Source organism: Qipengyuania huizhouensis, from assembly GCF_019711635.1.
Taxonomy (GTDB): domain Bacteria; phylum Pseudomonadota; class Alphaproteobacteria; order Sphingomonadales; family Sphingomonadaceae; genus Qipengyuania; species Qipengyuania huizhouensis.
Genome location: NZ_JAIGNT010000001.1, coordinates 339,194 through 453,174, shown reverse-complemented (window position 1 = coordinate 453,174; position 113,981 = coordinate 339,194). Strand labels below are relative to the sequence as shown.

The window sequence follows — 113,981 nt, the reverse complement described above, 5'->3', positions numbered from 1 at the left end:
AGTCAAGTCACAGATTTATATAGGTAATTTTCTATTAATATGGCGCGATCAACGTAATCGACACTGTTCTGATGCCGCCCTGATCTGAACCCGCATACCATTTCATGCCGGTCTTATTGAACGGGCTATGCCGAGATATATGCTGTCAGGGTCTCGGAAAGCCGACATGGCAGATCTATCGTCAGTCTCGGTGAGCGAGAGCAGCTGCAACATCTACAGTCTTGGAGTTACCGATCTTCGGTTCCGCAGGAGCTGCTTGGGAATGTCCTGCGATTTCGATTTTCACCGGTTCGGCCAAGGCCATAGGAGCTTCTGCGCGGGTGATGCGTTGCCTGGCCGGTGGTCCGGTCTCTTCAATCGAGCTGTCCAGCCTCTCCGCGCGGCCTCCAGTGTAGGCGAGCAAAGCCCCTTCGCGCGCGATCCTTTCGGGGCTCGCTGTCTTGTAAAAATCATAGCCTGCGCTCAGTTTCGCGGACTCGTTGCTTCGGTCTTCCCGCCATATGGATCCACCGCGATCGTGGAGACGGCCGTGCAGGGCGAGTTCCGCGACCTCGATCGTGCCTTCTGGAGTCTTGAGCGGGTAATGGTCGGGCAGGCTCGCCATGTTGCGCAAGCCATCGTTGGATGCGCCGATGATCGGGGTTTCGGGCAGGGTGTCGCTATATCCTTCCTTGAGAACCGTGCTATCCCCGATCATGGCGCCGCTCACGGCTCCCGCGATTGCCACGATTACCACCGCACCCAGGATTTGGGGAGCGAACTTCATCATCTGTCTCCGCAAGTAGCGTTTTGAAAAGTAACGCATGCCTCGGTTGCCGAGTTCCCTCCCGGGCCTGCCGCGGTAACGCCTGCATGTTGTCGGCGATCCCATCGGTAAGGTTGGCCTGACGGAACAGTTAATGGGATGGTGAGGAATGTAAGCCATAATCCCCCGTCAGACCGGGACTAACGGACCAAGGGCAAGATGCACGAATTACAAAGCCAGTTCGCCACTCAGGAAGGCGAGGCAGCGTGGACTGCCGTGATGCATGAACACTTTCACGCCGGGCAACTGGATGATGCGCAAGAATATCTGGCGGCGCAGCTCGCCGAGCTCGATACGGAACTGGCAACGCGATGCCTGATCGACGAGCCCGACCGCGTGAAAATCACCGGTTGGGACGAATTGTGCGAAGCGATCGAACTGCATGAAGGAGAGCAGATCACCGGGGTAACGCTGGCCATCGCGAATGAAACCGACCGCGCCTTCGAGAAGGGCCAAGTGCATCACCCCTATATGATGCTGGGTCTGTATACGGACGAGCCATTCGTCTTCAGCCGTGCCGACAGGGCGGCGCTGGTGGAACAGACCGCCGCAGAGGAAGGACCGGCTTGGGCAGGCTATGACGAGGATATCGAGGTATTCCTCGAGTGCGAGGGACTCGATGCGATCAACACCGCGCTTGTCCATCACAAGGAACGCCACTTTTTCAGGGACGATACGCCCGATCACGCGCCTCGGCGCTATGTGGAATATGTGTTGGCATGCTGGTGGCGCGCTCTCCTGTTCCATCGCGCAGTGGAACGGATCTGCAAGGACAAACCCTTGCCGCATGACGTGCCGGTGTTAGCCGGCATGGTCGACATGAGGCCCGACGTTGTGGCCGTGCACGGATTGATCGAGGGTGATCGGCCGGCAACACCGAAACAGGTCGAGAGCGGCCCCCAAATGGCCGAAATGCTTCCCGAGAGCATGATTACCCGCCGCGAAGTCGAGGAAATCAAGGAACCTCCATCCGGCACCGATCTTCGCCGCCGGATTTCGGGAACGGTACAGGAAGAAGAGCCGGAGAAGAAAGGGCTCCTGGCTCGAATTTTCGGGCGCGGTTGACCACCGGGCGATTATTGCTGCTGTGCTTTTGGAGCGTCAGGTCATCTTTGCAGAAAGGCTGGGAGATTGCCGCCGACCGCATCGGCTCGGCAATGGACAGGCAATAGGAGACGGAACGATTTATCCTTTCCGCGATATACTATTATGCGCGGCAGGGGAGAACCTTCTCTCCAGCTCGTGACGCTGGGAAGTACCCGGAAGTAATTGTCTTTTTGCCGCTATCACCTGGGAAGCAATCCATGAACCGCCCCATAATCTTTCTGGCACCGCTGTTGCTACTCGGCGCTTGCCAGCCGGGCGGAGATACCGCCACCGGTGCCCCCGCGCAGGCGTTCGACGGAATTTCGGAAGAGGAGACCATCTACCTGACCGGAACGGAACCGTTCTGGGGCGGCGAGATCAAAGGCTCGAAAGCGCAGTACTCGACGCCGGAAAATCAGGATGGGACGACGTTCGCGGTAGAACGTTTCGCCGGAAACAACGGGTTGGCTTTTACCGGGAAGATCGATGGCGGGAATTTCGACCTTACGGTTACGCCGGGGGAATGTTCGGACGGAATGAGCGACCGAAGTTATCCCTTCGCGGCGACGCTCAAGGTCGGCGAAGAACAACGTAGCGGTTGTGCATGGACCGATCGCCAGCCCTTCACGGGACCGGAAAACCCGTGATTACGGGTACACCTGATGCGGTCGCAATCTTCGGCACCATACTTCCATGCGATCCATTTCCCGGTCTCCCTTACGGGCTGAACTGATGACTGGTGCGCGTTATGCGTGACATTCCTCGCTGGCCCCGTTTGCTGGGACTTGCAGGCTTATTGCCGCAGTTCGCATGCCTGGCCGCGGCTCTGTTCGGGCCGGACGAGTGGAAGAACACAGCAGCAGGCATTGCCGCCATCTATGCAGGGCTGGTCTTCACTTTCCTGGGCGGAGCCTGGTGGGGGATTGCCGCAGGCGCACCCGCAGCCGAAAGGCGCAGCGGCCTGGCGTGGCTCTGGATCGCCGCAGTGCTTCCAAGCCTGATCGCGTTTGGCTGTCTAGGTGCATGGGCTGGCGGGATGCTTCCACTTGAACCCGTCCTCATCATGCTCGGAGCGGGGTTCTGGATCGCGCTCGGCGTCGATTCCCGGATCGGGGCGCTCGGACCGCGCTGGTGGATGAGGTTGCGCGCGCCTCTATCGATAGCGCTCGGTGGAGCGACGATGCTTATTGCGATGGTTTAGACGTCAACACCGGCCTTGGTCAGTTCGGGCTTCAGCCGCCCGGTCAGCCAGAGCCACCACATCTTGAAATCCGCTCCGAGGCTCCACAGCGGGTAGGTGAAGGTCGCAGGACGGTTCTTCTCGACTTTGAAATGAGCAATCCAGGCAAAGAAATATCCTGCCACCGGCAGGATGGCCAGGAGCCAATAGGTACCGCTCACCAGTGCCCCCAACGCCAGCAGAACTACCAGGGTGGTCCCGAAATAGTGGAGTGCCCGCGTGCGCGGTTTCGAGTGTTCGCGCAGGTAGAAGGGCCAAAACTCGGCAAACGTCGTATAGGTCTTTGCCATTATGCCAGTGTGATGGCTCACCGGTCTGGCGGTCAAGAGTTTTTGCGAGCGGCGCCGATTTGGGGCGGCGGGATCACCTCCATCTATTCGAACGCATTGCAGCTCAATACAGGCCAGGGTTCTCACGCTGAGCAGCATTCGGTGCGGCGGGCTGCAGAAATTGTCGCGGCGCATCTTCCGCCTTCAGGATTTCGTTTTTGGCAGCCACTCCAATCGGGGTGCAGGTTCGTCCGGCGATGAAATCCAGCGCAACCGACACCGAGGCTTCCTGTGGATCGCCCAATTGGTTGAATATCCCGTCATTAGCACGGCAGGTATTAGGCATAACGCTTGCAAGGCCATTGAAGTACTCGCCCTGCCCGTCGGCGTTCACGGTCTTGAAGGTGACGGCGCGCAGGCGATCGTCGCACGCCGAGCGGTCGAAGGCGAACTGGCCCACCGGTTTGCCGAACGTATCGGTGCCCACCAATGCAATGTTGTCGCCAAGATAGGGTATCATTGAATTGGTTACCAGTTCGCTTGCGGAAGCCGTGCCTCCGCGCGCGATTACGGCCAGCTTCATTGCGCGGATCTGTTCAGGCTGGTCCTGGAACAAGGCGGTACTTTCCTCTGCGGACTTGGAAGAACGCAGTTTGGTCTGCGAAAATACCTGGCCTTCCAATCCATCGGCCATAAGGTCGCCGAGGAGTTCGGCGACCGAGACCAGTCCCCCGCCATTGTAGCGCAAATCGAGTATAACGTTGGTAATGCCCTGGTCTCTGAAGCGATCGAATGCCTCGCGAAGTTGAGGGCCTGCGTCCTGTATGATGAAGGTGCGCAGGTTCACGTAGCCGACTCTGCCGCCTGCCCCGTCATCGAGAATCTTGACGCCGTAGCGGTCGGAAACCGGATCGAGCGAGAACTCCGTCTTGGTGACACTGACCGACTTTTCGACACCGGAAACATCCCGGATCACAAAACTGCGGGTGACCCCGGGATCGCTGGGGCCGAGGGCGTCACTCACTGCCTGAGGGCCACCCATAGACATGAGCGTGGATACCGACTGGCCGTCGATTTGCAGAATTTCGGTGCCGCGATCGAAGCCTTGCGGGAACGCAGGCGCATTTTCGAACGCTTCCGCCACGAATACGCGATTGTTGTCTATGTCGTAAATCAGGCGAATGCCGAAGCCGGCGTTCGACCCGCTGTTGATCAGATCGTTCTCTTCCTGGATCGATGTGATGTAAGTGAAGCCGCGATCCTTGCCTTCCGCCCGGGCGTTGGCGACCAGTGCATCGATATAACTTTGCAGGTTGTTGTAGTTTGCCTTGGTCACCGAGGCGTCGAGCAAGTCCGGGAACAGGTACCATTCCTGGAGTACGGAAAGTGCCCAATCCTGCCTAGCTGAAAGTGAGCAAGTTTCCGTGCTGCCCCCGCCACCAGATCCTCCGCCGATATTCCCCGAGGTCCCTCCCGACCCTCCTCCGCCACAGGCTGCGAGCGAGAATGCGAGTGTTGCGGATAAAGCGGTGCGACCCAATTTCACGGCAGTTCCTCCCCAGGATGGACGCAGGTTCCCCTGCATCATGCGTTCAAGCTAGGAATGACCAATTACCCGGCGATGGGCAAGGGGCTTCTCGTTTCGAGGTGTGCCTTACGTCTGCCGTAGCGAAATATGGTGGAAAACCACGATGAATCGGGCGAAAAACGGTGCAAATTCACCGGTGAGGCATGGTCTTTGCGGGATGGCTATGCCTAGGCTGCGACCTGAATATGCGTAAATCGCAAATATGCGTAAATCGCAAAAGTAACGGATGGAGCAGCTTAATTGAGTACCGGAATGCCAGAGTGGGTTCAGCAAGCAGTCGGCGGCGGAGTGAAGGGCTCTCTCACCATCGGCGCAGTTGCAGAGGAGAAGCTGCTTGGCAAATCGGGCTTTGCGCTTTCCAGTCCCGCTTTCCGCGACGGTGGTGAACTCGATCCAAGCTTCACTGCCATCGAAGACGATGCGGTCGCGCCGCCGCTGGAGTGGACTGCTCCTCCTCCCGGCACACAGGAACTCGTCCTGGTGGTCGAGGATGCCGAAGACGGCAAGGTCCACTGGCTCGTCTGGGGCCTGAAGCCTCAGAAGGGCGCTTTGTTCGAGGGGGAAACACCTCCTCGGACAGGGAAAAACGCCGTCGGGAATTCGGAATGGATGCTGCCCGACCCGCCGCTTGGCGTGCAGCATCGTTATGTCTTTCAGCTCTTCGCTCTCGACCTGCCGCTCACCCTGATGCCGGGCGCGGGTTACGAGGAGCTGTTCAAGCAGATCAAGGGACACGTCACAGCTATCGCGATCCTCACCGCCCGTTTCGAAGGGCATGAGATCGAGGAACTGGGCGCGGAAGACTTCGACATCGAAGACTGATCAATAAGCGTAGCCAACTGAAAGGATACTGAAATGGCTGGCAAGAACAACGCACTGCAGAAGCCGGTGAATCTTTCGCCGGAACTGGAAAACGTAGTCGGCAAGGGCCCAATGACCCGTGCACAGGTCACCTCGAAGGTCTGGGACCACATCAAGGCGAACAACCTTCAGGATTCGAAGGACCGGCGCATGATCAATCCCGACGACAAGCTGGGCGCGGTGATCGGCAAGGAGCAGATCTCCATGTTCAAGATGACCGGTGCCGTTTCGAAGCACATGTCGTAATCTTCAGGAGCGGCGGCGCCACGGCCAGTCTGTGACGCCGCCGCCCCATAGCGCCAGCCAGACAAGTACCGGTTGCGCGGCCATTCGCGGCAGATGGTAGGCCAGCCCTAGACCTCCATCGTTGCGCGCCATATCGATTGCGAAATGATTGAGGTTGGCGGGGAACACGCAGCCCGCATAAAGCGCCAGGCCGATCGCGCCGGCTTTTCTCAAATTGACAGACCATGGCTGGAGCAGCGCTGCGGCGCCCAACAGTTCGGCAACACCCGTCCAGAAAATTACACCCTCGGGCTCAGGCACCCACCCCGGCATGATGTCTATAAAGGGGCGGGGCGAGACGAGATGGAGATATCCGGCGCCAGCGTAGAATATCGCGAGCAGCCACCGGAAGATGGCGCGGGTCACTCCTCGGAAACCTCGACGCCGTTCCAGAAGGCGATATGATCCTTGATCTGTGCGGCGTCCGGCTTGGGATCCGGATAATACCAGGCTGCATCTGCGTTGATGGCGCCGCCCGCATTGACCGAATGATACTGCGCCGTGCCCTTCCACGGGCAGATGCTGGTCCTCTCGCTAGGAACGAGGGCACTCCGTGCGACGTCCGAAGGCGGGAAATAATGATTTCCCTCGACCACGACCGTATCGTCGCTCCGGGCGATCTCTTCTCCATTCCAGCGCGCCACAACGGTCATGTGCAGTCCCTTTCTTTCGATGGATCATTCGCTAGAACAGCCAACGAAGACTGTTCCAGTTCCAGCGAGGAGAAATTCGTGCCTGCCATTCGTCCTTACATCGGTGTTGCCGCCCTGGCCCTGCTTTCTTCCGCAGCGATTGCGCAGCAATCGCCCGAAGCGACAGCAGAAGCTGCGCTGGAGGCTGCCCCGGTATGGGACGGGCACAACGATGTTCCGATCCAGCTGCGTGCACGTTTCGGCAATGTCATCAATGACTTCGATTTCGCCGATACGCTCGACACCGCAGAGGGCGAGCGCAACGCCATGCATAGCGATCTCGCCCGTCTCGACCGAGGCCAGGTCGGAGCTCAGTTCTGGTCGGTCTATGTCAGTCCCGCCGGGGAAGAACCGCTCGCGGTGCAACAGACCATCGAACAAATCGATGTGACCAAGCGCCTGATTGCGCGCTATCCCTCCGACCTGCAGCTGGCTCTGACGGCGGACGACGTCGAGGAGGCCATCGCAGCTGGCCGGATCGCCTCGCTACTGGGAATGGAGGGCGGTCATTCGATCGGCAACAGCCTCGCCGTGCTGCGACAGATGTACGATCTGGGCGCACGCTACATGACCCTGACCCATGGCCGCACGCTGGATTGGGCCGACAGCGCGACCGATGCGCCCAAGCATGGTGGGCTCAATGCCTTCGGCATGGACGTGGTTCGCGAAATGAACCGTATCGGCATGTTGGTCGATCTCAGCCATGTGAGCGAGGCGGCGATGCACGATGCGCTGGACGCTGCCCGCGCGCCCGTGATCTTCAGCCACTCCGGAGCCCGTGGAGTTACAGGCCACCTCCGTAACGTACCCGACGGCGTACTCGAGCGCCTGCCAGAGAATGGCGGGGTGGTGATGGTTGTCGCGCTTCCGTGGTTCATCAATGAGGATCTGCGAAACCATTCGGCCAATCGCGCGGCGGAGCGTGCACGATTAGAAGCGCTCTACCCGGGGCTTCCCGATGAAGTCGAGGCGCAACTGGCGAAATGGGACGCGGAAAATCGCGAGCCGGTCTCGACCATCTCGGACATGGCCGATCATATCGATCACATCCGAAAAGTGGCGGGCATCGATCATATCGGTATTGGCGGCGACTATGACGGAATGCCGCACGGACCTTCCGGAATGGAGGATGTCAGCGGTTATCCGGCATTGTTCACAGAACTTGCGCGGCGCGGCTATTCACAGGAAGATCTCGAGAAGATCTCAATGCGGAACGTGTTGCGGGCGATGCGCGAGGCGGAGGCTTATGCGCAAAGCCAGCGTGGCGCGATGCCGATCGAATATCCGGCGGGCGAGCCGCGCCACGAAGAAGGCTAGTCAGTCCCGGCGTTTTCGCCTTGCAGCCTGTTGGTCACATTCGCTCCTGCGTCAAAGGACAGCGTTCTCCTTCGTAAAAGGCCTCCAGCGCATCGGCGAAAACCTCGGCATCCTCATCGTCGCAGGCGCGCTCGAACAGCGTCATCGAACTGCGGAATTTCATCGCGTCGACTTCACCCAGGATATCCTCGGCGCTCATTGTGCCGGCCCATTCCAGCATCGCCTCCGTTGCCTCGAACAGACGCGGTCCGAGTTCCTCGTGCTGACAATAGGCGCGGGCCTCGTCGAGGTCCGCAAGAGCGTATTTCTTCGCCTTGGCGCTGGTCCCCAGACCTTCGATTTGCGGGAAAATGAACCACATCCAATGGCTCTTCTTTTCACCCTCGGCGATCTCCTCGAGTGCTTGCTCGTAGATTCCGCCATCCTGCGCCTTGACGAAGTGGCCGAAGGGATCGTCGGTAGGCATCAGTCGAGGAGCGCGCGCCCCCGGCTCACGAGACCGCATTTCCCGTAGCGGTCACGGCCCGGACCTGGTTCCACAGCATCGAAGCACTCTATGGGCACACCGTGCTGCATGTTCACGCAGCCGTAAAATTCAAAACACATATCGGCCCGCAAGTCTCGATCCATCAATCGTCATCCTCAACATGATCGGGCAGATCGTCGCGATTGGTGGAGGCGAAATCTTCCAACTCGTCTTCCGACATGCTGTCGTACATCTGCTTGGATGCGCCTTGCAATTCCGACACCTTCGTGTCGCCGCGCTTGGCGGAGAGGGCCGCTCCGGCGGCCTTTTGTTGCGCTTTCGATTTTGCTGGCATCAGCCTTGCTCCTTCAATTTGCTGCTGCGCCTGAGCACCTCGTTACCGATCAGTTCTCGATGACTTCGAGCCCGTCTTCGGTAGTGGTCTGGTCCTGCGGTGTTGCAACGGTGTCGTCGCCCAGATCCGTTTCGTCCGGTACGCCGACAATGCTGTCGGTGTTATCGCCACCTTCTTCCATGGACCGGATTTCGCCACTAACAGTGGCCTCTTCCTCCACATCGCCCTGCGTCATCGCCGGGATAATCCAGACGATCGAAAGGAGGATAACTGCCAGCACCAGGCCACCGAGCAGCACCCAGCGGACGACGCCTTCCTTGGAGCCGCCGCTTGCCTCTTGTTCGTCCAAGTGGACGTGGCCATCTTCAGTATGCATCACAAAACCTCCCTGCGAAAAATCCAGTTCGCAGGGTTTACGCGCGTTTGTGTGGAATGTTCCTACGCCTCAGTCGCGCAGTAGATCGTTGATACCGGTTTTTTCGCGAGTTTGCGCGTCGACAGTCTTTACAATGACAGCACAGGCGAGACCTGGGCCGCCGTCCTTTCCCGGCATCGAACCAGGCACTACCACCGAATAGGGCGGGATATGGCCGTGGATGACTTTGCCTGTGTCGCGATATACGATCTTGGTCGACTGCGTGATGAAGACGCCCATGGCGACTACGCTGCCTTCGCCCACGATCACGCCCTCGACGATCTCGCTGCGGGCACCGATAAAGCAATTGTCGCCGATGATGGTGGGGTTGGCCTGCATCGGTTCGAGCACGCCGCCAATCCCGGCTCCGGCCGAGATATGGCAGTTTTCGCCGATCTGCGCGCAGCTTCCGATGCTGGCCCAGGTGTCGACCATAGTGCCCTTGCCGACATAGGCGCCGATGTTGACGAAACTGGGCATCAGCACGCAGCCAGGAGCGATATATGCGCCTTCGCGAGCCACGGCGCCGGGAACGACGCGGAATCCTGCTTCGCGGAAACGCGCATCGTCCCAGCCGGCGAACTTGCTCGGTACCTTGTCGTAGGCGGGATGGCCCGCGCTGCCGCCCTCCATCACGCGGTTATCGTTGAGGCGGAAAGAGAGCAGCACCGCTTTCTTGAGCCACTGATTGACCGTCCAGCCGCCCTTTCCATCGGGCTCTGCCACGCGGCCTTCGCCGCTGTCGAGCAGCTTGAGCGCTGTCTCTACCGCTTCGCGCACGTCCGCGCTTTGCGGCGTGACATTGGCGCGGTCTTCCCACGCGGCTTCGATACGGTTTTCGAGGTCGGCGCTCATGTTTGTCTCCGTCGGAATTTCGGAGAGGTCGTTAGCAGCGTGGGCGCGCTAGTCCATCCCCGCAGCCACGGCAAATTCATGGGCCCGGTCGACCAATGGTCCAACACGCTCGCTCATGGCCTTGGCATGGGCCGAAGAAGCCGTCCCGTCGATCACCCGCTTCTTGATGCCCTGCATGATGCCTGCGAGCCGGAACAGGTTATAGGCGAAATACCAGTCCATTGGCGGAACCGGATAGCCGGTTCGTGCGACATAGCGGTCGACCGCTTCCTGCTGTGACGGGATACCCAGTTCCTCGAGATCGAGGCCGAGCAGTCCGGCCCTGCCATCGTGCGGATTATGCCAGTTGAGCATGAGATAGCTGAAATCGGCAACCGGATCGCCCAGCGTCGACAATTCCCAGTCGAGCACGGCGAGGACCTTATTATCCTCCTTCTCGAAAATGAGGTTGTCGAGCCGGTAGTCACCATGGACCACGCTGCTCTCGTGCTGCGGCGGGATGGTCTGGGGCAGCCAATCTATCAACTGCTCCATCTTCTCCATGTGCTCGGTTTCGGAGAGCTTGTACTGCTTGCTCCACCGGGCGATCTGGCGCGCACAATAGTCGGTAGGCTTGCCGTAGTCGCCGAGTCCGATTTCATCGGGTTTGCGCAGGTGAAGATCCGCCATGGTGTCGATCATGGCATTGTAGATTTCCCGGCGGTCTTCCTTGTCGATACCCGGAAGCGCCCCGTTCCAGAGAGATCGTCCATCGGCGAGGCCCATGACGAAGAACTTCGATCCGATGACTTCGGGGTCCTCGCACAGGCCATAGGTCCTGGGTACGGGGAAGCCGGTCGGCCCGAGCGCATGCATTGCAGTGTATTCCCGGTCCACCGCATGCGCGCTGGGCAGCAGTTTGCCGAAAGGCTGACGGCGAAGGACGTAGGAGCGGTTCGGGGTGTCGATCCTGTAGGTCGGGTTCGACTGACCACCCTTGAACTTCGTGTAGGAAATTGGTCCCTCAAAGTCTTCGACATTGGCCGTGAACCAAGCCGTGAGCGCTTCGAGGTTCAGGCGATCCTTATCCGGCACTTCGACAGTGCCGACCATTTCCTTGTCGTAATCGATATCCGGGCCTGTCGTCATCAGTCGAACACCACAACGCTGCGGGCCGAGGTGCCCTGTTTCATCTTCTCGAAGCCTTCGTTGATCTTCTCGAGCGGGATACGCTCGGCGATGATCGTGTCGAGATCGAGCAAACCGCGCATGTAGAAATCGACGAGGCGCGGCAGATCGACCGGGAAGTGGTTCATGCCCATGATCGCGCCTTGCAGTTTCTTGCCAGAGAGCAGGTCCATCGCGCCGAGGCCGACCTTGCAGTCGAGCGGCATCATGCCGAGGATAGTCGCCGTACCGCCGCGGCGCAGGATCTTCACCGCGAGGTCCGCGCTGGCCTGCCGGCCCACCGCTTCGATGGCGTGATGCACGCCGCCGCCAGAAATTTTCATTACCTGCTCGACCGCATCGTCCGCCATGGCATCGACCGTGTGCGTGGCCCCCAGTGTCTCGGCCAGTGCGCGTTTTTCCGGAATCGGATCGATGGCTATAACCTTGCCCGCGCCGGTGATCTTCGCAGCATTGATTGCGGCAAGGCCGACGCCGCCGCAGCCGATCACGGCCACCGCTTCGCCCGGAACGACCGAGCAGGCATTGAAAATCGCGCCTGCACCAGTCGTCACGGCGCAGCCGATGATCGCCGCGCGGTCGAGCGGCATGCCCTTGTCGATGGCGACGCAGGCATGTTCATGGATCAGCATCTGCTCGCAGAAGGCCGAAAGATTGAGCATCTGTCCGACCGGCGACTTGTCAATCAAGCGCTTGATCCGGGGTGTTTCGGTTGCGGAACGCCTGGTATCGGCCCCCATGCACAGCGCCATCCTGCCGGTGACGCAAAATTCGCAGTGGCCGCAGAAGGCGGAGAGGCAGGAGACCACGTGATCGCCCGGCTTCACCGTCTTCACTTCGCTGCCGACCGCACGGACCACGCCTGCCGCCTCATGACCCGGGATCGCGGGCAGAGGATGCGGGTAGGCGCCTTCGATAAAGTGCAGGTCCGAATGGCACAGCCCGCAGGCCTTGGTGTCGATCAGGACTTCGTGCGGGCCGGGATCGGCCAGTTCGACTTCACCTATGGTCAGGCTGCCGACCTGTTCGAGTATAGCCGCCTTAGCCATCAGCGCGTTGCCCCGATGTCGCCCGAGCTTTGCCGGTCATCGCCGCCGACCGGCCCCTTGCCGTCGCGCAGGGCGTTGGCGGAGGGTCCGGGCTTGGGCATGTGCTTGGCGAATTCCATCCGCGCGATTGAGCGGGCGTGGACTTCGTCCGGCCCGTCGGCGAGGCGCAGCGTGCGCTGGTGGGCATAGGCATTGGCGAGCCCATAATCGTCGGACACGCCGCCGCCGCCATGCGCCTGGATCGCATCGTCGATGATCCGCAGCGCCATATTGGGGGCCTGCACCTTGATCATGGCGATTTCCTGCTTGGCGCTCTTGTTGCCGACCTTGTCCATCATGTCGGCGGCCTTGAGGCAGAGCAGGCGGGTCATGTCGATGTCGATCCGGGCGCGTGCGACGCGCTCTTCCCATACTGAGTGCTTGTAGATCGGCTTGCCGAAAGCCTCGCGCTCCTGCAGACGCTGGCACATCTTGTGGAGCGCTTCCTCGGCCACGCCGATGGTGCGCATGCAGTGATGGATGCGGCCCGGCCCGAGGCGGCCCTGCGCGATCTCGAATCCACGTCCTTCACCCAGCAGCATGTTGGTGACCGGGACGCGCACGTCCTTGAGTTCGACTTCCATATGGCCGTGGGGCGCATCGTCATATCCGAACACGGGCAGGTGGCGCAGCACCGTCACGCCCGGTGCATCCATCGGCATCAGGATCATCGATTGCGCGGCATGGCGGCCCGCCGAAAAATCGGTCTTGCCCATGACGATGGCGACCTTGCAGCGCGGATCGCCAACGCCCGAAGACCACCACTTGCGCCCGTTGATGACATATTCGTCGCCGTCACGCTCGATACGGGTTTCGATATTGGTGGCGTCGGAGGAAGCGGTGAAAGGCTCCGTCATGAGGAAGGCGGAACGGATTTCACCATTCATCAGCGGGGTCAGCCAGCGGTCCTTCTGTTCGCGCGTACCGTAGCGATGGAACACTTCCATATTGCCGGTATCGGGCGCGGAGCAATTGAAGACTTCGGAGGCGAAGCCGATGCGGCCCATTTCCTCGGCACAAAGCGCGTATTCGAGGTTGGTGAGGCCGGGACCTTCGAAATCATAGGTCTCGTCGACATGGTGATGCCCGTCGTTGCGCGGGGGCATGAACAGGTTCCAGATGCCTTCGGCCTTGGCCTTGGCCTTGAGGTCCTCCACCACCTGGATGACCTTCCAGCGCTCTCCCTCGGCATCCTGCGCCTTGTAGGTCGGCACAGCCGGGCGAACGTGATCCTCGATGAAGTTCTTCACCCGGTCGCGCCAGTAAACTTGCCTCTCTGTGGGTTCGAAATCCATCGCTTAATTCCTCTCTTCAAAATCGGTTTCTTCCGGAAACTGGCAGATCATTCGGGCCTCGCCAAGTCCCGTAAAGCAGGGTTCACGGTGTAATCGTGTGGGCATCCGGATCTGCCCTTACGGCATCGCCGATCGGATCGTCTTCCTTTCCTGTTTCGCGCAATCTGCGCGCGGCGACACGTGCTTCATGCTGTTCGCGCGTGATCGGGAAGCGGCTCAGCCAGTATGCTGCAACAAGCATCAGCAAGGTCGAGGTGATCATATACAACCAGACCAGTTGACGCACGGTCCCCTGCGCAACATCGGCCTGGGCCGTGCCGGGAGCAAGATCGATGGACTGGACGATCAGGCTGGTCAGCAGGATACCGCCGCCGGTCGCGCATTTCTGCACCAGCCAGTTTCCGGAATAGAATGTCCCTTCCGCCCGCTTGCCGGTGCGTTCTTCGAAGGCTTCGACAATTTCCGCCACCATCGATGTGGCGGAGATGATCGAGATCACGCTCGCCGTATTGGCGAAGATCAGGAAGACGAAGAGTATGGCTGTCGAGGTCGTCGTCCCCGTTTCCGGCCACAAACCCGCCAGCAGCAGGGCATGGGGGGTGAAATAGAGAGCGAGGCCGGCCAGTGCGCCGACGGCGGCGGATTTCGGCTTACCCCACATACGGTGGAGCGGCCCGACCACGAGGAACATGAGCACCACCGAGAGGAACAGCACCGCCGGGTAGAACATGAAGGCGGTTTCGGAGAACTGCCAGACGTAGAGATTGACATATTGCGTGATCGAAAAGGTCATGCCCTGCGCTACATAGATGGCGAGACCGCCTACTGCGAAAATCAGGAAGGCCTTTTCCCGAAAAGCATCGAAAATCTCGGCGAAGGCGCCCCTCAGCGAGAAGGGCGGCGGTTTCAGCGGGGGCAGGTGGGCTACGGTGCTGTGCTGGCCCGCCGCCGATCCGATTACCGCCAGTGCCATCAGGGCCGCTCCGAAAATCCCGTATTCGGCATAGCCTTCCGGTCGCAGCTGGGCTTCGGGCGTGGGCAGGAATACGCTGAAGGCCATGACCATCATCAGCAGGCCGCCGAGCCACCCGGACAGGAAGCGATAGCGGAACAGGGTGGTGCGGTCGTCGTAATCGTCCGTAATCTCGGGGACGAGGCTGACCGATGGAACTTCGCAGGCCGAGAGCAGGAGGCGAACCCCCACGGCCAATGCGAGAATATCCCAATATCCCGGCGTCCCGGTGAAGGGCGGGGACCACAGCAGCGTCCACAAGAGAGCGAGCGGGATCGGGGCAAGATAGAGCCAGGGCAGGCGGCGCCCCCAGCGCGTATAGGTCCGGTCGGAAAGATGGCCGATCAGCGGATCGACCATCGCATCGACGATCAGCGCCGTCGCCAGCGCCGCGCCCACCGTGCCTGCATCGACACCCAGTACAAGGTTGTAGAACGGCAGCAGGAAGAAGCTGAAACCGGAATCCTTGATCCCGAATGCAACTGCCCCCGATCCGTGAACCAGTTTCAGCCGCTGGGGCAGGGGGCCGGCAATGAATGCCATCAGGCCTTGCTCTGTGCCTGTTTCTGCATGGCATCGAGCGTATCGAACAGACCCGGTACTTCCGGATCCCAGCTGTGCCGCGGGCCGATCGTCAGCCCGCCGTCGACAAGCATGGAGGTGCCGGTCATGAAGCTGGCCGCATCGCTGGCCAGAAAGGCGACCGCTTCGGCGATGTCGCGCGGTTGGCCTCCGCGGGCCACCGGCTGGGCATTGGACGACATCTGCGCAATTGCCGCCTTGGCCGTACGGGCCATCTCTTCGGGAATGTCGAGCGAGGCGGTGAAGATGTTGGTGTTGATGAAGCCGGGCTGCACGGCGTTCACCCGGATGCCGTGCCTCGCAAGATCGGTCGCGGCGCATTTGGTGAGGTGCAGGACACCTGCCTTGGCCACGGCATAGGCGGTAGGAGAATAGCCGGGTCCGACCGCCGCCACGCTCGACACGTTGATGATACTTGCGCCCTTGTGGTGCTTCATGTGCGGAACGGCATAACGGATGCCCATCGCGACGGAGCGTAGCAGCAGGTCCATCGTGCGATCCCACTCGTCGGGTTCGATCTCGTCGATCCCGGGGCGTGCGCCGCCAGCACCCGCATTGTTGAAGACCACGTCGATGCCGCCGGTTTCTTCGGCGGCCCCGTCCATCAGCTTGCGGATATCCTCGATCGAACTGACGTCGCAGTGGCGATAGCGGATGTCGCCATCGGTTTCCTGTTCGAGCGCCTTTCCGCCCGCATCGTCTATATCGGAGGCAAATACGGTCGCGCCCTCGCCGGCGAACAGGCGCGCGGTCTCGGCTCCGATACCGGATGCCGCACCGGTTATCACCACGGTCTTGCCCGTGAATCGCATCGTCTTTCTCCCAGAAATCCTTGGTCTCAAGCTTAGGCGAGCCGCACCTTACGTCAACGCAAACCGCCTGACGCTACGGCATTGCGCTTCCTCATCATCGCCCTTGCGGGAAGGCTGCGAATCACCCTAACGTAAACGTCAACCGAAGAGATCTGAGAGAGGAGTCGGTCATGTCCGATCTGGAAAGCTTCCGCGCCGAAACGCGCGAATGGCTCGAAGCCAATTGTCCCCCCGAAATGCGCGAGGCCGTTCGTGACGAGGGCGACGTCTATTGGGGCGGCCGCAATGCCAAGTTCAAGAACGATGCCCAGAAGGCATGGTTCGAAGCCTGCCGGGACAAGGGCTATACCGTTCCCGAATGGCCCAAGGAATATGGCGGTGCCGGATTGAACCCCGCAGAGGGCAAGATTCTGCGCCAGGAAATGGCCCGCATCGGTGCGCGCCCGCCCCTGTCCAGCTTTGGTATCTGGATGCTCGGCCCGGCGCTGCTCCACTTCGGCACGGAAGGCCAGAAGCAGAGATTCCTCAACGAGATCGCCAATGGCGAAATCCGCTGGTGCCAGGGCTATTCCGAACCGGGCAGCGGTTCAGACCTCGTCTCGATGCAGACTTTCGGCGAGGACAAGGGCGATCACTGGATCGTCAACGGCCAGAAGATCTGGACCTCCTATGCCGACGAGGCCGACTGGATTTTCTGCCTCGTGCGCACCGACAAGCAGAACAAGTACCAGGGCATCACCTTCATGCTGTTCGACATGGCGGGCGAGGGCGTCAGCACCAAGCCGATCAAGCTGATCAGCGGCAACAGCCCGTTTTGCGAGACCTTCTTCGACGATGTGAAGGTGCCCAAGAGCTATGGCGAGGACATTCCCGCTTATGTCGGCGAGATCAATCGCGGCTGGGACGTTGCGAAATACCTGCTGGGCCACGAACGCGAGATGATCTCGGGCGCGGGCGGCGGTGACCGCACCGCAGCCATTGGCGCGGCGATGAAGCGCAATGCTGGCGAACTCGATCCGGTGCTGCGCGCAGAGCTGGCGCAGTTCGATGTCGATGCGCTTTCCTATGCCGCGATGGGCGAGAAGTTCCTCGACGAACTCAAGGTCGGCAAGGCGCATCCCGCGCAGCCGAACATGATGAAATATGTCGGGACCGAGCTGAACAAGCGACGGCACGAACTGATGATGGCAGCGGGCGGCAGCCGCGCTCTCGAATGGGAGAGCGAGGAAACATCCGGCGGCAAGCCGTCGCGCAACTGGCTGCGCACCAAGGCCAATTCGATCGAGGGCGGCACGAGCGAAGTCATGCTCAACGTCATCTCGAAACGTATCCTCGACCTACCGGGAGCCTGATCGATGCCCCTTTATTACGACGAAGACCAGGCGATGCTCGCCGAAAGTGCACAGCAGTTCATGGCCGAAGAAGGCGCGATTGCGAAGCAGCTGCGCCACTGGCGCGACCGCGATTGCAAGGACGGCTTCGGCCACGGATTGTGGAAGCAGTTCGCCGAAATGGGTTTCACCGGAATGCTGGTGGACGAAGACGACGGCGGGCTCGGCATGGGCCATGTTGAGGCGGGGATCGTGCTCGAACAGATCGGGCGCAACCTTACGCCCTCGCCGTTCCTGTCCTCCTCCGTGCTGGCGGCTACCGCGCTCAAGCACGGCAGCGACGATGTCCGGGGGCGCTGGCTACCCGGCCTGATCGAAGGCGAGAAGGTCTATTCGGTCGCTATCGACGAAGGCGCGAAGCATCGCCCCGAAACCATCGCCTGCAAGGCGGAGAAATCGGGCAACGGCTTCCGCCTGTCGGGCAAGAAGGATTTCGTGGTCTATGGCGCCAGCAGCGAGATGATCGTGGTTGCCGCGCGCACTTCGGGCAGCGACAGCGATGCGGACGGCATCACGCTGTTCGCCGTGCCGCAGGATGCCAGCGGCATGAGCCATGACAGCGTCCGGCTGGTCGACAGCTCGATGGCCAGCCATGTCACCTTCGACGGTGTCGAACTCGATGGCGATGCCGTGATCGGCGAAGTCGACGGCGGGCGTGAAGTGCTCAATGCCATGCTCATGGCGGGCCGCGTGGGTGCGGCAGCCGAAGGCGTGGGTGTGGCGCAGGGCGCGATGGACATGACCGTCGACTACCTCAAGCAGCGCAAGCAGTTCGGCAAGCTGATCGGTGAATTCCAGGCGCTGCAGCACCGCGCCGCGCATCTCTATTCCGAAGTCGAGATCGCCCGCGCTGTCACCATCAAGGCGGCCCAGCTGCTCGATGGCGGCAGCGAAAAGGCGGACCTCATGGCAAGCGTGGCCAAGGCCAAGGTCGCCAAGGCGGCCGGCCTTGCGGTCAAGGAAGGCGTGCAGATGCACGGCGGCATCGGCATGACCGACGAATACGACATCGGCCTCTACATGAAACGCGACCGGGCGCTGCAGGAATTCCTCGGCGACCAATATTACCACGCGGGCCGTGTCGCCGAAATGAGCGGCTACTGAGCGGGAGAGACGATATGAACCTCGAAGACATGTTCAGCCTCAAGGGGCGCATTGCCCTCGTTACCGGCGGCAGCCGCGGCATCGGCCGCATGATCGTGGAGGGCTTTCTCGCCGCGGGCGCAGAGCGGGTCTATATCACCGCGCGCAAGGGCGGCGAACTGCACGAAACTGCCGAAGAACTGGGCGACAAGGTCGTTCCGATCCAGGGCGATATCTCGACGCTGGAAGGCATCGATGAACTGGTGGCCGAGATTTCCGCGAAGGAATCCCACCTCGACATCCTCGTCAACAATGCCGGCGCGGCCTGGGGTGCGGATTATCTCGACTTCCCGGAAGAGGGCTGGGACAAGGTCATGGACCTCAACGTCAAGACGCCCTTCTTCCTGACGCAGAAACTGCACAAGCTCCTCACCGCCAATGCCAGCCAGGACAAGCCCGGCAAGGTGATCAACATTGCCAGCATCGACGGCCTGCGTATCAACCCTTGGGAGACCTATTCCTACCAGGCCAGCAAGGCGGCGCTGATCCACCTTACGCGCCGCATGGCCGCGCGGCTGGTGCAGGACCACGTCTATGTCACCGGCATCGCTCCGGGCGCATTCCCGAGCAATATGAACAAGGTCGCGCGCGACCATGCCGAGGCCAGCGCTCAGGGCATCCCGAACAAGCGCGTGGGCGACAAGTTCGATATGGGCGGCAGCTGCGTCTATCTCGCCAGCCGTGCGGGCGACTATACCGTAGGCGAAACGATCGCGGTCGACGGCGGTATCGTCAACGCTCACCTGCCCACGCATTTCGCTGATCCGGCGGGCGGAAGGTAGCTCCGCGCTGCATTCCTGTCTGTTGAGAGGCGGTGTCTCGCTGACTCGAGTTTTCTGGCCGCAGAGCGCATTAGGGGTGATTGTGCCGCGGGATGTGGCTGGTGGCAGAGAGTTCGTAACCAGTTAGCGATCAGGTAGGTTGCGTCCAACCTTGCGCAGTTTTTGTGAGGCGATGTCGAGCACTTGTAGCTTGTCGAGATAGCTTGCAAGGATCACCGGGTCTTCGCTCATCCGGTCCGCCAGCGCATCGAGCATATCGGCGATGCCTTCCAGTTCGTCTCGCGTGGCTGGGCTGGACGGCAAGGCTATTGCCTCTGCGCGCGCATTCGCCGCAGCGTTGGCGGTGGGAGGGCCGCCCTCGAAACGGGGTTTGATCGTTTCGAAAGCGATGTCGACCATCAATTGCGAGTGTGCCTTGTTCGGCAACCAGTCGATCGCGTTCACGAGGCGCTCGAAACGGATCCCTGCTTGCTTGCCTTCGCGGCGGATTATGGTGCCGGTTGCACTTAGCTCGCCTTTGCGCAGCTTCACGCGTTCGCCCACCGGCGGCAAGGTGTCGGCTTCAATCAGAGCTCCGGAATCCGAAATGTTGCGCACACGCACATTGCCGGTCATCCCAGACGAAGACAGGTTCGCAGTAACGAACATCGCCTTGCGCTGATGCGAGCGCTCGTAGTCTTGCGACATATCCCGAGGGGCGAGTGAGTTTTCCATGGCGGCGATCCTTAACTTATCCCAGACTATGGTGAATGGTCCGGGAAAGGCCGGCTAAGAGAAAACGCGTAGTGCTGGCGGGAAGTCGGCATCCCGAGGTCCGATGTCGGGGCCTTTGAGGGCAAGAAGCTTCCGCTTACGGTGCCTCGGCAGGGCAGGGCATTCGAAAAGGGTAGTTAGCTACCCGACTCGCCTTCACACCAAACCGCTTACCCCATCAGTTCTCGCACGAACGGGATCAGGCCTGTCTGGCGCTGGCGCCTCATGCGTTCGGCGTCGAGGATTTCGCGCACCTTGGCGAAGCAATCGTTCACATCCTCGTTGATTACCACATAGTCATAGGCGTCCCAGTGGCTGATCTCGGCGCGGGCGCGTTCCATGCGGGCCTGCACCACTTCTTCGCTGTCCGTCGCCCGGCTACGCAGACGGCGTTCGAGTTCGGCGATGCTGGGCGGCAGGATGAACACGCGTACCACGTCCTGCTGGTCCTTCTGGTAGAGCTGCTGCGTACCCTGCCAGTCGATGTCGAAAAGGAAGTCCTGCCCTTCCTTCAACGCATTGCGGATATGGCCCTTGGGTGTGCCATAGCGGTGGCCGAAGACATGCGCCCATTCGTAGAAATCGTCTTCCTCCACCATACGGTCGAAGGCGGCATCGTCGAGGAAGAAGTAATGCACACCGTCGATTTCGCCCGGGCGCGGCGGGCGGGTGGTTACGCTGACGGATAGTTTGATCGACGGATCGGCAGCCAGCAGCATGCGGCTGATCGTGGTCTTCCCGGCCCCGCTGGGCGAGGAGAGGATGAACATCAATCCGCGCCGGGCGAGTGCGTTGTCGTGACTGTCTGAGGAATCGGCCATGCGCGCCTTTGGGCCAAGCGGCGCGTTCAAATCAAGCCTACTCGTCCGAATGGGCCTGTTCGATCAGGGCACGATCGCCTTTGCGGCGCGATTTTCTTCGCTTCTGGCTGCGGTCGAAGATCGTCTTGGCGAGCGCACCGCCGCCCACCAGCAATGCGCCGGGCAGACTGCGTGTCGCCACCTTGGCGAGTGCGAAGCTGATCGCCTGCTGGCCGAGCGACTTGTTCTTGATCATCTCTCGCGCCGTTTCGCGTCCGTAGCGCCCGCGAAGCATTCCGCGCTCGATTGCATCGCGCATAACGTATGACCCCGCGCGGATCATCAGATCCGCCAGCAGGATGTTGGTCATGGGATTGGTCGACGGGCCGGGTACATTTTCCTCGCGACCACCTGTCGCCTCGCGCGTATTCTCCACGAGATCTGCACCCATTTCCTTGACGTGTCTAACCATTCCCTGTGCACCTTCCGGCGCAGATCAGCCCCCGCGCCTCTACTTCTTCCGGCCGAAATCGACCGAGACGACATTCGAGCCGTCTTCCACACCTGCAACGGGTGCCTGGCGACCCTGTTCCTCGTCATTCCCGGCCTCTTCGGTCGCGGCGGGAGCCATGTCGGCGACGGTCGCCTGGAACTGCAGGCCGAAATCCACCGCCGGATCGACGAATTGCGTGATTGCGGAATAGGGAATGTCGAGTTGCGATGGGATCTGGTTGAAGGACAGGCCGACCGAGAAGCCGTCTTCGCGCACGTTCAAATCCCAGAACTTGTTCTGCAGCACTATGGTCATTTCGTCGGGAAACCGCTCGCGTAGGCTGGCGGGGATCGAAACCCCCGGCGCGTGTGTCTTGAAGGTGATGTAGAAATGGTGCGCACCGGGCAGTTCGCTGCCACTTTGCTCGATTTCGCCCAGTACCCGGCCAACCACTGCGCGCAGGGCCTCCTGCACGATGGTGTCATAGGGAATAAGGCTGTCTGGCGTGTCTTCGCTCATGCTTTCCTAGGTGGAACCGCACGATGCCGTGGTCAAGCGGTTTAAGCCTGTCTTTACCCTGCGAATAGCGGCTATTTCTTGCGCCGCCCACACTGGCGCCTATAGGCAGGCGCTATGCGAACAGGCCGTATCGAAAGAAACACCGCGGAAACGCACATCCTGGTCGAAGTCGACCTTGACGGGACGGGTGCCTATGACATTTCCACCGGGATCGGTTTCCTCGATCACATGGTCGAGCAGTTTTCCAGGCATTCGCTGATCGACGTAACGATGAAGGTCGATGGTGATCTCCATGTCGACCAGCATCACACGACCGAGGACAGCGCGCTGGCCCTGGGACAGGCGCTGGCGCAGGCGCTGGGCGACAAGGGCGGGATTGCGCGTTACGGCAGTGCCTATTCGCCGATGGACGAAACGCTGGCGCGTGTGGCGCTCGATATTTCCGGGCGGCCCTATCTCGTCTGGCGGGCGGGCTTCAGCCAGGAAAAGCTGGGCGAATGGGATACCGAGCTGATCGAGCACTGGTTCCATTCCATCGCGCAGACCTGCGGGCTGACGCTGCATGTCGAATTGCTCTACGGCGCCAATAACCACCATATCTGCGAGAGCATTTACAAGGGCTTCGCCCGCGCCATGCGCGCCGCAGTGGAAATCGATCCGCGCAAGGGCGGGGCGATCCCCAGCACCAAGGGACAGCTCGGTGGGTGAAGTGATCGCGCTGGTCGATTACGGCGCGGGCAATCTGCACTCGGTCGAGAACGCGCTGCGCAAGGTAGGGGCGCAGGTGAAGGTTACGGCCGATCCCGACGTGTTGCGCGCCGCCGACCGGATCGTGCTGCCCGGAGTCGGCAGTTTCGGGGCCTGCGCGGCAGGGCTACGCGCGGAGAAGGGTGCGATCGAAGCAATGCGCGAGCGGGTATTTGTGGGTGGCGCGCCGTTCCTCGGCATTTGCGTGGGCATGCAATTGCTCGCCACGCGCGGGCTGGAATATGGCGAAACGGCGGGGCTCGACTGGATCGAAGGCGAAGTCCGGCTGATCGAGCCGACCGATACCAGCGTGAAAGTGCCGCACATGGGTTGGAACGACGTCGCGCCCACACTGCATGCGAAGAACCATGAGGTGATCGAGCTGGGCGAGGCCTATTTCCTCCATTCCTACCATTTCCATGCCGACAGCGGCCGCGACGTGCTGGCGATGACCGACCATGGCGGCGGGCTGGTTGCCGCAGTCGGGCGCGACAATATCCTCGGGGTGCAGTTCCATCCCGAAAAAAGCCAGAGCTACGGGCTCGGCATCCTGCAACGCTTCCTGGAGTGGAAACCGTGATCGTCTTTCCCGCCATCGACCTGAAGGGAGGCCAGGTCGTGCGCCTTGCGGAGGGCGATATGGACCGCGCGACCGTCTATGGCGACAATCCCGCCGCGCAAGCGGCGCTGTTCGCCGAGGCGGGTGCACAGTACCTGCACGTGGTCGATCTCGACGGCTCCTTCGCCGGCTCGGCGCAGAACCGCGAGGCGGTGGAGAGCATCGTCGAGGCATTTCCCGGTCATGTCCAGCTTGGCGGCGGCATCCGCAAGCGCGAGGATGTGGAAGGATGGTTCGGTGCGGGCGTGTCGCGCATAGTGATGGGTTCTGCGGCCCTCAAGGACCCCGAGTTCGTCAAGGACATGGCGCGCGAGTTCGAAGGCGGCATAGTCGTCGCGGTGGATGCGAAGGACGGCATGGTCGCGACCGAGGGCTGGGCCGAGGTGTCCGACGTGCCCGTGGTCGATCTTGCCCGCCGGTTCGAGGATGCCGGAGTTGCAGCGCTATTGTTCACCGATATCGGGCGCGACGGGCTGCTCAAGGGCGTGAATATCGACGCGACCGTGGAACTGGCGCGGCAGGTAGATATTCCCGTGATCGCAAGCGGCGGGGTGAAGGGTCTGGACGATATCCATGTGCTCTCGCTCTATGCCAAGGAAGGTATCGAGGGCGTGATTACCGGGCGTGCGCTCTATGACGGGCGGTTAGATCTGGCGGCGGCTCTGGCGATGGCGGGGCGGGCGTAGTGCTTTTTGTCGCGATTTTCTTTTTCACCGTTCTGGGACTGGTCACTGCCGGGATCAGCTTTTCCGACCCGCGTTCCATAAAGGTTTGGCCGTGGGGAGAGATAACAGAGGCAGCAAAGCCCCGCTTGTTCTGGATTCTCTCGTTGACGCTTTGCGCGCTGGATCTCGCCCTCTTGTGGTTCATTATTCTGAGCTTTCTCAACAAATGACTGTCCGTATCCGCGTCATTCCCTGTCTCGACGTCGCCGACGGGCGCGTGGTGAAGGGGGTCAATTTCGTCGACCTCAAGGACGCGGGCGATCCGGTGGAGCAGGCGCAGGCCTATGACCGCGCCGGAGCAGACGAACTTTGCTTCCTCGACATTTCCGCCAGCCACGAGGGGCGCGGGACGCTGCTCGACATGGTGCGGCGTACCGCGGCAGTGTGCTTCATGCCGCTGACCGTTGGCGGCGGGGTTCGCAGCGTCGAGGATGCGCGGGCGCTACTACTGGCTGGGGCGGACAAGGTGGCGGTGAATTCCGCAGCCGTCACAAGGCCCGAACTCGTGCGCGAGATTGCGGAGAAATTCGGCAGCCAGTGTATCGTGGCCAGCGTCGATGCGCGCGCCAATACGCAGGGCGAGGGCTTTCGCGGCTGGGAAATCTACACCCACGGCGGGCGAGAGGCCGCCGGCATCGACGCGGTCGAGCATGCGCAAAGGCTGGCCGAACTGGGTGCGGGCGAACTGCTCGTCACCTCGATGGACGGTGACGGGACGAAGCAGGGATACGACCTCGAACTGACCCGCGCGATTGCAGACAGTGTTTCCGTACCCGTCATCGCCAGCGGCGGTGTGGGCACGCTCGACCATCTCGTCGAAGGGGTGACGCAGGGCCATGCCAGCGCCGTGCTCGCCGCCTCGATCTTCCATTTCGGCCAGCATTCGATCGGCGAGGCGCACCGCGCCCTGCGCGCGGCGGGCTTGCCTGCGCGCGGCTGATACCGCACACGGGCCCCATGGACACGCTTACCCGCCTCGAGGCGACCATTGCCGAACGCCGCAAGGCCGATCCCGATACCAGCTATGTCGCGCAGCTGACCCATCGCGGCCTGGCGGTCATGGTACGCAAGCTGGGCGAGGAAGCCGTCGAAACCTGCGTCGCAGCGCTTGCGGGTAGCCGCGAGGAACTGGTCGGCGAAGCAGCCGATGTGCTGTTCCATTTAATGGTACTGCTCGCCGAAAAGAATGTGCCCTTGGCCGACGTCATGGCCGAACTGGACCGGCGCGAGGGCGTGTCCGGTATCGATGAGAAAAACTCGAGGAGCGAATAATGCCGATCGACCCGACCCAACCATATGACGATGACAATATCTTCGCGAAAATCCTGCGCGGCGAGATCCCTTCGTCCAAGGTTTACGAAGACGAATGGGCCTTTGCTTTCGAGGACATCAATCCGCAGGCCGAAGTGCATACGCTGGTGGTCCCCAAAGGGCGCTATGTCAGCTGGGACGATTTCAGTGCGAAAGCCAGTGCGGAGGAAATCGCCGGTTTCGTGCGCGCGGTCGGCAAGATCGCGCGCGACAAGGGATTGGTGGAGCCCGGTTACCGAATGATGGCCAATGTCGGCGCGCATGGCGGGCAGGAAGTGCCGCATCTGCATGTCCATATCTTCGGCGGGCAGCCGCTCGGCCCGATGATCGCCAGATAGTTTCGCCGCGCGAGAATCTCGTTTCACCGCCGTTCATGTTTTCGGAGTGAAAGGCGGCTTTGCAGCGACTCTCCGCTGCGCTAGAGCGCCTTTCGCATGTCCTTGCCCAATCCCCCCGACGGAGTACTCGATGGCGACCGGCATCTCTATGCCGTGCGCGCCTATTACGAAGACACCGATCTTTCGGGCATCGTCTACCATGCCAATTACCTTCGCTGGTTCGAACGCGCGCGCTCCGACCTGCTGCGCCGCCTCGACATCGATCAGCGCGCCGCAATCGAAGCGGGCCTCGGCGCTTATGCACTGTCCGAGGTCAGCCTCAGATATTTGCGGCCAGCCAAGCTCGATGACGATATTGTCATCGAAACCCGCTGTACCGAACTTAAGGCCGCGTCCTGCCGGATGCACCAGAAGGCGTTCCGCGGAGAAGAATTGCTGGCCGAGGCACATTTGCGCGTCGGCTTCGTTTCACCCGGCGGACGGCCTATTCGCCAGCCAGAAGAATGGCGCGCGGCTTTCGCGCGCTTCGTCCATTCGACAGAGGATTGATGACCACACTTTCCCTTCTTGCCATCAGTGCGCCTACCCGGCTCGATCCGGTGCAATTGTTCCTCGATGCCGATATCGTCGTCCAGGCGGTCATGGCCGGCCTGATCCTTGCCAGCATCTGGGTCTGGGCGATCATCGTTTCGTTCAGCCTGCGTATGGGCAAGCTGAAGCGCGCGCAGCTGACCTATGAAAGCGAGTTCTGGCAGGCGGATCATTTCGATCGCTTCATGTCCGAGCGCGGCAAGAGCGATATCCCTTCCGCCCGCGTGGCGCAGGCGGCGGTCAGCGAATGGCGGCGTTCGACCAAGAACGAGGTGCGCGACCGCGAGGCGCTGCGGGGCCGGATCGCCGCGGCGATGGACAGCCAGATCGCGCAGGAGGGCGACGATATCGCCGAGCGGCTGAACTTCCTTGCCACGGTGGGCGCGGTCGCTCCCTTTGTGGGCCTGTTCGGCACGGTCTGGGGCATCATGAACAGCTTCTTCCAGATCGGCGCGCAGGAAAGTTCGTCGCTCGCAGTGGTCGCGCCGGGTATTTCCGAGGCGCTGTTCGCCACCGCCATCGGCCTGTTCGCCGCGATTCCCGCGGTGATCGCCTATAACCGGTTCAGCCATGCCGTGGAGCGGTTCGAGACGCGGCTCCACCGCTTCGCCGACAAGCTGCACGCCAGCTTCAGCCGCCAGCTGGAGCAGCGCTGACATGGCGATGACTCTCGCTTCCGGGAAAGGAACAAGGCGGCGTCGCGGACGCGGCGGGCGGCGGCCCATGGCCGAAATCAACGTCACGCCCTTCGTCGATGTGATGCTGGTGCTGCTGATCATCTTCATGGTTACCGCGCCGCTGCTGACTGCGGGCGTGCCGATCCAGCTCCCCGACAGCCGCGCCAACGCGCTGCCGCAGGAACAACAGCAGGTATCGATCAGCATCGACACCGAAGGCTATGTCTATATCGATGACAACCAGGTTCCGGTGGGCGAATTGCCGCAGGCGCTTGAGGTCATCCCGCGCACGGGCGAAGGGCCGGATATCACACTGCGCGCCGACCGCGCGCTCGATTACGGGCGCGTGATGGCGGTCATGGGAGAACTCAACCGCGCCGGACTCAACCGGATTTCACTGGTGACGAATGGCGGACAATCGGCTCCGCCGGTCAACCGCGGTTCAGAGTCCGGGGAATAGCCACGGTCCCATGTATAGCGCAGGCATCAGGAGCGAAGAACGCACAGGTCTGATCGTCGCCGTGGCGCTGCACCTTGCGCTGCTCGCCGCCATGGTAATCCAGGCTCTGATGCCCGCGCCCGAAATCGAGCGTACCGAAAGGATGACAGTCAACCTCGCCGAAGATGTCGGTATGGAGGCGACCGCACCCGATCCTGTGCCGGAAAGCCGGGCGGCCATCGCGCCGACTTTGTCCGACACTCCCTCGCCTTCACCGGAAATGCTCGACGCGCCGAGCGACCCGGTGGTCGAACGACCCACGCAGCGCGTACAGTCGCCCGTGCCCGTTCCTGCCCGTGAGGCCCGCCCGCAGCCTCGCCGCGAACAGCCGCGCGAGCGCAGCCAGCCCAGACCGTCCGAACGCAGCGGCGGTTCGCGCATCGGTAGCGACTTTCTGGCAGGCGCCGGTGGCAGCACGACCACTGACGAAACCCGCACCCCCGCCTCGCAGATTGGTGCAAGCGCGAAGGCCTCTCTGGTTCAGGCCATCGCCCGCAAGATCAAGCCGAGATGGCAACCGCCAAGCGGACCCGATGTTGATGCAATCACCACCTTCCTCCGTTTCCGTCTCAACCCCGACGGTAGCTTGGCGGGTCGACCGCAAGTAGTCCGGCAGACCGGCATCAACGACACCAATCGCGCGCAAGCGAGCCGCCATGCCGAACAGGCCATCCGGGCCGTACAACTTGCCGCCCCCTTTGATGATCTGCCACCCGAGTATTACGAGGCGTGGAAGAACATCACTTCGTTCAGCTTTGACTGGAAGCTTGCCCAATGAAAAAACTGATCTTCGCAACTCTCGCATTCGTCGCCAGCCCACTGGCGGCGCAGAACCAGGATCTCGGCGAACCTGTTCCGGAAGGGCAGGAGGTCGAGACGATCGAGCAGGAGGAGGGTCTGTCGGGCTCGGTCAGTTTCGAGGGCAATCTCGACGATCTTGGCATCGCCATTCCCGCCTTTGCGACCGATCGCAACGCCGCCACGCCTGCCAATGCCAGCGGCACCGAGGCGCTGGGCGTTGAACTTGCCCGGGTGATAACCGCGGACCTGCGGAATAACGGCCTGTTCAAACCGACGGGGCCGGATTCGCTGCCCAAGCCGAGCTTCGAAAACATCACCTCCCCCGTGTGGTCGACCTGGGGCGTGCGGGGCGCGGAAATGCTGGTGCACGGCTATGTCCGCGCGCGCAGCGACAACCGGCTGACCGTGGGCTGCTATCTCTACGACATGGCGCTGCAGCAGCGCCTCGTAGCCGAAGGTTGGGTCGTAGCGCCCGCCGACTGGCGCCGTGCTGCACACAAATGCGCCGATCTCGTCTATTCGCGCCTGACCGGCGAAAGCCCGTTCTTCGACAGCCGCATCGCCTACATCGCGGAAACCGGCCCGAAGGATAACCGGACCAAGCGGCTCGCCATCATGGACAGCGACGGGGCGAACCACCGCTTCATCACCACCGGACGCTCGACTGCGCTAACCCCGCGCTATTCGCCCGATTACAGCAAGCTGGTCTATCTCAGCTACGTCGACGGCAATCCGCGCATCTACATCTACGATATTGGGAGCGGCCGCCAGCAACTGGTGACACAGAGCGACAATCCGACCTTCGCCCCGCGCTTCAGCCCTGACGGGCGCTGGATCCTCTATTCCATGGCGGTGAGCGGCAATACCGACATCTATCGCGTTTCCACCAGCGGCGGACAGCCGCAGCGCCTGACCGATGGCGCCAGCGTGGACGTTGGCGGGTCCTATTCGCCGGATGGCAGCCAGATCGTGTTCGAAAGCGACCGTTCGGGTGCGCAGCAGTGCTACATCATGAATGCCGACGGTTCGAACCAGCGCCGCATCAGTTTTGGCGGTGGCCGTTGTGCGACGCCGGAGTGGAGCCCGCGCGGCGACCAGATCGCTTTCACGCGGATCGCGGGCGATTTCAACATTGCCGTCATGTCGCCGTCAGGCGGCAATGTCCGCACGCTCACGCGTGGCTGGCAGGACGAAGCGCCGACCTGGGCGCCCAATGGCCGGATCATCCAGTTCTTCCGGACGCAGCGTAATACCGGCGATACTTCGCTCTGGCAGGTGGACCTCACCGGTGAGAACGAGCGCCGCCTGCCGACGCCGGTGGATGCCTCGGACCCTGCTTGGGGACCGATCCTGCCGTAAGAACATTGTTCTATCCGTGGGGACGGATGAAACGGGGGCCAAAGACAAGTTCAACCGCTGTTTATAAGGGGACAGCCTGATGAATACCCGTATTGCTACTACAGTGATGCTCACTTCCGCGCTTGCGCTGGCAGCATGCCAGAAGAAGGCCCCGGAAGAGATTCCGCCGCCGCCGGCCGAAACCACGACGCCTACGCCTACGCCCAGCTCCAGTGGCCCCGCCGTTGGCAGTATGGAGCATTTCATGCAGGCAGTCGGCCAGGCGAACACCACCGTCTATTTCGATACTGATCGTTACAACATCGATGCGGAAGACAGCGCCAAGCTGCAGACCCAGGCACAGTACTTCAACCAGTATCCCGATGTCCGCTTTACCATCGAAGGCCATGCCGACGAACGCGGAACACGCGAATACAACCTCGCGCTGGGCGAGCGTCGTGCCAATGCCGCGAAGAACTACCTGGTCTCGCTGGGTATTCCGGCCAGCCGGATCCGCACGGTCAGCTACGGCAAGGAACGTCCGGTGGCATTGGGGTCGAACGAAGCCGCTTGGGCCCAGAACCGCCGCGCCGCCACCGTCACGATCGACTGATCGCCAATAGGAAAAAGCCCCGGTTTCGGCCGGGGCTTTTTGTCAACTTGCAGCGCTCGTCAGCGCGAAGCGTCGAAGCCGATCGGTGGCGCCCCCGCGACCTGATGGGTATCGTTCGCGGCCCCGAAATTCCCAAGGCCCGAAACGAGCGCGAAAGCAGCCATGCTCAGCACGGCGACAGTGGCGGAAAGGGTAAGTTGCTTGCTCATGGTGGTCTCTCTAAGGAGGGATCATGAATGCTTCGTTGCAATGCAACACAGCAAGGTATCTTCCCTTCCCACGCGCTTGCCAATAACGCCAGCATCCCTAGATTGAGAGCCATGCCCGCTCGACCGACGACATATTTCGCGACCGCTTGTGCCTAAGGCTCGTCGCTCGAACGACTGGGGCTTTCCCCGCTGGCGCGGCTATGACGAGGGCCGCGAGGCGGCGACCGTACGCCTGTGCGACCGGCACGGTTGCGAGGAAAGAGGCGATTGCCCCGCGCCGAAATCACCGAACACCCCCGAGCGTTGGTATTTCTGCCAGAAGCACGCGGCCGAATACAATTCGAAGTGGGATTATTTCGAAGGACTCGACAAGGCGGAAAAGGCCGCGCGCACCAAGTCAGAGCAAGCGGAGAACGCCGGCTATGCCGAGGCCCAGCACTATGGCTGGGGCGGTTCGGGCGACGGGTCTCGCAGCGCCGACGAAATGCGCGCGCTCGAAATTCTGGAGCTCGAGGCCGACGCGGATTTTGTTGCGGTCAAGAAGGCCTGGCGTGTCAAGGCGAAGGCGGTCCATCCGGACGTCAAGCCGGGCGACAAGGAAGCAGCCGACCAGTTCCAGAAATATCAGGTCGCCTACGAGGTGCTCAAAGCCGCGGAAGAACGCCGCGAATGGAAGGGATGAGCGCAAACTGTCGCATTGTATAAATGCGACATTAACCCTTTCTTGCGGCTTTCCCGGCAAAAGGGAGGAGCACACCGAGGACCCGAAATGCAGACGCGAACTACAAACCGCCAGGGCAGCGATATAGTGCTCGATTGCCGAGTGCCGATCCAGCGTGCGCGGGCAATCCTGTGCGATATCTCGCTCACGGGTTGCCGGATCGAGCTGTTCGACGGCTTTGTGAACAAGGGCTCGACAATATTTTTCGAACTCGATGATCGGAACGAGCTGGCTGGTCAGATCGTGTGGGTTAAAGGCAATGAAGCGGGTGTTCGCTTCATGCACAAGCTCAGTCCGATCGCGATGGATGCGCTCGAACTCTGAATTCAGATAAGGCGGTTCATGATAGCCGCCGCCAAGCGTTTCCCGAGCTGCGGACCCTGTTCGGGGTAAAGATATGGTTCGATCGCCTCCGCCTCCATCACCGCCAGTTTGCCTGAAGGCAGCCGTGCCATATCGATGCGGCAATAGAGCAGGTTGCCGAAGGGCAGGGTGCTCACAACGGCTTGGGCTTGCGCAAGATCTGCCGGTTCGGGTGCGTAGTCGCTCTCATATCCGCCGAAGAGCGACTGAATTCGGTATTCACCTTCCGCGGCACGCTTGAGCACGCCATGACTGAACTGCCCATCGACGAACACGAAGGTGTATTCGCCCTCCTCGACCACGCTGGGCAGGAATGGTTGGATCATGCAGGGGCGGCCCATGCGCCATCCCTCGTCCGGCAAGGCGGCTCTCGTAAAGCTGTGCTGCCCAAGACCGCCAGCACCCACCTGTCGTTTTACGACCACGCGGTCGGTGCCAAATTCGTCCATTGCTGAGAGCACTTCCGTGCGCGCTGCATCGCCGAGCCAGAGCGTCGGGATTATGGTCGCACCGCGCTCTTCCAATTCGCGGAGATAACGTTTCTCAGCGTTCCAGCGGACCACGGTCGGCGGGTTGCAAACTAGGGTGCCGCGAGCCTCGACCGCCGCCAGCTTATCCAGGAACTCCTCGAGATGGTCCTGATAGTCCCACGCCGTTCCCAGCAGCGCCAGTGCGAGCCCGTCGAACTCGTCAAGCGAGGCACGCCAGTCGATCTCTACTAGTTCCAGCCCCGCGTCCTCGAATGCAGGCCGCAGCGCCGCGACCTCGACATCGTGCTCGAACGCGTCGCCCCGCCGCGCTCCCTCGCCCGGCAGGGTATCTGCACAGGCGAGGAAACCGATGCGTGTCAGACCGCCTCCAGCGCCTGTTCGAAATCGGCGATGAGATCGTCGGCGTCCTCGATACCGATCGAGATGCGCACAAGGTTGTCCGAGATTCCAAGTTCCGCACGGCGTCCTTCGGCAACCGAAAGGTGCGTCATCGATGCCGGGTGGCTGGCCAGCGTTTCCGTGCCCCCAAGGCTGACCGCCAGCTTGGCGATTTTGAGGCTGTCGAGGAAACGGAAGCATTCCGCCTCGCCGCCCTTGAGCAGCAGCGAGAAGGTCGAGCCCGCACCGAGGCAGTGACGATCATATATGTCCTGCTGGCGCGCGTCCTTGATCATGCCGAGATAGCCGAGGCCTTCGACCTTGGGGTGCTTCGACAGGAAATCGCAGACCTTGGCGGCATTCTCTCCTGCACGGCTCATCCGCAGTTCGACCGTTTCGAGGCTGCGGCAGAGCATCCAGGCGGTGTTCGGATCGCAGATGCCGCCCATGGTGTTGCGCAGCATGCGCACTGGATCCATCCACTTCTTGGCGCCCGCAATGGAACCAGCGACGAGATCCGAATGGCCGCCGACATATTTGGTCAGCGAATAGACGACGATATCCGCGCCATGCTCGAGCGGACGCTGCCACAGCGGGCCGAGGAAGGTATTGTCGATCGCGATTGGGCAATCTTCGCCCAGCGCCGCGTTGCGGGCATCGCGCACGGCTTCGATATCGACCAGTGCATTGGTCGGGTTACCCGGGCTTTCGAGATAGACCATGCAGACCTTGCCACCTTGTTCGTCCGCCTGCTTCCTGGCCTTTTCGAGCACGGCGTCGATCTGTTCGCGCGTCGCGCCTGCGGGAAAATCGACATAGGTCACGCCGAACTTGGCGAGGATCTTGGCGACGAAGCCTTCCGAGGCTGCATAGAGCGGACCGGAGTGGACGATCACGTCGTTCTGGCTGGCATAGGCCAGCATCAGCACGCAGATCGCGGTCATGCCGCTGGAGAAGCTGAGCGCATCCTCCGCGCCGTCCCACACCGACAGGCGATCCTCGAGAATTTCCTGGTTCGGCGCGTTGAAGCGCGAATAGACGAGGCCATCCGCGCCGCCCGGACGCTTGCCGGTGATGCCTTCGAAGTGACGCTTCCCGTCGGCCGCGCTGGGGAAAGCAAATGTCGAGGTGAGGAAGATAGGAGCTTTGAGGCTGCCTTCGGACAGCACCGGGTCGAAGCCATGGCCCATCATAAGTGTGCTGGGCTTTAGCTCGCGCCCGTTTATCTTGGTGACTTCGGGCTTGGGTGCCATGCGCGGCGAAGTAGGGTCGATATCGTGGTCGCTCATGGTGAGAGCATCCTTCCTGCATATCGCTCCCAGGAAGGCGGGAGCCGTGAGAACTGGCCAGGGCGCCCGTTCCTAACCTCCGCAGGAACGCCTCTCCACCGGCAGCCGATATGGGCCTGCCAATATGGCGGACGCGAACGGGAATCAACTGCCTGCTCAGACCAGCGCGCCGATCCCCCAGACCACCCCGACGATCATAAAGATGCCTGCCAGGTCGAGCAGGAGACCCGCCTTGACCATGCGCTCGATACGGATACGCCCGGTCGCCCAGGCGATGGCATTCGGCCCGGTCCCGGCGGGCAGCATGAAGCCCCAGCTGGCGGCGAGTGCGGCAGGCATGGCGAGCAGGATCGGATCAACGCCGAGCGCTACCACCAGCGCGGCGACAACGGGAATGATCCCGCTGGCCGTGGCGACATTGCTGGCGAATTCGGTGATGAGAACCACCATCGCCACGACTGCCAGCGCAACGAGCAGCAGCGGCCAGCTTTCGAGCGGCAGAAGCGCCTGCCCCAGCCAGTCGGCCAACCCGCTTGCACCCATGCCCGCCGCGAGCGCGAGACCGCCGCCGAACATCATGATCACGCCCCAGGGTGCGCGGTCGGCCTCTTTCCAGAGGAGCAGCGGCCGTCCCGTCCCGTCGGGCAGGAGGAACAGCATCAATCCCATGGCGACGGCGATTGTCCCGTCGGTCAATGAGCCATCGGGCAGGTAGGGCGCGATCCACATCTGGCCCATCCACAGTGCAAAGGTCACTGCGACCACTGGGACGAGCCGCTTTTCCGCGCTGCTCCAGGCCGTATGCGTGTCGATTGCGCGGCGCGCTGTCTCCGTATCGAAGGGATGCGCCGCCACCTTCTGGACCCGCGCTACCAGAAATGCCGCCAGCGGAACGCCGAGAATCACGACCGGCAGGCCGTAGAGCGTCCACTGCGCAAAGGTGATGCGCGTGCCGGTCATCGTGTCGAGCAGACCTACAGCGATGGCGTTGGTCGGCGATCCGACCAGCGTGCCGAGTCCGCCGATGCTGGCGGCAAAGGCGATGCCTATGGGAAGTGCTCCCGCCAGCCCCTCGGTGTCTCCCTCAGGCGACCCGCCGCTGGCTAGGACCGCCATTGCCATCGGCATCATGATGAGCGCGGTGGAGGTGTTGGAAATCAGCATGGAAAGGATTGCGGCCGTCATCATGAAGGCCAGCAACACGCCCGCCTGCCCGCGGTGGCCGGCCATCCTCAACAGCGCGAGCGCAAGCCGCCTGTGCAGCCCGGTGCGCTCGATGGCGAGCGCGATGAAGGCCCCGCCAAGGATCAGGAAGAGGATGGGCGAATAATAGGCGCTGGCCGTCTCCCGCGCATCCATCACCCCGGCGAAGGGCAGGACGAGGAACGGCATCAGCGCAGTGGCGGTCAGCGGCAGCGCCTCGGTCATCCACCAGGCCGCCATCAGCACGACGAGGCCCGCAACGATCATCGCCTCGCGGCTCATTCCGGCGGGCGTCGGCACTAACAGGCTTGCCAGCAGCGCCAGTGCGCCCACGCCCAGTCCGATACGCTTGGCGGTCATCCCTCTCTCCCCTGCCGTGCTGCTAGCAAGCGGGGAAGGCGAGGGCCAGTGCGTCCAGTCGAGCGTTACGCTGTCGATATTCCAGCGCAGTTGCTGTTCGGTGGCGCCGGGTACATCGTTGATCCGCCGTAGCATGATCTGCCCCTCGTACCGCACGTGGAGTCCGTCGGGGTCTTCGGCCGTAATCGTCGCGCGGCTGGTGTAGTAGGATGATCCGAGAAAAATCAAATAAAATGAAAACCGGGAGCGCGGCATATGTGTTCCTGCCTCGACTCACAGCACGTGGCCTGGCAACCTCTGGGATGGTCGCTAGTCGATTTCGGGCGCGGTTTCCTCGGCCGAGATCTCTTCACCCGTTGCCGGCGACAGGACGATCACACGACCGCGCAATTCGCCATCGCGGAGCAACTGCTCGATCTTCTGCTGACGCTCACCAAGGAGGCGCGCAATCGAGGGGCTGATGCGCGTATCCTGTGGCATGCCTCCCAGTTCGACATAACTGTAACTCGGTTCCTTTTCCCCACCGGCCAGATCGGCGACCGTGTCTTCATAACGATTTATTTCAAACTCCCCGCCTTGCGCGAGGAGGCTCGAAACTTCTGGTGCGGCGTGTTCTGCAAGATGTGCACGCAGGTCTTCATCCATACGCGGGAAGTAGAAGGGGGCTGCTTCCTCGTAGATTTTCGACACGCTGATATTCTTGCCGAAGCTCTCAAGGCCGCGCAGCGAATTGACGAATTCACGCGCTGAGCTGCCTAGAAGCTCGGCCAAATTCTCCCCTGTGTACGCTCTTCTCTGGATAGAAGGGCCTCCGATGTCCCCTCGGAAGAAGCCATAGATGACATCGGGATCGTTCCAGTTGGGAAACACGATCCGAGTACGGATGTCGTGCGGGCTGAGGGCGATTCCGTCGACGGTCAGGACCTTCGCGTGGTCGAGCGGAGTTTGTCCGGGGCCGAATTTGGGCAGCGAAGGGGACTTGACCGGGTAGTTGATCGCGATCTGTTCGATGACCGCGACGTTATGAAGATTCATCCAGTAGGCGAGCTGCTCGTTCCGCGGCAGCGACGCAATATCGATTTCACTCCCGAGCCGCTCCAGATCTTGCCGGTATTCGGTCAAGGGCGTGATGTCCTTTTCCTCGAGCATGGAAAAGACAATTCGGTTGCTCTCCAGCCTGTAGCGTGAGGTGTGGCCCCAATTCATCCGTGATCCAATGATGGGATCGGGATTGCGTGACCCGTCGCGCGTCGAAGGCCACATGCGCAACACCATGTATTCTAGCGCCGTATCGAAGAACGAGTATTCGAACTTGGTCTCTTTGCCCGACGGTCGGGGTACGAAACGATCAATAGCATCGCCTGTGGTGGGACTGCTCGCCGGCTTCGCGCCTCCCTGTTGTGCATGGAGGGGCAAGGCGCAGGCGAAGCTTGCAAATGCGCCGATTATGATGATCGAACGGAAAATCATGGCTCTATCTGTCCAAAAATTCAGAATGGCTATCACGATGAATTTTAGAAGAATAATTACACCGATGCCATGTACTTTGCCGAGCGAATGGTGTTATCCGTCGAATACAAGCAACGGATAAATCCTTAAATCTGCTATTCTACAACACCAACGGGGCGAACACTCGCGTGCCGCCCCGTCAAACTCATTGATTACCTGCCTTGCCTACTTCGGCGCGAGCACCATTACCATCTGGCGGCCTTCGAGGCGCGGGAAGCTCTCGACCTTGGCGGTCTCTTCCATATCGTCACGCACGCGGTTGAGCAGGTCCATGCCCAACTGCTGGTGCGCCATTTCACGGCCGCGGAAGCGCAGGGTGCACTTCACCTTGTCGCCATTGTCGATGAACTTGTGCACGTTGCGCATCTTCACATCGTAATCGTGATCGTCGATGTTCGGGCGCATCTTGATTTCCTTGATATCCTGGGTCTTCTGCGTCTTGCGCTGCAGGTTGGCTTTCTTCTGCGCTTCGAAGCGATACTTGCCGACATCGAGGAATTTGCACACCGGCGGGTCCGCGTTGGGGGATACTTCGACTAGGTTGAGGCCAAGCTCGTTGGCCTGCTCGGTCGCTTCGCGGGTGTACATCACCCCCAGGTTTTCGCCTTCGTGATCGATCACGCGGACCTTGGGGACATTGATCATGTTATCGTAGCGCGGGCCGCTTTTCACGGGCATTTGCATGCTGCGCCGGGGTGGACGGGCTATGGGGTATTCTCCTTGGTTACGTCTCTATCGAATGTGAAGATGTAGGCGCTGTTCCGCAGATTCGCAAAGGGGAAGGCAATCATGCGCGCTGATTTCTCCGCATCCGTTGCCATCACGCAGCGCGGGACCAAAGGTTGAAGCGGGTCAACCTGCCTTTTGCGGGCACGACTGCATCGATTCGCTCGGCCGGCTGGAGCGCCTCTAAAATAGCCGGATCGGCGGCATTCATCCCGCCGGTGTAAGTACCGAAAGCAGGCAGGATCATGCGCCCGGAAGGGTTACCGCCAGCGTCTTCATTCGTGCTCACCACTGCGCAGGGGCGGCGGATGTGGCGGCGATGGACGGTGAGTTGCAGGCGCGGGTGATAGTGCCCGGAAAGTTCGGGCCGGGTCTCGCCCCGCTGCGCGCGGTGGCGCAGGATCGTGCCGCCGATCTCCAGCTCCTCTGCCAGAGTCCCGCCGCAACGCACGTCCATGTCTGGATCGTGATTGCCGGTGATCCATACCCAGTCGACCGCCCTCGTAAGCGCCGAGAGCATTCCCGCAGCATGCGGTTCAAGCCGTGCGGACCCCTCCGAATCGTGGAAATTGTCGCCGAGGGTAATGACCCTGCGCGCGCCGGTTTCGCGGATGGCGAGTGCCACGCGCTCCAGCGTTTCGCGGCTGTCGTAGGGCGGGACCATCTGCCCGTGACGGGCGAAAAAGCTCCCTTTCTCAAGGTGCAGGTCGGCCACCAGCAGCGCCTGCTCTCGCGGCCAGTAAAGCGCACGACCTTCGGTGAGGAGCCATTCCTCTCCTGCGAACGAAAGGGGAACCATGCATCGCTATTGCCGCTTGCGCGCTACAATGGCAAGGGCTTCTCGCATGACCGATTGGGCCGATCAGACAGAACAGGCGCGTGGCTGGTTCGAAACCCTGCGAACACGCATCTGCACAGAGTTCGAAAGCATCGAGCGCGAAGCGGGCAGCGATGCCTCGTTCCAGTACGATGGCTGGGACCGCGAGGAAGAGGGTAACGATGATCCCGGGGGCGGCACGCGCGGCCTGATGAGGGGCAAGATATTCGAGAAGGTCGGCGTCAATGTTTCGACCGTTCGCGGCAATTTCGCGCCCGAATTCGCCGCCTCGATAAATGGCGCCAGTGCAGAAAACCCCGGCTTCACCGCTACCGGGATCAGCCTCGTCGCGCATATGGCCAATCCGCATGTGCCCGCGGTCCATATGAACACGCGTTTCCTGACAACGCAGTCTGCGTGGTTCGGGGGCGGGGCCGATCTCAATCCGCCGATTCCCTATGAGGAGGACACCGAGGAATTCCACGCCCGGTTCCGCGCCGCCTGCGCCGCGCATAACCCGACTTATTACGACCGGTTCAGGAAATGGGCCGACGACTATTTCTACATTCCCCACCGCGGTGTGCATCGCGGAGTAGGCGGGATTTTCTACGATCACCTCGAATGCGATGACGAAGCCGCTTTCGAGCGGAATTTTGCCTTCACGAAGGAGGTGGGAGAAGCCTTCCTCGACATATTCCCGAAACTGGTGCGTCGCAGGATGGACAGTGAATTTACCGATGCCGAGAAACGCCAGCAGCTCGAATGGCGCGGTCGCTATGCCGAATTCAACCTCGTCTACGACCGCGGGACGTTGTTCGGGCTCAAGACGGGCGGCAATATCGATGCCATCCTGATGAGCCTGCCCCCCGAAGCGACGTGGAGCTAACCACGCAGTTGCGCGCTATGCCGTCATGATTCACGCCCTTCGCGATCCGGTGCGATTGATCCCGCTGCTGTTTCTGGCAGCGATTGCGCTTGGCACCATCCTGCTTATGCTTCCCATCGCGAGCGCCGAGAGCGAGCCGGTGCCGTTTGTCACGGCCTTGTTCACTTCAACTTCGGCAGTCGCCGTGACCGGACTCGTAGTGGTCGACACCGGAACCTATTGGTCCGGTTTCGGGCAGGTTGTGATCATGGCGCTGTTTCAGATCGGCGGGCTGGGCATCATGACGGCGGCAACCTTGCTGGGTCTCATGGCAGGACGCGGCTTCGGTCTGCGTGACCGGATGGCAACCCAGGTCGAGCGTAGCCGCCTGAATCTTACGGGTACAGCGTCGCTTCTGAAGCTTATCCTGCGGATCACAATTACGGTGGAACTGATACTGGCAGTGATTCTCGCGCTCCGCTTTGCCACCAACTGGGGTATGAACGCGGGCGAGGCTGCATGGCACGGACTTTTCCACGCGATCAGTGCCTTCAACAATGCCGGATTCTCGACCTTCTCGGACAGCGTCATGGGTTTCCAGGACGATGGTGTCATCCTGGTACCGATAGCGCTGGCGGTGATCGTCTCGGCGCTCGGCTTTCCTGTGATGGAAGACTGGCGCGTTCACGGGCGGCACTGGCGACAATGGACGCTGCATTCGAAGATGACGCTGGCTGGCACGCTGATGCTCCTGCTGTTAGGCTGGCTGGCGATAATGCTCATGGAGTGGAGCAATCCCGATACGCTCGGGCCGATGGCGACCGGAGCCAAGCTGCTCAACGCAGGGTTTCATTCGGTCATGCCGCGCACCGCCGGATTCAATAGCCTCGATCTCGGCGCTTTCCGCGAGGAAACGCTGGTGGTGAATTACGTACTTATGTTCATCGGCGGCGGCAGCGCCGGCACCGCTGGAGGCATCAAGATTACGACATTCCTGGTGCTTCTCGCGATCGTACTGGCAGAAGTCCTGCGGCGACGCGATGCGGGCATGTTCGGCCGCCGCTTCGGCCATGCGGTGGAGCGGCAGGCTCTGACCGTTGCCTCGCTCGCATTGCTCATGGTCTTGTGTGCGACCATGTTCATAACCTCGATCACGCGGCTGCCCTTGCAGGACGTATTGTTCGAGACGATCTCCGCCTTCGCCACCGTCGGCCTGTCGACCGGCATCACCGCGCAATTGCCGCCGTCGGCGCTGATCGTGCTGGCGATGCTGATGTTCATCGGCCGCGTTGGAACCATTACCGCTGCGACCGCGCTTGCCCTTGGCGGAAGCGATCGCCCATATCGTTATCCCGAGGAGAACCCGATTGTCGGTTGACCCACGCAAACCCGTCCTCGTCATCGGTCTTGGCCGTTTCGGCAGCGCCGTCGCTGCCACTCTCGAACGTATGGGGCACGAAGTGCTCGGCGCAGATGCCGATGCTGAAATCGTTCGCGAGCACAAGGATGCGCTCACCCAGATCGTCGAAGCTGATTGTACCGAGATCGAAACCCTGCGCCGACTTGGAGCGGCTGAATTCGATACTGCCATTGTGGCTATCGGCTCCAATGTGGAGGCGAGCCTGCTGGCGGTACTGGCGCTGGTCGATCTCGGTCTGCCAAATATCTGGGCCAAGGCGACGAGCGACCGACACGGCCGTATTCTGGAGCGCACCGGGGCACATCACGTCGTCTTTCCCGAACAGAAAATGGGCGAACGCGTCGCACACCTGGTCAACGAACGCCTGCTCGATTTTATCAGCTTCGACGGCGAATTCGCGATCGCCCGCCTGAAAGCGCCCGAGCCGATCATCGGCCTGCCGCTGGTGACGAGCCAGTGCCGCAAGAAATTCGACGTGACCGTGGTCGGCGTGAAGCGGGCCGGCGAAGATTTCATCCATGCCGTGCCCGACACCATCATCATGCCCGACGACGAGCTGGTGGTGTCGGGCCGGATCGACCGGATCGAGGCCTTCTCCGCTATTTCAGTGAGCTGACGGCTTTTACTTTTTCGGTGCGTAAACGCGCACCCAGTCGACCAGCATTTCCACCTCACCCCGTTTCACCGCATTGACAGTTTCCTGGGGAACGCCGTTATAGGGTTCCTCGATGCGGTTGGTTTTGAACGGGTATGCACCGCCCATGGCGAAGTTGAGAATGAGGTACTTCTCGTTGTCGAAGCGCCATTCGCCGTAGTTCTCGACCATGGGGCGGGTCACCCGGTAGATGACGTGGCCGTCGATCAGGAAGTCGATCTGCCGGTTGGTCCATTCGACTGCATAGGTGTGCCACTGGGTCACATCTACGCCTTTGGGGAAGAAAAACTTGTTCACCAGCGGGGTCTCGCCCGAATAGCCCGGGCCGTGCAGCGCAACGCCGATCCAGTCCTTCTCGCCGACATATTCCATGATGTCGATTTCGCCCGTGTCCGGCCAGCGGTCGTTGCCCAGAAGCCAGAAAGCCGGCCACACGCCTACGCTGTCGGGCAATTTGATCCGCGCTTCGGCGCGGCCGTGCTGGAAATCGAACTTGCCCTGGCTTTCGATCCGGCCGGAAACGAACGGCGCATTCCGCTCGGCCTTGGTGTCGGCACCGGGCTTGAACACGGGACGCAACACCAGAGCGCCGCCATCCGCCCCGTGCACATCGCTGCGGAATGCGATGGTCGAGGGATCGTCTATATAAGCCTGCTGCTCGTTGTTCACCCAGAAGTCAGGACCGATAACGATCCACTTGTCACGGTCGAGCGCCCCGCCGTTGAATTCGTCGGCGAACAGCAATTCACGCTCAGGCGCGACCGCTTCGGCCAATGCTGCGCCGGCATCTGCCTGCTGCGCGTACAATGTGCCCGTGGCGCCCAGCATCAGCGCGAATGACAGGGCAAGGGTGGAAATCCGGATCATAACAGCCTCTCCGCCATTTATTGTTAACGTTCCCATGCCTTATTTCCCCGTACATTGCCAGAGGCTGCGGACGATTTCATCGCCAGCACTGGATTACGGTGCCGGGATCGTCGATAGGGCGGCCCGCGTATAGTCCGTGCCGGGGCATCCTCCGGCCTGAAGACAATCCGGGAGAATTCCATGCGTCGCACCATCACCGTCCTGTCCCTGCTGCTTGCCACAACCGCCTGCGCCACGTCGCCGACGGGTTCCAGTCCAGCAACGGTTGCCGATCCGATGGTCTCTCCCATCCTCACCGGGTCCGATGCTGTCGACACAATGACCTATGCCCAGCCGCAGGAAGCGCGCGCGACGCATGTGGCACTCGATCTCGCCTTGGACTTCGAAGCGAAGCGTGTCGGCGGTGTGGCTAACCTGCGGGTGCTGGCCGAGCCGGGCGAGGAGGAACTCGTGCTTGATAGCAATGGTCTGCAGATTTCGCGCATCACCGACGGTTCGGGATGCGAGCTTTCCTACGAGATCGGCGAGTCAGTTGAAGAAGGCGGCAAGGGCGCGCCCCTGACGATCCAGCTGGAAGGCGCGCGCAATGTCAGCATCCAGTACATGGCACCCGCCGATGCGGCAGCCCTCCAATGGCTGACCCCCGAACAGACCGCTGGCGGCGAATATCCCTATCTCTTCAGCCAGGGTCAGGCGATCCTCAACCGGACATGGATACCCACGCAGGACAGCCCCGGAATCCGGCAGACGTGGGAAGCACGCGTCACCGCCCCCAAGCCGCTCGATGTGGTGATGAGCGGAGTGCGACAGGGCGAACCGGAAGATCTGGGCAATGGTCGCCGCGCTTTTCGTTTCGTGATGGACAAGCCGGTGCCGCCTTATCTCATCGCCATCGCGGCAGGCGATATCGATTTCCAGGCAATAGGTCCGCGCAGCGGTGTCTGGGCCGAACCTTCGGTTCTGCAGCGCGCCTATAACGAAGTCGCCGATACCGAAGAGATGATCGATGCGGCGGAAGAGCTTTATGGCGAATACCGCTGGGGACGCTACGACATGATCGTACTGCCACCCGCATTCCCCTATGGCGGGATGGAGAACCCGGTTATGACCTTCCTCACACCGACCTTCATTGCGGGTGACCGGTCGAACAACGGCCTCGTCGCGCATGAGCTGGCGCATAGCTGGTCGGGCAATCTCGTCACCAATGCAGTGTGGGAAGACAGCTGGCTGAACGAGGGCGTGACCTCTTATTTCGAAAACCGCATCGTCGAGGCGGTTTATGGGGAGAAACGCGCTGAGCAGGAAGCCGCGCTGGCCTTTGCGGGAATCGAGGACGTGCTGGCCGAAGTCGGCATGGATGCGCCAGGCACTGCGCTGCACCACGAATCCACCGGTGCCGAAATCGGCAGCGCGATCACCTATGACAAGGGCCACTTCTTCCTGCGCACGGTGGAAAGCATCGTGGGCCGCGAGCGGTTCGATGCGTGGCTGCGCCAGTGGTTCGACAACCACGCATTCCAGCCAGCGACCAGCGAGCTGTTCTATGACGACATGATGGCGAACCTAGTCCGCAACCAAGCAGAGGCCGACCGGCTGATGCTGCGCGAGTGGATCTTCGAACCGGGTCTCCCGTCCAATGTCGCGCGGCCCGATCCGGCGGCCTTTGCCGAAGTCGATGCTGCGGTGAGGGATTACCGCATGATCCTTACTGCGGGACTCGATCCTTCGACCGGATCGGTACGCCCCGGGGCCAAAGGGCACCGACTGGAAACCCCGTCGGAATGGGAACAGTGGACCTCTGCCGAAAGGCAGCGCTTCCTCCAGCGCATTCCGAAAGAGTTGAGCGCCCGGGAGCTTGAAAATCTCGACGATAAGCTGGGGCTTTCGAATTCGCAGAACAACGAAATCCTGTTTCTCTGGCTCGAACTGGCACTGGCCAACCGCTATGAACCCGCCGTTCCGCAAACCGAGGAATTCCTAGGCCGCGTCGGTCGCGCCAAGTTCGTAAGCCCACTTTTCGCGACACTGTGGAATGAGGGTGAGTGGGGCCGACCCATCGCCACGCGGATCTACACGGAAACCCGCCCGACATACCACGCGGTGACGCGCGGCGCGGTCGATCGGGTGATGGGAAGAAGCGAATAGTCTCACCCGCTCTTTTGCATTGCAAAAAGAGGCGCTTTGCCCCCATCTTAAACAACAGATGCTGCGCCAGTACGAACTCGTAGAGCGGGTCCTCGAATACGACCCCGACGCCGACGAGGCGATGCTGAACCGCGCCTATGTCTATACTGTGCAGAAGCATGGCACACAGACGCGCGCCAGTGGTGATCCGTATTTCAGCCATCCGGTCGAGGTTGCCGGCCTGATGACCGATCTGAAGCTCGACCAGGAAACGATCGCCACCGCGCTGTTGCACGATACGGTCGAGGATACGCTGGCCACGATCGAGGATATCGAGGCCAATTTCGGCCCCGAAGTCGCGCGGCTGGTCGACGGGGTGACCAAGCTCTCCAAGATCGAGCAGATGCCCGAGAACGAGCGTGCGGCGGAGAACCTGCGCAAGTTCCTGCTCGCCATGAGCGAGGATATACGTGTGCTGCTGGTGAAGCTGGGCGACCGGCTGCACAATATGCGCACGCTCCACTTCATCAAGAAGCCCGAAAAGCGCCAGCGGATCGCGCGCGAGACGATGGATATCTACGCCCCGCTGGCAGAGCGCGTGGGTATGTATGAATATATGCGCGAGATGCAGCTGCTCGCCTTCGAGCAGATCGAGCCCGAAGCCTACACTACCATCACCAAGCGCCTGCAGCAGATCCGCGAACAAGATGGCGGGCAGGTCGATGCCATCGCTCTCGACATGAAGCATGCGCTGGCTGAAACGGGCCTGCATGTGGAGGTTTCTGGCCGCGAGAAGCATCCCTATTCGATCTGGCGCAAGATGGCTGAGCGTCACGTCAGCTTCGAACAGGTAACCGACATCATGGCCTTTCGCGTCATCTGCGACGATGTGGCCGATTGCTACCGCGCGCTGGGTGTTCTGCACACGACGTGGCAATTCCTGCCGGGCAAGTTCAAGGACTACATCTCGACGCCCAAGACCAATGGCTATCGCTCGCTTCACACCTCGCTGATTTATGGCAAGTCGATGCGCGTGGAAGTGCAGATCCGCACGCGGGACATGCACCAGACCAATGAATTCGGCCTTGCCGCGCACTGGGCTTACAAGCAGGGCGACCGGCCCGATGGCGCGGTCGGTTGGCTGCGCGACCTGATCGAGATCGTCGATGCCAGCCACGATGCCGAGGAACTGCTCGAGCATACGCGCATGGCGATTTATCAGGATCGCATCTTCGCTTTTACGCCAAAGGGCGCGCTGTTCCAGCTGCCCAAGGGCGCGACCGCGGTCGATTTCGCCTTCGCGGTGCACACCGATCTCGGCGCGCAGACGGTGGGTGCGAAGATCAACGGGCGGCACATGCCGCTGCGCACGCAGCTCAACAATGGCGACGTGGTCGAAATCCTGAAAGGCAAGAATGCCGAGCCACAGATGAGCTGGCTAGGCTTCGTCATCACCGGCAAGGCCCGCGCCGCCATCCGCCGTGCGGTACGGCAGAAGGAACGCGCCGAGGTCGCCGATATCGGGCAGAAACTCTACGACGAGATCGTCACTCGCGTGCCCGCCAAGATCGGCAAGAAGGCGCTGCGCGAGGCGCTCAAGCGGCTGGAAATGGAAGAGCCGGAAGATCTCTTCTACGCCATCGGCGCGGCGAAGATTTCCGATCGCACCGTGATGGAAGCGCTCGTTCCCGGCTCGACCGAGGATATGGCCGAGGAAGACGATGAGTGGCTGCGCAGCGGCAAGTCGCTATCGATCCGCGGACTCACACCCGGCGTCGGCTACCAGCTGGCCGAATGCTGCCACCCGGTGCCGGGGGACCGGATCGTCGGGCTGCGCAAGAAGGGTGAGGGGGTGGAGGTTCACGCGATCGATTGCCACCAGCTCGCCACCGGTATCGACAATGACTGGCTCGATTTGAGCTGGGGGCGACGGTCGCGTGGCGCTGTCGGCCGGCTTGGTGTTACGCTTTACGACCGGCCGGGCACGCTCGCCGAAATGGCGGGGATCTTCGCGCAGAACGCGGCCAATGTGAAAAGCCTGGAGCAGACCCAACTCGATCACCCGTTCACGACTTACGAGGTCGATCTGGAAGTACAGGACCTTGCACACCTCACCCGCATCCTCAGCGCGCTGCGTGCCAGCGATGCAGTGGCGCAGGCAGAGCGCGCGTGAGCCTGATCACCGGCATCCACCACGTCCAGTTCGCCATGCCGCACGGCGGGGAACCACATGCGCGCAAGTTCTGGACCGGGGCGATGGGATTGCGGGAGGTCGAGAAGCCCGCGCATCTCGCGGTCAATGGCGGATGCTGGTTCGAGGGCGAGGGCATCGCGATCCACTACGGGGTCGAGGACGCCTTCCTGCCCGCCCGCCGCGCGCATCCCGCGTTGCTGGTCGAAAACCTCGGTGCGCTGGCGGCCAAGCTGGAGGCTTCGGGGGTTCCTTTCAAACCGGGCAAGCCGCTCGACGGTTATCGCCGAGGCGACATCGCCGATCCCTTCGGCAACCGTATCGAACTGATGGAAAGGCTCTAGGCGCGGGTCTGTTTCAGGCTCGGACTATCACCTTTCAACGCGTCTGACCGGCACCGGAATGTTGCAGATGTCTGCGCCGCCCGCGGGCACGATGAAGAAGGGATCGCGGCGGTTGGCACGGGCTTCGGCATAGCGAGCGAAGGTCTCTCCCTCGGTGGAGAGGTATTCGAATTCCGGGCGTGTTTGTCGGCCTACCGCTTCGCTACTAGAGGCCGTTCCCGCTTCAGGCAGGTCGCTGGCCACGCGGACCGAGAGTATCGGTGTGCGCTTGTCCGCCTCCTCCGCTGTGTAGAAGCCTAGCGCGCCCGAACCGCGCGGGAGGCTGGAGAGGTGTTCCATCCCCTCCACGATCCGCCCGACCAGCGCGATATTACGGTCCAGATGGCGCGGGGCATGACCGATCACCGTGTAGAGTTCGGCGCCCGAACCCGTATCTGGTGACATTCCGCGCCCGACGCCGACCATGCCGTAGCAATGGACGGGCCAGAAGCCGATCGGTGCGCCTGCGAAGGGCCAACCCCAGCGAAAACCAGTAAATTGTGCATAGCTATCGGACTGATATCGGCCGACTATCTCATAGCGATTGTGCACCGGATCAAACCTAGTAGCTTCGGGATTGGAAGCAATTGCTTTTGCGTATCGATGAGCGAATGCCCGCACGGCCCGGTTAAGTTCGCTGCCTCCAGGTGTTTTCCGCAAAGTAGCATAGTCGCTCTCATCCATCACCCTCAGCCCTTCAGGCAGCGGCTTGGCCTCACCTTGAGCCTCAGGATTGTCGTAATTGGGATCGCCCCACTGGACGACGTAATTGTCCTGTACACGGTTGACGGTGATATCGTCATACCATCCGGCGCGGGCGAGGGTTCGGATGTTCTCCACCCATCCCTGGCTGAAGGGTTCGGGCATCAACTGGATTACCACCCTGCGCGCGTTCCCCTCGGCATCAGGAGCAAGCGTCATCACCAGCAGGTCTTCAGCGGGGATCGCGACCCACTCCTCAGCGCCTGCCTGCTCCACGATCTCGTTGGGACTGGGCGGACTTTCGACGGTTTCCTGTGCGGCAAGAGGCGAGCCAAGGGTGAGCGCTGCTGCCAGCGAGATCAGGTGCTTTTTCATGGAGAAGGAGCTTGGCACCGCCTGCGCAAAAGAAAAGCCCCTTCACGCACGTTTTTGTGGGCGGGAAGGGGCTCTGTAACGGTGTTCGCAGGGAATGCCATTCCGCGCAGCACCGCAACTTGGGGGGTGTAAATCCGAAACGCCGCTACGCAGGATCCGGTTCCCGCCCGCCGATAAAATTCCTGCGCCTGCGCGGTGCCCGCCTTGTCGCTGTTGCGCACCCTGCCAAGTCCCGCTAGAGGCGCGCCTTCCGGGAATGCGGAGCAGTGGCCGAGTGGTCGAAGGCGCACGCCTGGAAAGTGTGTATACGGTAACCCCGTATCGAGGGTTCGAATCCCTCCTGCTCCGCCACCCACCCCCAGCACTAGTCTCTGCTTTCAGGGTATATCCGCTTCGCCGCGGAACAGGCGGTTTTGCGCTACCTATTTTGAACCTTCGTCATCATTTGCCGCGTCTCAGGCATCGTATCAGGGAGTTTCCTCGCGCGCCGTCTCCGGGCGTATCGCCATCGGTGCGGTTTCCCTGCTAAGCAGGCAATTAACAGGGAAAAACGTCAATTTGGGCGCTGAATCAGGCCAAATGGCGGATTGTCGCGCGCATCCGATTTAAAGAAAGCGTGTAGTTTCAGCAGGTTGTGGTGGGGCCGGGAGGCGTTTCCCTGTTATTCGCCATAACAGGGTATTAAATCGACATATCAGGGGGCGATTTCGACCCGATCAGGCGGCCTAATCGACGGAACAGGTTCTCACGATGTTGGGTATCCGAGCGCCGCCCGCTGCTGAGACCAGGCGAGCGGTACTTCCAGCGTCTTGAACGTTTGCAGGTTCAGCGATGCGGGTTGGCGGCCCTGAAGAATATCGCTTTGGATGTCTGGCGATAGAAATGCGAGCCGGACGATGTTGCAGTGATAGCGCGAGGCGGGACTTGCCTGCATGCTGGGCAGGCCACGATCCCAATCAACCATTGCATGCGCGTTGCGCAGGGCCGCGATCAGAACCGGATCGGGATGCGTATCATCCTTCCTGCCCATGGCCACTGCGCGCTTTCCGCCGCGGAGCGGAAGAGCGAGTGGGACGAATACAGCACCGCTCTTCCTGTCAGAATGAACCAGCCTCTCGCCCTCCGAGATACGCGACGCAACCGCCACTGGATCGATCCCGGTGAGCTCGATCACGATGCCGTCGGTCGAAAGATGGATCTGCGTGATCCTCTCGAAGTTCGCATCGCTCGAACCCATCCATCGCGAGGTCGCCTCGCCAACGATGCGCTCAATGGCTGGGGCGGGAAGTCTTCGAACCGGACCGTCTTCGCTTGCCGACGAACCTTGCTGCAGCGAGGCGGATACATAGTACCGATAGGACTTGCCCGATTTGCCGCGCGAGAAAGTTGGCGACATGGGTTCTCCGCTCGCATCGAACAGCTTGCCGGTCAGAGGCGCCCTCGCGATCCGTGTCTTGGAGCGCTGTCGACTGCGCCGCGCATTGGCGGTGAGCTGCTCCTGGACCTGATCGAACAGTGCGGCCGCAACGATCTCGTCGTGCTGGCCATCATGAACTTCGCCTTTATGGACAATCTGACCGAGATAAATGCGGTTGCGCAGGAGGTGGAACAGCGCACCGCGACTGAACGGCAATCCTCCGGTGGTCTTGCCCTTCTTCGTTACTTGGACCTTGGAGAGATGTCCCTCCTCTTCGAGATCATGCTGCAGGGCATGGACCGAGCCGAGTTCGAGGTAGCGCGCAAAGATATGCCGAACGAGTTCGGCTTCTCTATCGTTGACTTCCAGCTTGCGGCTCTCCTTCTTAGGCAGGTCGTAGCCGAGCGGCAGAATGCCGCCCATCCACATGCCACGCTTCTTGGAAGCGGCGATCTTGTCGCGGATGCGCTCGCCGGTTACCTCGCGCTCGAACTGCGCGAAGGAAAGGAGGACGTTGAGCATCAGGCGGCCCATCGAGTTAGTTGTGTTGAACGACTGGGTCACCGAGACGAAGCTGCAATCGGCTTTTTCGAACACCTCGACAATCTTCGAGAAGTCGGTGAGCGAGCGGGTCAGGCGATCGATCTTGTAGACGACCACGACGTCGATTTTACCAGCAGCGATGTCTGCGAGCATCGCCTGCAGACCCGGTCGCTCCATCGTGCCCCCCGAGAACCCGCCGTCATCGTAATGTTCGGGTAGCAGCGTCCAGCCTTCGCTGGTCTGGCTCAGCACATAGGCCTCGCTTGCGGCGCGCTGCGCATCGAGGCTGTTGAAGTCCTGGTCGAGACCCTCTTCCGAGCTCTTGCGCGTATAAATCGCGCAGCGGAGTTTCTTGAGCTTCTCAGCCATCAGCCGTCTCTGAGGCCGAAGAAGCGCGGACCGTTCCACCGCGAGCCCGCGATTGCGGTTGCTGCGGCAGACAGGCTTGGGAAGATACGATCGTCCCAGCGAAAGCCTTCTTCCTCGACGACCACGGTCACTTCGCGGCCCTGCCAGTTGCGGGTCAGTTTTGCACCGACACCAAGGTGCTTGCCTTCGGCTTCAATGGGCCCCGAGCGCGCAAGAGCCCGGCGCGTCGTAGTGTCAAGCCCGCCCATCACCTCGGCCTGCACGCGCCAGCTTACAAGCTGGCGCATGATCAATGTGGACTGCAAGAGGGGAGGGACGCCGTAACGTTCCCTCCAGGTTTTGCGTAACGCTTCGAGACCCATCCCTTCGATCTCGGACACGAGGTGCTCCACAACGCTGCTCATGCTGCCTTCCCAGCCCGGTAGCGGCGCACGCCGTCGGTCTTCTCCGAGGCAATCGTCAGCCCGCGCTTCTTAATCGCGCCTGCCATTGCACCGCGCACCGAGTGCGACTGCCAGCCGGTCGCTTTCATCATCTCGGCGATGCTGGCACCGCTTTTGCGCAGGAGCATCTTCTCGAGCTGATCGAGCTTGGTCGGGGTCTTGGTGGTCATGGTTCTTCTCCAGTTGTGCGGCGACAGAATGTCACCGCTACCCAGAGAAGCCCGGCTTGCCGGGCGCAGGACCACCAATGCTCGACTTGTCGTGACAGTCCAGTCGCAAATTATCCAAGAGTAATCCCCATTAAATCCGAGCGTATGCTTGTTGCGCGTTCTGCGTTCCCTTATTGTTCTTCCATGGGCACCACGCAAGAGCTGGCACCTCACACTGCCGACCGCGCGCTCCAGGTCACCTACAGGAACCTATCCGAGCTCACTCCTGATCCCCGCAATGCGAGGACGCACCCCAAGAGGCAGATCGAGCAGATCGTCGCCTCGATCACCGCGTTCGGGTTCACCAACCCGATCCTGGCCGATCCCGAAGGTAATCTCATCGCCGGACATGGGCGCCTGCGCGCAGCCAAACAGATGGGGCTCGAGCAGGTCCCCGTCATCGAGCTGGCCGGTCTGTCCGAAGCCCAGAAGAAGGCGCTGCGCCTTGCGGACAACAAGATCGCGCTCAATGCAGGCTGGGATACGGAGATCCTCAAGCTTGAGCTCGCCGACCTGTCGCTTCCAGAGATCGATCTTGACCTGTCGCTGACCGGGTTCTCCGCGGGCGAAATCGATGTCGTGCTTACCGAGAACCAGGATCCCGACGACGAGGTTATTCCGGAGGTGCCGACGGAAGTTCGGGTTATGTCCGGCGACATCTGGCAGCTTGGCGAGCACCGCATCGGCTGCGGCGATGGCCGCGATGTCGATTTCCTGCGCAGCGTGATCGGCGATGGTGCCGCAATCGACTGTGCATTTCTCGATCCGCCCTATAACGTGAAGATCAACGGGCACGCCAATTCTAAAGGTCGGCACCGCGAGTTTGCCATGGCCTCGGGCGAAATGAGCGAAGGCGAGTTCCGCGATTTTTTGACAGATACGCTTGGCGCCTGCGCCGAGGTCTCACGCGAAGGGGCTATCCATTTCGTTTGCATGGACTGGCGCCACATGGACGACGTCACGGCGTCGGTTGGAAGTGTTTACGACACGCTGCTCAACATCTGCGTGTGGAACAAGAGCAATGCGGGGATGGGCTCGCTCTATCGCTCCAAACACGAGATGGTGTTCGTCTACCGGGTCGGCGACAGCCCTCACACCAACTGTGTCGAGCTTGGCAAGCATGGCCGCAATCGCACCAATGTCTGGGATTACGCCTCGGTGAATTCGATGCGCGGTTCGCGGCGCGAAGACCTTGCGCTTCATCCTACCGTCAAGCCGGTCGCGATGGTGGCGGACGCCGTCTGCGATGTGACGAAGCAGGGCGAGCTGGTGCTCGACATTTTCCTTGGTTCGGGCACGAGTTTGATCGCTGCCGAACGTGTGGGGCGCAAGTTCCGCGGCGTCGATATCGATCCGGCCTATATCGATTTGGCCCTGACCCGCTGGAGCGAGATCACCGGCAAGGAGCCGGTGCTCGTCCACCGCGAGGCGCCTGACGAGGCTGCCGCATGAGCCGCGCGAGCAACGGCCGGTTTCAGAAGGGCCAGTCGGGAAATCCAAACGGTCGACCCAAAGCGCGACGTCCGCATAACTCGGCCTTCGACATCATCATCGAGAAGTCGCTGACGGTCACTCAGAACGGCGTCGAGCGCGAGCTGACGGTCGACGAGGCACTAGAATGGCAGACCTACCAGGCTGCACTTGGCGGAAGCCGGATGGCGATCCGCAAAGTGCTCAAGATGATCGAGAAGCGCGAGGCGGTGCTGGCGAAGAAAAATCCTCCGGCACCGCGCAACATCAAAGCCGAAGCACACTACACTTCGGACAATGCGAGCGAGGCCATGCGCATTCTCGATATCGCACGGCCAGATCCAGGGATGAACGGCAAACGATGGTTTTTACAGGCCTGGGCAACGCAGGCAGCGCTGAGTCGACCGGGGCGAAGAAGGTTCGAGAAGAAGGATGTCGATGATATCAAGTTCTTCACTTCCGACTCCGAAACCCTGCGCTGGCCACGGGGGCCGGCAGCATGAACGCGCAAGAGCCGGTCGGCTATGGCAATCCTCCTGCCTCCAAGCGGTTCAAGAAGGGTTGCTCCGGAAACCCTCGTGGTCGCCCGCGTAATCGCCACCGCCAAATCCCACACGATACGGTGCTCGGCCAGATGGTGACCATCAAAGAGGATGGCCGCAAGCGGCGCGTCACTGCGGCCGAAGCCTTTCTTCTTCCACTTACGCAGAAGGGGCTCGCTGGAGACAGCGCGGCTGCGCGATCATCTCTCGAAGCAATCGAGAAGGCGCGATCGAGCCGCGGCGAGGATCACGAAATGCTCGAGGTCATCATTTTGAAGATGGTCGGACTTGGCATGGACTCCATTCTTGAGCCGCTCGGTATCGCGAAAAAGAAATACCCGACCGACGAGGACCGGGTGCGGTGGGAACTCAATCCATGGATCGTCGAGAAGGCGCTTGATCGTATGGGCGACCGGAAGCTGACGGTCGACGAGCAGCAGGAGGTTTGGATGGCGACACGTACACCGCACAAAGTTCGGTGGCCGGACTGGTGGAGTTACAAAGGATGATAGGATGACATGTCCAAGCGAACACTGCCGCGCAGCCTCTCCTTCGCAACGGGATGCTCTACCAGACGAACTGCTTCGCTTGCCTCCGATAGCACCGAAGACAGGAGTGAAGTGTTGCCAGTACTGCGGCTGCCTATGGGCGCGTGATAAGAATGGCGTCGCCTCTGTCTGGTATGAAAGGCCGGTCTAGCCGTTGGCAGCTTTGCGCCCCCATTCTGGACATAAGAGGCCGAAGTCCAAACTCCCAAAAGCGGACCGTCCGCCGTTCCGGTGCATCAGCTCGGTCTATGGCGACTTAAGGGGTGGCAATTGGCTCTCGTTTGCAGCGTGCTTTAGTCTGTTCGGTAGATCGTTGCTTGGTGGATCGCGAGTTTCCACTCGCCGCTCTCGTTGGTCCAAACTTCGGTGGTGCGCCGACTAATTTTCTCGCCCGCAAACCGTGCCTTGCCAACCGGTGTCAAGACTTCGACGCCCATCAAAACGACATCATGGTCGCCACGCGCTGCCGCATACTCGATCGTCCGCTCGAGCGTTTCGTAATGGATAAGCCCGGTCTCCAAGTTTTGCTCTGCGTCCGACTTACGCGCGATGCGATTGAACGGATTGTTGACCACCGCATCTTCGGCGAAGATGGCAGAGAAAGCATCCTTGTCGCGCTCCAAGATGGCCCGATCCATCCGTTCGGTTGCTTCCAGGGCCCCCGCGATGCGCGGTGTTTTCGCTGCCGCCTCGACTTCCGCGTTGGCGGCGCGCCATGAGGCTGACGCGGGCGTTGTCGCGAGTGCCATCGTTGCGGCAGTCAGAAATAGGAAATGTCTCATTGCATCCCTCCCAAAAGCGGCTGCACCGCAATCGACGGAGCCGTGCCAGGACTAAGCGCACACGCTCCTGCGGAAGTCTACGAATATCCTCCGGAGGTTTGATCCTTCGCTCTGCCGCCTGATGACCGCTTCGGCGTCGCTGGCGGAAGGTCCGGATTTAGTGACCGCGGCACCCGAGACAATCGGCAAGTTCGCAGTGTGAAGCCGGCGTTTCAGAATGTTAAAGGCTGTCGGGCTATTTCGGGCCATTCCATTTAAGTCAGGATCGGAGAAACGATCGATGCACCCTGTCCCAAAAACCCCAATGGAGGCGCTGGCGATATTCCGAAGTCCGGAGTCGGAAGAGTGGGAACGGGACTACGCCGCCGGAATGATCACCTCACTCGACGAGGCGCTATCTGACCTCGTCGCCGTCGCATGCGACCCCAGCGTTAGTGCAGGCCTCCAGCAACGCGTGGCAGAGGCTCTTTCATTCGCATGGCGAGACAGAGGGATACTTTGGACGACCGATATATCGGGCTTCACACCCATAGCCCGCCAAGAAATACTGTTCCGTCGCGGCGAAGGACCGCCATTCCAAGGTCCATGGCCAGAAGAGTGATGCGAACGACCGCAAAGGCGTCGGAAGCGGAATGGCAGCTTTTAGAGCGATTGTGCCGAAACGGGCAGCTAGCGACCCATCAGCGGATCTGGTCGCAAATAGCATCGTAACGGGCCAGATACTTTCGTAGACGATCGGCATCGTCAGTGGATTCGGGGCGCGACGGTCGAAACAAGGAAGCGTTGGGCGACCCCATGCACGAAGCCGCTTACGCATATTTTCCACCTTTCACCACTGACGCGAAGCGCGGCCGAGCGGTGTATTACTCGGCGCTTTCGAGCCGGCGCTGCCGCTGGAACTCGTAGAGCGAGGGCGCGTTCATAACCGGTTTGCCCAGCCATTCGACGTGCGGGGTGGGCGTATGATCCAACAGTAGCGGCCGATTGCCGTGCAACCCGATTATCCGTGCATCGGGTCCTTCAGAGCCCGCATAAATCGTAAGAGGTTCGCCTGGCGCCACCCCTCCGTCGACGATGATCCTCAGGTTCCATGTCGTGTTGTAGCGAGCATGGCCGGGCTTCCAGTAACCGGCGCCGCCCGCCTTATAGAGATCGAACATCGGTGTACCGTCTTTAGCCGTACGGTCGGGAGTCAGGTGGACCGTAACATTGTCATAAAGGTTCTGGTGGTTAGCCCCGGCATGCTGGTCAAGGCTCGGGCGCGACCAAACCACGGCATCCTTGTAAACCGATTTGGTTGCCTGCGTATTGAAGCTGAGAGCGTGAATTGTCGGATTGCGTATCGTCAGGCCATCGACCAGCACATTGTGCACATTCCCTATATGGACGCTGTAATGCGCCATATGATTGCCCTTTGTGACTATGTTCGCGATAGTGACGTTGGCAAGGTCATCGGTCAGGACACCACTGTCGGAATTCGTGATTGTGATGTTGCGGACCCAGCCGTTGTGCACGCCAGTGAAGTAGATCCCGTTATACCCAGCTTCGTTGTGGTGGCCGAAAAACGGGTTCTCCGGAAAGGTAAGGGCCATGTCCTGAATGCCGACATTCGAAAGATGCTCCCAACTCGCGAAATAGGCTGGCAGCGCCGCGCTGACGGGGTGCAGCAGGGGGTCAGAAATCGTCACGCGATTGCCTTCGATACGCACTATTTGCGTTGCCTGCCGAACCAGCGGTCGGTCGGGCAATTCCCAGTGCCGTGAACCGATTTCCTCTTCGGTTTCGCCATAGAGTTCACGGATGAGCGGACCGTCCGGGCCTGCCCGGTTGTGCCAGTGGATTTGAAGGACATCACCGACCGAAAGTCGGCTGGCTTCAGCGACAGTCAGAACCCGTTCGCCCCGCTGGCCGGCGGTGATGTCCGACAGCTTGCCTATGGGTTTGTCGTGGCTCTCGAGGTAAGTTGCGTGTCGGCCTTCAGGCACGCGGGTCCAGATGAAGGCACCGCTCCAGCTCCAGGGCGAGAAGAGCGTGTCGAGATTGGCTTTCTTCTGTCGCTCGCGCTTGTCGTTTTTGACCAAATAGGTACGCAACTCGTCGAGCGCGCCGCCATCATCAATCTGATTGAGTGGGCGAGGCATGTAAAGCTCAGTTCCGCCAACGCCCGAGCCCATACCAGACAGGACGATACCGCTCTTCTCAATCCACAAGATGTCGCTTAGCAAATAGCGCCCCGGACCAAACTGAACACGAACGGGACCCTCCTGCTCTGTTGCAGCGGCGATCGCCGCTTCGATGGCCTTGGTATCGTCTATCTCATCATCCGGGCGGGCGCCGAAATCATCTACCCGCAACTCGTTCGCCACATGGGGGATTGCAGCGATGCCAGATCCGAATCCTGCATAGGAAAAGTCCGGCAGCCAATTCTCCGCCTCTCGGTCACCTTCATCGAGGATCGGGGGCAATATTTGCGCAGAAAGCGGTTGTCCGCCAGCGAGAAGTGCCGGAAAGCTAACTGCAAATGCGCTATTTTTCAGTAATTTGGCTATTAGTCGCGACATAAAATCCACTCCCCTTACCTCTTTTGCAAAAGAGTCATTGACGCGCAATGGCACCGGTGTCAATAATTTAGGTAACCGGTGTCAAAATGGCGCCATCGCGGAATTGTGAAAAGCCGCTACACCATCGGGAGGGAGACCCAATGCGCAACTTTGTCATTTCCCAGCCTCACGCTGGAAGCCTGAATATGTATACAATCAAGAGCGCCCTGCTCGCGTCAGCCATAGCCGTGACGCCCGCCGCTGCATTGGCGCAGGTTGCACCGCCGGACGACGACACCGACGTGGTCGAAGAGGCATTGCAGGACGACAATACCATTGTGGTCACCGGAGAAATCGCGCGCACCATCGAGAACTCGCTCGAAACGAAGCGCGAACTCGACGTTATTGGCGATGCCATCGTGGGTGAAGATGTCGGTGACCTGCCTGACCTCTCGGTTGCAGAAACGCTGGAGCGTATCGTCGGCGTGACCTCGGACCGATTCAAAGGCGGCGCTTCGGAACTGTCCGTTCGCGGTCTCGGCGCTTTCCTGGGTTCATCGGCTTTCAACGGACGTGAGGTATCGTCGGGCAGCGACGGGCGCGACGTAAACTACGGCCAATTTCCGAGCGAACTCATAAATGGCGCCATCATCTACAAGTCGCAGCAAGCGAGCTTCATCGAAGGCGGCGTGTCTGGCATCATCGAACTGCAAACCCTGCGGCCGGTCGATTATGGCAAGCAGCGGCTGCAGGTGCAGGGTCTCGTCGGGCTCAGCCCCTATCAAGATCGCGTCGTCGGTAGCGGCGGCCTCAGCACGCGACTGACTGCGTCCTATATTGACCAGTTCGATCTCGGCGGCGGCGAACTCGGAATCGCAATCGGTGGGCAGATGCGCAACGATAACGCACCTGAAGATATCTACACTTCCAGCTCGACCTATCGCCCCTGCAACACCGTCGAGGGCATGGGACAGAGCAATAATTGTGATTTCGAATTCGACGATGTCGGCAACCCCACCGGTGCCGCAGGCGACGATTTCTATCTTGTTTCAAATCAGTATATTTACCGAGCGCAGGCTGCTGATGCGGACCGGGACGCCATTATGGGCGCCATCCAGTGGCAGCCCTCGCCCAGCCTCGATATCAACCTCGATGCACAATATTCTTTCCGCGACGATGTCGAGGAACGCGCAAATCTCGTCGTCGCCGACGGACGTCGCGACATAGTGCCGCTGGAAGTTTCGGACGCCGGCGCGCTGCTCTATTGGAGCGGCGAGACGCGCCTCGAAAACCAATCTGTCTGGCGCCAGCGGACCGAGGAATACCTTGGTCTTGGCGGCAACATTTCATGGACCAACGGCCGTCTCGTGCTGACTGCGGATGCAGGCTATTCCGAGACCAAGCGCAGGCAGGATGAAAAGGACATGCGCATTCGGACGAATGACCGCGTGCTCTACGAGCTCGATCAGCGTGGCTATAACATCCCGAACCTCATCCTGACCGATGTTTCGGACGTCGAAGAAGATACTGGCCTGATGTTCGACCTCGACAATCATGACCTCTACGACAATGGTGCGCGCGCGCGTCGTCGTCTCGAGAACGTCGACGACAGCATCCTCGCTTTCCGCCTCGACGGGCTTTACGAGATGGACGGATCCTTCAACTCGCTCCAGGTGGGCGCACGCTGGGCGCAGCGCGAGCGCTTCCACGATGACGGTATCGACGAGACGGTCGATCTCATAAACGGCTATGACAGCGACGAAGCGATTGCCGCGCGGCAAGGAAATTTCCTCGTCAGCGACCTTTATGCAGGGTCGAACAGCCCGATGCGCGGGCTGACATTCGCTACTTGGGACGCGCAACAGCTATTCGCGGCGCTGACCGGTAGCGACGATGCAGGACTTCCGACCGGCTCCACGATTTCACCGCAGGATACCGATGTCACCGAGGAGACTTGGGCGGGGTATGTTCAGGCGAACTTCGACACCGACATGTTCGGCTCACCTGCACGCGGCAACGTCGGCTTCCGCGCGGTTCGCACCGAAATCACCTCCATCGGCATCAGCAGCGCGGTCGAAACGTCGCCCGGTTCGGAACCTGGCACGGTTATCGTGAACCCGATAGGCGAACCTGTCGTAAACACAGAGACCAACGACTTCTGGAACTTCTTGCCAAGCGCCAACATCATCTTCGAACTCGATCCCGATGTCTTGCTGCGCCTTGCAGCCTATCGCGCCATAGCGCGGCCCGATCAGGAAGCGATGTCCGCCGCGCTGTCATTCAGCGACGACGATTTTGAGGATGTCGGCAGGGCCATAACGGCCAGTGGCAACCCTTTGCTCGAACCGCTGGAATCGTGGAACGGCGACATTTCCTTCGAATGGTACGCCTCGCCAACCACGTCACTGGCCGTCGCAGGTTATTACAAGAGCCTGCAGACCGGCTTCCAAACCGATGTCACCAGCATTGACCTGCTCGTAGACGGCGTTTCGACTCCGGTCACGATTGCCCGCACGGCCAATTCCGACGACAAGAGTGACCTTTACGGTTTCGAAGCCACGCTCCAGCACAAGTTCGACTTCGGCCTGGGCTTTCTCGCCAGTTACAATTACGCGGATTCGAACTTCGAATTTCCCGACCCAACCACGATCCCAATCCGCATCGATGGAACGGCTACGGAAGCACCCTTGGCAAATTACGTCCAGCCGGCGAATATTCCGGGCTATTCGAAGCATAGCCTCAACGGCACCGTGTTTTTCGAAACCGGTCCTTTCTCCGCCCGGCTGGCCTACAAATGGCGATCGGACTATTTCAAGCCGTTCCGCAATGACGCGAACCGGTACACCGAAGATCAGGGCTTCCTCGATTTTTCGGCGAGTATGGATCTGATGGACGGTGTTCAGATGCGCTTCCAAGCTCTGAATATCCTCGACGAACCCAACGTCTTCTATCGCCCCACTCCCGACAGCCTGGCTCAGACCGACTATTCGGGCGCACGGTATTTCATCGGCCTTCGGGGCAGGTTCTGAAACCGCCGAACCGAGTGGGGCCGATGAGAAGTAAGCTAACAATCCTCCCGGCACGGGCGCTGGAGACCTCGGCTATCCTCACCCGGGCAAGGCTGGCAGGGTCGGCCTTGCCCGGCCCCCCTCCCGGCCTTCCCGACGACCTCGACACCGCTTACGCCATCCAGCATCATTCGATTTCGGAGTGGCCGGACTCTGTGGCTGGCTGGAAAGTCGGCGGCGTGCCGGCAGACTACGTCGAGCACTTCAATGAAACGCGCCTCGCAGGCCCCGTTTTTGCCCGTTCGGTAGTCCATGCTAATGAACAACGCGCTGCAAGGATGCCGGTATTTTCCGCTGGCTTTGCTGCAATCGAACCGGAATTCGTCCTCCGCATTGGCCGCAAGCGAAGCGAAGACAAGCTGTTCATAGGGGCGGAAATCGCCAGCAGTCCGATACCGGCCATCAACGATTTTGGGCCTACGGCGGTCATCAGCGATTTCGGCAATAACAACGGTTTGCTGATTGGTTCCGAGATTGAAGAATGGCTAAACGAAAGCGAGCCGGTGACAGTCACAGCCCACATCGACAATGAGCAAGTAGCCGCTCGCGAAGTATCAGCGTTATGTGGCGATGTCGAAGCGGCGAGGAAATTTCTGTTCGATCTTGCCGAACGTCTTGGTTTTGCGCTTCCTCCAGGGACTTACATTTCCACGGGTGCCATCACCGGTGTGCATGAAGCGACCATCGGCGCAAGCTCGAAGCTCGATTTCGGCAGGTTCGGAGAGTTGCGTCTCGAGCTGGTCCAGGCAAAACCTGTCGTATGACGACTGTATTCGCTAACATGCAGGCCTCGCGTCGAGCCGTGCTAGCGGGCGGTGCGGCCGCCTTAGCAGCCGGCTGCTCGCGCGGACTGGGCGGAGGCGTTCTGACGGCGACAGACACGCATGTATTCGATTATCCCACGGTCCAGGCGGTTGTACATTTTGGCGAATTGCTCGAGCAGGCGACGGGTGGCAGACTATCGCTGCGCATGTATGCCGGCGGGCAGCTCGGCAATGAGCGCGACACACTTGAGATTACCACTTTCGGCGGACTTGACTTCAATCGCGTGAATCTCGCACCGTTGAATTCCATCGAGCCCCTTACGCGTGTGGCAGCGCTGCCCTTTCTTTTCACATCGACAGAGCACATGCGCAGCACGCTCGACGGTCCCATAGGTGCGGAAATCCTCGCCTCGCTAGAGCCGCACGGTCTGATCGGCTTGTGTTTCTACGATTCTGGCGCCCGCAGTTTCTATAACACGCGCGGCCCGATCAGGACGCCGGACGACATGCGTGGGCTCAAACTTCGAGTGCCTGGATCGGACCTCTATATCGCTATGGTCCAGTCACTCGACGCCGATGCGGTGCCGATGCCGCTAGACGAGGTTTACCAAAGCCTGGCGCAAGGCGTGATCGATGGTGCGGAGAACAATTGGCCCAGTTTCGAAAGCGGACGTCATTTCGAAGTTGCGCGCTATTACAGCCTTACACGCCACCTGCTCGCTCCCGAGGTCTTCGTAATGTCGAAGCGCCGGTGGGATACGCTATCGGCCAGCGATCAGTCACTTATTCGCCAAGCGGCGAAACAGAGCGTCCCGTATATGCGGGATTTGTGGGATGCGCAGGTCGCCAAAAGCAAGGCAATCATCATGAAATCCGGAGTCGAAGTGAACGAAATCGAACCCGCGCCCTTCGCAGAAAGGATGCGCGGGATGTGGGCTGAGTTTCTGACAACCCCGCAACAACGCGACCTTGTGAAGCAAATCCAGGCAGTGGGTGGCGTGACATGATGGAGCGGATTGCAGGCATCCTCGTGAAGCTGGGCGCGGCAGGGCTCATTCTTATGACCCTGGTTGTTGGCTGGCAAGTCTTCGGTCGCTTTGTTCTGCAAAGCAGTCCTTCATGGTCGGAGCAAACCGCTCTCCTGCTGATGATCTGGTATGTTTTCCTTGCCGCTGGCGCGGGTGTTTGGGAGCGCTTCCACATCCGCATCGAGATCTTCGAAAAACGCCTTATTCCAGGCACCAGGAGGCGCTTGCGCATCAGCATCCATGCGCTGATTGCGGTCATGGGACTGGTCCTGCTCCTATTTGGAGCGCAGCTCATCTGGCTGGTGCGTGACCATGTCATACCATCGCTGGGGATCAGCCGGGCTTTCGCCTACATTCCCATTCCAGTGACGGGTGCACTCATCATCCTGTTCTCGATCGGACGAATTCGCGTGCGCATCGCCGAAGCCAACTGATGGAAATCCTTGTCCTTTTCGGCGTCTTGTTCGTCCTTCTTGCCCTCGGCGTGCCGGTAGCCTTCGCCCTGTTCGGGGCTGCCTTGGCGACCTTTGCATTCATCGACATTCCACTCATCGTCGCGGTGCAGAGGATGGCGGCGGGTATCAGCGTCTTCACGCTAATGGCTATCCCCTTCTTCATTTTCGCCGGCGACCTCATGTACCGCTCGGGGATAGCCGAAAGGCTGGTGCGTGTGGCCGATGCCGCATTCGGGCGGGTGCGCGGCGGACTGGGTCTTGTCAATGTCGGCGCGAGCATGATGTTCGGCGCGGTTTCCGGCTCGGCTATAGCTAGCGCGTCGGCCATCGGCTCGACCATGGTGCCGCTGATGGACGAGAAGGGCTACGACCGCGATTATTCGGTCAATGTCACGGTAACAGCGGCAGTGGTCGGCTTGCTCATACCGCCATCCCACAACATGATTATCTATGCTGCTGCATCCGGTGTTGGCGTCTCCATCGGCGACCTGTTCCTCGCGGGGATCCTGCCAGGAATTCTGACCGGCGGATTGCTGATGCTGACCGCCTGGCTGGTGGCCCGCAAACGTAACTTGCCCAAAGGTAGTTTTCCCGGTTGGCGCAGCTTTTTGCGCGCATGCCTTTATGCAGTGCCTGGCCTGATGACAGGGGTCATCATCATGGGCGGAATACTTTCGGGCATATTCACGGCAACAGAGAGTTCGGCCATCGCAGTGCTCTACACGGTTGTCGTCGGCACGGTCGTCTATCGCAACCTTGGCCTCAAGGGCACATGGGAAGCCGCACAAAAATCGGTACGCACTGCGGCCATGGTCCTGTTCATCATCGCAGCTGCGACCGCATTCGGCTTTGCCCTTGCGTTGCTCGAGGTGCCGGCGGCGCTCGCCAGTCTAATCGGGGTCATGACCGACAATCCGCTGCTGACGCTGATTATTATCAATGTCATGCTTCTATTGCTCGGTACTTTCATGGACATGGCCCCGCTTATCGTCATCACGACGCCAATTTTCCTCCCCGTTGCGATGGCAAGCGGGGTGGACCCGGTGCACTTCGGCATCATCCTGATGCTGAACCTTGGTATCGGTTTGGTGACGCCGCCGGTCGGCTCTGTGCTGTTCGTAGGCTCCGCTGTCGGCAAACTGCCGATTGCCGAAATGGTACGCAGCATCTGGCCTTTCTATCTCACGCTCCTTGCAGCGCTGGTATTGGTCAGCTTCGTGCCTGCATTGTCGCTGTGGTTACCGGGCATCTTATGACACCGCGGTACTTGGCCAGCGCCACGCATTTCCATAAGGGAAGTTATGGCCAGTGACAGCAAACCGACAATCAATGACGTGGCGCGTATTGCCGAGGTCTCGAAGAAGACAGTCAGTCGCGTAATAAACAAATCCCCGCTGCTCAGCGAAAAGACTCGCGAGCGCGTGGAACAGGTTATTGCGGACATTGGCTACGTCCCCAACCCCCAGGCCCGCGCTCTTGCGCTACGGCGCAATTTCGTCATCGCTGCCATTCATGACAATCCAAACGCACAATTTCTCGTGAATGTGCAGCAGGGCATTCTGGAAGGTCTCGCGGGAAGCGATTTCAATCTGATGGTGAAGCCGGTCGATCGCAATTCGCCGAATATCACCGACGACATCCGCGACTTTCTCGTGCGCCAGCGGCCATACGGCGTAGTCCTGCTTCCTCCGGTCTCGGAGAACGATGAGATTGCGCGGCTGTGCGATGACCTCGGCTGCCGGTATGTGCGGATGGGTTCTGTGCGACTTGACGAAGCCGAGCATACGGTGAGCTCAAACGACCGAGAAGCGGTGTGCGAAGCGGTAAGTTATCTCATCGAGAAGGGGCACCAGCGCATCGCAATCATCGAGGGGCCCAAGGGATTCACTTCGCCGCAGGAGAGGCGTGCGGGATTTGAGGAAGCCTTGCACAGCGCCGGACTGAAACTGGACGAGGCTCTGGTTAGGCCCGGCAGCTACACCTTCGAATCAGGCGTCGCCGCGGGGCAATCGCTGGTCGAAATGGCCGATCGCCCGACAGCCATTTTCGCCTGCAATGACGAGATGGCTATCGGTGCGATGATAGCGGCAAGGCGTAGCGGGCTCCTTATCCCGGAAGATCTCTCCATAGTTGGCTTTGACGACACTCCCCTGTCGAGCCATGTCTGGCCGTCGCTGACCACCGTGCACTGGCCCATTGTTGATATGGCCCGCACCGCAGCACTTAAACTCATCGCGCCTGACGATGTGGAGGCCAATGCTCGGTGGCTGTTGCCATCCGTTCTGATTGAGCGTTCTTCGGTCGTCCCACCGGCCGCCCGATAATCTTGTCAGAACACGCCTCAAGAAAGCACTTGCCCTCAGTAATGACACCGGTTACCTAATATGCGAAACGGCCGTTTGGCCGCAGCATTTGAACCGGAAAGCGAGAAGCCATGAAAATTGCGCTCATCAATGAAAACAGCCAGGCCGCGAAGAACGGAATTATCCATGATGCGCTGACCACCGTAGTCGAGCCGCTGGGTCACGATGTTCACAATTACGGCATGTATTCAGCCGACGACGATGCGCAGGTCACCTATCCTATGGTCGGCTTGCTGACAGGTATCCTGCTCAATTCGGGGGCCGCTGATTTCGTGGTCACGGGATGCGGCACGGGGTCTGGATCCATGCTTGCCGCCAACGCCATGCCGGGTGTGTTTTGCGGTCTCATAGTTGACCCGACTGACGCTTTCCTGTTCGCGCAAATTAACGACGGTAACGCGATCGCAATGCCCTACGCCAAGGGATTCGGCTGGGCGGCCGAACTCAACCTTCAGGATTGCTACCGCAAGCTCTTCGAAGGCGAGAGCGGGGTGGGCTACCCTAAGGAGCGGGCGGCTATCATGAAAAAAAACCGCGGCGTTCTCGCGGAGCTCAAAGCCAAGACCTGCCATGATATGCTTACGGTCTTGAAGTCGGTCGACCAGGAACTCTTGAAAAGCGCTATTGCGGGCGAGAAGTTCGCCGACTTGTTCTACGCAAATTCGAAGGACGATGCCATCAACGATTATCTTCGCAGCCTGTGAAATCCAGAAGATTGAGGGAAGCGAAATGAAGGACAATCCGTTTGCGCTGGATGGCCGCGTCGCGCTGGTCACCGGTGCCAATACCGGCATTGGTCAGGGCATCGCCGTTGCGCTCGCAAAGGCCGGGGCCGATGTGGTCATCGTCGCCAGAAGCGATCCGGCAACCACACGATCGTTGGTGGAGGCCGAGGGCGTGAGGGCGCACGTAATCATGGCCGACCTTTCCTCGATCGAACCATGTCACCGTATCGTCGAAGAGGCGGTCGAAGCGTTTGGCCGGCTCGACATCCTCGTCAACAACGCAGGCATTATCCTCCGTAACGACGCACTCGATTTCTCGGAAGAAGATTGGGATGCGGTGATGGACGTGAACCTGAAGGCTCTCTTCTTCTTGACTCAGGCAGCTGCTCGGCAAATGACCGATTGGGCCAGTCAGTCCGGTCAGCGGGGAAAAATTGTAAACATCGCCAGTATGCTGACCTTTCAAGGCGGCGTCAGGGTGCCGAGCTATACGGCGTCAAAGAGCGGCGTCGGTGGGCTGACCAAACTCATGGCCAACGAATGGGCGCCTAAAGGCATAAACGTCAACGCCATCGCTCCGGGCTATATCGCGACGAACAATACAGCCGCGCTTCAGGCAGACGAAACGCGCAATCGGCAAATCCTCGAACGGATTCCCGAAGGCCGATGGGGCGACCCGGCCGATATTGGTGGAGCGGCCGTCTTCCTGGCCAGCAGCGCCGCCGATTACGTGCAAGGACACATCCTGGCGGTTGATGGCGGCTGGCTGGCGCGGTAGGCGCCGAGGAAAGCGAGCATGACAGTCTTCATCTTCGGCGAGGCAATGCTGGAATACCACAGCGAAGGCGGCTCGGGCCTGCGCTACGGCGGCGATACGCTCAATACAGCCATTCATCTTACACGCGCTGGCCATGATGTTGCCTACGTGACGGCTGTCGGAACAGACCCGATTAGTGATGCGCTGGTATCTGCCTGGGCTGCCGAGGGTATTGATACCCGGTTCGTCCTGCGCCATCCCGCGCGCCATCCTGGCATCTACGCCATTCATCTCGATGCCAATGGAGAGCGTAGCTTCCTTTATTGGCGCGACCAGAGCGCAGCGCGTGAGATTTTCCAATTGGAAGGCATCGCAGACGCGCTAGCTGCGGCAAAAGATGCGCGCCTGGTATACTTCAGCTTGATTACCCTGGCTGTAATCGGAGACGAAGGGCGACAGCACCTGCTCGAGCTAGCTACCACGCGGCGCTTGGCGGGCCGCGCAATAGCGTACGACAGCAATTTCAGACCAGCACTCTGGTCAAGTATCTCAAAGGCGCGTCGAACGTCCCAACATGCTGCTGAAGCCTGTTCGATCGGACTTCCAACAAATACTGACGAACGCGAACTTTGGGGTGATCATGATAGTGATGTAGAAATCGCGCGAAGGTGGTCAGGAAATGATCGAACGGTCGTGTTGAAGGCTGCGGATAGAGGGTGCTTCTTGGCCTCGGATGGTCAGATCGAGCCCGAGCTTCTCCCCGCGAAGAGGGTGGATGTCGTCGATACGAGCGGAGCGGGCGATGCCTTTAATGGTGGTTTTCTTGCTGCATGGTTGTCGGCAAAAGACCTTCACGAATGCGTGGAAGCGGGCCAGAGGTTAGCCCGCAAAGTCATCGGTCATAGAGGAGCAATCGAACTCTGAAGACCCAGAACCATTCGGGCAAAACCCACCTTTGTGAGCCGCTTTCGCGGTTATCCGCAGGACATCGTCAGCGCGAAGTCTGCTTCTTGAAGAGTTTGGCCAAAAGCAGACAGACAGCTATCGGCCCCCAAGCAGTGACACCCCGATCGTTTCTTCACCGGCCAATGTTGGTCAAGGAGAAAAGAAATGGGACACTCACGGTTTGATGCAGCCACGCGATATCGTCCGGCTTGGAACGCTGGCAAAAATGTTGGCACGAAGCGCCCGCTGACCCAGAAGCAGATCTGGGCTGTACGCTTCCATCTGGATCGCGAAGGACGATTGAGGGACAAAGCACTCTTCGATCTCGCGATCGACAGTAAACTGCGCGGTTGCGATTTAGTGAAGATTAAGATCGGCGATGTGGTCGCAGGCGCTGAAATCCGCAATCGCGCTACAGTTATCCAGCAAAAGACCAACCGGCCGGTTCAGTTTGAACTCACCGCCGATGTTCGAGCCACGTTGATTGCGTGGCTTGAACGCCGCGGCGGCTCGATAGGCGATTACTTGTTTCCGAGCCGTGTCGATCCGGCTGGGCATATGAGCACACGGCAGTATGCGCGCCTTGTCGACGAATGGGTAACGGCGATCGGACTGCGCAAAGCAGAGTATGGAACGCATTCGTTACGCCGGACAAAGGCGGCGATGATATACCGTGCGACGGGCAACATCCGGGCTATCCAGATCCTGCTGGGACATACCAAGATCGAAAATACAGTTCGCTATCTTGGCGTCGATGTCGAGGACGCACTGCTTTTGGCAGAACGGACAGAGATTTAGCTTATCAGGATGGTCGGCCGCATCGGTAGCGGCCGACCATGCATACTGGCACCATCGCTCCAAGAAAGTCTGATTACCTAAGGAATGCATCCCCGCTCAGGGATCCAAAAAAGCCGGTGACAGATAGCTAGTGGTGTGTAATGGCTCAAAGGCAAGCATAATCAGGGGGATAAAGCTCATCATGCAAGGTGACGATTATCCATCAAAAAATGTGCCTTTGGTGGGAATTGGCGCATCGGCTGGTGGATTAGAAGCTGTCAGACAAGTTTTCGATGGCATTCAGCAGACCGGTCTCTGCTTCGTTGTCGTCATGCATCTCGACCCAAACCATCAGAGCATGATGGCGGAATTGATCGCGCGAGGAACGGGCCTGGACGTTCAGCAGGCCCGCGATGGCGACGAGCTGGAGCCTGACAAGGTCTTCGTCATTCCGCCTGGGCACGGCATTCTCGTGAAGGACGGGGCTCTGGCACTGACCGAGTTTTCGGAACCGCGAGGCATCCGGCGTCCCATCGATGATTTTTTCACGAGCATGGCCAGTGATTGCGGTGCAAACTCTGCCTGCATTATCCTATCCGGCACAGGAGCGGATGGTTCGATGGGCATGCGTGACGTGAAAGAACACGGCGGCCTTTGCATCGCTCAGGATCCCTCAACAGCGCGCTATGACGGTATGCCCGTATCGGCTGCCCGGACAGGAATGGTCGATCATGTGCTAAAGCCGGAGGAAATGGTGGAGCGCACCAGACGCTTCTTCCAGCACAATGTCGAACGAGGCGAGGCTATCCGCGCATCGGACGCTATCGAAGGAAATCTCGAGGCCATTTGTGAGCATTTGGCGGATGTCGTTGGCCACGATTTTTCGGGTTACAAGGCGACCATGCTTGCCAGGCGCATCCAGCGCCGGATGCAGGTGCTCAATATCGGATCGGGCGAGAAATACCTTGATCGTCTTCGGTCTGATGAGGGTGAATGCGAAGCGCTGTTCCGCGATCTTTTGATCAATGTGACACGGTTTTTCCGCGATCCCGACGCATTCGAGGAACTCCGCTCCCGGGTTCTTGAACCCATGGTCTCTCAGGCCAGTCCCGACGAAGCCATTCGCGTGTGGGTACCAGGCTGTTCAACCGGTGAAGAGGCCTACACTCTAGCCATCATGTTCGCATCTGCTGCTGAAAAGCTCGGTAAGCGTGTCCATGTGCAGATTTTCGCGACCGATATCGACGACGATGCACTCGCGATCGCACGCGAAGCGGTCTACCCGGCGGGCACTTTGGAGGATATTCCAGAAGAATACCGGCCTTGGTTCTCGGAGGCTCACGATCGAATGATTGGCGTGGCTCCCAGTATCAGGGACATGGTGCGATTCTCGCATCACAGCCTGATAAGGGACCCATCCTTTTCGCGTCTCGATCTCATTTCCTGTCGCAATCTCCTCATTTACATGGATGATCGTTCGCAGGCGTCTTTGGTGCCGCTGTTCCATTTCGCGCTGAAGCCGAGCGGGTTCCTGTTCCTTGGACCTTCGGAATCCATTGGTCGCCATGACGACCTGTTTGTCCCGGTCGATCAGCGGATGCGATTGTTCCGGAAACGCGACAACAGCGTGTCTCGAATGGTTCCAATGCCGATCTCCTCGCGGGCGCTCGATCGCGGCAGGATGCGTCAGCGCAAACCATCAAAGCCTGGCCAACCATCTCAAGGCAATTTCGAGGAAGCGGAACGGAGGATACTCGACCGGTTTGCGCCGCCCCATATAATTGTCGATCAAGGTGGTTATCTGAAAAGCGCCTCTGGCCGATTGGGTCGTTACCTCGAAGTGGGAAAAGACGATGGTCCCACTCAGGTGTCGAGTTTGGTTCGGCGCGGCTTGAAGGCCCCGATCGCTCGAGGGATGAGAGAGGCGGGCAGTAAGGGCAGGACCGTGGCGCAGCGCGACGTCACGGTAAAATCGGAATTCGGAAGCCAGAAATTCGACTTGGTGATAGATCCGCTGAACGACGGGACCTTTTTGATCGCCTTCTTGGACACCGAGCGGTTTCGACAGGCCGACATGGATGACGACTTCGCATACTTGGAGCCACGCGACGATGTGGCCGAACTGGAGGACGAACTCCAGACGATGCGGTTCCGCTTGCGCTCCACTGTGGAGGAATTGGAAACCGTCAACGAGGAGTTGAAAAGTTCCAATGAAGAAATGATGTCGATGAACGAGGAGCTCCAATCGACCAACGAGGAACTGACGACCGTCAATGACGAACTCAAGGTCAAGATCGATCAGTTGGCCACCGCTAACGACGATCTTCGGAATTATCTCCATGTTGCGGAACTAGGCATCCTCGTGCTCGATGAAGAGTTCCGGATCCGCCAGTTCACCGACCGCGTAATGCACCTTTTTGCTCTCCGCTCCTCGGATCGAGGTCGCCGTCTGGAGGAAATCGAAAACCGCATTCCCGACCAACTTATCATGCAGGATACCAAGGCGGCGGTGGCCAATGGTGAGGTTGTCGAGCGCACGTTGAATATGGACGACGACGGCAATACGCTGCAATTTTCTGTCCGCCCCTATCGTCGCGAGGATGGTACTACAGCAGGTGCAATCCTCACGTTCACCGACGTGAGCGCCATTTCACGTGCAAAAGCCGATCTAACCCGGCAATCTCAGCGATTGGGAATGGCTCTAGGTCTCGGCGGAATCGGGGTCTGGAATCGCGACACGCAGACTGGCCTTGTTGAGGCCGACGAGAAAACCCGTGCAATCTTGGGATTGGGCAATACCGCCGTTAAGGCACTCGAAGATCTTTTCTCGGCGGTCAGCGGCCATAAGGCCGACGAAATTGCGGCAGACATCCGCCAGACTCTGGAAAACGGCGAAGATTTTCACGGCGAGTATCCGATCGCTGGCTGGGACAGTAAAGCCGAACGCTGGGTAGGCGTAATCGTCCGTCGCATCACCATCTCCGACGACAAACAAACCAGCCTGGGCTTAGTCTCCGATATCACCGATGAGCGCAGCCAGAAGCTGGCAAAAGATCTGTTCATCCGAGAGATGAACCATAGGGTTAAGAATCTATTTGCCGTGATCGGTTCGATGATTGGCCTGATCGCACGCAACGTCGATGACGTACCCACTCTTGTTGCCATTACGCGTGATCGGATCGAAGGGCTGGCACGCGCGCACTCGGCAACTCAGGGAGAGAAGGCTCATGATTGGCTGGATCTCGCCGAGTTAGTCGAAAATGTGGTGGGTGGCGTAGCCGGTCAACAAGCAGAACGGGTAACACTGCCTGAAACCACGGTGATATTACCAGGAGGGATGGCGACGTCGTTCGGTTTGATCTTTCACGAACTCGCGACGAATGCCGCGAAATACGGAGTGCTGAGCGGACGTGGGGGAACGATAAAAATTGATTGGGAAGTTGTGTCCGCGGAAAGCGGGAAACGTAACCTTCGCATCAGTTGGATCGAACGCCTTGATGATCCGATCGCAATCGACCCAAGCTTGGAACGATCAGGATTCGGAACGCGCCTGATCGACACAACAATCCGTCAACTCGAGGGCAAGGCTGAAAGAAACCTGAGTCCGAGCGGCCTGGAAATCTGGTTGAATATCCCAGTCTCGCAGACAACCGAGACAATCGCTATTTCTCGCTGAATTCCAAACGCCGTTCGATGTCCTCTCGCAGGAATCCCGCCTCGATCTGCGCGTGTATTGATCGAGAAAAGATAGTGAAATTGTTGAGCAAGACGTCTCCGTTGGCTCCTGACAGAAATGGTCCTGCCACGTCGATGAGCTCGTGAAGGCGTTCGTTCACCAAATTTCGAGATATGTGAGGCGTGACATCGAACTGCGATCCTAACATCAACCTGCGATTGGTAACCGGTTCAGTCAGCGGAAAAAGGAAAAGGAAGTTAGCGAACGCACTTCCGTCGACGCGGAAGTTCAAGAGCATACCCCGAGATTCCTGAAATCCGTCGATTGCTCTTTTGATATCATCTCGTTGAGCCGCTGGAGCAGGTTGCTCACCCTGCAGGAAGCGACAATTTCGCCCTATAATCTCTTGTTCATCGTAGCCGGTAAGGTCTGCAAAAGCGTCGTTGACCTGACACAAAGGCGCATCAGTTACCGTAAGGTCGGCCACAACCAAGGGAATGCGAGCCTTTTGAACAATATCTGCCACCGTTTTAGATGGCGGAGATGTGGTTACCTGAGGTTTTCCAGACATTCGAACTCAATATCTTTATTGGCCCTCTTGGAGAAGGCCTATAAATTCTCGATACGGGATCACTCCGCTTTGCAACGCTGATCCGATCGGGCTTAAGAGATTTGTTTGCATGGTAAGCGCATCTCTACGGGTTCAATATCGACACATTTGCCTGTGGCTCTCATGCGAAGGTCTCGCATCCTTCCGAAACGAGTCCCAACGCATTCTTATCAATGTCAGCTTCACCATTTCTCGTCGATAAGTGCGGACAGTCCGCTAACGGCCCAAAAACGGAACATCTAAGTTGGCAGTAGCTGGCGAGTTGCAAGACAAACTCATTTTGATCCCTCTCGTTCTCTCCTGGCATACCAAAGGCCGTTAGTGATCAGAACCCTACACCCAATCTTACGCCTATTCGTGCGTCGGGAGCGTCTTCAGTCAACCCGGCGCGCGCATCAATTCCCAGTCGCAGATCAGAGGAAATGCCAGCAGCCAAGCCAACGCCCACAGACTGGTGGTTTTCGACACTCCGTGTGGCTGACTCGTCGTAGCTATAGTCCAATGTAACCGAACTCGAGCTGCCTAGAATAAATTGGGCGCCTGCACTTCCGCTCAAAATGTTGCGGACATCGAAGCCTTCCGGTTCACCGACCATCGTATAGCTAGCAGATACAAAAGGGATCGCTCTCCCGAATTGCCTAGAAACCTGACCGCTTACGCCGTAATCCAGCTTGCCTGTGCCTAACGCTTTCTCACGTGAGGCTGTCGGTACTTTCAAATTTCCCCCAATGAATGCGTTCACACTGCCAAGTGGTACAGAGTATCCGCCTTGCAAAACGAGGTCACCGACACCCTCGCGGGTACTTTGACGCGTCTGCGTCGATGGCTGCGAAAGCAGCGGAGTTCCAAGCACGCCGCCGTTGCTGACGATCAGTTCTTCGGGAGCTGAAGTGACAACATAGGGGATAGAGGCAGCGAAGGAAAAACGGCCGGTTTGCCCGGCAATACCGGCGCTTGCAGCGAACGTTTCGTAATCCTGACCGTTGACCTCCCCTGAAACGTAATCTGACCCGGCGAGCAACGTGATGTCGCTCTCAGGACCCTGCCTTTCGTCTGTGATCGTGGTGGTTTCTTGCGCCACTGCGGGAAAGCTCAACCATGAGAAAATGAGAGTTAGCTGCGCGATCCGCATAATGAATTGCTCCATGATCCGATGTTTTCGGCTGGTCTTGCTGTGATGAGCGGGAAAGCCGAGGAGTTGGGAAAAGGCCGGACACCCGTCTGGGAGTCCGGCCTCCGTTTTCCGGGGCTGCGACTTATTCGGTGCCGCTTGCCTCAGCGGGACGCTCGTTGGATGCTGTTCCGCTGGCACGGCCAGCGATCAGCACGTTGCCGCTGGCCGAGAGGCTACCGGCGGGAATGGTAGTGAGGCCGTCCTTGGTATCGATGATTAGCTGTCGCACTTGACCGCTGCGCGTTGCCACGATCTCGCGGACGGTGCCGAGGTGCTCGCCCGAGGGAATCTGGACCGGCATGCCGGGGGCGACCGCGAAGGCGCCTTCACCCTGAGCGGCGCCACTGCCTGCAAGGGCGAGCATACCGTTATCGATCATTCCTGCGCCCGAAGCCGCGCCGCTAGCCGATCCGGCTACGTTTCCAGCCTGGTCGGCCGCGCCAGAGATTCTATCACGGGCCGAGCCGACGCCGGGGGTGGCGGTGGCGGTGGCTCTTACGGTCGAAACAGTTTCGCTTGCCTTCCTTGCTCCATCGCCAACGACGCCGCTCACAGTATCGGTGCCAATTAGCTGGGCATTTGCGGTGCCCGAACCCGAGGCATTAGCCGAGCCGGAGGCGGTGCCAGAAGCCTCGCCGGCAGGAGTGCCTAGCAACTGATTGGTAGTTGCATCGAGGCTGGTGTCCACGCTGCGGTCAATGGCAACGCTGCCGCTCTTTCGATCAACATTCTGGTTACCGCGGGTGGCGGCATCCCCGCGCACCGTGCTGCGGGTTACCGGTCGCAGGGTCTCAGCAGACGTGCGGAGCGTCGAGCCGACCGTGCCATTGAGTGAGCCAGTGATACCGCCGCCGCCCAGTAATTGCGCATGGGCCGGGGCTGCAAACAAAGCGAATGCCGAAGCGGTAAGTAGAAGAGACTTCATCATAAGTTCCTTTCCGATCCCGGATGCGAGGGGGTCGGTGCATCCGTTCGAAAGGGAAACGGGTGGGCTGCGGCACTTAATCCATAAGCGCGTCGAAAAAATTTTCAGCGCCCTGTGCAGGTGGCGCAGACCAGGCCCCTGCCATAGGTATCGTCGGCGCCCTTGCGCCCCAAGTCGATTGCTTCGGCATCGAGCACTCTGCGCCAGTTTTGGCCTTGTTCGATCGCATTCGCTGCGCGGGCGGCGACCAGCGGAGTAGCGAAAGACGTGCCGCGCAGCCTGATGCGCTTGCCCTTGGCATTGCGACCATAAATGTCGGCACCGGGAGCGGCATAGTCCAAATGGAGCGCACGACCGGCCTCAATCAGAGCACGGCGCTTGCCGTCGACTGCCGTCACCGCCACGACTCCCTCATAGAAGCAGGGTATGCGGGTGGGGCGGCCGGACCGTCATTGCCGACCGCAGCCACGACGACCACTCCTTTGCGCTGCGCTGCGCGGATCGCTCTTTCGAGCACCGCGTTGCGCGGGCCAACCAGGCTGATCGTCACCACTTTGCTGCCACGCGAGACCAGCCAGCCGAGGCCCTTCGTCATCGCCAGCGCATTACCGCCCGCCTTGTCAGTCCCATAGACATCCGCAACCCGGATCGTGCCCGCTCCCGCGTGGGCGAGGAGCGACGCGACTGAGCTGCCGTGATGACTGGGATAGGGCGCGCCCTCTGCGAAGCCGCGGGTTTCCGCGACCTTGACCGAGCTTCCCGGTGCACCATCGATCATACCAACTGGAGCGGCTCTGTTCGAAGAACCCTGCGCCGTGACCGCGAGTATGGGGCCGCCTGCGCTACCCGATTGGAAATGGAGGCTGTCCGCGCTGATTTGCGCGTTTGGCAAGAGACGGATGAGAGTTTCCTGCGCTTCGGCCAGTTCCATGCCTGCAGGAGCACCCACTCGCATGAGGGACAGGCCGAGCCCCTCCACCTCTTCGCGGGATAGCAGGATGAACCCTGCGTCGAGAGCGGGGCCGAGGGAATCTTCAGAGACATCCATGACAAGCAGTTCGCCTTTCCGAGCGGGTTCGCCTGCGACATCGAGTTCTATCGCGTCGGGATTGCGCTGCACCAGCCGCTCAATGGTCCTGAGCCGTTGACGGGCGAGCCTCTCTATAGAGCGCCGCAAATCGGCCCGCGTCTCGTGGAGCGTGTCGAGCGTTCCACCCACGACCGGCCCCACCTGCGGCAACTGAACGCGCGGCAAGGCGACCTGTGCAGCAAGTGGCGCGGCGAGGAGGGCCAGTCCGGCACAAAGCAGAGTGAAAATTCGCATCAAGGTCTCGCTCATCAGATAAAACGCATTAAGCATGGATGAAACGCATGCACTCGTCCGTTTAATCCCTGGAAGGCAGAGACACTGAATACATCGTTCGAGAAAGACTTGCTGGCCCTGTTGCCCCGGTTGCGCCGCTTCGCGATCGGGCTATCCGGCAACCCGCACGACGGTGACGATCTCTGCCAGATGACGATCGAGCGCGCGCTCTCCAACCGGTCCCGATGGGAAGAAGGCACGCGGCTCGACAGTTGGATGTATCGGATCATGCGGAATATCTGGATCGACGAGGGGCGCAAAACGACCCGCAGCATGCAAACCTTCGTCGCTGAGGAATCCGGTGTCAGGGTCGGCGGAGACGGCGCGCAGGAGGCCGCAGTGGAACTGAGCAATGTCGATCGCGCCATGCAGAAACTGCCCGGAGACCAGCGCGAAGCCGTACTGCTCGTGATGGTCGAAGGCTATGCTTATAAGGAAGCCGCAGAGATCGTCGGTTGTCCGGTAGGCACGCTCAATTCTCGCCTCGTGCGCGGGCGCGATGCTTTGATGGCAATGCTTGGAGAAGCAACGTGACTATTACGCCGGAAGACATCGCCGCCTTTGCCGACGGGGAACTGTCCGACGAACGCGATGAGGAAATCGCCGCTGCCGTGGCGGCCGATCCCGGCCTCGCGCGGCAGGTGAACCAGCACAAGGCGCTCAAGGCGATGCTCGCCGAGCACTATGCACCGGTGCTCGATCAACCTGTGCCCGACCGGCTCGTGGCGATGCTCGCCAAATCGCAGGAACCAGATGTGGCTGATTTCGCTGCCGCCCGCGAGCGGCGGGAGACCCGTCGGCGCCTACCGCACTGGGGCTGGATTGCCGGACCGGCGCTGGCAGCCTCATTGGCGCTTGCACTATTCCTGCCGGGCACGAACGACGAGACAGAGGTCTATGCCGATACACAGCTGGCTGCGGTACTCGAACACACTCTCGTCGCGAGCCAGTTACCGGCAGAGGAAACGCGCGTCCTCCTTTCTTTCCGCACCGAGGAGGGGCAGTATTGCCGCGCCTTTAGTGGCAGCGCGGGCGGTGGGATCGCCTGCCGTGACGATGAGGGCTGGCGGCTAGAGGTGCTCGGCGAAGGTAGCGAAGGCGCCACTACCGACTACCGCATGGCAGGTGCAGGCGACGGTGAGATACTTGCGCTCGCGCAGGAGATGGCCTCGGGGTCTGCTCTCGATGCGGAAGGTGAGAAGGAGGCTCGGGTACGGGGCTGGCGCTAGGGAACCACAAATGGCAAAGCCAAAGATCCAGGTAACACCAGCGCACAAGAAAGATTGAAGCGTCCGCTTTTCAAGATCCAGACACGAGAGCGGACAGTCTGCAAACGGCCCCGAAGCTGCCAAAATGTTGTGCGCCCACAATTCAGACGTTTGCAGTTCAGTTCGATGCGACCTTTAGCAAACATTGCGATTTCGCAGTCCGCCACGTTACAGAGGTTTGATGTGCAATCTCTACCGCACCCGCGCCTCGCTCGAAGAGATTGCCCGTCTGTTCAGGGCCGAACTGCCAGACGAAGCAAGGGCGGCGAACCTGTCGTCTGGGATCTATCCCGGAACCCCGGGACCGGTTGTTCGGGCAATCCAGGGTAAGCGCCAGCTTGCGCGCATGACCTGGGGTTTCCCGCTCCGGCAGCGCAGCAAGAAGACCGAAAAGCCGATCAAGCCCAATCCGGTAAACAATGCCCGTAACCTTGTAAGCCCGTTCTGGAAATCGGCTGCGGCCAATCCTGAATGGCGCTGTCTCATTCCTGTCAGCGAGTTTGCCGAGGCTGAAGGTAGGAAGGGCCAGAAGACCCGAACGTGGTTTTCGGTAAGCGACGAGCCTGTATTTGCCTGGGCAGGACTGTGGCGACCGTCCGCCGAATGGGGCGATGTCTATTCGGGAGTAATGACCGAGGCGAACGAACTGATTGCGCCGGTGCATGACCGGATGCCGGTGATCCTGGAACCAGTAGATCACGAGCGTTGGCTGCAGGGCACGTTCGAGGATGTTCTGGCGCTGCAAAAACCGTGCGATCCCGACCGTATGATGAGGGATCGCACCCATGAGCCCTGGGTGGCCGGGCGATAGGATTCACATCTTGATCGGTTGACGGAACAGTGGGAACATAAGCGGAACATCAATCGAGTCGATTCGTAGTCCCACCGTGCCAGATGCCCATAGAATCTCTCTATCTCACCGTGCTCCGCTGCCAAGCGGACTTGACGCCTTGTATGCTTCGGAACTGCCTCTCGCGCTGGGGGCCGATGCGGATGAATGGTTGCCAGAACTGCGCCTCCCCCATTCCGTGTGGGAGATTTTCGGAAGCGGCGACGATGCGGCGTGCGATGCGCTGGCACTTGCTTTCGCGCAAGAACATTGCCCCGACGGAAACGAAGATCGCAAGTGGCTGTGGGTCCAGGATGCGCCTAGCATCCGTTTTTCGGGGCGACCATTTCTTCATGGTGTTCCGCCGGCATTGCGCAGCGGCCTCATCCATGTCGAGGCAGGCAGTGCCGCCAATGCCCTGTGGGCGATGGAGGAGGGTGTAAGATGCGGCGCACTGTCCTTCGTATTGGGAGAGATCGCAGGCAATCCAAGGGCGCTCGATTTCACCGCGACCCGGCGACTGGTGCTGGCAGCGGAGCGGCATGGCGTGGCGCTCTATCTGCTTCGCCGGGAAGGCTTCGCCAATCTATCTGCCGCGCGCTTGCGCTGGCAGGTCGCCGCTGCGCCCTCGGCGCTGCACAGGTGGAACGCGATAGCCCCCGGCGCCCCGCGTGCTCGGGCCGAATTGTTTCGCGGACGGGGCGTGAAGCCGGGAACGTTCGTCCTTGGCCACGGAGTAGGTTCGCATGAGCCGGACCATCGTCTCGCTGTGGTTTCCGACATTCGCGATCGACCGCTGGAACCGGATCGCCGCGAGGCCGGGTGAAACGGAAAACACAAGCCGGCCCGTTGTGCTGGTCACCGAGACTGCGCACGGCCCCGTCATTGATGCGGTCAGCCCGGAAGCCGGCGAAGCCGGGGCACGGGCAGGTATGCGGCTGGCCGATGCGCGGATGCTGGCACCTCAATTGCTGGCCGTGCCGTCCGATCATGAAGGAAATCAGCGTGGGCTGGAGAAGCTGGCAGCGGCTGCACAAAGATGGGGGCCATGGAGCATGGTCGATGGCGGAGATGCTGTCCTGCTCGATGCTTCGGGCAGCGCGCATCTGTTCGGCGGCGAGGCTGCAATGCTCGCGGGAATCGAAGCGCGTTTTGCAAGTCAGGGATATCATTGCCGAGCCGCGAGCGCGCCTAATGGTGGTGCGGCCTGGGCACTTTCGCATTATGGGATGCATCGCGCGGTAGTGAACCTCGAAGCGGACCTGCCCGCAGTGCTCGCCCCGCTGCCGGTCGCATCCCTTCGGCTCAATGCCGATACCGGGCTGCTGCTTGTCCGGCTTGGCCTGAAGACCATTGGCGAGCTGATGGCAGTTCCGCGCGACAGCCTCGCCCGCCGCTTTCGCAACCGGCGCTCGGCCGAAGCCAACCCCCTGACTCGGCTCGACCAAATGCTGGGGCGCGCGCACGAGCCGCTCGTCCCGCTGGTCGAACGCCTTTCCTTTGCGGCCGAGCGGCGTCTGGCCGAACCGGTCCTGCACCTCGACCTGCTGAAACGGGTCGTGGGCGACCTTGCTATCGATCTCGCGCGCAGACTCGAAAACGACAAGCAGGGCGCACGCAGGCTGGTTCTGCGTCTCTGGCGAGTGGATGGCGACCATACCTCACGCACGCTCGAACTCGCTTCACCTTCGCGCAATCCCGGCCATATCATGCGCCTGTTCGAGGAACGCCTGGAAGGGATCGACGCCGGGTTCGGGATCGATCAGGCTAGGCTGATCGCGACCTGGGCCGAACCGCTAGGCTGCGTGCAAGACACTCTCGACACCCCCGATAAGCCCGGCACGTCGCTGCCGGTGCTCGTCGACCGGCTGGTAACACGGCTGGGCAGGGACAGGGTCACACGGCTGCGACCATGCAAGAGCCATTGGCCGGAGCTTTCGCAGCAGGCAGCACCGCCGGATCGGGTTCCTCCCCTTGTGCAGTGCGATCCCGGTTTCAGCCAGCGCCCGCTGAAGCTGCTCGCCCGGCCAGAGCCGATCGCTGTCATCTATGCGACGCCGGAGGGCCTGCCGCGCCGTTTCCGCTGGCGGGGCGGCCTTTATGTCATCGCGAAAGCTGAGGGGCCAGAGCGGATTGCGCCCGAATGGTGGCGGCAGCGGGCGAATGCGCGGCTACGCGACTACTACCGGATCGAGGACGAGACAGGCCGGCGCTACTGGATCTATCGCTACGGCTTGATCGAGGATGGTCGCGGCGGGCCGCCCGACTGGTATATGCATGGGTTCTTCGCCTGATGCCCGACCAGCCGCTCACTCCTGCACGCCGCACGCTGGCACGGATCACCGACGAGAATTTCACCGGCAAACCGCGCGCCGGATATGTCGAGCTTGGTGTGACCAGCTGCTTTTCGTTCCTGTGCGGGGCGTCCGATGCAGTGGATCTCGTGGCGACTGCATTCACCCATGGCTACGATGCGATTGGGATCGCCGATCGCAATACCCTTGCTGGAGTGGTGCGCATGCATGCCGAGGCGAAGACTGCGCGCATCCGCCCGGTGATCGGCTGCCGGATCGTGACTGCCGAAGGCTGGCAGTTCCTCGCCTATCCCACAGACCGCGCAGCCTACGGGCGGCTCTCGGCACTGCTTTCCAGGGGCAAGATGCAGACCTTGCAGGGCGAGTGGCAGGACAAGGGCGAAACGCATATCGACCTCGCCATGCTGGCCGAACACGTGGAAGGTGTGCAGCTGGTGCTGATGCCGCCCGAAGTGCTGGACGAGCAATTCGAGGCAGCGCTCCCGGAGCTCGCCGCGCGCCTGCCCGCTCTGCGGCATCTCGCTACCGCCTTTCTGTATCGCGGCGATGACATTGCGCGGATCAACCGGCTCGATCTTCTCGCGAGGGCCAACCGCCTTTCCATCCTCGCCACCAATGATGTGCATTACCATGCGCGCGAGCGGCGACCCTTGCAGGACGTGATGACCTGTATCAGGGAGAAGACGACAATCGGGCAGGCGGGACTGCTGCTCCACGCCAACGCCGAACGGCACCTGAAATCGCCTGCCGAAATGATCCGTCTGTTTGCGCACTGGCCCCATGCCATTGCCGCCACCCGCGAAGTCGCCGATGCCTGCACCTTCAGCCTCGACGAACTGCGCTACGAATACCCGGACGAGCCCATTCCGAAGGATCGCACAGCCGGTGCACATCTGGCCGAACTGACGCGGCAGGGCGCGCAGTGGCGTTATCCCGATGGCGTGCCGGAGAAGGTCGAGCGGCTGATCGTGCGCGAGCTGGAGCTGATCGGCAAGCTCGACATCGCGCGCTACTTCCTCACCATCAAGGACATCGTGGATTTCGCGCGTGGGTGCGATCCGCCGATCCTGTGCCAAGGGCGCGGCAGCGCGGCCAATTCCGCGGTCTGCTATTGCCTCGGTATTACTGCCGTCGATCCTGGCGAGCACGAACTGCTGTTCGACCGCTTCATTTCCGAAGAGCGCAAGGAGCCGCCCGACATCGACGTGGATTTCGAGCACGAGCGTCGAGAGGAAGTGATCCAGTATATCTACCAGCGCTATGGCCGCCATCGCGCCGGGCTCTGCGCGACGGTGATCCATTACCGTCCCCGCATGGCAATCCGCGAGGTCGGCAAGGTGATGGGCCTGTCGGACGACACGACCTCCGCTCTCGCGCGCACGGTGTGGGGCAGTTATGGCCGGGAGATTGCAGAGAAGCACACAAAGGAAGCGGGGCTCGACATGGCCGACCCGCACCTGCGACGCGTGCTCAAGCTGACCGAACAGCTGATCGGCATGCCGCGCCATCTCTCGCAGCATGTCGGCGGGTTCATCCTCACCCAGGGTCCGCTGATCGAGACTGTGCCTATCGGCAATGGTGCCATGCCGGATCGCAGCTTCATTGAATGGGACAAGGATGACATCGACGCGCTTGGCATACTGAAGATCGACGTGCTTGCGCTCGGGATGCTGACCTGCCTGCAAAAGGGCTTCGATCTGCTGCGTGTGCATCACGGCCGGGACCTGACGCTTGCCACCACGCCTCGGGAAGACCCGCGCGTCTATGACATGCTGGTGAAAGGCGACAGCCTCGGTGTTTTCCAGGTCGAAAGCCGCGCACAGATGAACATGCTGCCGCGGCTGAAACCGCGCCGCTTCTACGATCTGGTAATCGAGGTCGCGATCGTACGGCCCGGCCCGATCCAGGGCGATATGGTACACCCCTACCTCAAGCGCCGCCGGGGCGACGAGCCGGTCATCATTCCCAGGCCGTCATCGGCCCACGGCCCGCCCGACGAACTCTCGTCTATCCTCCAGCGTACGCTGGGAGTGCCGATCTTCCAGGAGCAGGCGATGAAGATCGCGCTCGACGCGGCAAAGTTCTCCAGCATCGAGGCGAACCAGTTGAGGAAAGCGATGGCGACCTTCCGTTCCCGCGGCATGGTAGACGAGTTGCAGGACAAGATGGTCGGCCGGATGATCGCGCGCGGCTACGATCCCGAATTTGCAGAACGATGTTTCAACCAGATTCGCGGCTTCGGCGAATACGGTTTTCCCGAAAGCCACGCAGCCAGCTTCGCGCATCTCGTCTACATCTCCAGCTGGATGAAATGCCATTACCCGGCGGTATTCGCCTGCGCATTGCTCAATTCGCAGCCGATGGGCTTTTACGCACCTGCACAGATCGTGCGTGATGCGCAGGAGCATGGGGTCGAAGTGCGCGTTGTCGATGTCAACCAGAGCGGGTGGGACAATATTTTGGAAGCCATTGTCGACGGCAATCCCCAGCCGCCCATGCGACTGGGCTTACGCCAGATCGACGGGTTGAAGGAGACAGCCGCTGCCCGGCTGGTTGCAGCGCGCGAGTCATATGGCCCTTATCGGAGCCTCGCCGAATTGCAGGAGCGCGCGAAGCTCTCGCCCCTCGTGATCGAAAGGCTCGCCGCTGCCGATGCGTTTCGCTCGATGGGACTCGATCGCCGACAGGCCCTGTGGGATGCCCGTGCATTGAAGCCTGTTACGGACTTGCCGCTCTTCGCAGCTGCCGCCGCACGCGACGAGGGGGCGGAGCGCACCCAGCACCTGCTGCCGCCAATGCCTTTGTCGGAACACGTGGTTGCCGATTACCAGACCACCCGACTCAGCCTGAAGGCCCATCCGATGCAGTTCCTGCGCGATGGTCTTCGCGAACGCGGGTTCACGGCCAATGCCGACCTCAGGGGGAAAAATTTCCGCACGACGGTGAAGGTTTCGGGAGTGGTGCTCGTCCGCCAGCGGCCCGGCAGCGCCAAGGGCGTGTGTTTCATCACGCTGGAGGACGAAACGGGGGTCGTGAACCTCGTCGTCTGGCCGGATGTGATGGAGCGATATCGCAAGGTCATCATGGGTGCGCGGCTGATGGAAGTGGCCGGCAGACTGGAAATGGACGACGAGGTGCTCCACGTCATCGTGTCGAAGATGGAGGATGCGACCTGGCGCCTCGCCGAATTGAGCGACGATCTGCTGTCGCCCACGATTTCGCGCGCAGATGAAGTCAGCCGGCCCGCTCGGACCATGAGCGAGGTCAAGCGCAGGGTGGCTATCCTGCCGGATGCCGTGAATGCCGATTGCGCCCCGCGACAGCAACAGCGAACTTTGGCTGCACAAAAGGCGACACATCCACGCGATCTTCGCTTGCTGCCAAAGAGCAGGGACTTTCACTAGATTGTCCGTAACAGGCGACGTCGAACCTGTGATGCGCGACACTGGCATGCTCGCCTGGCACGAGCCAGTCGCGCCAATTGGAATGCGGAATATTCAGGTGTGCGATGAGACGCGGGGCATGGGGTCGAATCCATGGGGTTGGCGACCCGCCGCACGGCAGGACCGCTAATGGATTTAAAAAGATGCGTCTAGTCTCGGGGAACACTCGCTGCGGAAGTGAGTCCGGAGGGCCTGTTCCGGCTGAACTCTCTAAGAATCCACCGGAAAAATTTGCCATCGTTCCGATTCATGTTCACAAACCGGCGCGATCAACCGACATTACGAACAAACGACAATCTAGATGAAACACTGGTTTGAGGATGACGGCGAAGAACACGACAACCGCGCGGCTAGACGGGACAGGCTACTAATCGCGACCTCGTTGCTGCTGATTGCCCTCATCGCACTGGCCCCCCTTCTCTGAGCACTGCCAAGGCGAAGGGGAACGCTATACTTCTGACGTTAATAGCATTGAAAGGCTTAGGGGCAAATTTCTCCTTATGAGCGAAGCGAATCCTTCCATTAGTGATCAGTCGATACTGAACTTCTATATGGTCGACGGGCGACCAGTAGTAATCGATGGCATTACCCATGAAGGCTGGGTCTGGGAGGGAGGCTTATGGATTAAGGATCTCGACCTTGCCCAAATAAGCTTCAGGAAAGGTTGCCTGCTATCTCAGGACGACTTTGTTCGCCGGTTTCCCCAAGCGGCCATGGCTCTGCTTGACCAGGGCACTCCCTGAAAAAGAAGCCGGAAGCGTGACCGGACGGGGGTCTTTTCACGCTTCCGGCTGTGCGTCTGCGACGGCGCACAAGGCAGAAAGCGATCCACGAAGGGTATGGTTCCGCTTTCTCTTTGGCATATGTGAGAATGGGCCGTTCGCATGCGTCCGAGATGGCAAGAACTCGCAAGCGGGTCGGTCCTTGACAGGATAAATACGGCTGATCGCAGCTATGAACTTACTGGTTCGAGTTAAGCTCATCTTATGCCGTTCAAAAATGTGCCGCGCGGGAAGATGGAGAAACCGAAAATTAACCTCCGAGACCTGTCGCTTAGCTAAGTTGCGATGCCGCCACGACTTTGCAGACGCTTTCTTTTTTCTATCAGGCCCATCGACGTCTAGCTGGTTGTTATGGCGTGAAGAATTTGAGAATTACAACGCAGAGCTAGACCATCGGTTTGATAGTGCGGCAGCGGTGATCAATGGACACGGGCGAGCGCATATGCGATTGCTCTGCGATGATAGTCACCGGCGTGTATGATCCTGTTCTTGTTGGCATATCGCTTTTAATTGCGGTAATCGCGTCGTTCACTGGACTCAGCCTCGCGCGTCGGATGGCGACTTCCGCAGGCCGTGCCCGGTCCATATGGTTGATAACCGCTGCCTTTGCGCTAGGTGGCGGCATCTGGTCCATGCATTTCATTGCTATGCTGGCATTTAGCCTCCCCGGCATGCGCACCAATTACGATCCAGGGTTGACGGCAGTGTCCTTCATCATTCCGATCGGACTCACAGGTGCGGGTCTGGCACTCGCCGCTCCCGCCGCTCATTCAATCAGGCGGCTGCTCCTTGCTGGCCTGTTGATGGGCACCGGCGTGCTTGCAATGCACTACCTGGGAATGGCAGCGATGCAGATGCCTGCCAATGTCGAGTATGACCCGCTCTGGGTGATCTACTCGGCCCTTATTGCGATAATCGCTTCAACGGTCGCAGTATGGCTGGCTTTTGGAGAGCATCATGTCGGGCATCGGGCGGCAGCATCGATCGCCATGGGGGTTGCCATTGCCGGGATGCACTATGCCGCCATGGGCGCTGCAATCTTTCTGGTGCAGCCCATAGCGGGCTCTTCGGTAGCGGAGGCCGGCATCGACCAGACAAGTTTAGCAACGATAGTCGCCATTTTCGCGATCTTCCTGCTATTCATGGGCCTCGGCGCAGCTCGTCTCGATCATCTATTTAAAACCTATGAGCGCCGGGAGGCGCGCATCGCCTTGCGCCTCGAAATAGCGGACATTCTTCGCGAGAAAGGCAGCGGCGCGGCGCTTGACGAAATTGCAGCCCTCATGGGCAGCCACTTTGGTGTCACCCGCACCGGCTATGGCCAGCTCGACCCGGTAGAAGACTTCTTCGATTACGACGTTTGCTGGACTGACGGCACCGTGCCGCCGCTGCTCGGAAGGTATCCTGCTGCGGCCTTTGGCGAAAAAATTGTCGCTGCTTTGGCGGCAGGCGAAACGATCGTAGTCGAAGATATTCTGAACGAGGAGATCAGTGACGAAGAGCGAACGCGGGATACGGCGCGAGAAGTCGATACGCGCGCAATATTGGTAGTCCCTTTCGTCCGAGATGGCCGACTTCGCACTATTGTCTATCTAAATGATCGCGATCCGCGGCGATGGGATAGCGAAGACATCGCGTTCATGGAGGAACTCGCAGAACGCACTCGGCTGGTGATTGAGCGGGACCAAGTTGAACAGCAGCTGCGAGAACTTAACGCAACACTCGAAGAGCGAGTGAACGAGCGCACGCGCGACTTGCATCAGGCGCAGGAAGCCTTGCTGCAGAGCCAAAAAATGGAAGCTGTGGGCCAGCTAGTTGCTGGGATGGCGCATGACTTCAACAATGTGCTGGCGTCCGTCATCGGTGCGTTCAATCTTATCCTTCGCAAGCCAGATGATTCCTCGAGGGTCCAGAAATTTGCCGAGGCCGGAGCGCAGGCCGCAGAACGTGGCGCCAAACTGACCGGCCAGCTCATGGCGTTCTCGCGCTCACACAAAATACAGCTGCGTCCGCTGTTTGTGTGTGACATTCTCGAAGAAATGGAGGATCTCCTTGCTCGCACGCTGGGACCGTTAATTAAGCTGGAAAAGAAACTAAACCCTAATCCGGCTCCGGTTCTCGCTGATGCGATCCAGGTAGAGATGATGATCCTCAACCTTGCAATCAATGCGCGCGACGCGATGCCTGACGGCGGCACACTGACTATTTCAACCAGTAGGCACACGTTCTGCGGAGAAGCCGATCTTGCGGACGGGGACTATATCGAACTGGCTGTTCAAGACAGTGGCGTTGGCATGGATCAGGAAACTCTGCGGCGGGCAATGGAGCCGTTCTTTACCACCAAGCCTCAAGGAAAGGGAACTGGTCTCGGCCTTGCGCAGATTTACGGAAGTGCGCGTCAGGCAGGAGGCACCGTCCGTATAGAAAGCGAGGTAGGCATTGGCACGTCGGTGCGCGTCTATCTGCCTTGCACAAACAAAAAACCGAAGCGGGCCATCGATCGCGTATCGCCTGACGAGGACATCATGAGGCTGCCGCCGCTGCGCATTTTAATGGTGGATGACGACGATCATTTTCGCTCCGTCTTGGCGGAAGGGTTAAGGGAACAAGGCCATACTGTCACCGCAGCTTCCAAAGGGAAGGAGGCGCTCTCTATCCTTGAAGCGGAAAGTCCGCAGGTAGCAGTGCTAGATTTTGCTATGCCGGATATGAACGGAGCCGTGCTTGCAGAACAAATAGCAACACGCCTTCCCAATCTCCCGATTATTTTCGTGAGCGGTTATGCCGACACGGTAGCGATTAAGAACGCTGCTGGTGAAAACGCTACGATTTTGCACAAGCCATTCGAGCTCGACCAGCTGATTTCCGCCCTGAAGCAGGTCTGCGAGCAACTGGAAAGTGCCTCCGAAGTCTAGGGCTTTCTCTTCGTCAAACCGCTCATGTCGGCGTCCGGCTGGTCGGCCATTAGGGCGTCGATCCAAGGTATGGCGAGCTCGCGGCTGCGGTAGGCCTCCATGTGGCCACCCCCTTGCCGTTTAACGATGGGAAGGTGCCATAGATATAACGTGTCACGGCATCCTTCGGGGTTGGTAGGACAGCAAATGCTCGGTAGAGGATAAAGTCCGCAGAGCATGGCTGACCACACAAGGTTTCCAGCTCTCCCTCGGGCCCCTACGGCCGTTCAGGCACTCTATAAGTCGCAGGCCCAAGCCCTGGTGTCGCAACGTCGAGAGTTGCTTTGCGAACGCGCAAAACAGCATCGAGAAAGGGCATTTCTAGCTTGAAAAACCGGCGAGCGGTCATGCCCAGGAACCGCTCACAGTCACGCAGGAAATGCGACACGTCAGTGTAGGATTCATCGATAGCGCGATAAGCATCTTTTGTTCCAGCCGCTTTTACGGCGATTAGCGACCTTAAAAAACGGGTGCGGGCAATCAAAGTTTGAGGCGAATACCCGAACCGCTTTAGCGAAAGCCTTTGAAGAGTCCGTGAGTGCAGCTCCAATTCACGAGCAAGCTCCTTTGCCGTCCGTATGCGCTCATCCAACAGCAAATGGTTCAGCCGGATGATCCTCTCCTCATCCCTGGATGGCGTGTCCATTCGTTCGAGGAAGAAGCGATCAAGGATCGCCTTAACCGCTGGCCCCTGATCGGATGCCCGCAATTCAACGATCAGCGGCTGACAGGTGTCGCGCGCCACCTCATCCAGTGGCACCATCCGATCACAATATTGCGAAAGGTCAATGTTCAATAGGCGCGCGACGCCGGCAGGAGTGAGATTTACTCCGACTGTCACGCCACCATACGAGGTATGTTCCATGATACGACTTGCACTACCGTAAAAGCCAGCTTCGGGAAGCGGAGACCATACAGCGCCAGGAGCTTCGATCGTCATCGGCTGCTCCGCTAATACGAACCGGATCATAGGCCACGTTGGCAGGATGGGAGAACGCGCTCCCATCAATTCTTCACCTTCCGAATCGAAAACGAAGTAGTCGCCGATGAATCGAGCAAGCGATGGGTGAGGTAACTCCCACCGCATCGCAACGTTTGCAGGCAAATTGAAAACCGCCGGATTAAATCCAGTAGAATGCGAACCACTTTCGATCATGTCAGGCAATTACCGAGATGGATTTGATGGCGTCTGAACCAGATGCATATTGAGAGCAATTAAGGAAAGGTGTGCAAAACCTTGGTAGCGGAGGAGGGACTTGAACCCCCGACACGCGGATCATGTTTCCAACGGACCCGAGTGATAGACTCGTCTACGTCAACGAGACTTCCATGCGCTTTGGCAGCATGAAGACTTTCAGCAATAGCCTTTTCATTCCTGAGTGCTTCCATTCTCGCTTGCGGATGCCGCATGTAGGGCAATAAATGCGCGTGCGAGGTCAGCGTGGTTGTCGATCAACGATTGGCGGCTTGCGATCAACTGTCGCTGGGCGTCGAGTACGTCGAATAGCGAGGTCAGGCCCTCGCGATAAAGCGCGTTTGACTGGCCCAAAGCGGTTTCACTCTGCTCGATTGCTTCGCCCAGTGACTTTCCTCGTTCCTGATAGGCCTGAATGGCTACCATCGCGTTTTCCACACCGCCCAGCGCGAGAAGAAAGGTTTGTAGGTACTCGGCGAAGCTGGCGTCGAGTTCCGCCCGTGCCGCAGTAATTTCCGCACGCCGCCGTCCGCCGTCGAACAGCGGCAGGTCGAGCGCGGCGCCGACAGTGGCGAGGAAGGATGAGAACAACCCGTCGATGGTTCCGTCGCCCAGCAGGATCGATGAAGGCACGACCAGCGAGGGGCGCAAGTCCGCCTGTTCGATGCCGACCTGCGCGGCGGCCCGCATGAGCCGCGCTTCCGCAGCAAGGATGTCGCCGCGTCGCCGCAGGAGATTGGCGGGTGTGCCGATCGGCGGGCCGAGGCCATAGTCCGGTATGGTTGCTTCTCCCGGCGGCGAGGCGATGGCGAGCGTTCCGGGTGCTTCGCCGAGCAGCACGGCGAGGGCATGCTCGGCCTCCGCCCGCGCGATCTCGATCAGGCCGAGACGTGCGCGGGTCTGCGCCAGGTCGGCGGCAGCTCTTCGCACGTCAAGGTTCGCGGCCAGGCCGGCTTCGAAGCGCAGGGTCACGATACGCAGCGTCTGCTGCTGCAGCTCGGTCGATTCCTCCAACAGCTCGAGCTGCGCGCCAGTGCGGCGATATTCGATATATTGCGAGGAGATCGCCGCTGCGATGACGCGCTGCTGGTCGGCGCGCAGGTAATCCGCCTCGGCATAATCGGCGGCCGCCGCTCGGATCTCCGCCGCCAGCCGACCAGAGAAGTCAGGATCGAATAATCCAACGAGTCCAGCGCCTGCAGTGAGCGATGCGCCGTCATCGTCGATCGCCACGCCCGCATCGGCCGCCCCGTCCACGCCGGGCAGGCGGTCGGCCCGCTCCGCCCTCAGCAACGCTTCAGCGGCGCGCACGCGCTCGCGCGCGGCGGCGATATCGAGGTTCGCCTCGAGCCCCTGCCGTATCAGCGCATCGAGGACTGGGTCCGAGAACGCCGTCCACCAGACTTCGTCCACGCCCGCAGGCGGTAATTGTGCGGCATATTGCAGCGGGGCGTCGATGCCCGCCTCGGACACCTCGACGGCGCCCGTTGCGCAGCCGGTAAGAATGAGCCCTGAGAGGAGCGGGAAGGGCGAGCGCCGCATCATGCCGGAGCCATCGTCTGCGATTCGTCGACGTCCGCGATCTCTTGCTGCAGCTTGGTGAGGTCTACGCTGCGCGGACGGCCGAAGCGCGCCACGCCGAGGTAGAAAACCGGGGTCAGGAAGAGTGTGAAGACGCCAGCGATGCCGAGTCCGCCGAATATGACCCAGCCGATCGACTGGCGCGCTTCGGCCCCTGCGCCGCTCGCGAGGATCAGCGGAACGGCACCGACCACGGTCGAGATCAGCGTCATCGCAATCGGGCGAAGGCGGATCGCCGCTGCTTCCTCAATCGCCTGACGGATGTCGCGGCCCTGGTGACGCAACTGGTCGGCAAATTCGACGATCAGGATGCCGTTCTTCGCCATCAGCCCGATCAGCATGACCAGCCCAATCTGCGAATAGATGTTCAGCGATATGCCCGACAGGAACAGCGCGACGATCGCAGCCGCCAGCGCGAAGGGCACAGTCAGCAGAACGACCAGCGCGCTGCTGACGCTTTCGAACTGCGCCACGAGTACGAGGAACACAATCACCAGCGCAAACATGTAGGTCAGCATCACGTCGTTGGAAGTTTCAGCGAGGCTCTCTGCATCGCCCTGGAGCAACATGTCGATATCTTCCGCCACCGATTCCGCCGCGAGCCGTTCGATCTCCTCGACGGCCTCCTGCAGCGGTACGCCCGGCGCGATGTCGGCGGAGACATCGATCGCGCGGCGCTGTTCGGTCCGGTCGAGTTCGGCGGCTATTCCCTCTTCGACGATTGTCGTGATACTGGAGAGCGGCACCAGGGCATCATTTTGCGTGCGCACGTAGAGATTGCGCAGGTCCGAGGGGTTGGCGACAGTCACAGTTTCGGAGGTCAGGAAAATCGGCACCGCTTGGTCGCCGACGTTAAGATCGACGATATCGTCGCCCCCCACCATTGCACGCAAAGTCTGCGCAACATCGTCGAGGTCTACGCCGAGATCGGACGCGCGCTGGCGGTCGATCTGTACCGAGAGTTGCGGCTGCGTCGGCTGATAGGAAATGTCAGGATTGGAGAGGATATCCGAATTCATGTCGATCGCTTCGCCCAGCGCCGATGCGGACAGAAAAATATTTCTGTATTCGCCGCCGGTAAGCGCTACCTCGATATTTCCTCCGCCTCCGCCGCCGAAGGTCAGTGTCCCACGCCCGCTGGCGCTCGTACGCGAGCCGGGAATTTCCTGCAGCGGTTCGTTCAGTTCGTCGACGATCTCGGTCTGGCTGCGCTCGCGTTCGTCCCAGTCGGCGAGTTGTGCGACCACGCGTACCCGGTTGGGATCGTAGCGCCCCACGATGGAGAAGGTGCTGCGGATCTCGCCGCTGTCGAGATAGGGCTGGAGGACGGTCTCGACCTCGTCGAGTTCGCCATCCATGAAGTCGAGCCCCACGCCGTCGGGCCCGGTCGCATCGACTTCGATCACGCCGCGATCCTCGTCCGGAACCAGTTCATTGTCGAGCTGGACGTAGAGCAGCCCGGTCAGCCCTGCGACAAGCACCGCGCTGGCAACGACCATCTTGCCCCGGTCGAGGCACCAGCAAAGCATCGCCGTGTAACGATCGCGCGCACGTCCGCCCCATGTGGTGAGCCGGTCGGAACCGTTGTCGCCGCTCCGGAGATCGAATTTTGCAGCGAGCGCGGGGACGAGCGACAGCGCGACGAAGGACGAGATGATCACCGCGACTGAGAGTACGAAGCCGAATTCACGGAACAGCCGTCCGGCCTCGGACGGCAGGAAGCTGATCGGGACGAAAACCGATGCGAGAACCGCGGTCGTTGCCACGATCGCGAAGAAGACCTGCCGCGTACCGACGACTGCTGCGGCGCGCCGCCCGAGGCCCTTGTTCTGGAGGCGTTGGATATTCTCGAGGACCACAATGGCATCGTCGACGATCAGGCCGGTTGCCAGCACGAGCGCCAGCAGGGTGAGAAGGTTGACTGAGAATCCCATGATCCAGATGCCCGCGATCACGCCCACCAGCGCGACCGGGATCGTGGTACTGGGGATTGCGGTCGCGCGCGCGCTGCGGAAGAACACCAACATAGTCCCGATCACGACAATGATGGTGAAGCCCAGCGTGATAAGCACTTCGCGCACCGATACCTCGATGAAGTCGGCATCGTCGGAAACGACACTGATCTCGATACCCTCGTAACGCGCATTCACCCGTTCGACAGAATCGCGGATGGCGTTGGAAATCTCGATCGTGTTCGAGCTTGCCTGGCGGACCACACCGAGGCCGACGATGGGGCGCCCGTCGAGCCGCACAAAATTGGTTGCATCAGCGGGCGCCAGCGTGAGTTCGGCAAGGTCGCCGACGCGTGTGGTGCCCGAAACGATAACTTCGCGAAGCAGGCGCGGGTCTGTCGCGCTAGCCTCGGCGCGTACCACCAGATCCTGTGCCTCGGAGCGGAATGAGCCAACCGGAACGTCGTAAGGTGCGCGCTCCAGCGCAGCGGCGACATCGCTCATCGTCAGACCGAAACGGTTGAGGCGAGCGGGGTCGACCGACACGCGCATCTGCAGCGCGCGAGTGCCGAACTGATCGATGCTGGCGACACCTTCGGCGGTCAGCAGTTCGGGAACCACATCGTTCTCGACCACCCGCGTCAGATCGGCTTCGCCATAACGGTTGCTCGACACGGCAAGTATCATGATGGGCTGGGCGTCGGCATCTGCCTTGATGATGTTGACCTGCTCGACCCGGTCGGGAAGCTCGCGGGTCACCCGGCTGACAGCTTCGCGCACGTCGTTGGCTGCCGTGTCGAGATCGACGCCGGGATTGAATTCGGCACGGATGCGCGAATTGTTTTCCTCGCTTGAGGAATTGATCTGGCGAACGCCGGTAACGCGCGCAACCGCATCCTCCAGGATACTGGTAACTTCGCTATCCATCGTCTCGGGCGCCGCACCGGGCAGGGACGCGGAGACTGACACGATCGGGCGATCGACATTGGGTAGTTCGCGCACCTCGACTCCCGTGAACGCAGCCAGCCCGGCGAGCACGATCAGGAGGTTGAGCACCCCCACCAGCAGCGGCCGCTTGACCGCCAGCATGGGAAGGTCGGCCCTATCTGCCATCTGCCGTCTCGCCCGGGCGCAATTCCACATTGGCCTCTGGCACCCGGACCGGCTGGACGAGCCGGATGTCCTGACCATCACGGATCTTCTGAACGCCTTCGACGATTACGCGGTCCTGCGGCGACAGGCGGCCATCGACCAGCGCCAGGCCTTCGCGGCGCGACGTTATGGTTACGGGCACGCGCCTAGCCTTGTCCTCTCGCACGACGAACAAATACGATCCTTCGCCGCCCCACACGATCGCCTGTTCCGGCACAGCGGCGCGGTTCACGTTGGTGCGGGTGAAGTTCACCCGAAAGCTCATGCCCGGGCGAAAGCGGTCGCCGGAATTGGCGATGCGCGCGCGTGCGACGAAATTCCGGCTGTCGGATGAAATGCTGCTGTCGGTGGTCACGATACTCGCGTCGATCCGGCTGTCCGGTTCAGAGAATGCCGCAACCTCGACCGACTGGCCGGGGCGAAGAGCAGCAAAAACTTCTTCGGGCGCGGGAAAGTCGATGAACAAGCTGCTGCGCTGGTCTAGCTGCGCGATAGGGGAGGCATCGTCCACGCGGTCGCCCGGGTCCACTTGCGTCAGTCCGATATGGCCCGAGAAGGGGGCGCGTATCGTCCGGTCGGCGAGAGCTTCCTGCGCCTGGCGCAACGCCACGCGGGCTGAGGCGAGCGCGGTCTCCCCGGCCTCGATCTGGCTTTCCGAAATCGCGCCTGTATCCTCGATCCGTCGGTAGCGGCCTAGGAGCTGTTCCGCCTCAAGCACCTGCACGCGCGCCGCCTCCACCGTGAGCCGTTCCTGCCGCGAATCAAGCTCGACCAGAGGCTCGCCACGGCGTACGTAATCGCCAGCGGAAAACAGGACGCGGGTCACGCGTCCCGCGCTTTCGGGAAAGATCTGCGCAGAGGTGACCGCGCGGGCAGTGCCGATTGCCTCGACCTCGGTCTTTTCAGGCAGAAAGCGCAAGGCCTCGGCGACCACCGGGATCGGATCGTCGGATCGTTCTTCGCTGCCCGATGAACACCCGACGAGTAGGATCGCGCCAATCAGCCCGAGCGCTCGAAAGAGGAAAGCCATGCTGCTGACGTACCAGATGGTCAGAAGAGCAAAAGCCCCTTCCGCAGCTAAATTTCGCTTACTGTAATCGTAACTTGATGAGGCAAAGAAGCTAGCGGACCGTTTGGCTTCCTTTGTAGAAGGTCCGCTATTAGGTGCACTTGGTCGAAAGCAGACAGACAGCTAGCGGCCCCAAAGCTGCCTTCGGGCGATAGTCTCGCTGAATGACTGAAATGGGGCCGATTGCGGCCTGTCTGCTTTTGGCCTCAGCGACGCGAGAATCAGACAGTTGGCTTACGACGCCGTTGCGGCCATTTTCCGGTGGTGAGAGGCGCCCTGGAAGCCTGTTTGCGTACCTAAGCTTCAGGCCAACGCCTGAACGATCGAATAGAGACTGGTCGCAATCAGCACCACTGCCACTGTGGCCAGCAACAAACGCGGGCGGATGCGCTTGACTAGCAGCGCGCCGAGGGGAGCGGCGAGCACGCCTCCGATGATAAGTCCCAACGTTGCCACCGTGAAGGCAGCGACCCCGAGCGAAACGATAAAGGCGATTGAGACGGAAAAGGCGAGCAGAAACTCGGCGGTGTTGACGGTGCCAACGACCCGCCGCGGATCGCCACCTTGGATCAATAAATTGGACGTGACGACCGGCCCCCAGCCGCCGCCTCCAGCCGCATCGAGGAACCCGCCGATTAGTGCCAGCGGCCGCGTGGTCTTGGGATCCTCGAAACGAGGCTGTCCTAAGCGTATCGCGCGGTAGAGCAACAGCACGCCAATTACTGCAAGGTAGGCCATTACGAAAGGCCGCGCGACTGACGCGTCGATACTGGACAGAAGGTAGGCCCCGACAACACCACCAGCGATACCGAATGGGACCAGCCGGCGGAAAAGACCCCAGTCCACGTTGCGGTGGAGGATGTGGCTCGTCCCGGAGGCACCGGTGGTGAAGACTTCGACTAGGTGAACGCTTGCCGAAGCAGAGGCCGGTGGCACACCGATGCTCATCAAGAGCGTTTGTGAGATCACGCCGAATGCCATTCCAAGCGCACCATCAATTATTTGCGCGGCAAAGCCGATCAGGATGAAGGGAAGCAGGCTTGCCACGAGCGGCGCAATTGCATCGAACATAGAGAAAACCTATGAATGACACGAGACGCCCAAGGACGCGCCAATGTCGGCCGGAGCAGATCGGGTGACCGCCAAATAGATTTAAGCCACGCGCAACACAAATGGATTCATAGAGAGGCTGATAATGCCAGCCGACAGTGACGGGTATTCGTAGATTGCGGGGACTAGCAGGTGCTCCATAAGTCCCGCGAGATTAGTGTGTCCGCAACATCCCAATGTCGGTCGATCATAGCGTATGTTAGCCAACCTAGAAGCTAGATTTCAGTTCGCTCTGCCAAGAGCAACGCGTCTTCGACGTCGACGCCCAAATAGCGCACACTGTTTTCGATCTTCGTGTGGCCGAGCAGGATCTGAATAGCTCGGATGTTCCCGGTCGCGCGGTAGACCTTCGCTGCTTTCGTCCGACGCAACGAATGCATCCCATATTCCGCTTTGCGAAGTCCGATTGCAATGACCCAACGTCTACCAGGCGTGCATACTGTCGCGTGCTCATATGCCCCGCGCGGTCGATCCGGCTTGGAAACAGATAATCGCTAATTGAGCCGCCTCGACGTTCCAGCCACGCTAGCAAAGTGGCACGCACATCGCGGACAGTTCGAACTGCACCGGCCAATTGGTATTCTGCTGAATGACGGTTGTTCGATTGCGGATCTCAACACCCGCAACCACATCGCCCTCAGATCTCGCCTCTGGGGCCGCTTGCGGACTGTCCGCTTTTTTCGATCCGGGCTCGAAAGCTGACCTTTAGCTAGCAACCAATTGCGGACATTGCGGGATGGAATGCCGTGAATTATCCCAGAAAAACTGAAGCTCCGTCGTAACTCTCCACAAACTCGTCGTGTTAGGGCAGAATTAACCATGTGGACGGTATCGCATTCGAGGGATTTTTCTATCTAGGCTGCCATGAACACGATACTAGTCGCCGACGACGAACCCCTGATGAGGGAGCTTCTGGAATTCCGCTTGGCCCAGCGGGATTATCACCCGGTCACTGCTGCTGACGGTCGCGAAGCGCTTGCTCGTCTCGAGGATTCATCGCCCGATGCGGTGGTCCTTGATGCCATGATGCCGGTGCACGATGGGTTCGAGGTGCTAAGGCGCATGCGCGCTTCATCCCAACATGCAGATACGCCGGTAATCATGCTGACCGCTCGGCGGGGCGAGAAGGACATTGTCGAGGCGCTGGAGATCGGTGCCAACGACTATCTCGTAAAGCCTTTCATGCCCGAAGAATTGCTCGCCCGTCTGGCGCGCCTGCTGAAGGATAAGTGACTTTGCGCATACTGTTGGCGGGGATGTTGCTCGTCTCCGTAATGAACGCCTCGGCATTCGCTCAGGACACCCTCTACGACCGCGCTGTTACTGCGCGACTGGCGGACGATCCGGCGCTCGCGGCGTCTCTTCTCGAAGAACGGCTTGCGGAAAATCCCGACGATGTCGATGCGCTCGTGCAGTACGGTTACGCTCTCCTGGCTCTGGGCAAGCTCGAAGAGGCGGAATTCGCTTTCCGGAAAGTTCTCCGACAAGCTCCGGAATACGCCGACGCTGCGCAGGGCCTGGCGCTCGTCGCGGAGCGCCGGGAGACCGAACGCGCTGCGGGTCGCGGCTTCCTTCTCGTCGAAGGGGCCTTGAGCAATCCCGGCAATGGACAGGGTGATTGGCAGGAGCTTGGCATGCTCGCCTCCCTCCCGATCGGCACCCGCACTACTCTCGACTTTGGCGGGACCTGGTATCGGCGCTTTGGTACAGAAGACGTGGAGCTTGGTGTACTCGCCACCCGCAGGGCGACAGAAAACCTGTGGCTAAGGGCCGGAGCATCGGTTACCCCGAATGCGGATTTCCGCCCGGCCACCGGCATCTCGGCAGGCTTCGATGTCAGGATCGCTTCCGGCACCGTCGCCAGTCTCGATGGCAGTTGGCAAAGCTATCCCGTGCAAGAGGTCTGGACCGTGAGGCCCGGCATTACCCAATATTTCGGCGGCGGTCGCTTCGCTGCGTCGCTGCGCGGTCGCGTCGTCGCGGCCGATGGTGAAGACGTCCAGATCGGTGGCACCTTGCGTGCAGACTATATGCCAATCGCCCGTACCCGCCTGTTTATCGGTGCGGCGACCGGACCGGACACCGATCTCGGTGTGGTCCGCGATACCACCAGCATCTTCGCAGGGGGAGAACTGCCACTTACGCAGGATATCTCGCTCACCGGCAGTATCGCGCAAGAGTGGCGAGAGGATGGGTTCGACCGCACCGAGGGGCGGATCGGGGTCAAGCTCTCGCTGTGACGACGCTGCGTGATCTTTGGGAGGTTTCTCTCGCGCTTTGCCTGCTAGCCATGGCCGCGCTGCTGCTGCTGCTGCTGGCGCGGGTGCTATCTGCGCGCTTGTTCGACCGCACGAGCGCGTCGCGACGGCGCCTCTTGCCACTGCTGCTTGACGGCGATCCCGCCGAACTGGAACCGCTCGGAAAGCGCGAACTCCAGACGGCTGCCGACCTGACGGTCGAGATCGCAGAGATGACGCGGGGCAGCGAGCGCGAAGCCCTGCTTGCCCGCGCAACGGCGCTTGGTGTGACGGATCTGCTGATTGTCCAGCTGCGCTCGCGTAAGGCCCAATCACGCCTCAACGCGGTCGAGGCGCTTTCGATGTTCGAGGGTTCGCATGACCATGTGACCGGCGCGCTGGACGACCGCAATCCCGATGTCAGGCTCACTGCCGCCCTGGCTTTGGCCCAGCACGCAAACGCACCGGCACCACTCGATATCGTAAACAAGCTGAACGTGGGAGCGGAGGAAAATTCCCTGCTCCTCGTTTCGTTGATGGTCGATCTTGCCGAAACGGATTCAGAAGCTGTAGCTGGCCTCTTGTTCGAGAAAGACCTGTCCTATCGGATCAAGGTTGCAGCGATGGATGCCCTTTCGCAGCGCGGCGGCGAATATGCTCCGCTGCTAGCGCACATGGCCCGCGACTCCGGCAACGAGCCAGATTTGCAACCCCGCATCTTCAGGGCCCTGGGCCGCACCGGTCATCCTGCGGGGGCGGAAGCCATTATGGAAGGACTATTGAGCGACAACTGGGCAGTGCGCGCTGCCGCAGCCGAAGCGGTGGGCAACACACGGCTTGTGGCCGCCGCGGATCGCTTGTCCGCACTACTCAATGATCCCCATTATTGGGTGCGCTACCGCGCCAGCGAGGCCTTGCTGCGCATAGGTGCGCGCGGCGTGTCCGTTCTTCGAGATGCCAGCCGGAGCGAGGACCCGGTCGTGCGTTCGGCTGCTTCGAAGATGCTGGCAGAGGGTCGCGCATGACTTTCGATTTCGCCATTCCCGATCCTGCCGCGTGGATGGTCGCCTCGGCCGAGGCCATTGCTCTGGTGGTGATCGTTGCGGGTCTGCTGCAGATCGTCTTCTACTTTGTGCTGCTGCTCTATGCAGGGGCGGCACTCGGAACGCGGCCGCCGGTGCCACGCAGTGCAACGCTATGGCGGCGTTATTCCGAGCAGGCTCCAGCCATTTCGGTACTGGCTCCTGCCTTCAACGAAGAACTCACTATCGTGGAAAGCACGCGCAGCCTGCTGGCTCTGCAATATCCCGATTTCGAAGTGATCGTGATCAACGACGGCTCGAAGGATGGCACGCTTGCCCGCCTGGTATCCGAATTTGGGCTGGAGCAGGTGGACCGGTTCGTCGATCGCAGCGTCGAACACGCCCCAATCCGCGGTTTCTACGCGTCGCCGCGTCTGCCCCGCCTGCTGGTGGTGGACAAGGAAAACGGCGGCAAAGCCGATGCCCTGAATGCAGGGATAAATTGCACCCGCACCGCGCTGTTCTGCGCCATCGACGCAGACTCAATTCTGGAGTCCGACGCCTTGCTGCGGGTTGTCCGCCCCTTCATCGATGAGCCTGACCTCACCATAGCGGCGGGAGGCACGATCCGTATTGCCAACGGTTGCAAGGTCGATTCCGGGCGCATCAGCGATATCAAGCTACCCCGCAACTTTCTCGCCCTGGTGCAAATCGTGGAATACCTTCGCGCCTTCCTCATGGCGCGGGTCGGTCTTGGCAAGATGCAGGCGCTCACGGTCATTTCGGGCGCTTTTGGCCTGTTCCGCCGCCGTCAGGTTGTCGAGGTCGGAGGCTACAGCCACGGCACGGTGGGCGAGGATATGGAACTGGTGCTCAAGCTCCATCGCCTGATGCGCGAAGCGAAGCGAGATTACCGCATCAATTTCATTGCTGAACCGGTTTGCTGGACCGAATGTCCCGACACGCTGTCCGTGCTTGGGCGTCAACGCGCCCGGTGGCAACGTGGTGCGCTTGAATGCTTCGTCAAGCACAAGGACATGCTGTTCAATCCGCGCTACGGCCGGATCGGCATCGTCGGCTTCGGTCATATCCTCCTCGTTGACGTTCTCGGGCCGTTGTTGGAAGTGCTGGGCTATATTCTCGTGCCACTGCTCTGGGCTCTTGGACTGCTGGCGCTGCCCTGGTTGCTCGCCTTCCTCGCGGTAACTTTCATGTTCGGCGTATCTCTCTCGATCGCAACGCTTGTGCTGGAGGAGATACAGCTGCGCCGCTTTCCGAAGGCACGCGAATTGGCCGTGCTGGCGGTCATCGCAGTGCTGGAGAACTTTGGCTACCGCCAGCTCTCGAATCTCTGGCGTCTCCAGGGCTGGTGGCAATTCATTCGCAAGCAGCAAAGCTGGGGAACGATGACCCGCAAGGGTTTCTCGGCAACCTAATTTTGCAGATCGCGGAGCAAGGCTGATAGCCGCTCTGCCGCGGCGAGGTAGTCTCCATTGGCCTCGAAAATGTCTTCAAGCTCTGCAGCGGCTTCGCCGATCTGTGGCTGCCCGAACATTCCCGCGATACCCGCCAGTCTGTGCGTCTGGCTGGCGATTGCTTCCCGGTCGTCGGCGGCAATTGCGGCTCGCAACGCAGCCTCGTGTTCGCCGGCACGAGCCGCAAAGCGCACAGCCATTTGCGCCATCTTGATTTCCAATTCTGCGCTCATCCGATCAGTTCGCGAACCTTCGACGAAAGCGTCATCGGGTCGAAGGGCTTGGCGATGACGCCTACGGCATCCATCGTGGAAAAGTTCTGCAATTCGCTGCGCTGGGCCCGCGCGGTCACAAAAATTACTGGCAGGTTGGCAAAGCGAGCGTCCTGCCTGAGGTGTGTCAGCAAGGTCGGCCCGTCCATCTCCGGCATCATCACATCGAGCAGCGCCACATCGGGCATCCACTCCTCGATCAGCGCCAGCGCTGCCGAACCCGACGCCGCGGTTTGCACATGAAACTGGGGGTCGAGCTCCAGCGCCATCTCGGCGATCTCGCGAATGTCGGGTTCATCGTCGACATAAAGGATATTCATCGCTGGGCCTCCTGCCGGTGCCTGATGACGAGATCGAGCGTTGCTTCGACAAGGTCGTCAACCGAGGCGCGGCTCTTGATCAAAGCCCTGTCAGCAACGCCGGTTTGGGCACTCTCGTCGAACGCCGTGAAGAACAACAAGGGCAACGCGGGGAACTTCTCACGCAGTTCCCTGGCGAAATCGGCGCCGCTCTCTTCACCCAGAGAGACATCGATAATCGCCGCCACCAAATCCTGGGAAGCAATCGCGGCGCGGGCATCGGCAACACTTTGGACGGAGATGACCCGTGCCTTGCCAGCAAACGTGCTGGCGACGACAGTCAGCGTATCGTCGTCATCATCCAGATGCAGCACAAGTGGCAGGTTCTCGTCGGTCTCAGGCGCGGCCCCCAGGTGCTGTTCCTGGGCGAGGGGAATATCGGCATAGAAGACGCTGCCACCACCGTCGCGGTCAACGAAGCTCACCTCTCCTCCATGGTGCCGCGCGATCTCGCGCACGATCGAAAGGCCTAGGCCAGTGCCTCCCTTCGCTCGCGAATTGGAGGCGTCTGCCATGGCGAACTTGCCGAAGATGCGGTCTCGGAAATCATCCGGAATACCGGCGCCCCTATCTCGCACTTCGATGCGCGCGTAACGACTGTGCATATCGCCGACAATCTCCACCTTTTCGCCAGGGGGCGAATGTTTGATGGCATTGGAAATGAGGTTTGTGACCAGCTGCTCGAGACGGTCAGGATCCCCCATGATGCATTGCGGCCAAGGCGGCACCGTAAGCTCAAGCTCCACATCGTGCTTCTGTGCGAAGGCAGCCATTGCGTCTTGGGTACGGCGCAGCAGCGGGGCCACCTGCATCCGCCGGATATCGAACTCCATCTTGCCGGATTCGATCTTCTCGATGTCCAAGATGTCGTTGATAAGGCGGATCAGGCGTTCACAGTTGGCATGGGCGATGCCGATTAATCGGCGCGTTTTCTCCTCCAGTGGACCCGCAGCGCCGCCCATCACCAGGCCAAGCGATCCGGCGATGGAGGTCAGCGGCGTGCGCAGTTCATGGCTGACGGTGGAGACGAACTCGTCCTTCATTCGCTCGGCTCGCTTCCGATGAGAAATATCGCGGATCGAGGCGACGTATTGTGGCTCCCCCTCTTCCTCGAGACCGCTGGCAACGCGGCTGATGGCAACTTCGGTCTCGAATGTCGTGCCGTCCGCACGGCGACCGATGAATTCCTGCTTACGGCCGGCACCATTCTCTCCGGCGGTGCCAACCGTCGAAAGCCACGCTTGCGACTCAGATGGGGAGTAGTCGGTATCCAGCAGTACAAGATTGTTGCGACCTAGCAGGTCCTTCTCGGCATAGCCGAACATGCGGCTGATGCTCGGGTTCATCCGCAGGATGTTTCCCTGAGCATCGAGCCACAGCATGCCATCCACGCCGCCATCGAACATAGCCTTCTGCCGCTTCGCCAATCGCTCCACTTGCGTCATGGCCTTTCGGCGTTCTCGAGAAGATGAGAAGATTAGCAGCGAGGCAATCGCTAGCAGAACGGCAATACCGACCAGTAGCAGTGTGACGGTTCTTTCGACATCGCGGCGCAGGATAGAGCCCGCTTCGGTCGATACCGCGAGTGCATTCGCCTCCTCGGCATCCATCCTGGCGACGAGTGAACGAATCTCGTCCATCGTCACACGTCCTCGTCCACTTGCAATCAACTGTCGCGCTTCTTCGATATTGCCGCTGCGCACGTCCTCCACGTTGCGAGCAGCTATCTCCAGCTTGGTGTCCGACAGCGCCAGCAATTCATTCAGTTGGGCAAGTCGGGCGGCGTCGGCATCTGCCCGCAGCCTTGCAAACAGGGAGTCTCGCCTGGGAATTGCGGCACTGTAAGGTTCGAGGAAATCCGGGTCACCCGATAGTACGTAGCCGCGGACCGCTGTTTCCACATCGAGGTGCAAGGTCAGGAATTGGGAAAGCAGAGAACGGGTCTCGACGGTCCGTTCGGACGTGACGCGGTAATCGCGCACTTCCTCGAACTCGCCCAGCAGGACGAAGTGCACCCCTAGAAGCGAGAGAGGCACGAGAAAGAACGCCAAGGCGAGTAGGAATCGGCGTAGACTGGAAGAGACAGGACGGAAAGGGGACATACGACGCCACAGGTAGCCTAAGATCCAAGAATTAGGGCAAAATAGTTGAATATCGCTGAACCGTTTCGCCAGTGTCTAATTATGGTCCTAGCGCGACACGAATTTTATCTGCGTGTCCGAGGAGCTAAGGAGTTGAGAGGGAATGTCTGAGATAAGGATGCCTAGCTACTATCGCTCTAGCATGAACCAACGGCAGCTTTCGGGCGACATTCGAGACCATGCGGATGGCCGCTATGGGGGCGCAAAGCGGACTTCATCTGAGAAAAGTAGCGATGCGACTGACAGCACCGCCACCTAGTCTGACCAAGCTCACCTAAACCAGACGCCTCGCCCCTGAATCCCGCAGTTCTGCGGCCTTCAAGCGGTCTTTGCGTAGTTCAGAGAGTGATTGATAGAGTACCTGCCCTGGCTCCCTATCGATCACTAAGCGTCATGAGCAGACAAGAAATTTCGAGGTATTTCTCTTGGCGTCGTAAAGCGCCCTGTCGGCCGCTTCGAACAAGAGTTTGGGGTTCAACTCAGTGTCTTTCGAAACGAAGGCCAATCCAACCGACATGTCAATTGGCAATAAATCGCCGTTGTAAAGTATTGGGCTCCGCAGGCTACCGATGCGCATTCCCACTTCCATCTCCGTATCGCGCCGCGTTTTGCCAGACGGAAGCAACACTGCGAATTCATCGCCGCCGATCCGCGAAATGAGTTGCGCTTCGGGAAACGCATTTCTTAGCCGCTCTCCGAAAGCGGCTAGACACGCATCCCCGGCAGAAATCGTCCGGCCGAGTTCGGCCGCCTGCTTTTACGAGCCGGGCTCGACGGCGTCGTGCTCGCCCCTCCTGCTTGCGATCAGGACGATATTCTGGAGATGCTAGACAAACGTAAGTTACCTTACGCCCGGATCACGCCTCACCGGAATATGAATCAAGGAATCGTATTGGCGATGGATGAGGTCGCGGCCGGTCAAGCCGTCGCTTCCCACCTTCTGGCACTTGGGCATCGACGTATCGGCATAATAATGGGTGATCCTTCGCACGCAGCGAGCGCCGCCCGCATGGAAGGCTATCGCCGCGCCTTTGCCGAAGCAGGGGTGGCAATCGACGACAATTTGATCGTAACGGGCGATTTCACGTATGACGTCGGTCACTCCTTAGCGGCAGAACTTCTGCGCCGCACTCCTCAACCGACAGCAATCCTAGCGCAGAATGACGATATGGCCGTGGCTGCCATGGCGGCGGTACGCGACTGCGGTTTGTCCGTACCTGGGGAAGTTTCTGTTGCCGGCTTCGATGATTCAGAAGTCGCGCGTACCGCTTGGCCCCAGCTGACCACTATCCGTCAGCCGGTGTTGCAAATGTCATGGGACGCTACCGACCGTCTCATTTCCTCGCTTGAGGCAGATTCGAAAGGTGACCCGGAAAACTCATCGTCTTACGCGCGCCTCGTCAATCATCCTCATAAGCTGATAGTGCGCGGATCCACTGCTCCGCCGCCATAAGCTTGCGATAAATCAGGTTACGCGCCTGACGGCGGTCCAGATTGCGGTAAGCGGTGCTTCGCGAATGGATATGGGCAATTCACATTCATCTTGAATTCGCTTTGGTCCCATTAAAACGGATGACCGGAAGGCCGACCCATCTGCCTGTTGCGACGATGCTTGCTTTTCGGCATCGAGAGCCATTCCTAGGTGGATGCATCAAGATGCATCAAAGCGAATACCAGTTCGACTGTTCGCAATGCGCGATCTTTCAATTTGGGTTATAGCCGACACATGTTCGAACAGCTCGACGCCCTGCTGCTGGCCCGCATTCAGTTCGCCTTTACGGTCAGCTTCCATTTTATCTTTCCGGCTTTCTCAATCGGGCTGGCCAGCTATCTCGCGGTGCTTGAGGGGCTGTGGCTCAAGACTGGCAGGCAGCTTTATCTCGACCTGTTCAAATACTGGCTGAAGATTTTCGCGATCACTTTCGCGATGGGCGTCGTCTCGGGCATCGTGATGAGTTACCAGTTCGGCACCAACTGGTCGAAATTCTCGGATATTGCCGGGCCGGTTATCGGCCCGCTCATGGCGTACGAGGTGCTGACCGCCTTCTTCCTCGAGGCAGGTTTCCTGGGGGTCATGCTGTTCGGCATGAACAAGGTTGGCAGGAAGCTGCACTTCGCAGCTACGCTGATGGTTGCGGTGGGGACCTTTATCAGCGCGTTCTGGATACTGTCGGTCAACAGCTGGATGCAGACGCCGGTGGGCTATGAAATCGGAGCGAACGGCCAGTTTCTGCCCGGCGACAGCTGGTGGAATATCGTGTTCAATCCGAGCTTCCCCTATCGCCTCGTCCACACGGTCATCGCTGCCTATCTCACCACTGCCTTCGTGGTAGGCGGGGTCGGTGCATGGCACCTGCTGAAGGATCGCGCCAACCTCCATGCGCGCAAGATGTTCTCGATGGCGATGTGGATGGCGGCGATCGTCGCTCCGATCCAGATATTCGCGGGAGACATGCACGGCCTGAATACGCTCGAGCATCAGCCGCAGAAAGTCATGGCGATGGAGGGGCATTTCGACAGCCACCCTGATGGTGCGCCGCTGATCCTGTTCGGAATTCCGAACAGCGAAGAGAAGCGTGTGGATTACGCGTTGGAGATTCCGAAGGCTTCCTCGCTCATTCTCAAGCACGACCTGAATGCTCCGCTGGCCGGGCTGGACACGATACCCGACGATGAAGAACCGCCCGTCGGCATCGTCTTCTGGTCGTTCCGGATCATGGTCGGCATCGGCTTCGCCATGCTGGGAATGGGATTATGGAGCCTGTTCGCGCGGTATCGCAAGAAGCTCTATGATTGGCGCATATTGCACAAGGCGGCACTGGTCATGGCGCCGAGCGGCTTTGTTGCAGTCCTCGCAGGCTGGATCACTACCGAGGTCGGCCGACAGCCCTATGTCATCTACAATTTGTTACGAACGGCTGATGCAGCAAGCCCGCTCGATGCTCCTGCTGTGGGTGCCTCGCTGCTCGCCTTCGTCGTCGTCTATTTCGCCGTGTTCGGCGCGGGCGTCTGGTACATCCTTCACCTGATGCACAAGCCGCCGCACACGGGCGAGTACGGCGTGAAGCGCGGCGACAAGGGGCCGATCCGTACGGCCGGCATCACGCCGGGGCCGACGCAGAACCCGGGTGAAGATTCCGACACCCTGCCGCGTGATCACCAGGAGGCGACCGATGGCCGTTAACGTGGACCTGACGACCATCTGGGCGTTCATCATCGCCTTTGCCGTGTTTGCCTATGTCGTGATGGACGGCTTCGATCTCGGCATCGGCATACTCTTCCCGACTTTCGAGGTGGGACCGGAACGCGACCGTGCGATGAATTCGATCGCGCCGGTCTGGGACGGAAACGAGACGTGGCTGGTGCTGGGTGGGGGAGGCCTGTTCGCGGCTTTCCCACTGGCCTACGCAGTCATCCTTCCCGCCACCTATCCGCTGATCATCGCCATGTTGCTCGGCCTCGTCTTTCGCGGCGTGGCGTTCGAATACCGGTGGCGTGATCCCGGCCACCGGCGATACTGGGATGCGGCCTTTACCGGTGGAAGCCTGGTCGCCGCGATGGCGCAGGGAATGACTCTGGGCGCATTGCTGCAGGGTATCGAAGTCGTCGATCGCTCCTATGCGGGAAGCTGGTTCGACTGGTTCACGCCTTACACCCTGCTGACCGGCTTCGGCACGGTCGCGGGCTATGCGCTGCTGGGTGCGACATGGCTGGTATGGAAACTGGAAGGGGAGAGCCAGAACCACGCGCGCAAACTCGCCAAGCGCGCTGCCTGGACGACCTTCATCCTGATGGGCGCCGTCAGCCTCTACAATCTCGGCCTGCGCCCGGAGTATGCCGAACGTTGGCTAACCGAACCGGAGATCTACTTTGCAGTCCCCGTGCCGATCCTGACCGGCATCATCGCGCTGGCATTGCTGCGCGCTCTGTCGGTCGAACGGCATAGCAAGCCCTTCTGGTTGAGCCTTGCCCTCTTTTTCTTCGGCATGGCAGGGCTCGGCGTTACGATGTGGCCGAACGTCGTACCTCCGTCCGTTACTATCTGGGATGCCGCTGCGCCCGAGCGTAGCCAGGTTTTCATGCTGATCGGAGTTGCGATCACCATGCCGCTGATCATCGCCTATACGGCATGGGCCTATTGGGTTTTCCGCGGCAAGGTCGCGGACGAGGGCTATCATTGATGACGCGTCCCGAAGAAAAACCTCTCTGGCAAAGGCTGGGTTGGATGGCCGTCATCTGGCTCGCCAGTGTCGCCGTCCTTGGTGTGGTGGCGCTGCTGATCCGGACATGGCTCGGGCTCTGACTGACGCGATTCAATAGCCACCGGTCAGGCTTCGATGCTTCGCATGTTGATTGGAGTTTGTGATTCCGCTGCGAGCCATTACGTTTCTCTCCGCAACCGAATCTGCATATTGAGGAGAGACCCATGACGAAGACCTATGCCAATTTGATAGACGGCGAGATGGTTACTGCCGGACAGACTTTCGAAGTCGTGAATCCAGCTAACGAGCAGGTCGTGGGTCTCGCGCCTGCTTGCGGCAAGGACGAACTCGACCGCGCAGTCTCTGCCGCCCGGCGCGCATTCAAGACCTGGCGCAAGACCAGCGCGGAAGAGCGCCAGAAGGTCGTGCAGGGCATCGCCGGCGTGATCAAGGATAATGCCGACGAGCTGTTCCGCCTGCTGACCACCGAGCAGGGGAAGCCGCATGCTCAGGCGCAGCAGGAGATTTACGGCGCTGCCGGACTAGCGGCGGCGCAATCGACGCTCACGCTCGACGATGTGATCAACCAGGATGACGACACACGCCTCAGCCGTACGCGCCGCGTGCCGGTTGGCGTCGTCGGCGGCATCGTGCCGTGGAATTTCCCCGTCATGATGGCGATCCAGAAAATCGTGCCCGCACTGATTTCGGGTTGCACCATCGTGCTGAAGCCATCGCCTTTCACGCCGCTTACCACCTTGCGCATTGCAGAATTGATCAAGGACGTGGTCCCGGCCGGAACGGTCAATATCATCACCGGCCCCGACGAACTCGGTCCGCTCATTACCGAGCATCCCGATATCGACAAGATCACCTTCACCGGCTCCACGGCGACGGGCAAGAAGATCATGGAAGGCGCCGCGGGCGATCTGAAGCGGATCACGCTGGAACTGGGCGGTAACGATGCCTCGATCGTGCTGCCCGATGCCGATGTCGAGAAGGTGGCCGAACAGCTTTTCTGGTCGAGCTTTTCCAATGCCGGGCAGATATGCGTCGCAGCCAAGCGCATCTACATCCACGAAGACATCTATGATGATCTTTCAAAGGCCATTGCCGAATACGCCAAGGGCGTTGTCGTCGGTGATGGATCGCAGCAGGGCACAGGCGTCGGCCCGATCCAGAACAAGAAGCAGTTCGATCGCGTCTGCGAACTGATTCAGGATGCCAAGGACAAGGGCTATGAATTCCTGACCGGCGGTGATGTCGATCCCTCGGGCACGGGATACTACGTGCCGATCACCATCCTCGACAATCCGCCCGAAGATGCGCGCATCGTGGCAGAAGAACAGTTCGGACCAGTTATGCCGCTGATGAAGTTCGCCTCTGTGGAAGAAGCCATCGAGCGGGCGAACAATTCGGAATATGGGCTGGCTGGTGCAGTCTGGACCAAGGATACCGATAAGGGCGTGGAAATTGCCGAACAGCTCGAAACCGGGACAGTGTGGATCAACGAATTCCTTCACATTTCCCCGCTGGCGCCGTTCGGTGGACACAAGCAGTCGGGCTTCGGCGCGGAGTACGGGATCGATGGCCTGAAGGAATTTACCTATCCTCAGGTCATCACGGTAAAGCGCGACGCCAGGGTCTGATCTTCCCTCCCCATACAGGTGTGAGCGAAGGCGCCCTGATGCGCCAGTGAGGCGTGATCGACCATGTCTCCGGCGGGCAACTTCGCACTGTTTGGGGTGCGCGATGATTGGCGGCGCTAGGCCCGCCTGCGGGTGCCGAACGAACCTATCGTCGGAGTGGGGTGTACGCCTTGCACCGTCATGGTGCGCGCCATCTGCTCCGAAAGGGTGATCTCGCCGCCAATTCCCCGTTCACTGCTCAGGCCGAGAAAGGCATCGAAGGTTCCGGCCTCGATACGAAAGCTGCCATCCGGTTGATGCGATCCCAGCGCCTCGCGACCGATCTCGAAGGTGAGGGTTTCCCGTTCGCCCGGCCGGAGACGGATACGTTGGAAATCGACGAGAGGCATTCGCCGAGACCGCGTTTCGCCGTCCGCCGTCCGGCGCGCGATGTAGAGCTGTACGGTTTCGGTCCCTTCGCAATTGCCTGCATTGTGCAGCTGCGCGATGGCGAAGATAGTGTCCCGCCCCAATTCGATCGAGAATTCGGTCAGGGCGAAATCGGCATAGGTCAGGCCGTGGCCAAAGGGCAGCAATGTAGACCCATCGGGCGTGCATATCTCCAGCGACAATTTCCCTGACGGAGAAGTTTCACCGGCCAGCAACTCCGCGATGGCGTGGCCGCTCATTGTTCCCAGCTGGCCGGCATGCAGGATGCAGGGGAGGGATTTTCCCGAAATCCGTGGATCGATTGGCCGCGGTCCCATGGTGACCAACGCCAGGCGCGGATTGGCGGCGGAAAGCGCGTACAATAACTGCTCGTTCGCTTCTCCGAGTTCACCCTTATCGGTGCCGGCGAGAACCAGTACGACCGTTCCCGCCCGCTTCGCAGCCTCGATAGCCATTCCGATCGCCATACTGTCGGCGGCGATCATGTCTCCAGGCCCCGCTCCGCCGTCGCGCAACGCAAGGCCCGATACATAGCGATGCGGCACTCCGAGCTGTTCCAAGCCATCGATAATGCTCGCTGCGATGCCTGCCCGTCCGGCGAGAGGCGCGGATCGATCGGAGGCGGCGGGACCCACCAGAAGGACGTCGCCAGAATCTATTCCCAGCGGTAGCAATTGCGGTTCGTTGCGCAAAAGCACGGGGGAACGCCTTGCCAGTTCAAGCGCGGCTTCCCGATTGTGGATCGGTGTCGGCAAATCATTCGTCTGCGGGGCCTGGCTGGACGACAAGGCGGCCCTAAGCAGGCCAAGACGGAATTTTGCGCGCAGTACGCGTGCGACCAAAGAATCCAGGCGCTCTGCTGAAATCCGCCCTTGATCGATAGCAGTTGCCAGCAAATCCGCCGATATGCCGTCGCACAAGCCGGTCACCCCGGAACCCGTCAAATCGCGCGCCAGATCGTCCCATTCGGAAAGCCATATTCCGTCGAAGCCCCCGGGCCCTTTAAGGAACCGAAATGCTGTATCTACCGCATGTTGGACTTCACCGCCCAGCTCATCGATAGCAATAGCTCCGACATTTGCCTCCGTAATGGCGGCGAGCGTAATATCGAGCGCTCCAGTCGGCCCCGTGCGTTTGTCGTCCTGTCGATAGCTTGCGATAATGCCGGACAAATCCAGACAAGATAGCAAGGCGAACGCGCCGCTTGCGTCCGTCTGCTGCAGCCCACGGATACGAGCAGCGGCTATGCGTGCGGCAAGATGCGTGTCCTGGCCACACGAATCCGAAGGTGCTCGACGCTCATCGGATAGAACGATCTCGGGACCGAATGCCCAGTTTATGCCGCGTCGCTCGGCCTCCTGCGCGATAACGGCCTCCGAAGTCTCGATAGCCTTCATATCCCAGCTTGAGCTTGCAGCGAGCGCAGTGGGGAATATCGTGTCGATCCCAGTCCCGGTTCTTGCCGGGAAAAGCAGGGGTATACCGAGACGCGACTCCGTCTGGGCGATATTCTGGAAATAATCGGCCTGTTCGCGGTCGCGGATTCCCTTGATCGATCCGATCATGCCCTTGCGAATATCAGCGGCGAGACGCTCCCTTTCACCGCGGTCCCCGGGGAGCGGGGCCGATCGCATTGCCAACTGGCCCGCCTTTTCCTTTGGAGACATGTATGCCAGCAGATCGGCTATCAGCCTTTGACACTCCGTATCGGTGATTGCCTGGATCATCCGATATTCGCTCGCGGTGCAAGGCGTACGGGTGACTGGAGGAGAAATGTCCGACTTCGACTGCGCACGTTGCCTCCATCTAGCTGTGACCGACTCAGATGTTCGTCCTACGGCGACACGCGTGGTGGATGACCGCCGAGGCGCGGGATCATCACAAGCGAGTCACGAAGATGAGGGGAAATGGTGAATATCCGGTAAGCGAGGCCGCCAAACCGCAGTTCGCATCGGGGCAAGCAATGCTTTGCCTTCCATCGTTTACGGACATAAAAATATCTTTATATGTCGGGCGAGATGCGGACTGAAACCATCTTTCGTGCCCTTGCGGACCCGACGCGCCTGCGGATCATGCGGCTGCTCGGCTCGATGGAGCTGGCGGTGGGAGAAATTGCTCAGGTCCTCGGGCAAAGCCAACCGCGCGTTTCACGCCATGTCGGTATCCTGTGCGATGCGGGGCTTGCCGAGCGTCGACGCGAGGGGAGCTGGATTTTTCTGCGCGCAAAGAGCGACGATGAGGATGCTTCAACTATCCGGGCCGACCTTGGGCGCTTTCTTTCCCGGATCGAGGCATTCGACAGCGACTTTGGTGAGCAATGCGAAAGCGACCGCCGCAGGTTGGCGGAAATCCGTGCATCTCGCGAGGCCCAAGCGCAGGAGTATTTCGCCGATCATGCCCATGACTGGGATGAATTGCGGCGCCTGCACTCTTCCGATGAACTGGTCGAAGCAGCGCTCGCCGAAGCGCTCGAGGAAAGGGCGCTGGGCCGCCTTCTTGATATCGGAACCGGTACGGGACGGATGGCCGAACTCTTCGCCGACAAGGCAGATCACATCGTCGCTCTCGACAAGAGCCTTGCCATGCTGCGGCTGGCCCGCGCCAAGCTGCAACATCTCCCTGCCGCCCGCGTCGAGGTTATGCAGGGGGACTTCGCAAGCCTGCCCTTTGCGCCCGACAGTTTCGACACCGTCCTGTTCCACCAGGTGCTGCATTTTGCGACCAGTCCGGCAGCCGCTCTGTGCGAGGCGGCGAGGGTGACCCGGGCAGGCGGGCGAATTGCGATCGTCGATTTCGCCGCTCACCAGCGGGAGGAGCTTCGTGAGAAGCACGCCCATGCCCGGCTCGGCTTCGCCGACGGCCATATGCATGAACTACTCGATGATGCGGGCTTCGAACCGCGAGAGCCGATCTCGCTCGACGATGGTGAGATCGGCGTAAAGATCTGGGTGTGCAACCGCCGGCGCGGTTCGGAAAGGACAGTTGGATGAGCCCCACTCTCGACCAGATGCGCGAAGCGCAGCGGGCACTGGAAAGACCGCTTTTCTCCGGTTTGCCCGGCGATATCGAGGTCAGTTTCGAATTCTTCCCGCCGAAAACGGAGAAGATGGGCGAGACGCTGTGGCAGAGTGTCCAGACGCTCGCCCCTTTGGATCCGCGCTTTCTCTCGGTGACTTACGGAGCAGGCGGTTCGACGCGCGAGCGCACCCATCAGGCGGTTCGGCGCATCGTGAACGAAACGGCAATTCCCGCCGCAGCTCACCTAACATGTGTCGACGCGACCCGCGAGGAAGTCGATCAGGTGGCCCGGGAATATTGGCAGGAAGGCGTGCGCCATATCGTTGCCCTGCGCGGCGATGCCCCCAGCGGCTCAAAAGGCTATGCTCCGCATCCCGGTGGTTATGAAAATGCCGCCGACCTGATTGCCGGACTGAAGAAGATCGCCGATTTCGAAATCTCGGTCGCCGCCTATCCCGAGGTGCATCCGGACTCGTCGGACCGGCAGGCAGACCTCGATAATCTCAAGTGCAAGTTCGATGCGGGTGCGACACGCGCGATTACCCAGTTCTTTTTCGAGCCGGAATGCTTCTTCGACTTTCGCGACAAGGCGGCTGCTGCCGGGATCGAGGGCGAGATCGTCCCTGGTATCATGCCGGTCCTGAGTTTCGCGGCGGTCCAGCGTATGTCCGGCCTCTGCGGCACGGCCATTCCCGAGTGGATGGGAGGCCTGTTCGACGGTCTGGATGAGAGACCCGAGGCCCGCCAGCTCGTCAGCGCCACCATCGCCGCCGAAATGTGCCGCCGTCTCTATGCGGGCGGCGTACGGCAGTTCCACTTCTACACCCTCAACCGCGCCGAGCTGAGCTATGCGATCTGCCACATGCTCGGCCTGCGACCGAAAGCGTAAATCAATGTCCAAGAGACACGAATTCGAAGCCGCCGCGGCTAAGCAGATTCTTATCAAGGACGGGCCCTACGGCACCGAGATCCAGCGCGCGAAGCTGGGACCGGAGGACTATGCAGGGGACACCGGGCTGGAGGCCGACCAGAAGGGCAATAACGATCTCGTCAACCTGACCCAGCCGCAAGTCATCCGCCGGATTTGCGACAGCTATATCGATGCGGGCGCACATATCCTCGCCACGAACACTTTCAACGCCAACCGCATCAGTCAGGCGGATTATGGCGCGGAAGGGCTTGTCCACGACATCAACGTGGCCGCCGCGAAGATAATTCGTGAAGCGATCGACGCTCGCACCGATGGAATTCCGCGGTTTGTCGCTGGTGCAGTCGGGCCGACCAACAAGACGCTTTCACTGTCGCCCGATGTCGAGGACCCGGGCTTTCGCGAAGTGACTTTCGACGAGATCGTGGAGGTTTACGTCGAGCAGTCCCGGGCGCTTATCGAGGGCGGGGCAGATTTCATCCTGATCGAAACCGTATTCGATACGCTCAACTGCAAGGCGGCGATCATGGCGGTGAAGAAGCTGGAGCGCGAGCTGGAGCGCGACATCCCGCTGATGATTTCGCTTACCCTTACCGACCTTTCAGGGCGCAACCTTTCAGGACATACCGTCGAAGCTTTCTGGTATACCGTGCGACACGCGAAGCCGCTTACGATCGGCCTCAATTGCAGCTTCGGCGCTGAGCAATTGCGGCCGCACGTCCAGATACTTTCCGACATCGCCGATGCCTATCTGATGGCCTATCCGAACGCCGGCCTGCCCAATGATCTTGGCGAGTATGACGAACTGCCGGAAACGACCGCCGCGCTCACCAAGGTGTGGGCCGACGGTGGCCGGATCAACGCTCTTGGAGGCTGTTGTGGCTCTACCCCCGAACATATTGCCGCGATGGCGAAGGCCGTCGCCGGCATCGCGCCACGAAAGCCACCCAGTATCGGCCCGGATATGCGCCTCGCCGGACTTGAACCCTTCACGATTGCCGCCTGATGAGTGACCTGACCACCGCCCGCTTCGTCAATATCGGCGAACGTACCAATGTGACCGGCTCTGCAAGGTTCAAGAAATTGATCCTCGCCGACGATTACGAAGCCGCCGTCGAAGTCGCACGC

Annotated in this window: 109 protein-coding genes, 1 tRNA gene and 2 pseudogenes (1 of these 112 cut by a window edge); 65 read left to right on the top strand and 47 right to left on the bottom strand. The window is 60.3% G+C overall.

Annotated elements, in window-relative coordinates:
• Positions 1-181 precede the first annotated feature (181 nt).
• The gene (locus K3180_RS02170) at positions 182-769 is read right to left on the bottom strand and encodes a hypothetical protein (RefSeq protein ID WP_221538000.1); all 588 of its coding nucleotides are present in this window, start codon (positions 767-769) and stop codon (positions 182-184) included.
• 195 nt (positions 770-964) lie between these two features.
• On the opposite strand from K3180_RS02170, the gene K3180_RS02165 reads away from it, so the two are divergent.
• From K3180_RS02165 to K3180_RS02155, 3 genes are all read left to right on the top strand, one after another.
• Positions 965-1,870, top strand: coding sequence for a hypothetical protein (locus K3180_RS02165; RefSeq protein WP_221537999.1), 906 nt, complete (start codon positions 965-967; stop codon positions 1,868-1,870).
• Between the two features lie 239 nt (positions 1,871-2,109).
• Positions 2,110-2,538 (top strand): COG3650 family protein, encoded by a 429-nt coding sequence (locus tag K3180_RS02160; RefSeq protein WP_221537998.1) that lies wholly within the window; start codon positions 2,110-2,112, stop codon positions 2,536-2,538.
• 101 nt (positions 2,539-2,639) lie between these two features.
• On the top strand, positions 2,640-3,092 hold the full coding sequence (locus tag K3180_RS02155; protein ID WP_221537997.1) for a DUF3429 domain-containing protein: 453 nt from the start codon (positions 2,640-2,642) through the stop codon (positions 3,090-3,092).
• On the opposite strand, the gene K3180_RS02150 is transcribed toward K3180_RS02155, so the two are convergent.
• Positions 3,089-3,421: an Mpo1-like protein gene (locus K3180_RS02150; RefSeq protein ID WP_221537996.1), complete on the bottom strand. Its 333-nt coding sequence runs from the start codon at positions 3,419-3,421 to the stop codon at positions 3,089-3,091. The two genes, K3180_RS02155 and K3180_RS02150, sit on opposite strands and share 4 nt — an antisense overlap.
• 103 nt (positions 3,422-3,524) lie before the next feature.
• Positions 3,525-4,751, bottom strand: a complete 1,227-nt coding sequence (locus K3180_RS02145) for a S41 family peptidase (protein WP_247710224.1) — start codon at positions 4,749-4,751, stop codon at positions 3,525-3,527.
• Between the two features lie 525 nt (positions 4,752-5,276).
• On the opposite strand from K3180_RS02145, the gene K3180_RS02140 reads away from it, so the two are divergent.
• Positions 5,277-5,810, top strand: a complete 534-nt coding sequence (locus K3180_RS02140) for a YbhB/YbcL family Raf kinase inhibitor-like protein (RefSeq protein WP_345719413.1) — start codon at positions 5,277-5,279, stop codon at positions 5,808-5,810.
• Positions 5,811-5,843: 33 nt separating this feature from the next.
• Positions 5,844-6,095 carry an SWIB/MDM2 domain-containing protein gene (locus tag K3180_RS02135; protein ID WP_221537994.1) on the top strand — a complete coding sequence of 84 codons (252 nt, stop codon included), beginning with the start codon at positions 5,844-5,846 and terminating at the stop codon, positions 6,093-6,095.
• A gap of 3 nt (positions 6,096-6,098) precedes the next feature.
• On the opposite strand, the gene K3180_RS02130 is transcribed toward K3180_RS02135, so the two are convergent.
• Entirely contained in the window at positions 6,099-6,500 is a 402-nt protein-coding gene (locus tag K3180_RS02130; protein ID WP_221537993.1) for a DoxX family protein, read from the bottom strand.
• Positions 6,497-6,787 (bottom strand): DUF427 domain-containing protein, encoded by a 291-nt coding sequence (locus K3180_RS02125; RefSeq protein ID WP_221537992.1) that lies wholly within the window; start codon positions 6,785-6,787, stop codon positions 6,497-6,499. Before K3180_RS02125 ends, K3180_RS02130 begins: the two co-directional genes overlap by 4 nt.
• Positions 6,788-6,865: 78 nt before the next feature.
• On the opposite strand from K3180_RS02125, the gene K3180_RS02120 reads away from it, so the two are divergent.
• The gene (locus K3180_RS02120) at positions 6,866-8,143 is read left to right on the top strand and encodes a dipeptidase (protein WP_425594506.1); all 1,278 of its coding nucleotides are present in this window, start codon (positions 6,866-6,868) and stop codon (positions 8,141-8,143) included.
• A 34-nt stretch (positions 8,144-8,177) separates the two neighbouring features.
• Here the strand turns inward: K3180_RS02120 and K3180_RS02115 are convergent, their stop codons facing one another.
• The 9 genes from K3180_RS02115 to K3180_RS02075 all read right to left on the bottom strand — a co-directional run bounded on the left by K3180_RS02115 (position 8,178) and on the right by K3180_RS02075 (position 16,190).
• A complete protein-coding gene (locus K3180_RS02115) occupies positions 8,178-8,609 on the bottom strand; it encodes a DUF1810 domain-containing protein (RefSeq protein ID WP_221537990.1) in 432 nt (143 codons plus the stop codon).
• 163 nt (positions 8,610-8,772) lie between these two features.
• Entirely contained in the window at positions 8,773-8,964 is a 192-nt protein-coding gene (locus K3180_RS02110; RefSeq protein ID WP_221537989.1) for a DUF3008 family protein, read from the bottom strand.
• Positions 8,965-9,013: 49 nt separating this feature from the next.
• Positions 9,014-9,340 (bottom strand): hypothetical protein, encoded by a 327-nt coding sequence (locus tag K3180_RS02105; RefSeq protein WP_221537988.1) that lies wholly within the window; start codon positions 9,338-9,340, stop codon positions 9,014-9,016.
• Positions 9,341-9,409: 69 nt separating this feature from the next.
• Positions 9,410-10,234 carry a 2,3,4,5-tetrahydropyridine-2,6-dicarboxylate N-succinyltransferase gene (dapD, locus tag K3180_RS02100; protein ID WP_221537987.1) on the bottom strand — a complete coding sequence of 275 codons (825 nt, stop codon included), beginning with the start codon at positions 10,232-10,234 and terminating at the stop codon, positions 9,410-9,412.
• A gap of 48 nt (positions 10,235-10,282) precedes the next feature.
• The gene (locus K3180_RS02095; protein ID WP_221537986.1) at positions 10,283-11,362 is read right to left on the bottom strand and encodes a phosphotransferase family protein; all 1,080 of its coding nucleotides are present in this window, start codon (positions 11,360-11,362) and stop codon (positions 10,283-10,285) included.
• Positions 11,362-12,450, bottom strand: coding sequence for a Zn-dependent alcohol dehydrogenase (locus tag K3180_RS02090; RefSeq protein ID WP_221537985.1), 1,089 nt, complete (start codon positions 12,448-12,450; stop codon positions 11,362-11,364). The genes K3180_RS02095 and K3180_RS02090 overlap by 1 nt, the downstream gene beginning before the upstream one ends.
• Positions 12,450-13,784, bottom strand: coding sequence for an acyl-CoA dehydrogenase family protein (locus K3180_RS02085; protein ID WP_221537984.1), 1,335 nt, complete (start codon positions 13,782-13,784; stop codon positions 12,450-12,452). The genes K3180_RS02090 and K3180_RS02085 overlap by 1 nt, the downstream gene beginning before the upstream one ends.
• Positions 13,785-13,866: 82 nt before the next feature.
• The gene (locus K3180_RS02080) at positions 13,867-15,339 is read right to left on the bottom strand and encodes an MFS transporter (protein WP_221537983.1); all 1,473 of its coding nucleotides are present in this window, start codon (positions 15,337-15,339) and stop codon (positions 13,867-13,869) included.
• Complete coding sequence (locus K3180_RS02075) at positions 15,339-16,190, bottom strand: SDR family NAD(P)-dependent oxidoreductase (protein ID WP_221537982.1); 852 nt, start codon at positions 16,188-16,190, stop codon at positions 15,339-15,341. The genes K3180_RS02080 and K3180_RS02075 overlap by 1 nt, the downstream gene beginning before the upstream one ends.
• Before the next feature lie 170 nt (positions 16,191-16,360).
• Between K3180_RS02075 and K3180_RS02070 the strand changes: the two genes are divergently transcribed.
• From K3180_RS02070 to K3180_RS02060, 3 genes are read left to right on the top strand one after another with little or no spacing between them, the layout of a single operon-like run.
• Positions 16,361-17,542, top strand: a complete 1,182-nt coding sequence (locus K3180_RS02070; protein ID WP_221537981.1) for an acyl-CoA dehydrogenase family protein — start codon at positions 16,361-16,363, stop codon at positions 17,540-17,542.
• A gap of 3 nt (positions 17,543-17,545) precedes the next feature.
• The gene (locus tag K3180_RS02065; protein WP_221537980.1) at positions 17,546-18,685 is read left to right on the top strand and encodes an acyl-CoA dehydrogenase family protein; all 1,140 of its coding nucleotides are present in this window, start codon (positions 17,546-17,548) and stop codon (positions 18,683-18,685) included.
• Between the two features lie 14 nt (positions 18,686-18,699).
• A complete protein-coding gene (locus tag K3180_RS02060) occupies positions 18,700-19,506 on the top strand; it encodes an SDR family oxidoreductase (protein ID WP_221537979.1) in 807 nt (268 codons plus the stop codon).
• Positions 19,507-19,629: 123 nt separating this feature from the next.
• Here K3180_RS02060 and K3180_RS02055 read toward each other — a convergent pair whose 3' ends face one another.
• From K3180_RS02055 to K3180_RS02040, 4 genes are all read right to left on the bottom strand, one after another.
• The gene (locus K3180_RS02055; protein ID WP_221537978.1) at positions 19,630-20,220 is read right to left on the bottom strand and encodes a PilZ domain-containing protein; all 591 of its coding nucleotides are present in this window, start codon (positions 20,218-20,220) and stop codon (positions 19,630-19,632) included.
• Positions 20,221-20,429: 209 nt separating this feature from the next.
• Positions 20,430-21,080, bottom strand: a complete 651-nt coding sequence (gene gmk, locus K3180_RS02050; RefSeq protein WP_221537977.1) for a guanylate kinase — start codon at positions 21,078-21,080, stop codon at positions 20,430-20,432.
• A 37-nt stretch (positions 21,081-21,117) separates the two neighbouring features.
• On the bottom strand, positions 21,118-21,531 hold the full coding sequence (locus tag K3180_RS02045) for a hypothetical protein (RefSeq protein ID WP_221537976.1): 414 nt from the start codon (positions 21,529-21,531) through the stop codon (positions 21,118-21,120).
• A 39-nt stretch (positions 21,532-21,570) separates the two neighbouring features.
• Positions 21,571-22,071 carry an SspB family protein gene (locus K3180_RS02040; RefSeq protein WP_221537975.1) on the bottom strand — a complete coding sequence of 167 codons (501 nt, stop codon included), beginning with the start codon at positions 22,069-22,071 and terminating at the stop codon, positions 21,571-21,573.
• 114 nt (positions 22,072-22,185) lie between these two features.
• Here K3180_RS02040 and hisB point away from each other — a divergent pair, with 114 nt between their 5' ends.
• The 13 genes from hisB to pal all read left to right on the top strand — a co-directional run bounded on the left by hisB (position 22,186) and on the right by pal (position 30,330).
• Positions 22,186-22,779 (top strand): imidazoleglycerol-phosphate dehydratase HisB, encoded by a 594-nt coding sequence (gene hisB / locus K3180_RS02035; protein ID WP_221537974.1) that lies wholly within the window; start codon positions 22,186-22,188, stop codon positions 22,777-22,779.
• Entirely contained in the window at positions 22,772-23,398 is a 627-nt protein-coding gene (gene hisH / locus K3180_RS02030) for an imidazole glycerol phosphate synthase subunit HisH (protein WP_221537973.1), read from the top strand. The genes hisB and hisH overlap by 8 nt, the downstream gene beginning before the upstream one ends.
• Positions 23,395-24,123, top strand: coding sequence for a 1-(5-phosphoribosyl)-5-[(5-phosphoribosylamino)methylideneamino]imidazole-4-carboxamide isomerase (gene hisA, locus K3180_RS02025; RefSeq protein ID WP_221537972.1), 729 nt, complete (start codon positions 23,395-23,397; stop codon positions 24,121-24,123). The genes hisH and hisA overlap by 4 nt, the downstream gene beginning before the upstream one ends.
• Positions 24,123-24,332: a hypothetical protein gene (locus K3180_RS02020; RefSeq protein ID WP_221537971.1), complete on the top strand. Its 210-nt coding sequence runs from the start codon at positions 24,123-24,125 to the stop codon at positions 24,330-24,332. The genes hisA and K3180_RS02020 overlap by 1 nt, the downstream gene beginning before the upstream one ends.
• Positions 24,329-25,102 (top strand): imidazole glycerol phosphate synthase subunit HisF, encoded by a 774-nt coding sequence (gene hisF, locus K3180_RS02015; RefSeq protein ID WP_221537970.1) that lies wholly within the window; start codon positions 24,329-24,331, stop codon positions 25,100-25,102. The genes K3180_RS02020 and hisF overlap by 4 nt, the downstream gene beginning before the upstream one ends.
• 17 nt (positions 25,103-25,119) lie before the next feature.
• Positions 25,120-25,434, top strand: a complete 315-nt coding sequence (locus tag K3180_RS02010) for a phosphoribosyl-ATP diphosphatase (RefSeq protein ID WP_221537969.1) — start codon at positions 25,120-25,122, stop codon at positions 25,432-25,434.
• Positions 25,434-25,811 carry a histidine triad nucleotide-binding protein gene (locus K3180_RS02005; RefSeq protein WP_221537968.1) on the top strand — a complete coding sequence of 126 codons (378 nt, stop codon included), beginning with the start codon at positions 25,434-25,436 and terminating at the stop codon, positions 25,809-25,811. The genes K3180_RS02010 and K3180_RS02005 overlap by 1 nt, the downstream gene beginning before the upstream one ends.
• A 96-nt stretch (positions 25,812-25,907) precedes the next feature.
• A complete protein-coding gene (locus tag K3180_RS02000; RefSeq protein WP_221537967.1) occupies positions 25,908-26,360 on the top strand; it encodes a YbgC/FadM family acyl-CoA thioesterase in 453 nt (150 codons plus the stop codon).
• Positions 26,360-27,058 (top strand): protein TolQ, encoded by a 699-nt coding sequence (tolQ, locus tag K3180_RS01995; protein WP_221537966.1) that lies wholly within the window; start codon positions 26,360-26,362, stop codon positions 27,056-27,058. Before K3180_RS02000 ends, tolQ begins: the two co-directional genes overlap by 1 nt.
• Before the next feature lies 1 nt (position 27,059).
• Positions 27,060-27,539: an ExbD/TolR family protein gene (locus K3180_RS01990; protein WP_221537965.1), complete on the top strand. Its 480-nt coding sequence runs from the start codon at positions 27,060-27,062 to the stop codon at positions 27,537-27,539.
• Between the two features lie 10 nt (positions 27,540-27,549).
• Complete coding sequence (locus K3180_RS01985) at positions 27,550-28,356, top strand: energy transducer TonB (RefSeq protein ID WP_221537964.1); 807 nt, start codon at positions 27,550-27,552, stop codon at positions 28,354-28,356.
• Positions 28,353-29,738, top strand: coding sequence for a Tol-Pal system beta propeller repeat protein TolB (tolB, locus tag K3180_RS01980; RefSeq protein ID WP_221537963.1), 1,386 nt, complete (start codon positions 28,353-28,355; stop codon positions 29,736-29,738). Before K3180_RS01985 ends, tolB begins: the two co-directional genes overlap by 4 nt.
• A gap of 79 nt (positions 29,739-29,817) precedes the next feature.
• A complete protein-coding gene (gene pal / locus K3180_RS01975) occupies positions 29,818-30,330 on the top strand; it encodes a peptidoglycan-associated lipoprotein Pal (protein ID WP_221537962.1) in 513 nt (170 codons plus the stop codon).
• Between the two features lie 59 nt (positions 30,331-30,389).
• Here the strand turns inward: pal and K3180_RS01970 are convergent, their stop codons facing one another.
• Positions 30,390-30,539, bottom strand: coding sequence for a hypothetical protein (locus K3180_RS01970; RefSeq protein ID WP_221537961.1), 150 nt, complete (start codon positions 30,537-30,539; stop codon positions 30,390-30,392).
• 148 nt (positions 30,540-30,687) lie between these two features.
• On the opposite strand from K3180_RS01970, the gene K3180_RS01965 reads away from it, so the two are divergent.
• Both K3180_RS01965 and K3180_RS01960 read left to right on the top strand, forming a co-directional pair.
• A complete protein-coding gene (locus K3180_RS01965) occupies positions 30,688-31,221 on the top strand; it encodes a DnaJ domain-containing protein (protein WP_221537960.1) in 534 nt (177 codons plus the stop codon).
• 87 nt (positions 31,222-31,308) lie between these two features.
• Positions 31,309-31,584, top strand: a complete 276-nt coding sequence (locus tag K3180_RS01960; protein WP_221537959.1) for a PilZ domain-containing protein — start codon at positions 31,309-31,311, stop codon at positions 31,582-31,584.
• A gap of 2 nt (positions 31,585-31,586) precedes the next feature.
• Here K3180_RS01960 and K3180_RS01955 read toward each other — a convergent pair whose 3' ends face one another.
• The 6 genes from K3180_RS01955 to pdeM all read right to left on the bottom strand — a co-directional run bounded on the left by K3180_RS01955 (position 31,587) and on the right by pdeM (position 38,378).
• Entirely contained in the window at positions 31,587-32,186 is a 600-nt protein-coding gene (locus K3180_RS01955) for an ATP-grasp domain-containing protein (RefSeq protein WP_345719411.1), read from the bottom strand.
• 284 nt (positions 32,187-32,470) lie between these two features.
• Positions 32,471-33,781: a cystathionine gamma-synthase family protein gene (locus tag K3180_RS01950; RefSeq protein WP_221537958.1), complete on the bottom strand. Its 1,311-nt coding sequence runs from the start codon at positions 33,779-33,781 to the stop codon at positions 32,471-32,473.
• 156 nt (positions 33,782-33,937) lie between these two features.
• Positions 33,938-35,344: an SLC13 family permease gene (locus tag K3180_RS01945; RefSeq protein WP_221538071.1), complete on the bottom strand. Its 1,407-nt coding sequence runs from the start codon at positions 35,342-35,344 to the stop codon at positions 33,938-33,940.
• A 309-nt stretch (positions 35,345-35,653) separates the two neighbouring features.
• Positions 35,654-36,814, bottom strand: a complete 1,161-nt coding sequence (locus tag K3180_RS01940; RefSeq protein ID WP_221537957.1) for a DUF547 domain-containing protein — start codon at positions 36,812-36,814, stop codon at positions 35,654-35,656.
• A gap of 204 nt (positions 36,815-37,018) precedes the next feature.
• Positions 37,019-37,537 carry a translation initiation factor IF-3 gene (gene infC / locus K3180_RS01935; protein WP_221537956.1) on the bottom strand — a complete coding sequence of 173 codons (519 nt, stop codon included), beginning with the start codon at positions 37,535-37,537 and terminating at the stop codon, positions 37,019-37,021.
• 136 nt (positions 37,538-37,673) lie between these two features.
• Positions 37,674-38,378 (bottom strand): ligase-associated DNA damage response endonuclease PdeM, encoded by a 705-nt coding sequence (gene pdeM / locus K3180_RS01930; RefSeq protein WP_221537955.1) that lies wholly within the window; start codon positions 38,376-38,378, stop codon positions 37,674-37,676.
• A gap of 46 nt (positions 38,379-38,424) precedes the next feature.
• Here pdeM and hemF point away from each other — a divergent pair, with 46 nt between their 5' ends.
• From hemF to K3180_RS01915, 3 genes are read left to right on the top strand one after another with little or no spacing between them, the layout of a single operon-like run.
• Positions 38,425-39,282 carry an oxygen-dependent coproporphyrinogen oxidase gene (hemF, locus tag K3180_RS01925; protein ID WP_221537954.1) on the top strand — a complete coding sequence of 286 codons (858 nt, stop codon included), beginning with the start codon at positions 38,425-38,427 and terminating at the stop codon, positions 39,280-39,282.
• 25 nt (positions 39,283-39,307) lie between these two features.
• Entirely contained in the window at positions 39,308-40,639 is a 1,332-nt protein-coding gene (locus K3180_RS01920) for a TrkH family potassium uptake protein (protein WP_221537953.1), read from the top strand.
• Positions 40,629-41,297, top strand: a complete 669-nt coding sequence (locus tag K3180_RS01915) for a potassium channel family protein (RefSeq protein WP_221537952.1) — start codon at positions 40,629-40,631, stop codon at positions 41,295-41,297. The genes K3180_RS01920 and K3180_RS01915 overlap by 11 nt, the downstream gene beginning before the upstream one ends.
• A 6-nt stretch (positions 41,298-41,303) precedes the next feature.
• On the opposite strand, the gene K3180_RS01910 is transcribed toward K3180_RS01915, so the two are convergent.
• Positions 41,304-42,203, bottom strand: coding sequence for a glycoside hydrolase family 16 protein (locus K3180_RS01910; RefSeq protein ID WP_221537951.1), 900 nt, complete (start codon positions 42,201-42,203; stop codon positions 41,304-41,306).
• A 180-nt stretch (positions 42,204-42,383) separates the two neighbouring features.
• Here K3180_RS01910 and K3180_RS01905 point away from each other — a divergent pair, with 180 nt between their 5' ends.
• From K3180_RS01905 to K3180_RS01895, 3 genes are read left to right on the top strand one after another with little or no spacing between them, the layout of a single operon-like run.
• Positions 42,384-44,348, top strand: a complete 1,965-nt coding sequence (locus tag K3180_RS01905) for a M1 family metallopeptidase (RefSeq protein ID WP_221537950.1) — start codon at positions 42,384-42,386, stop codon at positions 44,346-44,348.
• 58 nt (positions 44,349-44,406) lie between these two features.
• Complete coding sequence (locus tag K3180_RS01900) at positions 44,407-46,500, top strand: RelA/SpoT family protein (protein WP_221537949.1); 2,094 nt, start codon at positions 44,407-44,409, stop codon at positions 46,498-46,500.
• Entirely contained in the window at positions 46,497-46,862 is a 366-nt protein-coding gene (locus K3180_RS01895; protein WP_221537948.1) for a VOC family protein, read from the top strand. The genes K3180_RS01900 and K3180_RS01895 overlap by 4 nt, the downstream gene beginning before the upstream one ends.
• Positions 46,863-46,889: 27 nt before the next feature.
• Here the strand turns inward: K3180_RS01895 and K3180_RS01890 are convergent, their stop codons facing one another.
• On the bottom strand, positions 46,890-47,978 hold the full coding sequence (locus tag K3180_RS01890; RefSeq protein WP_221537947.1) for a peptidylprolyl isomerase: 1,089 nt from the start codon (positions 47,976-47,978) through the stop codon (positions 46,890-46,892).
• Between the two features lie 260 nt (positions 47,979-48,238).
• Between K3180_RS01890 and K3180_RS01885 the strand changes: the two genes are divergently transcribed.
• Positions 48,239-48,329: transfer RNA gene (locus K3180_RS01885), tRNA-Ser, on the top strand.
• Between the two features lie 394 nt (positions 48,330-48,723).
• Here the strand turns inward: K3180_RS01885 and K3180_RS01880 are convergent.
• From K3180_RS01880 to K3180_RS01870, 3 genes are read right to left on the bottom strand one after another with little or no spacing between them, the layout of a single operon-like run.
• Positions 48,724-50,307, bottom strand: a complete 1,584-nt coding sequence (locus K3180_RS01880) for a recombinase family protein (RefSeq protein WP_221537946.1) — start codon at positions 50,305-50,307, stop codon at positions 48,724-48,726.
• Positions 50,307-50,711 carry a DUF2924 domain-containing protein gene (locus K3180_RS01875; RefSeq protein WP_221537945.1) on the bottom strand — a complete coding sequence of 135 codons (405 nt, stop codon included), beginning with the start codon at positions 50,709-50,711 and terminating at the stop codon, positions 50,307-50,309. The genes K3180_RS01880 and K3180_RS01875 overlap by 1 nt, the downstream gene beginning before the upstream one ends.
• On the bottom strand, positions 50,708-50,920 hold the full coding sequence (locus tag K3180_RS01870; RefSeq protein ID WP_221537944.1) for a DUF3489 domain-containing protein: 213 nt from the start codon (positions 50,918-50,920) through the stop codon (positions 50,708-50,710). The genes K3180_RS01875 and K3180_RS01870 overlap by 4 nt, the downstream gene beginning before the upstream one ends.
• Before the next feature lie 183 nt (positions 50,921-51,103).
• Between K3180_RS01870 and K3180_RS01865 the strand changes: the two genes are divergently transcribed.
• Genes K3180_RS01865 through K3180_RS01855 form a run of 3 tightly spaced genes read left to right on the top strand, consistent with a single transcriptional unit; the run spans position 51,104 to position 53,480 of the window.
• Positions 51,104-52,411: a site-specific DNA-methyltransferase gene (locus K3180_RS01865; RefSeq protein WP_221537943.1), complete on the top strand. Its 1,308-nt coding sequence runs from the start codon at positions 51,104-51,106 to the stop codon at positions 52,409-52,411.
• Positions 52,408-52,932 carry a DUF5681 domain-containing protein gene (locus K3180_RS01860; RefSeq protein WP_221537942.1) on the top strand — a complete coding sequence of 175 codons (525 nt, stop codon included), beginning with the start codon at positions 52,408-52,410 and terminating at the stop codon, positions 52,930-52,932. The genes K3180_RS01865 and K3180_RS01860 overlap by 4 nt, the downstream gene beginning before the upstream one ends.
• A complete protein-coding gene (locus tag K3180_RS01855) occupies positions 52,929-53,480 on the top strand; it encodes a DUF5681 domain-containing protein (protein ID WP_221537941.1) in 552 nt (183 codons plus the stop codon). Before K3180_RS01860 ends, K3180_RS01855 begins: the two co-directional genes overlap by 4 nt.
• 332 nt (positions 53,481-53,812) lie before the next feature.
• On the opposite strand, the gene K3180_RS01850 is transcribed toward K3180_RS01855, so the two are convergent.
• Both K3180_RS01850 and K3180_RS01845 read right to left on the bottom strand, forming a co-directional pair.
• Positions 53,813-54,301, bottom strand: coding sequence for a nuclear transport factor 2 family protein (locus K3180_RS01850; protein WP_221537940.1), 489 nt, complete (start codon positions 54,299-54,301; stop codon positions 53,813-53,815).
• Between the two features lie 863 nt (positions 54,302-55,164).
• On the bottom strand, positions 55,165-56,766 hold the full coding sequence (locus K3180_RS01845) for a glycosyl hydrolase family 28-related protein (protein ID WP_221537939.1): 1,602 nt from the start codon (positions 56,764-56,766) through the stop codon (positions 55,165-55,167).
• A gap of 281 nt (positions 56,767-57,047) precedes the next feature.
• On the opposite strand from K3180_RS01845, the gene K3180_RS01840 reads away from it, so the two are divergent.
• The 11 genes from K3180_RS01840 (at position 57,048) to K3180_RS01790 (ending at position 71,399) form a co-directional block, all read left to right on the top strand.
• The gene (locus K3180_RS01840; RefSeq protein WP_221537938.1) at positions 57,048-59,870 is read left to right on the top strand and encodes a TonB-dependent receptor; all 2,823 of its coding nucleotides are present in this window, start codon (positions 57,048-57,050) and stop codon (positions 59,868-59,870) included.
• Positions 59,871-59,893: 23 nt separating this feature from the next.
• A complete protein-coding gene (locus K3180_RS01835) occupies positions 59,894-60,673 on the top strand; it encodes a 2-keto-4-pentenoate hydratase (protein ID WP_221537937.1) in 780 nt (259 codons plus the stop codon).
• Positions 60,670-61,680, top strand: a complete 1,011-nt coding sequence (locus tag K3180_RS01830) for a TRAP transporter substrate-binding protein (RefSeq protein WP_247710223.1) — start codon at positions 60,670-60,672, stop codon at positions 61,678-61,680. Before K3180_RS01835 ends, K3180_RS01830 begins: the two co-directional genes overlap by 4 nt.
• 23 nt (positions 61,681-61,703) lie before the next feature.
• Complete coding sequence (locus K3180_RS01825; protein WP_345719410.1) at positions 61,704-62,135, top strand: TRAP transporter small permease; 432 nt, start codon at positions 61,704-61,706, stop codon at positions 62,133-62,135.
• Complete coding sequence (locus K3180_RS01820) at positions 62,135-63,412, top strand: TRAP transporter large permease (RefSeq protein ID WP_221537935.1); 1,278 nt, start codon at positions 62,135-62,137, stop codon at positions 63,410-63,412. Before K3180_RS01825 ends, K3180_RS01820 begins: the two co-directional genes overlap by 1 nt.
• 45 nt (positions 63,413-63,457) lie before the next feature.
• On the top strand, positions 63,458-64,480 hold the full coding sequence (locus tag K3180_RS01815; protein WP_221537934.1) for a LacI family DNA-binding transcriptional regulator: 1,023 nt from the start codon (positions 63,458-63,460) through the stop codon (positions 64,478-64,480).
• A 110-nt stretch (positions 64,481-64,590) separates the two neighbouring features.
• The gene (locus K3180_RS01810) at positions 64,591-65,223 is read left to right on the top strand and encodes an RpiB/LacA/LacB family sugar-phosphate isomerase (RefSeq protein WP_221537933.1); all 633 of its coding nucleotides are present in this window, start codon (positions 64,591-64,593) and stop codon (positions 65,221-65,223) included.
• Between the two features lie 25 nt (positions 65,224-65,248).
• Positions 65,249-66,022, top strand: coding sequence for a 2-dehydro-3-deoxy-D-gluconate 5-dehydrogenase KduD (gene kduD / locus K3180_RS01805; RefSeq protein ID WP_221537932.1), 774 nt, complete (start codon positions 65,249-65,251; stop codon positions 66,020-66,022).
• Between the two features lie 18 nt (positions 66,023-66,040).
• Positions 66,041-66,925, top strand: coding sequence for a sugar kinase (locus K3180_RS01800; RefSeq protein ID WP_221537931.1), 885 nt, complete (start codon positions 66,041-66,043; stop codon positions 66,923-66,925).
• Between the two features lie 186 nt (positions 66,926-67,111).
• Positions 67,112-67,744, top strand: coding sequence for a tyrosine-type recombinase/integrase (locus tag K3180_RS01795; RefSeq protein ID WP_221537930.1), 633 nt, complete (start codon positions 67,112-67,114; stop codon positions 67,742-67,744).
• Between the two features lie 181 nt (positions 67,745-67,925).
• Positions 67,926-71,399: a chemotaxis protein CheB gene (locus tag K3180_RS01790; protein ID WP_221537929.1), complete on the top strand. Its 3,474-nt coding sequence runs from the start codon at positions 67,926-67,928 to the stop codon at positions 71,397-71,399.
• Here the strand turns inward: K3180_RS01790 and K3180_RS01785 are convergent.
• The 4 genes and pseudogenes from K3180_RS01785 to K3180_RS12845 all read right to left on the bottom strand — a co-directional run bounded on the left by K3180_RS01785 (position 71,386) and on the right by K3180_RS12845 (position 74,886).
• On the bottom strand, positions 71,386-71,970 hold the full coding sequence (locus tag K3180_RS01785; protein WP_221537928.1) for a PAS domain-containing protein: 585 nt from the start codon (positions 71,968-71,970) through the stop codon (positions 71,386-71,388). The two genes, K3180_RS01790 and K3180_RS01785, sit on opposite strands and share 14 nt — an antisense overlap.
• Positions 71,971-72,334: 364 nt before the next feature.
• On the bottom strand, positions 72,335-73,141 hold the full coding sequence (locus tag K3180_RS01780; RefSeq protein WP_221537927.1) for a hypothetical protein: 807 nt from the start codon (positions 73,139-73,141) through the stop codon (positions 72,335-72,337).
• A 124-nt stretch (positions 73,142-73,265) separates the two neighbouring features.
• Complete coding sequence (locus K3180_RS01775) at positions 73,266-74,111, bottom strand: hypothetical protein (RefSeq protein ID WP_247710222.1); 846 nt, start codon at positions 74,109-74,111, stop codon at positions 73,266-73,268.
• Between the two features lie 101 nt (positions 74,112-74,212).
• Positions 74,213-74,886, bottom strand: a pseudogene (locus K3180_RS12845) (S8 family serine peptidase).
• Positions 74,887-75,561: 675 nt separating this feature from the next.
• On the opposite strand from K3180_RS12845, the gene K3180_RS01765 reads away from it, so the two are divergent.
• From K3180_RS01765 to K3180_RS01735, 7 genes are all read left to right on the top strand, one after another.
• Positions 75,562-76,005 (top strand): RNA polymerase sigma factor, encoded by a 444-nt coding sequence (locus K3180_RS01765; RefSeq protein ID WP_247710251.1) that lies wholly within the window; start codon positions 75,562-75,564, stop codon positions 76,003-76,005.
• Positions 76,002-76,700 carry an anti-sigma factor family protein gene (locus K3180_RS01760; RefSeq protein WP_221537926.1) on the top strand — a complete coding sequence of 233 codons (699 nt, stop codon included), beginning with the start codon at positions 76,002-76,004 and terminating at the stop codon, positions 76,698-76,700. Before K3180_RS01765 ends, K3180_RS01760 begins: the two co-directional genes overlap by 4 nt.
• Before the next feature lie 220 nt (positions 76,701-76,920).
• On the top strand, positions 76,921-77,550 hold the full coding sequence (locus tag K3180_RS01755; protein ID WP_221537925.1) for an SOS response-associated peptidase: 630 nt from the start codon (positions 76,921-76,923) through the stop codon (positions 77,548-77,550).
• Between the two features lie 139 nt (positions 77,551-77,689).
• Positions 77,690-78,394 carry an ImuA family protein gene (locus K3180_RS01750; RefSeq protein WP_221537924.1) on the top strand — a complete coding sequence of 235 codons (705 nt, stop codon included), beginning with the start codon at positions 77,690-77,692 and terminating at the stop codon, positions 78,392-78,394.
• Positions 78,315-79,862, top strand: a complete 1,548-nt coding sequence (locus tag K3180_RS01745) for a DUF6504 family protein (protein WP_221537923.1) — start codon at positions 78,315-78,317, stop codon at positions 79,860-79,862. The genes K3180_RS01750 and K3180_RS01745 overlap by 80 nt, the downstream gene beginning before the upstream one ends.
• The gene (locus K3180_RS01740) at positions 79,862-83,287 is read left to right on the top strand and encodes an error-prone DNA polymerase (RefSeq protein WP_221537922.1); all 3,426 of its coding nucleotides are present in this window, start codon (positions 79,862-79,864) and stop codon (positions 83,285-83,287) included. The genes K3180_RS01745 and K3180_RS01740 overlap by 1 nt, the downstream gene beginning before the upstream one ends.
• A gap of 1,279 nt (positions 83,288-84,566) precedes the next feature.
• Entirely contained in the window at positions 84,567-87,023 is a 2,457-nt protein-coding gene (locus tag K3180_RS01735; RefSeq protein ID WP_221537921.1) for an MHYT domain-containing protein, read from the top strand.
• Positions 87,024-87,279: 256 nt separating this feature from the next.
• Here the strand turns inward: K3180_RS01735 and K3180_RS01730 are convergent, their stop codons facing one another.
• From K3180_RS01730 to K3180_RS01705, 6 genes and pseudogenes are all read right to left on the bottom strand, one after another.
• Positions 87,280-88,227 (bottom strand): helix-turn-helix domain-containing protein, encoded by a 948-nt coding sequence (locus K3180_RS01730; protein ID WP_221537920.1) that lies wholly within the window; start codon positions 88,225-88,227, stop codon positions 87,280-87,282.
• Between the two features lie 204 nt (positions 88,228-88,431).
• Positions 88,432-89,802, bottom strand: a complete 1,371-nt coding sequence (locus K3180_RS01725) for an efflux transporter outer membrane subunit (protein WP_247710221.1) — start codon at positions 89,800-89,802, stop codon at positions 88,432-88,434.
• A complete protein-coding gene (locus tag K3180_RS01720) occupies positions 89,799-92,903 on the bottom strand; it encodes an efflux RND transporter permease subunit (protein WP_221537919.1) in 3,105 nt (1,034 codons plus the stop codon). Before K3180_RS01720 ends, K3180_RS01725 begins: the two co-directional genes overlap by 4 nt.
• The gene (locus K3180_RS01715) at positions 92,893-93,972 is read right to left on the bottom strand and encodes an efflux RND transporter periplasmic adaptor subunit (protein ID WP_221537918.1); all 1,080 of its coding nucleotides are present in this window, start codon (positions 93,970-93,972) and stop codon (positions 92,893-92,895) included. The genes K3180_RS01720 and K3180_RS01715 overlap by 11 nt, the downstream gene beginning before the upstream one ends.
• A gap of 342 nt (positions 93,973-94,314) precedes the next feature.
• The gene (locus tag K3180_RS01710; RefSeq protein ID WP_221537917.1) at positions 94,315-95,082 is read right to left on the bottom strand and encodes a sulfite exporter TauE/SafE family protein; all 768 of its coding nucleotides are present in this window, start codon (positions 95,080-95,082) and stop codon (positions 94,315-94,317) included.
• A 254-nt stretch (positions 95,083-95,336) separates the two neighbouring features.
• Positions 95,337-95,757, bottom strand: a pseudogene (locus K3180_RS01705) (tyrosine-type recombinase/integrase); the annotation flags it as partial.
• A 228-nt stretch (positions 95,758-95,985) separates the two neighbouring features.
• On the opposite strand from K3180_RS01705, the gene K3180_RS01700 reads away from it, so the two are divergent.
• The 4 genes from K3180_RS01700 to K3180_RS01685 are packed head-to-tail and all read left to right on the top strand — an operon-like array spanning position 95,986 to position 99,816.
• Positions 95,986-96,354: a response regulator transcription factor gene (locus tag K3180_RS01700; RefSeq protein ID WP_221537916.1), complete on the top strand. Its 369-nt coding sequence runs from the start codon at positions 95,986-95,988 to the stop codon at positions 96,352-96,354.
• A gap of 41 nt (positions 96,355-96,395) precedes the next feature.
• The gene (locus K3180_RS01695; RefSeq protein ID WP_221537915.1) at positions 96,396-97,361 is read left to right on the top strand and encodes a YaiO family outer membrane beta-barrel protein; all 966 of its coding nucleotides are present in this window, start codon (positions 96,396-96,398) and stop codon (positions 97,359-97,361) included.
• Between the two features lie 50 nt (positions 97,362-97,411).
• The gene (locus K3180_RS01690) at positions 97,412-98,383 is read left to right on the top strand and encodes a HEAT repeat domain-containing protein (protein ID WP_221537914.1); all 972 of its coding nucleotides are present in this window, start codon (positions 97,412-97,414) and stop codon (positions 98,381-98,383) included.
• Positions 98,380-99,816 (top strand): glycosyltransferase family 2 protein, encoded by a 1,437-nt coding sequence (locus K3180_RS01685; protein ID WP_221537913.1) that lies wholly within the window; start codon positions 98,380-98,382, stop codon positions 99,814-99,816. The genes K3180_RS01690 and K3180_RS01685 overlap by 4 nt, the downstream gene beginning before the upstream one ends.
• Here the strand turns inward: K3180_RS01685 and K3180_RS01680 are convergent.
• The 4 genes from K3180_RS01680 to K3180_RS13015 form a co-directional block, all read right to left on the bottom strand.
• Positions 99,813-100,088, bottom strand: a complete 276-nt coding sequence (locus tag K3180_RS01680; protein WP_221537912.1) for an Hpt domain-containing protein — start codon at positions 100,086-100,088, stop codon at positions 99,813-99,815. The two genes, K3180_RS01685 and K3180_RS01680, sit on opposite strands and share 4 nt — an antisense overlap.
• Positions 100,085-100,447: a response regulator gene (locus K3180_RS01675; protein WP_221537911.1), complete on the bottom strand. Its 363-nt coding sequence runs from the start codon at positions 100,445-100,447 to the stop codon at positions 100,085-100,087. The genes K3180_RS01680 and K3180_RS01675 overlap by 4 nt, the downstream gene beginning before the upstream one ends.
• On the bottom strand, positions 100,444-102,501 hold the full coding sequence (locus K3180_RS01670) for an ATP-binding protein (protein WP_221537910.1): 2,058 nt from the start codon (positions 102,499-102,501) through the stop codon (positions 100,444-100,446). The genes K3180_RS01675 and K3180_RS01670 overlap by 4 nt, the downstream gene beginning before the upstream one ends.
• A 517-nt stretch (positions 102,502-103,018) precedes the next feature.
• The gene (locus K3180_RS13015; protein ID WP_221538066.1) at positions 103,019-103,357 is read right to left on the bottom strand and encodes a GGDEF domain-containing protein; all 339 of its coding nucleotides are present in this window, start codon (positions 103,355-103,357) and stop codon (positions 103,019-103,021) included.
• Here K3180_RS13015 and K3180_RS01660 point away from each other — a divergent pair.
• From K3180_RS01660 to K3180_RS01640, 5 genes are all read left to right on the top strand, one after another.
• Positions 103,343-104,080 carry a substrate-binding domain-containing protein gene (locus K3180_RS01660; RefSeq protein WP_221538065.1) on the top strand — a complete coding sequence of 246 codons (738 nt, stop codon included), beginning with the start codon at positions 103,343-103,345 and terminating at the stop codon, positions 104,078-104,080. The genes K3180_RS13015 and K3180_RS01660 overlap by 15 nt on opposite strands.
• A 273-nt stretch (positions 104,081-104,353) precedes the next feature.
• On the top strand, positions 104,354-105,811 hold the full coding sequence (locus K3180_RS01655; RefSeq protein WP_221537909.1) for a cytochrome ubiquinol oxidase subunit I: 1,458 nt from the start codon (positions 104,354-104,356) through the stop codon (positions 105,809-105,811).
• Positions 105,801-106,808, top strand: coding sequence for a cytochrome d ubiquinol oxidase subunit II (gene cydB, locus K3180_RS01650; protein ID WP_221537908.1), 1,008 nt, complete (start codon positions 105,801-105,803; stop codon positions 106,806-106,808). The genes K3180_RS01655 and cydB overlap by 11 nt, the downstream gene beginning before the upstream one ends.
• Positions 106,808-106,930, top strand: coding sequence for a DUF2474 domain-containing protein (locus K3180_RS01645; RefSeq protein ID WP_221537907.1), 123 nt, complete (start codon positions 106,808-106,810; stop codon positions 106,928-106,930). The genes cydB and K3180_RS01645 overlap by 1 nt, the downstream gene beginning before the upstream one ends.
• Before the next feature lie 123 nt (positions 106,931-107,053).
• Entirely contained in the window at positions 107,054-108,478 is a 1,425-nt protein-coding gene (locus K3180_RS01640) for an aldehyde dehydrogenase family protein (RefSeq protein ID WP_221537906.1), read from the top strand.
• Between the two features lie 116 nt (positions 108,479-108,594).
• Here K3180_RS01640 and K3180_RS01635 read toward each other — a convergent pair whose 3' ends face one another.
• Entirely contained in the window at positions 108,595-110,634 is a 2,040-nt protein-coding gene (locus tag K3180_RS01635) for a glycoside hydrolase family 3 C-terminal domain-containing protein (protein WP_221537905.1), read from the bottom strand.
• Positions 110,635-110,925: 291 nt separating this feature from the next.
• Here K3180_RS01635 and K3180_RS01630 point away from each other — a divergent pair, with 291 nt between their 5' ends.
• The 4 genes in view from K3180_RS01630 to metH are tightly spaced (at most 4 nt apart) and all read left to right on the top strand, a layout consistent with a single transcriptional unit that may run on beyond the window.
• Entirely contained in the window at positions 110,926-111,897 is a 972-nt protein-coding gene (locus K3180_RS01630; RefSeq protein WP_221537904.1) for an ArsR/SmtB family transcription factor, read from the top strand.
• The gene (metF, locus tag K3180_RS01625; RefSeq protein ID WP_221537903.1) at positions 111,894-112,814 is read left to right on the top strand and encodes a methylenetetrahydrofolate reductase; all 921 of its coding nucleotides are present in this window, start codon (positions 111,894-111,896) and stop codon (positions 112,812-112,814) included. Before K3180_RS01630 ends, metF begins: the two co-directional genes overlap by 4 nt.
• A 4-nt stretch (positions 112,815-112,818) precedes the next feature.
• Positions 112,819-113,859 (top strand): homocysteine S-methyltransferase family protein, encoded by a 1,041-nt coding sequence (locus K3180_RS01620; protein ID WP_221537902.1) that lies wholly within the window; start codon positions 112,819-112,821, stop codon positions 113,857-113,859.
• Positions 113,859-113,981: the 5' end (the start) of a methionine synthase gene (gene metH / locus K3180_RS01615; protein ID WP_221537901.1), read on the top strand. 2,493 nt of this gene lie beyond the right edge of the window; the window shows 123 of its 2,616 coding nt (coding positions 1-123); its start codon is at positions 113,859-113,861; the stop codon falls past the right edge of the window. The genes K3180_RS01620 and metH overlap by 1 nt, the downstream gene beginning before the upstream one ends.

Excerpts from the sequence above, each read along its gene's own strand:
- K3180_RS01890 (WP_221537947.1), bottom strand. The coding sequence starts at position 47,978 with ATGAAAAAGCACCTGATCTCGCTGGCAGCAGCGCTCACCCTTGGCTCG.
- K3180_RS01960 (WP_221537959.1), top strand. The coding sequence starts at position 31,309 with ATGCAGACGCGAACTACAAACCGCCAGGGCAGCGATATAGTGCTCGAT.
- K3180_RS01940 (WP_221537957.1), bottom strand. The coding sequence starts at position 36,814 with ATGATTTTCCGTTCGATCATCATAATCGGCGCATTTGCAAGCTTCGCC.
- hisF (WP_221537970.1), top strand. The coding sequence starts at position 24,329 with ATGACTGTCCGTATCCGCGTCATTCCCTGTCTCGACGTCGCCGACGGG.
- K3180_RS02170 (WP_221538000.1), bottom strand. The coding sequence starts at position 769 with ATGATGAAGTTCGCTCCCCAAATCCTGGGTGCGGTGGTAATCGTGGCA.
- K3180_RS02160 (WP_221537998.1), top strand. The coding sequence starts at position 2,110 with ATGAACCGCCCCATAATCTTTCTGGCACCGCTGTTGCTACTCGGCGCT.
- hisB (WP_221537974.1), top strand. The coding sequence starts at position 22,186 with ATGCGAACAGGCCGTATCGAAAGAAACACCGCGGAAACGCACATCCTG.
- K3180_RS02000 (WP_221537967.1), top strand. The coding sequence starts at position 25,908 with ATGTCCTTGCCCAATCCCCCCGACGGAGTACTCGATGGCGACCGGCAT.
- K3180_RS01950 (WP_221537958.1), bottom strand. The coding sequence starts at position 33,781 with ATGAGCGACCACGATATCGACCCTACTTCGCCGCGCATGGCACCCAAG.
- K3180_RS01690 (WP_221537914.1), top strand. The coding sequence starts at position 97,412 with ATGGCCGCGCTGCTGCTGCTGCTGCTGGCGCGGGTGCTATCTGCGCGC.
- K3180_RS01740 (WP_221537922.1), top strand. The coding sequence starts at position 79,862 with ATGCCCGACCAGCCGCTCACTCCTGCACGCCGCACGCTGGCACGGATC.
- K3180_RS01685 (WP_221537913.1), top strand. The coding sequence starts at position 98,380 with ATGACTTTCGATTTCGCCATTCCCGATCCTGCCGCGTGGATGGTCGCC.
- K3180_RS01785 (WP_221537928.1), bottom strand. The coding sequence starts at position 71,970 with ATGTCTGGAAAACCTCAGGTAACCACATCTCCGCCATCTAAAACGGTG.
- K3180_RS02060 (WP_221537979.1), top strand. The coding sequence starts at position 18,700 with ATGAACCTCGAAGACATGTTCAGCCTCAAGGGGCGCATTGCCCTCGTT.
- K3180_RS02045 (WP_221537976.1), bottom strand. The coding sequence starts at position 21,531 with ATGGTTAGACACGTCAAGGAAATGGGTGCAGATCTCGTGGAGAATACG.
- K3180_RS01675 (WP_221537911.1), bottom strand. The coding sequence starts at position 100,447 with ATGAATATCCTTTATGTCGACGATGAACCCGACATTCGCGAGATCGCC.
- K3180_RS01620 (WP_221537902.1), top strand. The coding sequence starts at position 112,819 with ATGTCCAAGAGACACGAATTCGAAGCCGCCGCGGCTAAGCAGATTCTT.
- K3180_RS01830 (WP_247710223.1), top strand. The coding sequence starts at position 60,670 with ATGACGACTGTATTCGCTAACATGCAGGCCTCGCGTCGAGCCGTGCTA.
- K3180_RS01815 (WP_221537934.1), top strand. The coding sequence starts at position 63,458 with ATGGCCAGTGACAGCAAACCGACAATCAATGACGTGGCGCGTATTGCC.
- K3180_RS01920 (WP_221537953.1), top strand. The coding sequence starts at position 39,308 with ATGATTCACGCCCTTCGCGATCCGGTGCGATTGATCCCGCTGCTGTTT.
- K3180_RS02065 (WP_221537980.1), top strand. The coding sequence starts at position 17,546 with ATGCCCCTTTATTACGACGAAGACCAGGCGATGCTCGCCGAAAGTGCA.
- K3180_RS01905 (WP_221537950.1), top strand. The coding sequence starts at position 42,384 with ATGCGTCGCACCATCACCGTCCTGTCCCTGCTGCTTGCCACAACCGCC.
- K3180_RS02165 (WP_221537999.1), top strand. The coding sequence starts at position 965 with ATGCACGAATTACAAAGCCAGTTCGCCACTCAGGAAGGCGAGGCAGCG.
- K3180_RS01860 (WP_221537942.1), top strand. The coding sequence starts at position 52,408 with ATGAGCCGCGCGAGCAACGGCCGGTTTCAGAAGGGCCAGTCGGGAAAT.
- K3180_RS01720 (WP_221537919.1), bottom strand. The coding sequence starts at position 92,903 with ATGGCAGATAGGGCCGACCTTCCCATGCTGGCGGTCAAGCGGCCGCTG.
- K3180_RS01985 (WP_221537964.1), top strand. The coding sequence starts at position 27,550 with ATGTATAGCGCAGGCATCAGGAGCGAAGAACGCACAGGTCTGATCGTC.
- K3180_RS01790 (WP_221537929.1), top strand. The coding sequence starts at position 67,926 with ATGCAAGGTGACGATTATCCATCAAAAAATGTGCCTTTGGTGGGAATT.
- K3180_RS01630 (WP_221537904.1), top strand. The coding sequence starts at position 110,926 with ATGCGGACTGAAACCATCTTTCGTGCCCTTGCGGACCCGACGCGCCTG.
- K3180_RS01725 (WP_247710221.1), bottom strand. The coding sequence starts at position 89,802 with ATGATGCGGCGCTCGCCCTTCCCGCTCCTCTCAGGGCTCATTCTTACC.
- K3180_RS01735 (WP_221537921.1), top strand. The coding sequence starts at position 84,567 with ATGATAGTCACCGGCGTGTATGATCCTGTTCTTGTTGGCATATCGCTT.
- dapD (WP_221537987.1), bottom strand. The coding sequence starts at position 10,234 with ATGAGCGCCGACCTCGAAAACCGTATCGAAGCCGCGTGGGAAGACCGC.
- K3180_RS01880 (WP_221537946.1), bottom strand. The coding sequence starts at position 50,307 with ATGGCTGAGAAGCTCAAGAAACTCCGCTGCGCGATTTATACGCGCAAG.
- K3180_RS02070 (WP_221537981.1), top strand. The coding sequence starts at position 16,361 with ATGTCCGATCTGGAAAGCTTCCGCGCCGAAACGCGCGAATGGCTCGAA.
- K3180_RS01910 (WP_221537951.1), bottom strand. The coding sequence starts at position 42,203 with ATGATCCGGATTTCCACCCTTGCCCTGTCATTCGCGCTGATGCTGGGC.
- K3180_RS01700 (WP_221537916.1), top strand. The coding sequence starts at position 95,986 with ATGAACACGATACTAGTCGCCGACGACGAACCCCTGATGAGGGAGCTT.
- K3180_RS02075 (WP_221537982.1), bottom strand. The coding sequence starts at position 16,190 with ATGCGATTCACGGGCAAGACCGTGGTGATAACCGGTGCGGCATCCGGT.
- K3180_RS01835 (WP_221537937.1), top strand. The coding sequence starts at position 59,894 with ATGAGAAGTAAGCTAACAATCCTCCCGGCACGGGCGCTGGAGACCTCG.
- K3180_RS01775 (WP_247710222.1), bottom strand. The coding sequence starts at position 74,111 with ATGATGAAGTCTCTTCTACTTACCGCTTCGGCATTCGCTTTGTTTGCA.
- K3180_RS02090 (WP_221537985.1), bottom strand. The coding sequence starts at position 12,450 with ATGGCTAAGGCGGCTATACTCGAACAGGTCGGCAGCCTGACCATAGGT.
- pal (WP_221537962.1), top strand. The coding sequence starts at position 29,818 with ATGAATACCCGTATTGCTACTACAGTGATGCTCACTTCCGCGCTTGCG.
- tolB (WP_221537963.1), top strand. The coding sequence starts at position 28,353 with ATGAAAAAACTGATCTTCGCAACTCTCGCATTCGTCGCCAGCCCACTG.
- K3180_RS01795 (WP_221537930.1), top strand. The coding sequence starts at position 67,112 with ATGGGACACTCACGGTTTGATGCAGCCACGCGATATCGTCCGGCTTGG.
- K3180_RS02115 (WP_221537990.1), bottom strand. The coding sequence starts at position 8,609 with ATGCCTACCGACGATCCCTTCGGCCACTTCGTCAAGGCGCAGGATGGC.
- K3180_RS02105 (WP_221537988.1), bottom strand. The coding sequence starts at position 9,340 with ATGCATACTGAAGATGGCCACGTCCACTTGGACGAACAAGAGGCAAGC.
- K3180_RS01970 (WP_221537961.1), bottom strand. The coding sequence starts at position 30,539 with ATGAGCAAGCAACTTACCCTTTCCGCCACTGTCGCCGTGCTGAGCATG.
- K3180_RS02040 (WP_221537975.1), bottom strand. The coding sequence starts at position 22,071 with ATGAGCGAAGACACGCCAGACAGCCTTATTCCCTATGACACCATCGTG.
- K3180_RS02085 (WP_221537984.1), bottom strand. The coding sequence starts at position 13,784 with ATGGATTTCGAACCCACAGAGAGGCAAGTTTACTGGCGCGACCGGGTG.
- K3180_RS01745 (WP_221537923.1), top strand. The coding sequence starts at position 78,315 with ATGAGCCGGACCATCGTCTCGCTGTGGTTTCCGACATTCGCGATCGAC.
- K3180_RS02005 (WP_221537968.1), top strand. The coding sequence starts at position 25,434 with ATGCCGATCGACCCGACCCAACCATATGACGATGACAATATCTTCGCG.
- K3180_RS01875 (WP_221537945.1), bottom strand. The coding sequence starts at position 50,711 with ATGAGCAGCGTTGTGGAGCACCTCGTGTCCGAGATCGAAGGGATGGGT.
- K3180_RS02095 (WP_221537986.1), bottom strand. The coding sequence starts at position 11,362 with ATGACGACAGGCCCGGATATCGATTACGACAAGGAAATGGTCGGCACT.
- K3180_RS01710 (WP_221537917.1), bottom strand. The coding sequence starts at position 95,082 with ATGTTCGATGCAATTGCGCCGCTCGTGGCAAGCCTGCTTCCCTTCATC.
- K3180_RS01945 (WP_221538071.1), bottom strand. The coding sequence starts at position 35,344 with ATGACCGCCAAGCGTATCGGACTGGGCGTGGGCGCACTGGCGCTGCTG.
- K3180_RS01810 (WP_221537933.1), top strand. The coding sequence starts at position 64,591 with ATGAAAATTGCGCTCATCAATGAAAACAGCCAGGCCGCGAAGAACGGA.
- K3180_RS01865 (WP_221537943.1), top strand. The coding sequence starts at position 51,104 with ATGGGCACCACGCAAGAGCTGGCACCTCACACTGCCGACCGCGCGCTC.
- K3180_RS01850 (WP_221537940.1), bottom strand. The coding sequence starts at position 54,301 with ATGAGACATTTCCTATTTCTGACTGCCGCAACGATGGCACTCGCGACA.
- K3180_RS01655 (WP_221537909.1), top strand. The coding sequence starts at position 104,354 with ATGTTCGAACAGCTCGACGCCCTGCTGCTGGCCCGCATTCAGTTCGCC.
- K3180_RS02125 (WP_221537992.1), bottom strand. The coding sequence starts at position 6,787 with ATGACCGTTGTGGCGCGCTGGAATGGAGAAGAGATCGCCCGGAGCGAC.
- K3180_RS01695 (WP_221537915.1), top strand. The coding sequence starts at position 96,396 with ATGAACGCCTCGGCATTCGCTCAGGACACCCTCTACGACCGCGCTGTT.
- cydB (WP_221537908.1), top strand. The coding sequence starts at position 105,801 with ATGGCCGTTAACGTGGACCTGACGACCATCTGGGCGTTCATCATCGCC.
- K3180_RS01990 (WP_221537965.1), top strand. The coding sequence starts at position 27,060 with ATGGCGATGACTCTCGCTTCCGGGAAAGGAACAAGGCGGCGTCGCGGA.
- tolQ (WP_221537966.1), top strand. The coding sequence starts at position 26,360 with ATGACCACACTTTCCCTTCTTGCCATCAGTGCGCCTACCCGGCTCGAT.
- K3180_RS02155 (WP_221537997.1), top strand. The coding sequence starts at position 2,640 with ATGCGTGACATTCCTCGCTGGCCCCGTTTGCTGGGACTTGCAGGCTTA.
- K3180_RS02150 (WP_221537996.1), bottom strand. The coding sequence starts at position 3,421 with ATGGCAAAGACCTATACGACGTTTGCCGAGTTTTGGCCCTTCTACCTG.
- K3180_RS01900 (WP_221537949.1), top strand. The coding sequence starts at position 44,407 with ATGCTGCGCCAGTACGAACTCGTAGAGCGGGTCCTCGAATACGACCCC.
- K3180_RS01840 (WP_221537938.1), top strand. The coding sequence starts at position 57,048 with ATGTATACAATCAAGAGCGCCCTGCTCGCGTCAGCCATAGCCGTGACG.
- K3180_RS01870 (WP_221537944.1), bottom strand. The coding sequence starts at position 50,920 with ATGACCACCAAGACCCCGACCAAGCTCGATCAGCTCGAGAAGATGCTC.
- K3180_RS01715 (WP_221537918.1), bottom strand. The coding sequence starts at position 93,972 with ATGGCTTTCCTCTTTCGAGCGCTCGGGCTGATTGGCGCGATCCTACTC.
- kduD (WP_221537932.1), top strand. The coding sequence starts at position 65,249 with ATGAAGGACAATCCGTTTGCGCTGGATGGCCGCGTCGCGCTGGTCACC.
- K3180_RS01755 (WP_221537925.1), top strand. The coding sequence starts at position 76,921 with ATGTGCAATCTCTACCGCACCCGCGCCTCGCTCGAAGAGATTGCCCGT.
- gmk (WP_221537977.1), bottom strand. The coding sequence starts at position 21,080 with ATGGCCGATTCCTCAGACAGTCACGACAACGCACTCGCCCGGCGCGGA.
- K3180_RS01820 (WP_221537935.1), top strand. The coding sequence starts at position 62,135 with ATGGAAATCCTTGTCCTTTTCGGCGTCTTGTTCGTCCTTCTTGCCCTC.
- K3180_RS01680 (WP_221537912.1), bottom strand. The coding sequence starts at position 100,088 with ATGAGCGCAGAATTGGAAATCAAGATGGCGCAAATGGCTGTGCGCTTT.
- hemF (WP_221537954.1), top strand. The coding sequence starts at position 38,425 with ATGACCGATTGGGCCGATCAGACAGAACAGGCGCGTGGCTGGTTCGAA.
- K3180_RS02080 (WP_221537983.1), bottom strand. The coding sequence starts at position 15,339 with ATGGCATTCATTGCCGGCCCCCTGCCCCAGCGGCTGAAACTGGTTCAC.
- K3180_RS01635 (WP_221537905.1), bottom strand. The coding sequence starts at position 110,634 with ATGATCCAGGCAATCACCGATACGGAGTGTCAAAGGCTGATAGCCGAT.
- infC (WP_221537956.1), bottom strand. The coding sequence starts at position 37,537 with ATGCAAATGCCCGTGAAAAGCGGCCCGCGCTACGATAACATGATCAAT.
- pdeM (WP_221537955.1), bottom strand. The coding sequence starts at position 38,378 with ATGGTTCCCCTTTCGTTCGCAGGAGAGGAATGGCTCCTCACCGAAGGT.
- metF (WP_221537903.1), top strand. The coding sequence starts at position 111,894 with ATGAGCCCCACTCTCGACCAGATGCGCGAAGCGCAGCGGGCACTGGAA.
- K3180_RS01780 (WP_221537927.1), bottom strand. The coding sequence starts at position 73,141 with ATGCGGATCGCGCAGCTAACTCTCATTTTCTCATGGTTGAGCTTTCCC.
- K3180_RS01645 (WP_221537907.1), top strand. The coding sequence starts at position 106,808 with ATGACGCGTCCCGAAGAAAAACCTCTCTGGCAAAGGCTGGGTTGGATG.
- K3180_RS02055 (WP_221537978.1), bottom strand. The coding sequence starts at position 20,220 with ATGGAAAACTCACTCGCCCCTCGGGATATGTCGCAAGACTACGAGCGC.
- K3180_RS01800 (WP_221537931.1), top strand. The coding sequence starts at position 66,041 with ATGACAGTCTTCATCTTCGGCGAGGCAATGCTGGAATACCACAGCGAA.
- K3180_RS01640 (WP_221537906.1), top strand. The coding sequence starts at position 107,054 with ATGACGAAGACCTATGCCAATTTGATAGACGGCGAGATGGTTACTGCC.
- K3180_RS01855 (WP_221537941.1), top strand. The coding sequence starts at position 52,929 with ATGAACGCGCAAGAGCCGGTCGGCTATGGCAATCCTCCTGCCTCCAAG.
- K3180_RS02110 (WP_221537989.1), bottom strand. The coding sequence starts at position 8,964 with ATGCCAGCAAAATCGAAAGCGCAACAAAAGGCCGCCGGAGCGGCCCTC.
- K3180_RS02135 (WP_221537994.1), top strand. The coding sequence starts at position 5,844 with ATGGCTGGCAAGAACAACGCACTGCAGAAGCCGGTGAATCTTTCGCCG.
- K3180_RS02010 (WP_221537969.1), top strand. The coding sequence starts at position 25,120 with ATGGACACGCTTACCCGCCTCGAGGCGACCATTGCCGAACGCCGCAAG.